Raw genomic sequence first — 112563 nt, 5'->3', positions numbered from 1 at the left:
TCAAGGTGATCGATGCCCTGCACGCTGCCGACCGCAATGGCCGCAGCATTGGCGTACGCGGCGTGCACGCGCAACTGGCACAGCTGGATATTCCGCTTTCATTCCTCAGCGTGCGTGAAGTGCTCAAGCGGCTGTGCACCGAAGGTGTCATCGAGCTGGGCAATGACAAGTGTTACAGCCTCAACCCCCAGGCGCGCGCCGTACTGGAGCAGACATCCTCGAGCTGAGCGCATGGCCGGCCACAGCTGGCCGGCCCGCAGGCGTCAGGGTTTGACCTTGCGCCGCAGAATGCCGTTGATCACCACGACCACCACGGCGATGGCGATGGCCAGCATCTGGAAGGTCTGCTCACTGATCGTGCCCTGCTTCTGCAGGTGGGACAGGCCCAGCATCAGGCCCAGTACCACCAGGATGATCAAAAGGGAATATTTGAGGCGCTGCACGTGTGTCATCGAAAGTTCCTTGCAACATCAGGGGCAAATGGCTCGTAACGAGCCGTGGCAATGATACAACGCCCATAGGGCCCGGCGCTGCATTTCCTGCTGGGTAGGGTGCCGACTGCCTGAAAGCATGGGGCTCCAAGCACCCATGCCGGAGGCATCATGTACAAACCCCTGCTGTTCGCGTCCCTGATTCTGACCCCGTTTTCCCTTCACGCGCTGGACACCCGCGAGGTGACCACGGCGCAACTGCTTGAGCTTGGCCGCGACCTGGAGCGCTATGCCGGCGCCAGCCAGTGGCAACAACTGTGGCAACGCGTGCGTCAGGCCGGTTACCTGCAGGCAAACGGTGCGCCGGTGTATTTCAGTACTCCCATGGCCCAGTTGCCCGATCTGGCCCGGCAGACCTTGGCCCAAGCCGATCAGGTACAGGCGCTGCACCAGACCCAGGCGCTGTACCGTCGCAGCTTTTCCGGCACGGTGATCGGGCAGCGCGGCGGCCAGCCATTGCATGCCTTGTGCCTGCTGGTCGACTGGCGGACGCTGCCCCCAGGCATGCTCGACGCCCCTCACGCCTACCTGCGCAGCGCCAGCCTGCTGAGCAGCTACCCCTGCAACTGAGGGTACCGCGCCCCATCACTGGACGAGCGGAGCGCCCTGATGGGAAATCAACGGCCACAGCCAGATCGTGAAGACATGTCCTACAACGCAGGATATCGCTGCCTGCAACCCCTGTTCACCGAGGCTACAAACCGCAACCCATATGTCGCCTAGCGACGCGCCGTGGCTGTCACACAGAATTTGCTCACACCGTCGACATAACGCCGCTGGTGATCGGGTCGCACATTCCCCCATCCCGAAGGAGCGCCATATGGAATTACCAGACTTGAGCCTCATCGATATCAGCCAACTGCCCCACTCGCTGCAGGCCCTGGTCGACTGTATCGGCATCGACAACGCCTACCAGTTGACCTGCGCCTACGGCGGCAGGCCCAAGTACATCCCCAAGTACCGCGAGCGGACCAAGCTGGCCGACGTGCTGCCGGCCGACGCGCTCGACGCACTGATCAAGCGCTTTGCCGGAGTAGCCCTGGAGATCCCCAAGGCTGACCACTTCCTGCGCCAGCTGCGCAACCAGCAGATCCAGAAGGAAAGCGCCAATGGCCTTTCACGCAGCCTGCTGGCCAACAAGTACGGCCTGAGCCTGCGCCAGATCGGCAACATCCGTCGCCAGGAAACTTGCGCTCGCTGACGGCCAGTACCTAGGCCGCCAAGGGTGGCCACCTTTCCCCTCAACACAAAGAGCAAACAGACATGTCGATAGACAACAGCCTCATCGGGTCCGTGATCAACGCCTTGCCCATGGATCGCATGATCGCAGGCCCCCTGCAGGCCATGGTCCAGGCACAGGTTACCGCCAGCAAGTCGTACGCCGACTTCCTGATGCAGGTGTGCGTGCAGGACGGCAAGGCCGTGGCCATCCAGTTCGACTACGACGAGACCATCGTCGACGAACAGGGTGAATACAAGGGTGTGGTCAGCAAGACCATGAAGGTGCCGCTGCTGGCGGCCATCACACACCCGAACATCTCCATCGATGAAGGCAATGTCGAATTCGAGCTGATCATCAATCAGATGTCGGAAGACACCTCCAGCACGGAAATGGGTGCAGAGGTGACCGGCTCACTGGGCTGGGGCCCCTTCAAACTGAACGTGAAGGGCAGCGTCAGCCACAAATCCGCCCAGACACGCAAGACCGACACCCGCGCCCGCTACGCCTTCAATACGACGATGAAGCGCCAGGAGCCACCTGAAGCCATGATGAGGGTGATCGAGTTCCTGACCGATGCGGCGACCAAGCCAACCGTGATCAAGACCGCTACCCTGGAAAGCCCGGACGAAATCTCCCAGGCCGACACCTTGAGAGACCCTGCTGCCAATGCCGGCACCCCTGTCCCTTGAAACGCCCCCTGCGCCGTAAAACAGCCCCCTGGCCAGCATCAGGGGGCACCATCTGGCCTGAGGAGGCGAGCCCGTGAATACCCCCCCTGCCCCGATGACCTCCATCGACCTGCGTGAGATCACCCGTGGCCTGCAAGAAGCAGCCAGCGCCACCAACAGCCTGATTGCACAACAGTACATCAACCTGTTCGACCAGTTCTTCGAGTGCGACAGCGACGCCCTGGGCGCCCCCATGAAAGCCAAGATGGTCGAGGTGGCCATGGATGGGAAGCACATCATGCGCGTCCCCCTGTTTGCACTGGTGTCGCCCAAGGGCCTGGCCCTGGAGCGCATGCAGGTCGACCTGTCGGTACGGGTCAAAGGGACCGAAGCGCAACAGGCTTTGCTGACTGCGAGCGAGAGCAAGACTGCGAGCTTCAAGGTCACCATCGGTGGCCAAGGCCGTCAGGGCGAAAGCCGTGACCCTGACGAAGTGCAGATCCGCATGCAGTTCCAGGCCAGCGAGCCACCGGAAGCCCTGAACCGGCTGATAGACGAATACACCAACCTGATCGTCCCGGTACGCGCCCTTGATCCGCAGCCCTCGCCCGAGACCAATGAATTCATCGAGGCGGCGACCGTCCGTTGACGGCCGCCCCGGCACCGCTTCAGAAATCGCGCTTGTAGAAGATGTCCAGTGAGCTGGCCAGCCCACTGGCGGCTTCCAGGTACACCTTCTTGCTCAGCTTGTAACGCAACGCGATGGTGTTGGCAGGCTCGAACACACCCACGCCGTAACGCAGGCTCAGCTTCTCGGTGATGTTGCCGCTGGCGACCACGCTGGTGGTGTTGCCCGAGCCTTCGGTGTCCAGCTGGAAGTCGTCGATGCCCAGGCTCGAGGCCAGGCTGCCGGTAATACCGGCGCTGCCAGCCAGCCCCAGGCCCAACGCTGCTTCGGCAAGCATGTTGTTGTCCTCGCCAGAGTTGCCCAGAGGCCGCCCCAACACGAGGTACGACAGCGCCTGCTCCTGGCTCATGGCCGGCTCCGAAAATACCTTGGTTGTGGGTTGCTCGGCACTGCCGCTCAGGCGGATACCGGCAATCACGTCATCGACTGTGCGGATGGCTTCGATGTCCAGGTAGGGCTGGTCGATCGGGCCGGCAAACAGCAAGCGCGCGCGGCGGATGGTGAGGCGCTGGCCGTAGGCACGGTAGCGGCCGTCGGCCAGGCTCAACTCGCCACGGGTATCGAGGTTGTCGCCGATATGCACGTGACCGAGCAGGTTGGCGGTGAGGCCAAAGCCACTGAACGACAACTTGTCCTGGCCCACTTCAACATCGATGTCCATGGCCATCGCCATGGGCGGCTTGCCCTCTTCGGTCTGGTGACCGACGATCACTGTGTCATCCGATACCTTCACGGTCGACGGCGGCAGTTCGCGCACGGTGATCTTGCCTTTGGGTACAAGCACCTTGCCGGTAACTGCCAGCTTGTCATCGACCAGACGCAAGGCCAGGTCCGGGGCTACCTCCAGCGTTGCATAGGGCTCGACCGTGACCGGCAGCTGCTGGCCTTGCAGGCGCAGGTCCATGCCCAGCGCCTGACCCCATGTGAGGTTGCCACTCAACTGGCCGCGCCCTGCATCGCCGCTGCGCCAGCTGCCATTGAGTTGCACCTGTTCGCCAGCGATCAGCGCCTGCAATGACAAGTCCTCAAGACTGGCCGGCAATTCGGCGCCACTGACTTCACCACCGCTGAGCATCAGGCTGCCATTAACCTGTGGTGCCAACAAGGTGCCTGAAAGCCGGCCACTGCCGTTGAGCTGCCCGGTAAGGCGTTCGACCATCGGCACGAACGGACGGGCCACCGCCAGGTCCAGCCCGGCCAAGCGGAAATCGCCCGACAGCGGCTTGTTCTTGCCCAGCGGGTCGAGACGCGTGTTGACGCTCAGCTCGCCCAGGCGCTCACCACGGAAGGCCAGGCGGGTATCGATACGCCGAGGCGCCAACGTGCTGTCGACACGCAGCGCCTGGTAAGGGAAATCGACCCAACGCCCTTTGTCGCGCACGCGCAGCGTGCCGCCACTGGCATCAATGACAATATTGCCTTTGGGGCCGCTGGCCGGGATGTCCAGGTTGATATCAGCATTGAGCAAGCCCTGCCAGGCGAAGTCCTTCGGCAACCACTGGGCAAGGCTGTCAAGCGGGAACTGTTTGAGGTGGTAACGCAGGCGCGGTTCGGGTGCCAGGCGCTGGTCGTCACCACACAGGCTGGCCTGGCCGGAGCGCCAGCAATGGGCACCGAAATCCAGCTGGCCGCTGGCCAAACGCTGCAGCCGCGCCGGCGCTTGCAACTGCCAGTCCTGGCCACCGGCCTGGATACGCCCACTGGCCAGGCGGCCACGCCAGTCACCCTTGCTCAACTGGCCATCCAGGCCGAGGTCAAGCTTGAGTTGCGGGCCATCCAGCGCCAGGGTCAAAGCTTGCTGGCGAATGTCGCCTTTGCCGTTGGCCTGCAGCGTGCCCAATGCCGTGTCGCCCAGGTGAATACCAGTGGCCTTTAGCTCGATCACACCGCGCTGGGCGTTGTCCAGGCGGGCATCCAGGTCCAGCTGTTGCAGCCGGTTTTCGGCCTGGGCCAAGCGCTGGCCCTGCAAGGTCAGCGTGCCTTGCGGAGCCTGCAAGGTGCCGGCAACATCCAGCCGGCCCTTGACCTGGCCTTGCAGCCTTGGCCACAGCTGGCCCAGGCGAGGGAGATCAAGGTCGATTCGCCCGGCCAGGCGCTGCTGCAAGCTGCCACTGCCGTTGATACGGTTGTCACCCAGCTGGATCGCCAAGGCGCCGAGTGTCCAGTTCTGCCCCGCCCCCTGGGCCTCGGCCTTGAACACTGCCGGCTGGCCGCGCAGGCGGCCTTTCAGATCAAGCTGGGCATCAAGGGTGAGCATCTCGCCCTTCATCTCGCCTTTGCTGCGCAGCGGCCCTGCCAAGGTGCCCGGCAGCTCCGCCAGCCAATAGGCCGGATCGAGCGCCGAAAGCTGCAAGTCGACATCCCAGGCCAAGGTGTCGGCAAAACGCACGGCCACACTGCCTGCGGCCCTGCCTTGCCCGGCGGTCAGCGCCAGTTGCGGCAGTTGCACCTGGGCCAGGTCACCTTCGAACGGGCTGGCCAGGCTGAACGCCCCTGCCGGGCCATCCAGGTCGCCTTTGAAGGTGCCCTGGTAATTGCCATCGCGATAATGAACCTGGGTGTTGAAGCGCTTGAGGGTGACCTCGGGCGGCGTCTCCAGCGGGTACAGGCGCAACCACGGGAAGTCCTGCCAGTCCAGTTGCGCGTCGGCGGTCAGGCCTTGCTGCCAGTCGGCCGTGGCCTGCAGTTTCACGCGCTGGGTGTCGCTGGCGGTCAGGTCAAGGGCATCGAGCCTGGCGCCTTTGCTGTCGACCAACCCGGACAGCGCCAACGCGATTGGCGACTGTTCAGCCGGCAGGCTGGCCGTTCCCGACAGTTGATAACCCTTGAGCAGATCGCCCTTCGCATCAAGCTTGAGCTGATTCAACTGCAAGGTATCGGGCAGCGAGCCCGCCGGTTTGAACGCCTCTGAACGAATCTGCAGGGTCGCCGGCAGGTGCTCGGCCAACGCCTGCAACTGCCCGCTCAGCGTAGCGTCGAGGTAACCGCTGCTGGCGCCGGCAAGCTTCAGGGTCTTTTGCAACTCGCCGGTTGCGGTCAGCGCCAGCTGCCAGGGTTTGCCGTCTATGGCGGGCAATTGCAGCTGCGCCTGGAGTTCCAATGGCCAGTCACCTTCGGGCTGCAGGTCGCCCTGCAAGTTCAATTGCAGGTCATCGCGCTGCAGGTGCAGGCTGTCGATGCGCATCCCGGTGCCGGTCCAGTGCGCCGCCAGTTGCAGGTCACCGAGCAGGTCGCTGCCATCCAGCCGCAGCTGGCCGACCTTGACCTCACCCAGCTCGATGGCCAGCGGCAAGCGCAGCGATGGCAACTGCAGCGGGCCGCTCTCGGCTGGCTCGGCACTTGGCGCAAAGGCCATGTCGATGCGTTGGGCCTGCAACTGGTCAATGCAAAGGGTGGCGCGCATCAGGCAGGCAGGCGACCAGGCCAGTAGCGGCGCCTGCACCTCTACCGTACTGCCACCATCGGCCCAACGCAGCATGCTGGCCTGCCAGCTGCCCGCCAAGCGGCCCTGGAAGTCGGCCACCTCAAGCCCGGGCACCTTGCCCAGCGCCCAGCGGCTGCCAGCCTCGGTACCCAGCAACAGACCCAGTGCCAGGCCCAGGCTCGCAACGACCCCGAACAGGCCCAGCAGAATGTACTTGATCACGCGTTTCACAGCTCAGGCCCCATGGAAAAGTGCAGGCGAATGCCCCCTTCGTCATCCAGCGCCTTGGCCAAGTCCAGGCGCAACGGCCCGACCGGCGATACCCAGCGCACACCAAAACCGACACCGGTCTTGAGGCTGGGCAGCTCAAGGTTGTTGAACGAGTTACCCTGGTCGACAAACGTCGCGATCCGCCACTTTTCGGTCAGCGAATACTGATACTCGACACTGCCAGCCACCAGGTAGCGCCCGCCGATACGGTCGCCATCGCTGTTCTTCGGCGACAGGGTCTGGTAGTCGTAGCCACGTACGCTCTGATCGCCACCGGCGAAAAAGCGCAGCGACGGCGGAATGTTGTTCTTGAAGCCATTGGTCGCGCTACCACCGAACTGGACGCGACCGAGTAGGCGGTGGTTGTGGCCAAGGGTGGTCAAGCCTTTGAGCAGTACGTTGCCGTGCAACAGGTTGGTGTCGGAAACCAGCCCTTCCTTGGCCACCTGTGCATCGAACTGCAGGCGGTAGCCGTTGTGCGGGTCGATGCGGTTGTCGCTGCGCAGGAAGGAATAGCTCACGCCAGGCATCAACAGGTTGCTCAAACCGGAATCGTCACCCAGGCGATACTCCTCGCGCTGGTACTTGAGCGAAATGACCCGCTGCCAGCCGCTTGGCAGCTTGCTGTGCCACTCGGGGCCGACTGTCAGCAGTTTGCTGAGGGTATCGGTACCGGCAAGTTCCTCATTCTGGTAACCGCCGGCGAAGCGCAACTTATCGGTCAGTGGCGGGTCGAGGGGGATGTCGTACCACAGGCCAACGTTCTGCCGGGGTGCCGACAGCTCGGTTTCCCAACCATAACTGTGGCCCTGCGGGTTGACCCAATGGCGGGTCCAGTTGGCCTTGCCACGCGGCCCGACGTCGGTCGAGAAGCCAAGGCCCAACCCCATGGTGCGTGGCTTGCGGGTTTCCAGGCGGACATCCACCGGGATTTCTTCACCCACGGCGGCGGTGGGCGCAGCATCCACCCGCACGCCTTCGAAATAGCCGCTCGATTGCAGGTCATTGTTCAGTTCGGCGATCAGTTCCGAATCGTAGGGGGTGCCCGGTTTGAACGAAACCATGCGCTGCAGCAGGTCGTCGTCCAGCGGCGTGTCACCGCCGAAAGTGACGGCGCCCAGGCGATAGCGCGGGCCACTCTGGTAGACCAGTTCGATATCGGCCACACCGGCCTGCGGGTCGACCGCCAGGCGCTGACGGCCGAAGCGGCCACTGAAAAAGCCGTAGCGCGACGCCTGGTTCTGGATCAGCCGCTTGGCGTCCTCGTAATTGCCGTGGTTGAGTTGTTCGCCTGCGCGCAGCGCCTTGCTGTCGGGCACGCGAAAGGCCTTCATTTCGCTGGCCGGGCCTTCGATGCGCACAGTCACGTTGCGCAGGCGAATCGCCTCACCTGGGTTGATGTTGATGATCAGTTGCGGGGAATGGTCTGCATCGCTGGGAGGCTTGACCTCGGTATCGATCTGCGCCTGGTAGTAGCCAAGTGCCTGCGCGGCTTTGCGCGCCTGCTCCTCTGCCCCGCGACTGAAGCGTAACAATGCTTCTTCATCGCGGTCACCAAGGGTGCCTATATAGCCTTCGACATTGGCCTTGAGCGCCTTGTTGGCTGGTTTTACCTTCACCAGCAACTCGCTCTGGCCCCATGCGGCGAAACTGGCGGCCCAGAAAACCAGGCCCCAGGTGAATCTTCCTGAATACGTCATGCGGCGAATGCTACCAGAGCCAGGCGCTCAAGGGAGCCGCCTGGCGGGATGTTCAGGCAAAAGTGGAAGTTGAAGAGACTGGATTTGGATGGAAGAACACGCGTTCCCGGATCGGTCCTACGGCGACCTCACCAATCTCTTCATAGCCCTGGCGCTGGTAGAAGGCCAGGTAGTGCTCGTTGCCGGTATCCAGCACCACGCCCTGCGTGCCGGGGTCGTCCGCGCACCAGTCGTGCACGGCCTGTAACAATTGCTCACCGTAGTGCTTGCCCTGAAATTGCGGGTGTACCCCCAGCAATGGCAACACATGCACCTGATCGGTTGGCAGGCAGGTGGCCAGGGCGGCTTGGTAGTCCATGTAGCGCCGCGTGCAGCGCAGGCCGGTGCCCAGGATCATGCGCAGGCGCCAGGCCCAGCTGTCGGCCACGCCCAAGCGGCGCAGCGGCGGCACGATCAGGGCCAGGGCAATCAGGCGGTCGTCCACCAGCAAGCCGATGGCAGGTAATTGCAGGTAGAAATGCTGGCGTACCCATTCGCGCACCATTACCCGCAAGCGTTGCTCATACCCCGGGCGCTGGGCTTCGAAGATATAGGCAAAGGTAGGTTCGTGGCGGTAGGCGTTGTACAGCAGCGAACGCGCCTCGCGGCTGTAGCCGTCATCGAGCAGGCAGACTTGAGCCGGAGCGGCAGTGGATTCGGGCATTGCGGGCAGACCTCCTGGAATGGGCGTACATTGCCTTGGAGGTGCACCACCGCGCTTCGTTCACCCCCTACAGCACGTTAGCAGCAGGCTCCCGAAGCCGCCACGCTGGTGATGTGGGGCGATGTCGGCTAGCATCCCGCCTTTTACCGGGATCGTCTTTCCATGAAGATCGTCTGTTTCAACATCAACGGCCTGCGAGCCCGCCCGCACCAGCTGGCAGCGCTGATCGAAAAGCACCAGCCGGACGTGATCGGCCTGCAGGAAACCAAGGTCAGCGACGATCAGTTCCCGCTGGCCGATGTGCAAGCACTGGGTTACCACGTGCACTACCACGGCCAGAAAGGCCACTACGGCGTAGCGCTGCTGTCGCGCCAGGCCCCGTTGAGCCTGCACAAAGGTTTCGCCACCGATGAAGAAGAGGCCCAGCGCCGCTTCATCTGGGGCACCTTCGCCGATGCCGATGGCAACCCGATCACCATCATGAACGGCTATTTCCCCCAGGGCGAAAGCCGCGACCACCCCACCAAGTTCCCGGCCAAACAGCGTTTCTACAGCGACCTGCAGGCATTGCTGGAAGGCCAGTTCCGCAACGACCAGCCACTGCTGGTAATGGGCGACATGAACATCTCGCCGCAGGACTGCGACATCGGTATCGGCCCGGACAATGCCAAGCGCTGGTTGAAGACCGGCAAGTGCAGCTTCCTGCCAGAAGAGCGTGAGTGGATGGAGCGCTTGAAAGGCTGGGGCCTGGTTGACAGCTTCCGCCACCTGCATCCGGACGTGACCGACCGTTTCAGCTGGTTCGACTACCGCAGCCGTGGTTTCGAGGATGATCCCAAGCGTGGCCTGCGCATCGACCTGATCATGGCCTCGCAGCACCTGGTGCCGCGGATCAAGGCTGCGGGCGTGGACTATGAGTTGCGTGGCATGGAAAAGCCGTCGGACCATGCGCCGATCTGGCTGGAACTGAGCTGATCGCCGGGGCCATATCCGCATCACCGCCGCGCTGTGGGAGCGGCCTTGTGTCGCGATAGGGCTGCCTCGCAGCCCCAGCAATGTAGACGTTGACGCAGAAATCCTGGGGCCGCTGCGCGGCCCTTTCGCGACACAAGGCCGCTCCTACAGCAGGCGTGTGCCGCTTTCGATCCCCGCAGTCACAAGCCCAACCGCAACGCCTCCCCCACCCCGGCCCCACGCACATCGTCTGCCGCGCTGACCAAGGCAAAGTTGTAAGCCCCATGCGACCAGTACCGCGCTTCCAGCTGGCCATCGACCCGCTGCCCTTCTGGCATGCGCCGATAAAGCTCGCCCGGTGAGCGCAGGAACAGGCTGATACGCTGGCCCTTGCCATCTTCAAACACCAGCAGCGCCGCCGGGCCCTGCTCGTTGCTGAGCAAGCGCGCCCCCACCGGTTTGAAGCCATAGCCCGCCAGGTCCGGCAATTGCCCCACGCGGCTGAAATGCCGCCCCATCCATTCGCGCAACTGCCCTGGATCACTGGCCTGGATATCCAGCGCCTCGCTGCCGGCAAACAAACGGTGCGCCTGGACGGCATCGGCCATGGGCAGGTCGGCGCGTGCCAGGGACGCATCGCGCACCTGCCAACCGCCCAGCCCTCCCACACCCAATGCCAGCATCACCACCGCCGCTGCTGCCCAGCGCCGCTGCCGACGCTGGCGCAATTGCCGACGCAACTGCCCAAGGTCCAGCTGCGTCGCCCCGGGCAGTTCGCCAAACCCGGCCAGCGCCGTACGCAACCGGCGAGCATCGGCGCGCCAGCCTTCCACCCGTGCCGCCGCCTGCGGGTTGGCCGCCAGCCAGGCCTGCACCTCGGCCCGGCGCACAGGCGCCAGGCGCTCATCAACGTAAGCGTGCAATTCGTCTTCGCTGGGGATCAGACGGGTCATTTCAGTCTCCGCAAGGCCGGGGGCTGGGGGTTGCCCTCGGTCAGTTCGCGCAAGGCACTGCGGGCGCGCGACAGGCGCGACATCACAGTGCCGATGGGGATGCCCAAGGCCTGGGCGGCTTCCTTGTAACTCAAGCCTTCAATACTGATAAGCAGTAGCAAGGCGCGCTGTTCGGCCGTCAGCCGGGCAAACGCCTGCAAGTCGGCTTGGGCCAGGACACTGGCCTCAAGGTTGCCCCCGAGCGGCTCCTCCTCGTACTCGGCACGCCCGAACCAAGACAGCCAGCGGGCATGCAGGCGGTCGCGGCGCTTACCATCAAGAAAAAGCCGATAGAGGATGGTAAACAGCCACGCCCGCAGCGCCTCGGCGTCGCGTTGCTGGTCGCGTCGGCTCAGGGCCCGCTCGACCGTGGCCTGCACCAGGTCATCGGCGCTGCCCGGCTCGCGGGTCAGCCACACGGCAAAGCGGCGCAGGCGGGCCAGCAGCTCGCGCCACTGGTGGTCGTCCAGATCATGCATGGCAAAGTCCCGGCCTTTGAAGTCGTCATTGTAAAGGCAGACGCCTGCCAGGAAATTCTATTCCCGTCGATGGAATAAGTTTTTTCCTGCCCCGTCGTACTTGCACATTTACCAAACCGGACGATGACCATGAACTCACCTTTGCACGGGCCGGCGAAAGCCTTGCGCCTGGCTGCCATCGGCGCCGTGATGCTGGCCGCAGGCGCCGGCTTTGCCTATACCGCCGGCTGGCTCGGCGAAACCCGGCTGACGCCACAGCGCATCATTGACACCTTCGAGGCACAGGCAGGGCACTACCCAGGCTATCGCAAGAACCACGCCAAAGGCCTGTGTGTCAGCGGCTACTTCCAGGCCAGCGGGCAGGCCGCCAACCTCTCTACTGCGCGCGTATTCAGCCAGGCGCACGTACCGGTGATCGGCCGTTTCGCCATTGGCGGTGCCAACCCGTTCGCACCGGACACCGGCATACCCGTGCGCAGCCTGGCCATTCAGCTGAGCACCGACGATGGGCAGGTCTGGCGCACCGGCATGAACAACCCGCCGGTGCTGGCAATCAGCACACCGCAAGGGTTCTACGAGCAAGTGCTGGCGAACACGCCAGACCCGGCCACCGGCAAACCGAACCCTGCCAGCATGCAGGCGTTTTTCGCAGCCCACCCGGAGAGCGCGGCATTTCGCCAATGGGCGGCGGGCTATAAGCCCAGCAACAGCTTCGCCAGCACCCAATACCACAGCATCAACGCCTTTCACCTGATCGACGCAGGCGGCGTGCGCCACCCGGTGCGCTGGCAGCTTGAGCCGCAAACCGCGTTTGCCGCGCTGCCTACCCAGATCGATGACAAACAGTTCCTGCAGCACGACCTGCAGCAACGCCTGGCCCAAGGCCCGCTGCGCTGGACCCTTCGCCTGGTGCTGGCCGAACCCGACGATGCGGTGGACGACCCTGCCCGGCCCTGGCCTGCCGAGCGGCGCAGCGTAGACGCCGGCACCCTGGTGCTGGAACAGGTCGACGCCCCTGAGCAGGGGGCATGCCGCGACCTCAACTTCGACCCGTTGATCCTGCCCCGTGGCATGGAGGCATCTGCCGACCCGATCCTCGCTGCCCGTTCGGCTGCCTACTCGGAATCGTTCAACCGCCGCAGCCGTGAATCGCTCAGCACCGGAGCCCGCCCATGAAACCCGAAGCCTTCCACCCTTTCGCCCGCCTGCTGCACTGGCTGATGGCCGTGCTGATCCTGGCCATGCTGTTCATTGGTGTGAGCATGGTTACAGACCTGTCGCTACGCCACCCTGTACTGATCGGGTTGCACAAGGCCACAGGCCTGGCACTGCTGGTGCTGGTAGTGCTGCGTATCGGCGTGCGCCTGGCCGTGCCTCACCCACCCTTGCCGCAAGACCTGCCAACCCTGCAACGCTGGGCCGCCGGCGCCTCGCATTTGCTGCTCTATGGCCTGATGCTGGCCATGCCGCTACTGGGCTGGGCCATGCTGTCGGCCGGCGACTACCCTCGCCCGCTGGGCTTGCCCGCCATCGCCCCGCACAACCTGCAACTGTATGCCGTGCTGCGCATGGCGCACGGCTGGGCCGGCTACCTGCTGTTCGCCACGGTGCTGGTGCATGTGGGTGCAGCCTTGATGCACGCGTGGGTGCGCCGCGACGGCGTGTTGCGTAGCATGTGGCCTGGCCCCCTGCGCCGCAGCGAATGACCTGCAGCAGCCCGGGGCATTCGACAATCAATAATGATTCTTAATAAGATCGGCATTCTTTTTGCCTTATTGCCCTGGACTGCCCTATGAACGTCGCAAAGGATCATGCAACCCTTAAACCTGCCAGCACCCTGGACCTGCGTCCGCTGCTGCTGGCCAACATGGCCTGTACCATGTCGATGATGGCCTTCGTCGCCCTGATCGGCCCGATTGCCCGCCAGCTTGGCATGGCCACCTGGCAGGCCGGCGCCGCCGTGACGGTGGCCGGCGTGGTCTGGGTGCTGCTGGCCCGGCCCTGGGGCCGTGCGGCAGATCGCCTGGGCCGGCGACGTATCCTGTTGCTGGGGACCGCCGGCTTCACCCTGGCTTACTGGCTGTTATGCCTGTTTGTCGAGGGCGCGCTGCGCTGGCTGCCGGGCGCGACCGCAGCGTTCATCGGCCTGATGGTTGCACGCGGCTGCATCGGCGCCTTCTATGCGGCTATCCCGGTAGGCTGCAATGCGCTGATCGCCGACCATGTCGAGCCGCAGCGTCGTGCTCGGGCCATGGCCTCGCTGGGGGCGGCCAACGCGGTCGGCCTGGTGGTGGGGCCGGCGCTGGCGGCGCTACTGGCTCGGCATAGCCTGAGCCTGCCTTTCCATATCATGTCGCTGCTGCCCGCCAGTGCCTTTCTCGTGCTGTTGTTCACCCTCAAGCCGCAGGCGCTGCCCCACAACTATGCCCCGAGCCCGGTGCGCTTGAACGACCCACGCCTGCGCCGGCCCTTGCTGGTAGCGTTCAGCGCCATGCTCAGCGTCACCGTGTCGCAGATCATTGTCGGCTTCTTCGCCCTTGACCGCCTGCACCTGGGCCCTGCTGAAGCTGCCCAGGCGGCCGGCATCGCGCTGACCACGGTGGGCGTGGCACTGATGCTGTCACAGGTGCTGCTGCGCAAGCTGGAATGGCCGCCACTGAAAATGATCCGGGTAGGGGCCACGGTTTCGGCGTTGGGCTTTGCCTGCGGCTCGCTCGCGACCAGCGCACCTTGGCTGTGGGGCTGCTACTTCGTCGCGGCAGCGGGCATGGGCTTTGTGTTCCCGTCGTTTTCAGCGCTGGCGGCCAATGCCATGCACGCCTCCGAACAAGGTGCCACAGCCGGATCCATTGGTGCGGCCCAGGGCATGGGGGCGGTGATCGGCCCACTGGCTGGTACTCTGGTTTATGCCCTCGATCCACGCTTGCCATTCCTGGCCGTGGCCGCGCTGTTGCTGCTGGTCGGGCTATGGCCGATGCCGCGCGACCAGCGTGCCTGAGAAGCACAGCGCGCAAGCGTGCAGAGTGTGTTTTAATGCGCGTCGCTCATTATTTTTTACACCTCTGATTACAAGGCGGCTATGGACACGGGGACGCGACTCAAACTGGTGCGTGAACGCAACAACCTCTCCCAACGGGAACTGGCCCGCCGCAGCGGGCTGACCAATTCGACGATCTCGCAGATCGAGCAGAATCGCGTCAGCCCTTCGGTCAGCTCCCTGAAAAAACTGCTCGAAGGCATTCCCATGAGCCTGGCGGAGTTCTTCAGCTTCGACGAGCCGGTGCGTGAAGAACGCTTTGTGTTCCGCGGCGGCGAGCAGCCAGATCTGGGCCGTAACGGCCTGCGCATGCTGCTGGTCGGTGCCAGTGTCGAGGGCCGCCAGATGCGCATGCTGCGCGAACTGTACGCACCGGGTGCAGACTCGGGCGAGCCGATCGTGCATGCCGAGGGCGAAGAATGTGGCCTGGTCACCCGGGGCACCGTGGAGTTGTGGGTCGATGGCCAGGTTAGCGTGCTCAACTCGGGCGACGGCTACTACATCCCCACTACCCTGCCACACAGCTTCAAGAACATCGGCCAGGACGAGGCCGAGATCATCAGCGCCAATACGCCGGCGAATTTCTGATCTTGACGCGCAGCGCTTCGCTGAACACCCGGGCCATCTATCAGAGCCTGCGCAACGCGGCCCTTGGCGTATATCACCTTGAGGTGAGTGCACGGCGCAAAGGCGGCTTGGTCGATGTCGACATCCAAGGCTGGCATTTGACGCTGGCCCTCGATGCCGAAGGCCTGGCGCATTGCATCAGTTGCCGCTGCCCAGAAGGCCAGCAGGCCGGGATCGAGGCGTGGCAGCGCTACGGCACCAACCCGGTCGACCTGCTAAGCCTGTGGGAACGCACTCAGCTCGAGAAATTGCTGGCACCCTGACTTAGCGCTTGCTCGACAAAGTCCAGACGGTCCTGCCCAAAGAACATTGCCTCACCGACAAAGCACGTCGGCGCGCCAAATACCCCGCGTTCGACGGCCACCTCGGTGGCCTGCTTGAGCGCTGCTTTCACTTCAGGGTCAGCCGCCAGCGCGTGAAACGCCTGCGGGTCGAACCCTGCCTGGCTCAGTGTTTCGTCCAGAACGGCGCTGTCGCTCAGGTTGCGGCGCTGCACCCACAGCCCATTGAACAGCACCGTCAGCAACGCCTCCAACCGCTCCGGCGAGCGCAACTGGGTACCCATTACCCCGCGCATCAAGGTCAAGGTATTGACCGGAAACCCCGGTGGCAGCCCGAATGGCACCCCATAGCGCGCGGCAAAGCGTGCCAGGTCCGTGAACATGTAGCGCCCCTTGGCCGGGACCATGGCCGGCGAAGCATTGCCGGTAGCCTGGAACACCCCGCCCAGCAGCATGGGCCACATATACAGCGTGGCACCCTGGCGGGCACACAGGCCCGGGAGTTGAGTCCAGGCCAGGTAGCTGGCCGGGCTGCCCAGGTCAAAATAGAAATCGACAGTCTTGTGCATGGTTACGGTCCTTTGCTTGGTGACAGGGGCTTACCAGCGTTCCATCCAGGGACGCAGGTCCAGCTCGAACGTCCAGGCGTCTCGCGGCTGGGCGTGCAGGAACCAGTAGCTGTCGGCAATGTGCGCCGGGGCCAGGATGCCATCCTGGTCCTTGAGGGCATAGCGCTCGGGGAAGCTGTCGCGGATGAAGGCAGTATCGATGGCCCCGTCCACCACCACATGCGCGACATGGATATTCCGTGGCCCCAACTCTCGCGCCATGCTCTGGGCCAAGGCGCGTAAGCCGTGCTTGGCCCCGGCGAAAGCCGCGAAACCTGCCGCCCCCCGGGTGCCAGCGGTGGCGCCGGTGAACAGGATCGTGCCGCGCTCACGCTGGACCATGCGCCGGGCAACCGCCTGAGCGCTAAGAAAGCCGGCGAAGCAGGCCATTTCCCAGATCTTGAAGTACTTGCGCGGGGTTTCCTCAAGGATGCTGCAGGGCACATTGGCGCCGATATTGAAAACAAACGCCTCGATCGGGCCGATATCGCGCTCGATAGTCTCGACCAGCGCTGCCACCTCCTCCTCCTTGCGCGCATCGGCGCCAAAACCATGGGCCTGGCCGCCAGCGGCGCGGATTTCCTCCAGCAGCGGTTGCAGCTTTTCTGCCTGCCGCCGCGTCACGCAGGCAATGTAGCCCTCCCGGGCAAAGCGCTTGGCAATCTCGCCACCGGTGGCGTCGCCCGCACCGATCACCAGCACTACTTTTTGTTGTTCTGACATGCCTGCCTCCATTGGTGAATGATCGTTTAGTAAACGAACGCTATGTTATGATCCCCGTCATCGTCAAGCCCGCCTGCAGAGGCAAGTGAATGCGTTATTCCAACGAACACAAGCAGCAGACCCGCGAACGTTTGCTGAGCAGCAGTGGCGCGCTGGCCAAGCGTGGGGGCTTTTCCAGCACTGGCGTCGCCGGGCTGATGAAGGCAATCGGCCTGACCGGCGGCGCCTTTTACAACCACTTCCCTTCCAAGGACGACCTGTTTACCGAGGTGGTACGCCAGGAGCTCCACAACAGCCCGCTGGCCCGCCTGGCCAACCAGGGCGCCAGCCGCGAACGCCTGCGCCGCTGCCTGCAGCAGTACCTGAGCCTGGCTCACCTGCACAATGCCGAAAGCGGCTGCCCGCTGCCGCCGCTGGGCGTGGAAATCGCCCGGGCCGCAGCGCCGGTGCGCGAAGAGGCCGAGCACTGGCTGGTCGAACTGCACCAGGCCTGGAGCGCAACACTGGAAGATGATCAACTGGCCTGGGTGCTGATCAGCCAGTGCGTAGGTGCGTTGATGGTCGGGCGCATGCTGGCCACTGAGCGCGTGCAGTCGCAGGTGCTGGACGCAAGCCGCCAGTTTGTCGAAAAGGCCTTGCATGAAGCGGATTAGCCTGCTGCTGGGCCTGACCCTGGCGCTGCCCTCGCTTGCCGAACAAGCGTGCCCACCGGGGCAATACCAAGTGTGCCTGATGGGCTGTTTTTGTGCGCCGATTGACCCTGGGCAAGCGGGCCAGATTCTCAAGGATGTGGAGGTCATGGCCTCGTCCAGCCTGACGTTTGCTTTACGCCAGGCCCGGGATGAGGCCACCGCCAGCGGCGTCGAGCCCATCCCGCTGCATATCCGTGCGCAACTCGAACCCTGGTACGACTTTGCCGTGCTCGATGCGGTGCGCTTCCGGGTGGGTGACGAACAGCAAATGAGCGCAGCCAACGCGCTGCTGCAGAACCCCGACGTAAACGCCGTGACGCTGATCGACACGATCATCTTCCGCCGGGCCAGCGATGCCGAGGACAACGTGGCCCTGTGGGCCCACGAGCTCAAGCATGTGCAGCAGTACCAGGAGCTGGGCGTGGAGGAATTTGCCCGACGCTATACGCGCAACTATGACGACCTGGAGGGGCCGGCCTACAAGATCGAGGCCGAAGTCGGCAAGGCGCTGCGCGAACGCGCTTCGGGGCAGGCCCACTGATATCAGTTACTACGCGATCCCTGTGCAGGAGCGCATGCGCTCAGGACGCCGCCGAAGCCTCTTCAGCGTCCTGCTCACGGCTGGCATAACGCTGCGCCAGCACCGCGCAGACCATCAGCTGGATCTGATGGAACAGCATCAGCGGCAGGATCATCGCGCCAATACCACTGCCCACGAACAACACCTGGGCCATGGGCACACCCGTCGCCAGGCTTTTCTTGGAGCCGGCAAACAGGATGGTGATGCGGTCCTCAAGGTCGAAGCCCAATGCCTTGCCAAGCACACGGGTGCCAAACAGCACCACCGCCAGCAGAATCCCGCACACGGCGAACAAACCGGCCAGGTGCTGCGGCGATACCGTGTGCCACAACCCAGTGACCACGGCTTCGCTGAAGGCGGTATACACCACCAGCAGGATCGAACCCTGGTCCACCACCTTGAGCCAGCGCGCATTGCGCTTGACCCAGGCGCCGATCCAACGCCGCGCGATCTGCCCGGCAACGAACGGCACCAGCAGTTGCAGGGTGATCTTCAGCACGGCATCCAGACCCGAACCGGTGTCACCACTGGCGCCCAGCAACATCATCACCAGCAAAGGGGTCAGGAAGATGCCCAGCAGGCTGGACGCCGCCGCGCTGCAAATAGCTGCTGGCACGTTACCGCGGGCCAGGGAGGTGAAGGCGATGGCCGACTGCACCGTGGCCGGCAAGGCGCACAGGTAGAGCACGCCCAGGTACAACTCGTTGCCTACCAGCGGCACGAACAGCGGCTTGAACGCCAGGCCAAGCAGCGGGAACATCACGAACGTGCAAGAGAACACCAGCAGGTGCAGGCGCCAGTGCCCGGCACCGGCAATGATCGCCTCACGCGACAGCTTGGCGCCATGCAGGAAGAACAGCAGGCCGATGGCCAGGTTGGTCAGCCAACCGAAATACACCGCACCGTCGCCCGAGCAAGGCAGCACGGTGGCGATCAGGACCACCCCGAGCAAAGCCAGGGTGAAATTGTCGAATAACATCCGCAAATACTTCATCACAGGGTCCGTCTTGTCATTGTGCAAGGGCAGACGATAAGGTCTACGGCTCTTCGGCGCTAACGCCGGAACCCCCATCGGTATCGCTCAACGGACACGTTCCGCAAAAGGACCCGCTCATGCCCCTCTCCCGCCCGGCCGCGCTAGCGGCTGTCATCGCACTGGCTCTGGGCCACACCGGCGCCCAGGCCAACGACCAATTACAGGCCAAGGTCGACCAGATCATCCGCCCGTTGATGCAGGAGCAAGGTATCAGCGGGATGGCCGTGGCGATCTACGCCCGCGACCACGCGCACTATTTCAGCTATGGCGTGGCCAGCAAGGCCGACAAGGTGCCCGTCAGCCGAGACACGCTGTTCGAGATCGGTTCGCTGAGCAAGACCTACACCGCCACCCTGGTCGCCCTGGCCAGCGCCGAGGGCAAGCTCGACCTTGAAGCCCCGGCCAAGCGCTATCATCCTGCACTTGCCGGGGCGCCCATAGGCGACGCGACGGTGCTGGAACTGGGCGCCTACAGTGCCGACTGCCTGCCCTTGCAGTTCCCCGATGCGGTGCAGACACCGCAGCAGGTCGTCGATTTCTTCCGCCATTGGCAACCCCGCGCCAAGCCCGGCACCCAGCGCTGCTATTCGAACCCCAGCCTTGGGCTGTTCGGTGACCTGGCCGCCCGCGCGCAGCATCAACCGTTTTCGACGCTGATGACCGAGGGCCTGCTGGCTAAAATGGGCCTGAAAAACACCTACCTGCACGTTCCGGCCAGTGCTCAGGGGCTTTACGCCCAAGGATACGACGCCGCCGACAAACCGGTGCGCGTCTCCCCCGGCCCCTACGCCGACGAGGCCTACGGCATCAAGACCAGCGCCAGCGACCTGCTGCAGTACGTGCGGCTGCACATGCAGCCACAGGGCCTGCCACCGGCAGTGTCGACAGCAACCGCCATCACCCAGCAGGGCTACTTCCAGGTCGGCGCCATGACTCAGGGCCTGGGCTGGGAGCGCTACCCCTACCCCGTCACGCTGGGCACATTGGTAGATGGCAACAGCGCGCGGTTGATCCGTGAACCCCAAGTAACCACGCGCTTGCAACCGGCCCTGCCGCCGCTGCCGGCAGCCTGGTACAACAAGACCGGCGCAACCAACGGGTTCGGTGCATACGCCGCTTTTGTGCCCAGTGAACAGCTGGCAGTGGTGCTGCTGGCCAATCGAAATTACCCGAACGAAGCACGGGTTCGTGCAGCCTTCGAGTTACTGTCCGGGCTGTAGTGTGAGCAGCGATTGTCGAACAAAAAGACAGAAATGTAGTGAGTAAAAATATTCACTACAAAATGATTGACGCCGCTCATCGCCCTTGGGCATGATGAAGCCGTCTCCCTGATCGGGAGCGGTGGCAAGGGTGTTCCAGACGGCTTGCGCGGTAACGCAGGCCGTCCGTGGAGAGGGATCTGTCCAAAAGGCAGCGTGAGAAAGCCCCTGTTGCGATGCTGCTGTAGCAGCGTTGGTAGTGCGCTACACCGTGTTAGCGCCAACTGTGAAAATCACCTACGAATGGGTAATGGGGGCTTTATGATGAACTTGAACAACAATCCGACTATCGATGAACTGGCGCAGCTGTTCGCCGTACGTAAGGACAGCCTTGACGACCACTTGCTGTGGGTCAGCCAAACCGGTGAGGTGCGGCTCGACCGCCTGCCACCGAACACGATCGAAGATGAATTTGAAGAGCACCTGCCCAGCATGCGTGCCCGCTTCAAGGTCTACCGCCGTGGCCAAGGCTACGTCGGCAAGAAGGCCGCCGCCGACACCGAGTTCGTTGGCCGCGTCCTGCAGACCCTACAACAAGAATGGCCCGCCGCCCGTGAGCGGCAGGCAGTCAAGGTGATCGAACCGCTCAACTGAGGGTTCTCACCCTTAACCAAGCCCGGCCCGCATAGGCCGGGCTTTTTCATGCCTGGCGCCGCTGGCGGCGGGTTTGCGGCAATGGCAAGGCCCCGGTAGCCATCGCACGGGCCCGGTCGACACCCCACACCAGGGCGCGGGTCATGGTCTCCCCTGGCCGCGCAGGGTAGTACTCCTCCAGCAATGCCCGCCCATCCCCGGCATACAACCCTAGAAACAGCTGGGTCGCCCCCAAACGTGACAAGCGCACCTGCACATCCAGCGTGGTGCCGTCACTGAGGACTTCGTCGTGGCTGCGGCTGTGCAAATGGGCGTCGGCCCACTGCCAATAAGTCTGTTCCCTGACTCGCATGAGCATTCAATCCTCCGTCGCTGGAATGCCACGACAGAAAACCACAACCACAGCCAGCCGGCGAGCGCTACCCGGCATTGCCATGAGGCGGATCAACAAAGCGCAATAAAAACCCCGCCATTGGGCGGGGTTATGTACTGGGGCGGGATCACTTCTTCAGCGGAACCCGCGGCATGAAGCGGCCTTTTTTACTGCGCTGCAGGTGTGCAGGCTGGAGCTGTTCGGAATCATCCAGCGTCATGTGGGCGAATCCCAGGCGGAAGGCCGCCTGGCCGCAGCGCACTTGGCTGTTGATGGGGAACGCATCGTTCAGGTCTTCGAAAAAGGATTCGCTCATGCCCTGTCTCCCTCCAGTGGCAGTCGCGCCGGCAACCAGAAGAGTCGCCCAGAAAACGCGGCCTGTGAAAAAGAGACTAGCCGGTCATTTGCGGACCGCCCGGACAAGAGCCATGCAGCCGACCAGTGGCAGACCGTTCTACTTCAGGCGCACCGCCGTGCCAGTGGCAAATACCACCACCATGCCACCCTGCACCGACGGCATGCTGATCTCGAAATCCACGCCCACTACCGCGTCGGCGCGCAACTGGAGTGCCCGCGCCTTGAGTTCTTCGGTGGCCTGCTCGCGTGCTTCACGCAGGGCGCTTTCCAAGGTTTGCGAGCGGCCGCCGAAAAAGTCGCGAAAACGCGCAAAGAAATCGCGTACGAAGTTGATGCCCTGCACCGATTCGGAGCTGACCACGCCCAGGTATTCGGCAATCGGGCGCCCTTCGAGCTGGCTGGTGGTGGAAATGATCATGAAAGCGCTCCGTCGGCCTGGATAAAGAGGCCGATTCTAACAGAGCGCCGAGCAGCCTATTTGCGCGCTTTACGCGCTGACTGCCCGCAACCTTTGCCCGATACGCGCGCCGAACACGTTCACCAGCAACCCCGCCATCACCAGCAAGGCACCCCAGCCCTGGATGGCGGTCAGGCGTTCGCCTAGCAACAGCGCCGACGAACTCAAGCCAATCACGGGTACCAGCAGCGAGAACGGCGCCACCTTGCCGGCCGGGTGGCGCGACAGCAGCTTGCTCCACAGGCTGTAGCCGAGCATGGTGGCGACAAAGGCCAGGTACACCAGGGCCAGCACCGAGCTCCAGCTGATGTTGGCCAGGGCATGGGCAATGCGCTCAGGCCCTTCCAGCCACCAGGACAACGCCAGGAACGGCAGTGGCGGTATCAGCCCGCCCCAGATCACCAACGCCACCAGGTCAACCGAGCCAAATCGCCGGGTGATGATGTTGCCCATGCCCCACATGGCACCGCCGCACAGGGTCAGCACCAGCGCCAGCAGGGGTACATGGCCGCCATCTTCGCTACCAATCAACGCCAGGCCGCTGGCCGCTACCAGCAGCCCCAGCACACTGGCCAGGCGCAGCCGTTCACCGAGGAACAGTGCAGCGAACCCCAGCGTGAAGAATGCCTGCGACTGCAGGATCAGCGAGGCCAGCCCGGGCGGCATGCCGCTGTACATGGCCTGGAACAGGAAGGCGAACTGCCCCAGCGAAATCGTCGCGCCGTAGGCAATCAACCAGCGCCAGGGCAGTTTCGGCCGCTTGACCAGCAAGATTGCCGGAAACGCCACCAACAAGAAGCGCAGCGCCCCCAGCAACATCGGCGGCAAGCCATCGAGGCCTACCTTGATGACTACGAAGTTGACTCCCCAGGCGACGATCACCACCAGGGCGATGAGCAGGTCCTTGAGCGGCATTGCGACTTCCTTCTACAGGCTTTTTGGACATATTTCGTTACAGCATAAGGCTATTCCTCAAAAGCGGACCAGCACAGTTATGCCCCAGGGTTGCACAACAGTGACTGTTACTGACCTCCAGTACGGGCTCAACTACAGGAGAACATATGTACTCCCTATGTATAGACGAAGTGCCCTGAAGCTACTTGCTCGCCCAGGCATTGAAGCGTTGCTCCAGCTCTTCGCCATGGTCGACCCAGAATTCCACATTCATCGCCAGCGCCCCTTGCAGGTTCTGCGGCGAAGTCGGCACCCAACGGGCCAAGGCCGGGTCAAGTTTGGCAGCGGCCTGGGTATTGGTCGGCCCATAAGGAATCTGCTGTACATACCGCACCTGGGTATCCGGCTGGTTGGCATAGGCAATCAGCCGCTTGGCCTGGTCGACATGCCGCGAGCCTTTGATGATGGCCCAGTAGTCCATGCCATACAGGCTTCCAGGCCATACCACGGCCAGCGGGCTGCCCTGCTGCGCCGCCACGGCGATGCGCCCGCTGTAGGTCGACGTCATTACCACATCACCCGCAGCCAGCCACTGCGCAGGTTGGGCACCGGCGTCCCACCACTGGACATAGGGTTTGAGTTCGCTGAGCTTGGCAAAAGCACGTTCAACCCCGGCCGGCGTCGACAGCACCTTATAGACGTCCTCCACCTTCACCCCATCCGCCAGCAGCGCGAACTCCAGGTTGTACACCGCACGCTTGCGCAAGCCGCGCTTGCCCGGGTACTTGTTCACGTCCCAGAAGTCGGCCCACGAGGCCGGTGCCTGCGCCAACTTATTGCGGTCGTAGGCGATGGCCACGCTCCACACCAGCGCAGCCGAACCGCAGTCCTGAGCTGCGTCGGGGATCAGCTCGGCGGCGTGGCCCAGGCGCTGCCAGTCGAGGTGTTCGTAGACACCCTCATCACAGCCGCGCATCAAGTCCGGCCCCTCGATCTGGACCACGTCCCAGTCGACGTTGCCGGTGTCGGCCATCACCTGGATCCGCGCCATCTCGCCGTTGTATTCGCTCTGGATCAGCTTGCTGCCATCCTGGGCACTGAAGGGCTTGAAGATTGCCTCGTCCTGGGCCTTCTGGCCGGCGCCGCCATAGCCCACCACGACCATCTGCGGCGCGGCTTGCGCACTGCCCAGGCCAATGGCCAGCAACATTGCGCAGAGGCCAGGAACACGTGGTAATACCTGCATCGAAGTTTCCTCCTGCCGGTGCCCGAAGGGCCCGTTTTCTTGTTGTTGTGAGGTCACGCCCTCGCGCTGAGGGTGATGAAAACCTAGTCGCGCCCTAGTAAAAAAACAAGTTGATTTTTTACTGGCGCTACACTTTCATAAACAAAACAAGAACAACACCGCACCGGAGCCGCCTGTATGCAAACCGCCTTCCCTCACCTGTTCGAAGCTTTGCAGATCCGCGGCAAGCGCTTGAAGAACCGCATCATGTCCACCGGCCACGACACCTGCCTGCCCACCGACAACCTGGTCAACGACAAGCTGATTGCCTACCAGCGCGACCGCGCAGCCGGTGGCGTAGGCTTGATCGTGCTGCAGGTTGCGGGTGTGCATGACAGCGCCCGCTACACCTCGCATGTGCTCATGGCCACCGACGATGCCTGCATCGACGGCTACCGGCAGCTTGCCGAGGCCTGCCATGCACACGGCACCGTGGTGCTGTCGCAACTGTTTCACCCCGGCCGGGAGATCATGGAATCGGCGGACGGCCTGCTGACGGTTGCCTACTCCGCGTCTTCAGTACCCAACGAACGCTTCCGGGTGATGCCACGCGCACTGGACCAGCCGATGATCGACGACATTGTCCAGGGCTACGCCAGTGCGGCCCGCCGCCTGCACCAGGCCGGGCTGGATGGCGTCGAAGTAGTGGCCAGCCATGGCTACCTGCCCGCGCAGTTCCTCAACCCGCGGGTGAACCTGCGCAGCGACGGCTACAACGGCGAACTGGAACAGCGCCTGAGGTTCCTGCGCGAGGTGTTGGCCGCCGTGCGCGCCGCCACCGACGAGCAGTTCATTATCGGCCTGCGCATCAGCGCCGACGAGCGCGACAGCCAAGGGTTGAGCGAGGATGAGTCGCTGGCCGCTGCGGTTGCCCTGCAGGGCCAGCTCGACTACCTGCACATCGTCGCTGGCACCTCGGCCTCCCTGGGCGGCGCCGTGCACATCGTCCCGCCCATGGCCATCGAGCCGGCCTACCTGGCCCGAGCAGCTGGCACCTTCAAGCAACAGCTGGCCATTCCGTTGTTCGTGACCGGGCGCATCAACCAGCCCCAGGAAGCCGAACTGATCCTGGCCCGCGGCCAGGCCGATGTCTGCGGCATGACCCGCGCACTGATCTGTGACCCGCTGATGCCGAACAAGACCGAACGCGGCCAGGTCGAAGATGTACGCGCCTGTATCGCCTGCAACCAGGCCTGCATCGGCCACTTCCATCGTGGCTTGGCCATTTCCTGCATCCAGCGGCCGGAAACCGGCCGAGAATTACAATATGGGCAGCTGACGCCCACCACCAAGCCCAAACGAATCCTCGTCGCTGGTGGCGGGCCCGCCGGCATGAAGGCCGCCGCCGTGGCCGCCGCCCGTGGGCACCAGGTAACGCTGTACGAGGCCGGCCCGCAGCTCGGTGGCCAGGTGCTGCTGGCCCAATTGCTACCGCGGCGCAGCGAGTTCGGCGGCGCCAGCACCAACCTGCAACGGGAAATGGCCCTGGCCGGTGTGGAAGTCGTGCGCAACACCCGGGTCGACCGCGCCCTGGTCGAGCGCGAACGCCCCGACCTGGTCATTGCCGCTACCGGCGCTACCCCCTATTGGCCAGCGTTCGAGCGCAGCGGCGAGCTGCAGGTGGTGGACGCCTGGCAAGTACTGCGCAACGAAGTGAAGCTGGGGCGTTCGGTGCTGGTGATCGACTGGCGCTGCGACTGGATCGGCCCTGGCATCGCCGAACGCCTGGTGCGCGAGGGGCACCAGGTGCAGTTGGCAGTCAACGGTACCCACTGCGGTGAAAACCTGCCGCTGTACGTGCGTGATCAGCTGGCCGGCGAGCTGCATCGCCTGGGCATCCCCATCACCCCTTATGCGCGCCTGTATGGCAGCGACGACAACACGGTGTACCTGCAACATACCGCCAGCGGCGAGCCGATGATCTTCGAGGGCATCGACACCTTGGTGCTGTGCATGGGCCATCAGCCGGAAGACAGCCTGGCCAGCGAGCTGGCCGGCCTGGTAGAAGTGCGGCGCGTTGGCGACTGCCTGGCACCACGCACCGCCGAAGAAGCGATTCACGACGGCTTGACGGTTGCCTGGTCGCTCTGAGGCTGTACATACTGCGGCTTTTGCGATGGACCGACGCGCATGAGCCAACTCCCCCAGCCCCCCGCCAGCGACGCCGGGGGCGCCGCGCCGCAGTTCCTGGGCACGCGCATCCGCGGCCTGCGCAAGCGCCGCGGCATGACCCTGGCGGAGCTGGCCGCGCACAGTGAACTGACCGCCGGTTACATCAGCCAACTGGAGCGCAACCTTTCCTACCCGTCGATCCCGGCGCTGTTCAACATCGCCCGCAGCCTGGGTGTGACCATCCAGTGGTTCTTCGCCAGCGAAGCCATCACTGCACCAGAGGACCAGGGCTATGTGGTGCGGCGCAACAGCCGCCTGAGCGTGCACTATGAAGATGGCATCGTCGATCAGCTGCTCACCCCCCAGCCCAACCGCCAGCTGGAGATCCTGCACTCACGCTTCCCCCCTGGCACCTACAGCCAGCAAAGCTACAGCCATGAAGGCGAAGAAGCCGGCTATATCCTCAGCGGCAGCTTCGAGCTTTGGGTGGGTGAACGGCACTTCCAGCTGGGTGAAGGCGACAGTTTCAGCTTCTCGAGCCAGGAGCCCCACCGCTACGGCAACCCCGGTGAGGTGGATGCCGTGGTGATCTGGGTGATCACGCCGCCAACATTCTGAAGCACTCCTGCAGGCGTTGGTAACACCGTTGGCCTGCAATACGGTCTACCTTGTCCACCGAACTTGAAAAGGAGCACAACCATGAAGCAGATCCTGATCATTGGCGCGGGCTTTGCCGGCCTGTGGAGCGCACTCAGCGCCATCCGCCAGCTTGACCTCAACGGTAGCAAGGAGGTCGAGGTCACCTTGCTCGCCCCCCAGGCCGAACTGCATGTGCGCCCGCGCTTCTACGAGCCCGACGTTCACACCATGGCCGCGCCGCTGCAGGACCTGCTCGATGCCGTCAACGTTCGCTTTGTGCAAGGCACGGCATTCCACATCGACGAAGCGGCCCGTCGGGTCAGCTACCGCACCCGCAGCGGCACACAGTGCGCCCTGCCCTACGACCGCCTGATCATGGCCTGCGGCAGTGTGCTCAACCGGCCTGACATGGTCGGTATCGAGCAGGTTTTCGACGTCGACAAGATCGACAGCGCTGCGCGCCTGGAAGCCCACCTCAAGTCGTTGGCCAGCCTGCCCGACACGCCCGCGCGCAATACCGTGGTGGTAGCCGGGGGCGGCTTTACCGGCATCGAGACTGCCACCGAGCTGCCGGCACGGCTCCGGGAAATCCTCGGTGAAGATACAGCGTTGCGTGTGGTAGTCATCGATCGCGGCGCCAGGGTGGGTGCAGCGTTGGGAGACGGCATTCGCCCGGCCATCGAACAGGCTTGCGAGGCGCTGGGTGTCGAATGGGTCAGCGGTGCCACGGTGGCTGCGGTGGACGCAGCCGGCGTATCGCTGGACAACGGCCAGCGCATCGACGCCAGTACGGTGGTATGGACGGTGGGCTTCAAGGCCAACCCGCTCACCGAACAGATCAGCGGCGAGCGCGACCGCCAGGGGCGCTTGCATGTTGATGGCAACCTGAAGGTCAAGGGCAATGATGCGGTGTACGCGGCGGGTGATGCGGCCTACGCCGCCTGTGACGAGCTGGGCAATTACGCAGTGATGTCCTGCCAGCATGCGATTCCGCTGGGGCGCTATGCGGGCAACAATGCCGCTGCCGAGCTGATCGGCGTGGCACCCATGCCCTACAGCCAGCCCAAGTACGTGACTTGCCTGGACCTGGGAGCCTGGGGCGCGGTGTATACCGAAGGGTGGGAACGTGCGGTGTCACCACCGGAGGACAAAGCCGAGGCCAAGGCGCTGAAGGCGCAGATCAACACAGTATGGATCTACCCGCCAGCGGCGGATCGCGCTGCGGCTTTGGCGGCTGCCGACCCAACCATCCCGGTCGCCTGAAACGGCATCATCGCCGGCAAGCCAGCTCCCACAGGTACCGCGCATGACTCGAAGTCGATGCGTACGGTGTGGGAGCTGGCTTGCCGGCGATGAGGCCATGACAGACCAGCTACCGAGGATCAGGCAGCGGCAAACAGCTCGTTGGCAATCTGCGCCTGGGCAGCATCAATTGCCTGGCTCCGGTGTTCCGGGCCATAAGCCAGGCCATGGGCGCGAACGATTTCCAGGTCGGTGACACCGATAAAGCCCAGGAACACTTTCAGGAAGTCTTCATGCCCGGCGCCAGTCGGCTGGCCAGCGTGCAGGCCACCGGCGGTGGACACCAGCACCACTTTCTTGTTGCCGCACAGGCCTTCGGGGCCCGCTTCGGTGTAGCGGAAGGTCTTGCCGGCAACGGCAACGCGGTCGATCCAGGCCTTGAGCTGGGTCGGCACGGTGAAGTTGTACATCGGCGCACCAATCACCACGGCATCAGCGGCCAGGAACTCTTCCAGGGTTTCCGCGCTCAGCTTGGCTTCGAACGCCTGGGCCGCATCGCGCACGTCTTCAGGGGTACCTGCGGCCACCAGGGTGGCGGCAGAGAAGTGCGCGATGGCGTCGGCGGCCAGGTCGCGGTACACCACCTCCACGCTCGGGTCGGCAGCCTTCCAGGCTTCGACCACTTCACGGCTCAGCTGGCGGGAGGCGGAATTGTCGCCCAGGATGCTCGAATCGATATGCAACAGTTTCATGGGACTCTCCAGTGATTGAAGACCGCAGCGGTGGGCGATCACGATGGAGAGAATCCTACCGGGATGAGTAATGGCTGATAAGTCGCTAAAAATGCGCTAGTTTGTCCCACAGATGGAACAGTGAGACATTCCCATGCAAGACCTCAACGACCTTTTCTACTTTGCCCGCGTGGTCGAAGCCGGCGGTTTCGCTGCAGCCGGGCGTCAGTTGGGCATCCCCAAGTCGCGCCTGTCACGGCGTATTGCCGAACTGGAAGAACGCCTGGGCACCCGCCTGCTGCAACGCACCACACGGCAACTGAAACTCACGGCGGTGGGCGAGCGCTACCTGCACCACTGCCAGGCCATGCTGCTGGAAGCCGAAGCCGCCGATGAAGCCGTAGCCAGCATGAGCAGCGAGCCGCGCGGGCGCTTGCGGGTGTCTTGCCCTGTAGCGTTGGCGCATGCCTTCCTGCCGGATGTGATCAGCCGCTTCCTCGCCCAGTACCCGTTGGTGCAGCTGGACATGGTGCTGCTCAACCGCCGCGTCGACCTGATTTCCGAAGGCATCGACGTTGCGCTGCGCGTACGGGACCTGGGCGACGAAGACCCGGCCCTGGTTACTCGCCGCCTGCGTCAGGCGCAGATGCAACTGGTGGCCGCGCCCGGTTTCGCCGACCACATCCGCGAACCGGGTGAGCTGGCGTCACTGCCGGTACTGGGCGCCGCCGAGGCAGACCGGTTAGTACACTTCCGCCTGTTCGGCCCGCATGGTAAGCAGCAGGAAATCGCCCTGGAACCGCGCTTGGCCATCGACGATTTCGTAGTACGTAATGCCGCTGTACGGGCTGGACTCGGATTCACCGCCTTGCCCAGCATGTTTTGTGAAGAAGAACTGGAACGCGGCGAACTGGTGCGCCTGCTACCAGACTGGTCACTGCCAGGCGGCTATCTGCAGGCGGTGTACCCGCATCGGCGCGGTGTACTGCCCGCGGTGCGGGTATGGATCGATCACCTGGCGGCATCATTCGAGGCCTGTGGAGAGCGGTATGTCTGATAGGAAGATGAGCGAAGCCCAGGTGGCAGCGTTTTGCCTGAGCCTGCCGGGTGCACGGGAAGACTACAAATGGGGAGGGGTCCGGGTGTTCTCGGTGGCGGGCAACAAGATGTTTGCGGTGCTCGACCTGGCGGGTGCGGGGCTGTCGTTCAAAGTGGCCGATGAGCTGTTTCTCGGCTACTGCGACCGCCCAGGGGTGCGGCCTGCGCCGTATCTGGCGCGGGCGCGGTGGATCAGCATGGCGCTGCCCTACCCCATGGGGCGTGATGAGCTGTGTGATTTGTTGCAGCGCTCGCACCAGCTGGTGGTGCGGCGATTGCCCAAGCGGTTGCAGGTGGGTTTGTTGATCTAGTCAGCCTGTACCGGCCTCTTCGCGGGCTTGCCCGCTCCCACAGAGCCACCACAGACTTGAAGACTTGCACTGTACCTGTGGGAGCGGGCAAGCCCGCGAAGAGGCCGGTACAGGTAAATATCAATTGAAGGGCAGATAACGCCCCTCAAAAAACAGCCAGTCCGCCCAGAACACCTGGTGCACCAGCACAATCCCCCAGAACACCAACTGGTACGAAACCTTGCGGGTCTTGTGCCGAAACAGCTGTTGTGCCAGCAAGGCCCCAGGCCAGCCACCCAGTAATTCACTGGCGTGCAGCACTTTCTCGGGTGTACGCCAAGCCTGCGTCCGCGCCTGCTGTTTATCCCGCCAATACAGCAACAGGCTGACCAGGCTCATTGCCGGGTACAGCGCCAACGGCCACCAGGCCTGATCGTTCCAGGCCAGGCGCCCCGCCCCCAAGCCGGGTAACAGGCAAAGCAAGCACAACAGCAGCAGTTTGAGGCGCACATTACGCACGCCTTCCGCCCGTTGCCCGCGCAGCGCCTCAGCCATGTGCTGTAGACCAGTCAACCCAGCCGAACTGCCAGGTCGCCAGAATCAGCAGGCCGAAAACGATGCGATACCAGGCAAATGCCGCGTAGCTGTGGTTGGCAATGAACTTGAGCAGCGCACGCACAGCGATCATGGCGAAAATGAACGAAGTCACGAAACCAATGGCAAACACCGGCAAGTCACTGGGCTGGAACAGGTCGCGGTACTTGTAGCCCGAGTACACCGCCGCACCAACCATGGTAGGCATCGCCAGAAAGAACGAAAACTCGGTCGCCGCCTTGCGCGACAAGCCGAACAGCAGGCCACCGATAATGGTCGAGCCGGAGCGCGAAGTGCCCGGAATCATCGCCAGGCACTGAACGAAACCGATTTTCAGCGCATGGCTCCAGCGCATGTCGTCCACATGGTCCACCTGCACGCTGTGCTCGCGACGCTCGGCCCAGAGCATGATGATGCCACCCACCACCAGTGCCGCCGCCACGGTGACCGGGTTGAACAGGTACTCATGTATCAGGTCGGCGAACAGCACGCCCAGCACCACCGCAGGCATGAACGCCAACAGCAGGTTGCCGGTGAAACGCCGCGCCTTGGGCTGGCTGGTGAGGCCGAATACCACTTCGAGAATCTTGCCGCGAAACTCCCACACCACTGCCAGGATCGCCGCCAGCTGAATGATGATGTTGAAAGCCATGGCCCGTTCGCCGCCAAACCCTATCAAGTCGGCGACGATAATCTGGTGCCCGGTACTGGAGATCGGCAGAAACTCCGTCAGCCCTTCGACCACGCCTAAGATGATTGCCTGGAAGGCAGTCCAAAAATCCATCATTCCCCCGGATGGAGCGCTGCTTGTTGCACGCCCCTTGTTCTTGATTTGCTTGAAATTGCCGCACGCGGCCCGGCTGTTTTACAGCGACTGTTGGGCGCAACGCCAGTGGAAAAGTTCACGGCTGCTAAAGGTTTCATCTTGCGCGGCCGAAATCCTAGCAGAGTGCCTTTGCATTCGCTTCACGCGACCTGCTGCAGAGTACTACGAAGATAGCACTTAGCCATTAGTCGAGTGGGGGCCTGCCGCAAAGCATGCTTGGATGCACCTCGATAACAAGAACAATGCGGGAGCTCGTGGATGAAGACCCTCAGATTGATGTCGATCAGCCGTCGCTTGTGGCTGATCCTTGTGGTGGCAGTGGCCATGCTGGTGGTACTGGGCCTGTTGATGCTCCGCCAGATCCACGGTGACCTGTACCAGGCCAAGGCGGAGAAGACTCGCCACGTGGTGCAGACCGCGGCCGGTGTACTGGCCTATTACCAGGGTCTGGAGGCGGCCGGCGCACTCAGCCGCGAAGCCGCCCAGCAACAGGCGCTGCAAGTGGTGCGAGCCCTGCGCTACGACCACGGCGACTACTTCTGGATCAACGACCTGGGGCCGAAGATGATCATGCATCCGGCCAATCCCAAACTCGACGGCCAGGACCTCTCGGCCATCCGCGACCCCGACGGCTTTGCCGTGTTCAACGAGATGGTCGCATTGGCCCGGCAGCAGGACGCCGGGCCGGTCAACTACCGCTGGCCCAAGCCCGGCGCCAGCGAGCCGGTGGCCAAGACTTCCTATATACAGCTGTTCAAGCCATGGGGCTGGATCATCGGTTCGGGCGTGTACGTCGATGATGTGCAGGCTGAATTCGCCCGCCAGCTGCGCGACGCCTCGCTGGTGGGTGTGGGCATTGCCCTGCTGATGGCGCTGGTGGTCATGCTGATTGCCCGCAGCATCGCCCGCCCGTTGCAGCAGGCCGTGCAGGCCATGAGCAACATCGCCAGCGGCGAGAGCGACCTGACTCGGCGCCTGGATACGCATGGCCGTGACGAAATCACCCGCCTGGGTGAACACTTCAATCGCTTCAACGGCAAGCTCCAAGGGGTGGTTGGCCAGTTGCAAGGCGCCGCCCACGCATTGGCCCAATCCGCCGGGCACGTTGGTGACAATGCGGGGGCTGCACAACAGCGCAGTGCCCAGCAATCGCTGCAAATGGACCAAGTGGCCACTGCCGTGAACGAGGTGACGTACGCCGTGCAGGACGTGGCCAAGACCGCCGAACAGGCCGCCGGGGAAATGCGCACTGCACAGCAACAGGTGACGCACGGCCAGCAGGCTATCCACGGTAGCCTGGCGCAGATCGATCGGCTATCGCTGACCATCGACCAGGCCGTGCAGGTGATTCGCGACCTGGCCGGGCACAGCACGCGCATCGGCGGCGTGCTGGATGTCATCCGTTCCATCGCCGAACAGACCAACCTGTTGGCGCTGAACGCGGCCATCGAGGCGGCGCGGGCCGGCGAACAAGGCCGCGGCTTTGCCGTGGTCGCCGACGAGGTGCGTTTGCTGGCCCAGCGCACAGCCCAATCGACGGCCGAGATCCATACCATGATCGCGCACCTGCAAAGCCAGTCGGACGCGGCGGTCAAGGCCATCGACACCAGCAGCGAAGCCTCGCGCCAGACCGTCGAGCAAGCCCGCGAGGCCGGCGCCAGCCTGGATGCCATCAACCAGGCGCTGAACAACCTCACCGCCTTGAATGCATCCATCGCCAGTGCCACCTTGCAGCAGGCGCACGTGGTCGAAGAGATCAACCGTAACGTGCTGGATACCGCCGGGCTGTCCCAGCAGACCGCTGACGCGGCGCGCCAATCCAGTGATGCCGGGGTGGCGCTGGGGCAGTTGAGCGAGGAGCTGGAACAATTGCTGCGGCAGTTCCGGGTCTAGCCTTTGGACATCGACGCGGCCGCTCCCACAATGTGCGCTACACCTTGGCCCAATGACCCGCTACAATCTCGCCCCTTCCCCGTAGCCTCCAAGGATCGCCGATGTCCGGCCTTGAATTCATCGCCGCCGTCCTCGGCGTCACCGCTGTCTGGCTAACGGTCAAGCAGAACGCCTGGTGCTGGCCGATTGGCCTGGTCATGGTGCTGATCTATGGCTGGTTGTTCTTCGAAGTGAAGCTGTACTCGGGCATGCTGCTGCAACTGGCCTACGCCATCCTGCAACTGTACGGCTGGTGGCAATGGAAGCGCCCAGGCCACGCTGAAGACGCCCGCCAGGTCTCCCGGCTGCAACGCCCGGCACTGCTCAGTAGCCTGGCTGCCGGGCTGCTGTTGAGCGCAGCCCTGGGTGGGGCCATGGCCAACTGGACCGATGCCGCCCTGCCCTGGCTGGATGCCACCCTCACCGGCTTCAGCCTGGTAGCGCAACTGTGGATGGCCCAAAAGCGCCTGCAATGCTGGCCGCTGTGGGTAGTGGTGGACATCGTCTATGTTGGCCAGTACCTGCACCAGCAGCTGTATTTCACCGCAGGCTTCTTCGCCGTGCTTACCCTGATTGCCGTGCGCGGCTGGCTGGAATGGCGCCGTGACCCGGCGTTGGTGCAGCCATGAGCGCAGAACAGGCCATGAAGGTACTGGTGCTGTGCGGCCCCGAATCCAGCGGCAAAAGCTGGCTCAGTGGCGTGATTCAGGCGCATTTCGGCGGCGTGGTGGTGGCCGAGTACGTACGCCACTTCATCGACCAGGAGTGCCGCGATACCTGCTACGCCGATATCCCCACCATCGCCCGAGGCCAGTTGGCCTGGGAGGATCGAGCCCGCGAGCTGGCGCCACCGCTGCTGATCCTCGACACCCACCTGCTCAGCAACATGCTCTGGAGCCGCGCCTTGTTCGATGACTGCCCGCCCTGGCTGGAACAGGCATTGCTTGCACGGCGTTACGACCTGCACCTGCTGCTCAGCCCGCAAGGCGTGGACTGGGTCGCCGATGGCCAGCGCAGCCAGCCCGACCTCAACGAACGCCAACGGTTTTTCGACGACAGCCTGGCCTGGCTGAAGCGGCACGAACAGGCCCACCAGATACTTGGGGGCAATTGGCCGCAGCGCCAATTGCTGGCCTTGCAAGCGGTTGCTACACTGCTTAATAGCCATGCGCCAGCATGCCCCACCGAGTGTTAAGCCTCTGAGACACACCGCTGGGGCAAAGCCCCCGAAAATGCGGGGGTTTCCCCCGCATCGGGGTCACTGTCAAGCCAGTGAAACACCCCTGCAAAAACCCTTCCAGTCATAGCCACTGCTGGCTTTGCCAGTAGTACCGGCGGCTACCTGTATCAACCCTGAGACAGAATACGCCGCAGATTCTCACCCGTTTGCTTTAACCCATTGATCTGCAAACGCTTCTCAAAAGCGGCACACCTTCTGCTCTGTTGTTCGCATCGCTGAACAGGGCCAGCGCTCAAAGAAGGAGTTGCCGTCGTGAGGAAAAGTGACAAGCGCCTCTATCACCTCGTACTGGTGGGTTGTGTAATGGGGTCACTGAGCCTGACGGCCCAGGCGGACAACGGGATCATCATCATCAAGCGCGACGTGCAGGTGCGCAACGCGACGATACCGCCCCTTATTCCTGACCCGAGCCCAACCACGGTAAATGCCAACCCTTCTGCCTACGTGCTCAAACAGACCAACGAGCTGAGCGATGGCGACTTCGCCAGCATCAGCAGTGGCGCCGGCATCAGCAACATGATCACCCAGCAGACCAACAACCTGGGCGGCAACCTCGGCAATCAGAACCAACTGCCCAACCTGTCGGGTGGTCGGGGCACGGGGGGATCGGGTAACGGGATCGCGAACATGGTCAACTCAAGTGTTCAGCGCGGGCTCGCTCCGTTGCAGATCCTGACTGGCGGGGGCAAGTGAGATGAAGCACATGCTGCTGATTCTGGCCACCCTGTGCAGTGCGCCAGCCCTCGCCGACTCACTGGTTCCCGTGATCAATAACGCCAACATCGACAGCTCCGGCAGCCGCTATCAGGGCAACCTCTCTGTCAACCAGGCGGCAGGCGACAAGCAGCAACAGGTCAACGCGCGCGCCATCGCCGTGGGGCCTGAAGCAAACGCCAGCACGCAGATCCGGCAACGGCTGAATACGCCGGCCGACCCCACGATGGATGCCCGCTCGACCATTCAGGGCAACGCCTTCAGCAACGGCAGTGGCGCACTGGGGGTCAACCAGAGCGCCGGTGCCAATACCCAGCAAGCCAACGCCCTGAGCATCAGCCTCAGTGCGCAACCGCAAAGCATCGACGACAGCGTCCTCCTGCAACAGAACGTGGCGCTGATCAACAACTCCGGAGCAACTGACATTCCAGCCGGCTATCGCCAGGTCACCACCAGTGACCAGGCATTCACCGGTAGCCGTGGGGTGATCCAGTTGAACCAGAGTGCCGGGGTGGGAAACCGCATGGCCAACACCTTGAGCATCCGGGTCGCAGATTGACCCAATCAGTTAAGAACAACACTTAACCTAATAAAGTACGGAGAATCACCATGAAACCCTCGATGGCAATCAAGCCTCTGGTGTTCGCAATTGCTGCGGTCATGGCTGTTGCTGTACAAGCTGGGCAAAACGATCGGCGTAATGACCACCATAACGGCCACCATAACAATGGTCAGCACACGCCTCCACCCACCAAGATCCCTGTGTATGCAACGGCCAATGCCTGGGATACGCAAAACAGCGCTGACAACCAGATCACCAATCAGGGCACCATCAACGAAGCCGAGATGAACCAGTCGGGTGAAGGTTCGAGCGGTAACGTCGGCATCAACGTGGCGGCCGGTAACGGCAACCAGCAGGATAACGCAGCTGCCATCGCCAACGCGGGCTCCGAGTCGAGCCTGGACAACAGCTTCGTGTTCGGCATGGCCAATGCCACAGCCGATGTCGTGCAAACCAGCACAGGCAACCGGGTCAACAACTATTCGACCCAGTCGTCGGCTGTGATGAGCGGCTCGGCCAGCGGGGCTGAGGGCAACATCGGCATCAACATCGCCGGTGGCGACCTCAACCAACAGAAAAACACCATGGCGATCGCCAACACCGGTGCTCCGCTGGGTAATGCCACTGCCACCGCGTCTGCCGAACAGGACGGCCCAGGCCTGATCGTGAACAACGCCGCCGACCGCACCTACCGGGTGGATACGATTACCATCACCACCTCGGCAAGCGGTTCGAGCTCGCGTGATGGCACGTTCAACTCGACCGACGACCGCAACTCCTCGTCGAGCTTCAGCGTGGCCGGCTCGCAAAGCGCCAGCTCCAGCGGCTCCAGTGGCTGGAACTCCAGCGGTTCGAAAGCCAGCTCTGCCAGCGGGTCCAACAGTTCGAGCGCAAGTGGCTCGAACAGCTGGGGTGCCAGTGGCTCAGCCAGCGGCAGCAACAGCTCGTCGAGCAGTGCCAACCTGAATGCTTCGCTGGATGCAGCCGCCAACGCTACGCGTACCCTGACTACCGATGATGGCCGTCGCGAGCGCACCCGCTCCAGCACCTTCGATGGTTCGCTGAGTGCATCGCTGGATGTATCGGTCGACAAGTCGCGCGAAAGTGCATACGACTCTTCGTTCGAGAAAGCATTCGACTCCAACTACGACAAGTCGCGTGAATCGTCGTACGACAAGTCCAAGGAATCTTCGTACACCAAGTCTCACGACTCTTCGTACGAAAATGCTTCGGCCTCGGCGTTTGAAAAGTCTGGCGAAAAATCGAAACAGTCCTCCAACGACGTTTCGAAGAGCTACAGCGAAAGCAGCGCTTACGACTTGAGCAATACCGTGTCCTTCCAAGTGCTGACCCCGACCGGCTGGGCCAACCCTGTGACCAATACTGCAACCCTTAGCGGTTCGGTAAATGGTGGCAGCGGCAACCTGGGCGTGAACGTAGCGGCCGGTGTGGGCAACCAGCAGAGCAACTCGCTGGCCATCTCCAACACCTCGTTCTAAACGCTGCGCTTGAGGCCCCCTCCCGGGGGCCTTTCTTCAACACACCGGAAGGCAACCGATCATGCGTATTTTCGCCTTGGCGTTTTTGCTGTGCCTGGCCAGCGTGAGCGAAGCTGCACAAATGCCGCTGTCCGTCCTGCCGGGCGGCGCCGTGGTGTTCAAACCCCTCCAGAGCCTGCGCGAACGCAAATTTGCCGACCTGGTGCAACAGAAAACCGACTTCAGCTGCGGCGCCGCCGCGCTGGCCACCATCCTGCGCCAGGCCTACTGGCTGGATGTGGACGAACATCAGATCATCGAAGGCATGCTGGCCCACGCCGACCAGAACCTGGTGCGCACCCAAGGCTTCTCGATGCTCGACATGAAACGTTACGTCGAAAGCCTGGGGATGCGTGCCCGTGGTTATCGCGTAGCGCCCGACACCCTGCACAGCGTGCGTATCCCAGTCGTGGTGCTGATGGACGTGCGCGGCTACAAGCACTTCGTGGTCATGCAGAAGGTCGACAAGGGCTGGGTGTACATCGGTGACCCGGTACTGGGCCACAAACGCTACAAAGTCGAAGACTTCCTCAAGGGCTGGAACGGCATCATCTTCGCCGTGATCGGCCAGGGTTACGACAAGAACAACATCCTGCTCGACCCGCCCCTGCCATTGACCGCCAAGGGCCGGGTGGACACCTTCACGCCCGTGAAGGACAACGAGCTGCTGGACTTCGGCTTCATCAAAAGCGACTTCTTCTAACGACTGTTCTAATGACAAGGAGCATGATGCTCCAGGGAGCATTTCATGAAGACTTCATTGTGGCTGGCCATGGCCTGCCTGGCCGCCAGCCTGCCTAGCCACGCCGAGGCGTTGAAACCCATTGAACTGAAGGACCAGGAGTTGGCGAACCTGCGTGGGCGCTATGTGATGCCGGGGCGAATCGTGAGCTTCGGCATCGTCATGAGCAGCACCTGGCAAAACGCCAAGGGTGACGTGATCGGGGCGACGTCCACGCTGCAGGTTCAGCAATCGACCATCAAGCCCCAGTTTTATGTATCGATGATTGATGAAAAAGGCACAGGTACGGCGACGGGCAGTGCGCCCTCTGCCGGCACTGGCGTGGTAACCGGCGGCAACGGCCTTGCCACTACCGAGGGTGTGACCCAGGTGGTACGGGCGGCCGGTGACAACAACACGGCCTACAACAACGTCGATATCAACGTCACCAAGGCCAACCAGGCCCCCGCCGTGCAACAACAAGGTCAGGTGCTGGCCGCCGGCCAGACCCTGGTCGGGGAAAACGGCGCCGGCTCGCTCAGTGTGTCTTCGAGCGGTGTAGGTGTGCAGCTCAACATCAATGCCAGCAACAACCAGGGCAGCAGTGCGCAGCGCCTGGCCCAGGGGGGACTGATGCAGAATTCGACCTTGCTCGGCAACGGCAACCGGGTCAACAACATGACATCCCTGAATGTCGTCATGCGCGAGAACGTGCCGACGGCGGCTTCGCTCAACGGCAGCCTTGACCAGCTCAAAGGTCTTCGCACTTTCGGATACTGATCTACGCTCAGTCTCATCAAAAGTAGTTGGAAGGGACGGCAACTCCATGTACCGATCTTTTACGCTCAGAGCTTTTGTGTGTTTGACTACCCTGGCACCCGCCACAGCACTCTACGCAGCCGCCGACCCACAGGTGGAAGCGCTGAAACAGGAACTGATCGAACTAAAACGCCGTTACGAGGCCCAGCAACAGGCGCTGATGGTACTTGAACAGCGCGTGCGGCAGGTCGAGGAGGCCCCGGCAGCAGCGCCGCCCAAACGCCTGGTCAAATCCCCCGCCGAAGGGGTAAAAGGCGCGCAGACAGTCGCGTCAGGCACGCCAGGCGCCACAGGCAGCTCCTATGGCCAGGCGCTGACGGCCGATTCCCAGCCGGCGCAAAGCGTTTCCAACCTGTATGACGAAGCCAGCGGATTCTTTGGCGGAGGCAAGTTCAGCTTCGAAACGGGTGTCACCTACACCCATTACGATACCCGTGCGCTCACGCTCAATGGCTTCCTGGCGCTGGATTCTATCTTCCTCGGCAGTATCAACCTTGACCGGATCAAGGCGGACAACTGGACCTTGGACATGACCGCGCGCTACAACCTGGCGCAGCGCTGGCAGTTCGACATCAACGTCCCCGTGGTGTACCGCGAGTCAACTTATTCCTCCGGCGGCGCGGGGGGTGCCGGGGCCAGTACCTCCGATGCGAGCGTCACCCGCGACCCGGAAATCGGCGATATCAACGTTGGCGTGGCGTACAAGTTCCTCGATGAGGACGAGACCTGGCCTGACGCTGTTGCCACCCTGCGGGTCAAGGCGCCGACCGGCAAGGACCCGTATGGCATCAAGCTGCGCGAGGTTGACGGCAACAGCAACCTGTCAGTCCCGGAGAGCCTGCCGACCGGCAACGGCGTGTGGTCGATCACACCGGGCATCTCGCTGGTCAAGACCTTCGACCCGGCCGTGTTGTTCGGCAGCCTGTCGTACACCTACAACATGCAGGACTCGTTCAGCGATATCAGCCCGCAGGTCAACAGCAAGGTGCCGGGTGACGTGAAGCTTGGCGACTCCTGGCAAATTGGCGGCGGTATCGCCTTTGCCCTTAACGAGAAGATGAGCATGTCGTTCTCGGTGTCTGACCAGTTTGCCCGCAAGAGCAAGATCAAGCCGGATGGTGGCGACTGGCAGTCGATCTCCAACAGTGACTACAACGCCGCCAACTTCAACATCGGCTTGACCTTCGCCGCCACCGACAACCTGACCATCGTGCCCAACCTGTCCATCGGTCTGACCGACGATGCGCCTGACTTTTCCTTCAGCCTGAAATTCCCCTACTACTTCTGAGACTTGCCCAGGGCCGGCCCCGCGCAAGCGGGGCCGGCTTTTGGTTACCAGCCTTGTAGCAAACCGTTTTCCCTTCCCCGCCCTGTTATCATTCAGCACAGTTGCATGACGATTTAATGGCAAAAGGGAAGTTTTTGTGAAGAACCTGTCAGACCACCCACGTACCCGGCTTGCCGCCTTGGCAACCTTGGTACTGGTGATCCCACTGGGTACGCGCGCCATGCTGGGCTGGTCCAACCCGCTCGGTTACCTGTCCGACCTCGCCCTCGGCAGCCTGCTGATGTTGCTGCTACACCGTCGACCATGGTGGCTGGCCCTGCCCGTGCTACTGGCCTGGGCAGCCCTGTGGGTGGCTTCGGCGGAACTGGTTAGCGCGGTGGGCCGGTTGCCCACCAGCGCCGACCTGGCCTACCTGGTCGACCCGCAATTCATGGAGAATTCGACCGGCGGCGGCCTGGCCCACGCCTGGCTGCCCTTGACCCTGGGTGCCGGCCTGCTGGCCTGGCTGGTCACCGCCTGGCGCAGCCGTGCCCAGCGCAGCACGCCGCTGCCACGCAAGGCCTGGGCCATTCCGGTGGTGCTGTTTGGTGCCCACTGGGGTAGCCAGCAGCTGGCACCTACCGACGCTGACCAGTGGCGGCAATACAACCTCACCCACCAACTCATGTCCGCCGGGGTCGGTACCCTGGAGCGCACGGTCGAAGGCTGGATGGGCCATTCGCCAACCTTCACGCCACTCCCCAGCAGTGGCCTGACCCAATCCGACCTGAACGGGCAGCGGCTGCTGGCCGGGCCAGGCAGCGCTCGCAACCTGCTGGTCATCACGGTGGAAGGTATCCCCGGGGCCTACCTGCGGCCCAACCGCCACGCCCTGCACAGCCGCTTCGACGAAGACCTGATGCCCAAGCTCAGCCAATGGGCCGAACGCGGCATGAGCACCCCGGACTACGTGCTGCATACCCACCAGACCATCCGCGGCCTGTACGCGATGCTATGTGGTGATTACGACAAGCTGGCCAATGGCACGCCAAAAGGCGTAGAGCTGCTGACCCAGAACGAGCGCAACCAGGCCTGCCTGCCCGCGCAACTGCGCCAGGCCGGCTTTACCACCCACTACCTGCAAGGTGCCGGCCTGCGCTTCATGGCCAAGGACCGCATCATGCCGCATATCGGCTTCGACTCGGTGCATGGCCTGGAGTGGTTCCGCAACAAGAACTACCTGGACTTCCCCTGGGGCAAGGATGACCGGGCCTTCTTCGAAGGGGCGCTGGGCTACGTCGACCAGCTGCAGAAACAGGACAAGCCGTGGATGCTGACCCTGCTCACCGTGGGTACCCACCAGCCATACTCTGCACCAGCCGAGTATCTTGAGCGCTATGACACGCCAAAACAGGCGGCGGTCGCCTACCTGGACGATGCGCTCGGGGCTTTCCTCGACAACCTCGAACGCCAGGGCGTGCTCAAGAACACCCTGGTGGTAGTGACCTCCGACGAGTCCCATGGTATCGACGGCGTACGCCTGGCCTCGTCCTGGGGCTTCAACCTCACCCTGGCGCCGGAGCAGGCGCAGTTGCCGTCTATCAAACGCGGTACCTACGGCCATATCGACCTGGCAACTTCGCTGCTCGACTACTTTGCGCTGCCTATTCCCATGGCGCTTGGCGGCCGCTCGCTGTACCGCGACTACGACACGGGCCGCGAGATGATTTCCTACACCAACGGCATGCTGCGCTACCACAACGGCCAGGCCGTCTTCACCGAGTGTGACTTCCAGCAACGCTGCCGACGTTACGCCAGCGAGGGTTTCATTGCCGACCAGGCCCGCTACCTGGGCCCGGCTGACAGCCTGCTCGGCCAGCAGATCGGCGCGCTGGCCGGGGTGCTCGACCAGTCACTGTTGCAAACCCCGCTCAACCTGCGTTACCAGTTCGGCGGCCCATCGCCGATCAAATTGCGCAAGCGCATTCACGACGACTGGGCCGACAACCTGATCGGCGCCCAGTACCTGGAAATGCCGGAAGGCTCACATACCCGTGTGCGGGTCAAGGTGCGCTCGCTGGACCCCAAGCGTGTGGCCTACATCCAGCTCAAGGCCAAGCAACTGGAACAGGACGTACCGTTGGGCTTGCCTGCTGAAGTTAAGGTCACCGCCGACGAACCCCTGGAAATGGAGTTCAGCTTTGACAACCCGACCGAGCGCAAAGCGTTTTCCTTCCACTTGCTGGGCTACGGCGGCGGCAGGGTGGAAGTCAGCGACTTCAGCGTGATCACCGCGCTGCCCGGCGAAGAAGAAGCGGCGGATGAACTGACCGAGGGCCATATCGCCCATTCGGGCTGAGCGATTTACCGCTCATCGCCCGGCCACCGGTGCCTGTCGATCAGACCTGAGCGTGCTCGACTAGTGTGTGAATCCCCAGCGTGGAGACAGCACCATGAGCACAAGCGAAAGCAGGCACCCGGTGGTTTCCCGTAGCCAGTGGCTGGCAGCCCGCCAGCAACTGTGGCTGCACGAAAAGGCCTTTACCCACCATCGCGACGCGCTGGCAGCAGCCCGTCGCGCCCTGCCCTGGGTCAGGGTCGAACACGATTATCACTTCAAGGGGCCGGACGGCGATCTGAGCCTGGGCGACCTGTTTGCGGGGCGCAGCCAGTTGTTGCTCTACCATTTCATGTTCGTCGAGGGCTGGAGCGAAGGCTGCCCCGGCTGCTCGTTCCTTGCCGACCATTTTGACGGTGCCAACCTGCACCTGGCTCACCACGACGTGTCGCTGGTGGCGGTATCCCGGGCGCCGTATGCCGAGTTTCAGGCGTTCCGTCGGCGCATGGGCTGGCAGTTTCCCTGGTACTCGTCACAGGGCAGTGGTTTCAACGAGGACTTTGGCGTCAGTGTCGGCAGCGAGGGTGAACGGCATTACAACTATGAGCCGTATGACGGCAGTGAAAGCGAACTGCCCGGCTTGAGTGCGTTCTACCGCGAACCGGACGGCAGCGTGTACCACACCTACTCCACCTACGCCCGCGGGTTGGACATTCTGGTCAACACGTACAACTTCCTCGACATTGCGCCACTGGGGCGAAACGAAAGCGGGACCATGGACTGGGTGCGGCACCATGACCGCTATGAAGGGCAACCCGACAAGCCACACTGCTGCCACAACTGATCAAACCAGACGCAAATCGTTGTAGGAGCGGCCTTGCCGGGGCGCCGGACCGGTCGGAAAGGGCTGCAAAGCAGCCCCAGGATTTCAGCGCGGACGCGAGTACTGCCGGGGCCGCTTCGCGGCCCTTTCCGACCGGTCCGGCGCCCCGGCAAGGCCGCTCCTACAAGAGCCCGCGCAGTACTGATATCGCTATTAGCCACGCACACCCAGCATCCCGCGCTCGACAATGAAATCAATCACTGCCTGCAACCCCTCACCCTTCTTCAGGTTGCTGAAGGTCCACGGCCGCTGCGGCCGCATGCGCTGGGTGTCACGCTCCATCACTTCCAATGAAGCCCCTACATAAGGCGCCAGGTCGGTCTTGTTGATCACCAGGAAGTCCGACTTGGTAATGCCTGGACCGCCCTTGCGCGGGATTTTCTCCCCTTCGGCCACGTCGATCACGTAGATGGTCAGGTCGGCAAGCTCCGGGCTGAACGTGGCGCTGAGGTTGTCACCGCCGCTTTCGACGAAGATCACCTCCAGGTTGCCAAATTTGCGCGCCAGCGCCTCGACGGCAGCCAGGTTCATCGAGGCGTCTTCGCGAATCGCCGTATGCGGGCAGCCGCCGGTTTCCACGCCCACAATGCGCTCTGGCTCCAGGGCGCCGGCCTCGGTGAGGATGCGCTGGTCTTCCTTGGTGTAGATGTCGTTGGTGACCACGGCGATCTGGTAGTGGTCGCGCATGGCCTTGCACAGCGCTTCCAGCAGTGCAGTCTTGCCGGAGCCGACCGGGCCGCCGACACCGACGCGCAGGGGTTGTTGATAGCTTTGCATGAAGGCAGTCCTCAGGAACGGAACAAACGGGTGTATTGGGTTTCGTGACGCGATGAGGCAATGGCCAGCAATGGCAGGCCGCCACCGAGCTGGTCATCGCCCAGGGCCAATGCCTGGTCGAGGGCTGCCGGCAAGCCGGTGCCCAGGTCGCGCAGCAAGGTCTGGGCAGCCTGCTGGCCGAATGGCACCAGCTTGACCCCGGCCATTACCGCGCCTTCCAGCCAGGCAAAGCCATAGCCAAGGGCCAGCGGGCGCAGCGGGATTGCCCAGTGCGCAGCCAGCCAGGCCATACCGCCCAGCTGAGTCAATTCAAGGCTGGGGCGCCAGGCCGGGGCCTGGCCCAGTTGCCAACCATCAAGCAGCCGCGCCAACGCCGCGCCACGCTGCTGTTCTTCCAGGCGCAGCTCGGCGGTCTCGCGGTTGGCCAGCAGAAAACGGCACCAGTGGGCGAACGCCGCGGCATCCCCTGCCTGGCAAGCGTGGTACAGGCGCGCCAGCACCGGCCAGTCGAGGCAGGCCAGGGTGTCGTCGACCTGCTCGCGCTGCCAGGCCGCGAAACCGGCCGCGCCCTTTACCCAGCCCGCCTCGACTGCCCACTCCAACCCTTGCGAGTAGGTGAAACCACCCACCGGCAAGCCGGGGCTGGCCAGTTGCAAAAGGCGCAGCAATGCCAGATCGCTGTCCATCAACCGGCCAGCACCAGCGCGGCCCCGGCCAGCAAGCCGCCGCCAAAGGCCTTCTGCAGGCCGCTGTGCCGGCGCAGCAGGCAACCGACCGCAAAGCCCGCCGCCAGCAGCAGGCCGCTGACCGTGACAAACCCTGCACTGAATTGCCAGAACGCGCTTGGCGTGGCTTCTACGCCATGCGCCCAGCCATGGAACAGGGCAAACACCGGCATGGCCATGGCCAGCAGCAACTGGCGGCTCGGCAGCAGCACCGCGCCGGCAGCCACCAGCACCGACAAGGCGATCAAGGTTTCCATGCCCAGCACGTCGCCAAACAGGTGGCCACACACTGCCCCGCCAAACATCGCCGCCAGGGTTGCCAGGGGCAGCGTCAGGCTGCGCCCGGTCAACGCCGCGAGTACCCCGGTGCCGAGCAGCATCAGCAGGTGGTCAAGGCCGGTCAGCGGGTGCAGCAGGCCGTCCTGCAGCGGATTGCTGTCATGGCCAGGGTGGGCGAAGGCTGGCAGGGCCAGCATCAGCAGAAACAGGGCGAAGGTCTTTTTCATGGGTTGCTCCAGGGCAGTTCAGGAATGGGCAGGCAGGCGTACGAACGGGTGATCGTGGCCGTGTGCATGGCTGTGGCCATGCGGTGCGCTCTGGTAGGCCCCCGCTTCGGGCTCGAACGGTGCCTGTTCGGCTTCTACTGTCAGGCCCAGGCCACGCAGCATGTCGTCCAGCACATGGTCGTGCTGGAAGCGCAACAGACCGGCCTCGATCTGCAGGGGTACGTGGCGGTTACCCAGGTGATAGGCCGCCCGGGCCAGCAGGTGCGGATCGGCGCAGCGCACCGTCGACACGGCCTCGGGCGCCGCCAGCACGCGGATCAGCTGGCTGCCTTCGGCATCAGCAAGCAGCTCTCCCCCGCGCAACAGGTGGCCGCGCTCGAGCATGAGCCCGGCTTCGCGGCCATCGTCCAGGGTTACCCGCAGGCGGCTCTTGATGCGGCTGTCCACGTCCAGGGTGACGGTGCCGCTCACAGCAAGCGTGCCGGGGTCGGTGATACGGCGGGTCAAGACAATCATCGGTGCTCCTTCAGAACAGGAAGTAACGCTGGGCCAGCGGCAGTTCGCTGGCCGGTTCGCAGACCAGCAGTTCACCATCGGCACGCACCTGATAGGTCTGCGCATCGACTTCGATCAGCGGCTGCAGGGTGTTGTGGACCATGTCCGGCTTGCGCACCCGGCGGCAGCCGTTGACCACGCCAATCAGGCTGCGCAGGTTCAGCTCCTCGGCCAGGCCGCGGTCCATTGCCGCCTGGGGCAGGAAGGTCATGCGTGTGGCATGCCGTGCTGCGCCGAGGGCGCCGAACATCGGCCGGTAGTGCACCGGCTGCGGCGTGGGGATAGAGCCATTGATGTCGCCCATGGGGGCGGTGACAATCATGCCGCCCTTGATCACCAGGGCCGGCTTGACCGCGAAGAACGCCGGCGACCACAGCACCAGGTCGGCCAGCTTGCCCGGCTCTACCGAGCCCACCTCGTGGCCGATGCCGTGGGTCAGCGCAGGGTTGATGGTGTACTTGGCGATGTAGCGCTTGACCCGGAAGTTGTCACTGTAGGCGGTGTCTGGCGGCAAAGGCCCACGACGCAGTTTCATCTGGTGGGCAACCTGCCAGGTGCGCAGCACCACTTCGCCGACCCGGCCCATGGCTTGGGAGTCGGACGAGGTCATGGCAAAAGCGCCCATGTCGTGGAGGATGTCCTCGGCAGCGATGGTTTCGCGGCGGATGCGCGATTCGGCAAAGGCCACATCCTCGGCGATGCTCGGGTCCAGGTGGTGGCAGACCATGAGCATATCCAGGTGCTCGTCCACGGTGTTGACCGTGTACGGCAGGGTCGGGTTGGTCGAGGATGGCAGCACGTTGGCCTGCCCCGCTGCGCGAATGATGTCCGGCGCATGGCCACCGCCGGCACCTTCGGTGTGGAAGGTATGGATGGTGCGGTCGCCGATGGCCGCCAAGGTGTCTTCGATGCAACCAGACTCGTTGAGGGTGTCGGTGTGGATCGCCACCTGAATGTCCATTTCCTCGGCAACGCCCAGGCAGCAGTCGATAGCCGCCGGGGTCGAGCCCCAGTCCTCATGCAGCTTCAGGCCCACCGCACCGGCCGCGATCTGCTCACGCAGCGCGTCTGGCCGCGAGGCATTGCCCTTGCCTAGCAAACCTATGTTGATCGGCAGGCTGTCGGCGGCCTGCAGCATGCGCGCCAGGTACCAGGGGCCGGGCGTGCAGGTGGTGGCATTGGTGCCGGTGGCCGGCCCGGTGCCGCCGCCGATAAAGGTGGTGACGCCGCTGTTCAGGGCCTCATCCACCTGCTGCGGGCAGATGAAGTGGATATGCGAGTCGACACCGCCGGCGGTGACGATCTTGCCCTCGGCCGCGATCACTTCGGTGCCGGGGCCCACCGGTACGTTGACACCCGGCTGCACATCCGGGTTGCCGGCCTTGCCGATCACCGCGATACGCCCGTGTTTGATGCCGATGTCGGCCTTGACGATACCCCAGTGGTCGATGATCAGGGCGTTGGTCAGCACCAGGTCCATGGCCTCGACGGCCAGCATCTGGCCCTGCCCCATGCCGTCGCGGATGACCTTGCCGCCGCCAAACTTCACCTCTTCGCCGTAGATTGTGTAGTCCTTCTCCACCTCTACCCACAACGCCGTGTCGGCCAGCCGCACGCGGTCGCCCACGGTGGGCCCGAACATGTCGGCATAAGCCTGGCGGGAAATACGGCTCATACCCTGCCCTCCAGCGGGCCCATCACCTTGCCCTGGAACCCATAGACTTCACGCTTGCCGGCGTAGGCCACCAATTGCACGGTGCGCGCCTGGCCAGGCTCGAAACGCACGGCGGTGCCCGCCGGGATATCCAGGCGAAAGCCCAGGGTGGGCGCACGGTCGAACACCAGCGCCTCGTTGACTTCGTAGAAGTGGTAGTGCGAGCCGACCTGCACCGGCCGGTCGCCGTGGTTGGCCACACTGACACTGACCGTTTCGCGGCCAGTGTTCAGCTCGATGTCGCCAGCGGCGACCTGGATTTCACCTGGGATCATGCGGGGCTCCTGAGCGGTTTCAGACGATGGGGTCATGCACGGTCACAAGTTTGGTGCCATCCGGGAAGGTCGCTTCGACCTGCACGTCGTGGAGCATCTCGGCAATGCCGGGCATCACCTGCTCCCGGGTCAGCACCTCGCGCCCTTGGCTCATCAGCTCGGCAACGGTGCGGCCATCGCGGGCGCCTTCCAGCACAGCAGCACTGATCAGCGCCACGGCCTCCGGATAGTTGAGCTTCAGGCCACGGGCCAGGCGCCGTTCCGCCAGCAATGCGGCGGTAAACAGCAGCAATTTGTCTTTCTCTCTCGGGGTAAGCTCCATGGCGCTCTCTCAGGTAGCCCAGATACGCGGTGGGCAGGCAGGCAGGCCAAGGACGGCCGGGCGCAGCACATGCCACAGGCGTTGCAGGGTGCGTTGCAGGTGTTGGTTGTCATGGTCAAGCACACGGATAACCAGCAACGACCCCAGCAGGGTCGCGCCGGCCGGGTTGGCCAGTTCATCGAGCAGTGGGCGAACTTGCTCCAGCACCGCCTGGTCGGCGGGTGCCGCACAGAACGTAGCGAGCAGCGGGTGGCCGCCGAGCTTGTCCAGGCGCCCGCCTTCGATACGCAGGCGTTCATGCAGGCCTACTTCGTCGGGTAGCTCAATATGCAAACGGCTGTCCAGGGCGCCCTGCTCGAACCGTTCGTTCATGACAGGGCGCCCCAGGCACAGGGTTTCCCAGGCCAGCAGGCGCGCCCCGGGTTCGAGGGTGAAACGGCTGTCGAGGCTGGCGCGGGCGCCAGAAAAGAAGATGCTGTCCTGCGGCAACCATTCCAGTGTGCTGCCGGCGGCCAGCTGAAAACATTGGGTCAGCCGCGCAGTCGGGCCGATGCTGCGGTAGAACTTGCTGGCACCGGGCATGGTCAGCAGCGCGTGGCTGCCGGGTTCCAGGTGAATGTCCAGCTCAAGGCGGTCGCCAGCGACGATGCCACCTGGGGGGTGCAGCACATAGACATGGCACGGTGCACCTTCCGGGTAGAAGGGCCGCTGCACCAAAAGAGGTCCGAAATGCCGACGCGCACCAAGGCGGGTCACATCGTCACGCCTGACAAAGCGCAACTGCAGGTGGGCGCTCCAGCCTGCATCGTCTGGTTGTTGTTCGATCTGCTCCGCGAGCGACATCCTGCGGCCCCTGAAATCCGTGGCCTGCTGGCCGTTTAGAGGGTCCGACGCGGGCAGTAGCTAGCGCCCGCGGCCTGACCACTCGATCAAATTCGCAGGCTGGATATAGCAGGTTGCGGGCCAACTCCGCAGGTGAAGGAAAATGAAATTTTCGCCACGGCCGCTCTGGCATCGGGCATACGGGGGGATGGCGCACAAAGCGGGGGCGTGGGTTGGCCCTGTTTCGGTGCCGGCAGAAGTGCAAAAGGGGCCGCTTTGCAGCCCTTCGCGGGCACGCCCGCTCCTACAGGTTAATCTGCGCCTGGAGGCCCGTTTTATACCTGTGGGAGCGGGCGTGCCCGCGAAGGGGCGCAACGCGGCCCCAAAACATCAAACCTCAGTAATCGAAACGGTCGACCGCACGCCTACGCTCATTGTCGTCACGCCGGTCATAAATGGCGGTGGTCTGAATATTGACGTGGTGCGCCAGCTTCTGCGCAATCGACAGGTCGTGCTCTTCGATCACCCGGGTAATGAACGCCCGGCGGAAGTCATGCGGCATGATCTTCACCCCCACTTGCGCGCCGCGTTGGCGGGCAATGTAGTAGATCGCATGCTTGGTGATACGCGCCCGGGTGATGTGGCTACCGCGGCGGATACGGTTGAACAGGAACAGGTCGTCTTCTGCCCCTGCCGGCAGGTCCTGACGGCGCAAGTCAAGCCACGCCTGCAGCTTCTCGAACGCCCATGGCGGGGCGTACTTGATCAGCTGGTGGTTGCCCTTGCCCACCACCTGCAGGCTGCGCGCCTCGAAATCGACCTGGGCCAGGTCGATGTCCACCGACTCCGACTTGCGCATGCCAGTGCCGTACAGCAACGCGATGATCGCCGCGTCGCGCACCCCCTGCGGCCTCGGGTCGGACGCGCACACATCCATCAGTTCGCGAATCAGGCTGCGGCGCAGGTTGCGCCCTGGCGGCAGGCGGCTGCCAGTGGCCGGTTTGACCTCACGAATGCGCAACAGCTGCTCATGGTCGATCAGGCCCTGACGCCAGGCTTCGTTCATCACCCCACGAATGGCGTTGACGTACAGCGACGAACTATTGGGCGCATAACCGTCGGCACGCAGGGCCGACACCAAGGCGATCACGTGGCCAGGCTCTAGCCGATGCCAAGGCACATCGACCACATTGCAGTCTACGAAGCCAAGCCGGTCGGCGGCGTCCTGAAGGATGTAGCGCATGGTCTGCTGGCTGGATGGGGCCAGGCGGTCCATGTACTGCAGCAGCGGATTTTTAGGAAGATCGGACAAAAGTGAATCCTGTAGCGAAGCGGCAGCCGGCAGCGAACCGGGCAAAACCTCAAGCGAGTCGAAACGACCTACAAACAAGTCCCAATGAGCGCCAAGCGCGCATGCCATCAGGCCCCTGAACGGTGCCATCACCTTGATATTAAAGGGCTTTGCAACTGGCACGGTTCGTAATCTTACCCCAATTGAGGTCTACCGAACGAACCGAGGATCGCCCATGCCAAGTGCAATCATCGTTCCTGTTGTAGCCCAGACAGACGGCATGCCCGGCTGACGCGGTCATTTGTAGGAGCGGCCTTGTGTCGCGATAGGGCCGCAAAGCGGCCCCGCAATCTGTGCATCTTCGCTGACATCGTGGGGCTGCCTTGCAGCCCTATCGCGACACAAGGCCGCTCCTACAAAGGGCAGCGCGAGACAGGGATTGCTAGATGATGGCTGCCGGCCACCATGTCGGAAACATCTGCTGCACTCGGGGCTCGGCGAAGCGTTCATCGATCAACACCAGCACACCACGGTCCTGGTCACCACGGATAACCCGGCCAGCCGCCTGGATCACCTTGCGCACCCCCGGATAGAGATAGGCGTAGTCAAAACCCGCACCAAATTGCCGCCCCAGGCGCTGCTTGAACTGCTCGTTGACCGGGTTGACCTGCGGCAACCCCAAGGTGGCGACAAACGCGCCGATCAGCCGGGTACCTGGTAAATCCACGCCTTCGCCGAACGCACCGCCCAAAACGGCGAAGCCCACGCCTCTGCCATCGGCGACAAAGCGATCGAGAAACGCCTGGCGCGCCGCCTCATCCATGCCCGGTGCCTGGGCCCACAGCGGAATCTGACCATGCCGCTCGGCCAACAGGCCTGCCACCTGCTGCAGGTATTCGAAGCTGCTGAAGAATGCCAGGTAGTTGCCCGGCATGCGCTCGTACTGTTGGGCAATCAGCTCGACGATCGGCGCCAGAGACGCTTGGCGCTGCTGGTAACGGGTGGACACCTGGCTGGCAATCCGTACTTCCAGCTGCTCTGCGCGAAACGGCGCAGCCACTTCCAGCCAGGCGGTATCGGCAGGCATCCCCAGCAAGTCGCTGTAGAAATGCCGCGGGCTCAATGTGGCGGAAAAAAGCGTCACACTGCGCGCCGCCTGCATGCGGGGTGCCAATAGGCGCGCCGGGGTGACATTGCGCAGGCACAGGGTAGCCAGCCGACGCTTGCGCGGGCCCTGGCGCTGGCTGATGTCGAACAGAAAGTGCTCATCAAACAGCTCGGCAACTCGGCTGAACTGCAAGGCCTGATAGAAGAACTGCAACACCTGCGGGTCCATGTGCGCGGGCGCCTGGTTCATCTGCTCCTGAATCAGCCCGATGCACTGCTGCAAGGCGCGCAACAGCCCGTCGGGCAGCGACTCGCTGGCCTGGTACGGCGCACGCTGCTCTTTGAACAGCGCATTCCACTGCCGGTTCAGGCGGTCCAGCGCGCTGACCAGCCCAGGCGGTTTGCTCTGGCGCAGGGCCAGCAGTTGCCCCTGGTCAAGGCTGGCGCTGTACATGCCGCGCCCACGCTCGACCAGGTTATGCGCTTCGTCCACCAGCACCGCCACGCGCCACTGGTTGAGCTGGGTGAGGCCGAACAGCAAGGCATGCGCATCGAAGTAGTAGTTGTAGTCGGCGACCAGCACGTCGACCCAGCGTGCCATTTCCTGGCCCAGGTAGTACGGGCAAACCTGATGGGCCAGGGCCACTTCGCGCAGGTTGGCACGGTCGAGCAACGGCAGGGCTGCGGCAGCCTCACGCGCTGCCGGCAAGCGGTCGTAAAAGCCGGCGGCCAATGGGCAAGATTCACCATGACAGGCTTTGTCGGGGTACTCACAGGCTTTGTCGCGGGCGATCAACTCCAGTGTGCGTAAAGCAGGTTGCGGCGTGGCATCGGTGATCTGGCGCATGGCATCGAGGGCCAACGCCCGGCCCGGGGTCTTGGCGGTGAGAAAGAACAGCTTGTCCAGCTGCTGCGGCACCATGGCTTTTAGCAGCGGGAACAAGGTGCCGAGGGTTTTGCCAATGCCGGTGCTGGCCTGGGCCATCAGACAGCGACCGGTGCTTACCGCTTTGTACAAGGTTTCGGCCAGCTGCCGCTGGCCCTGGCGGAACTGTGGGTAGGGAAAGCTCAGCGCCTGAAGGCCTTGGTCACGTTCGGCCAGGCGTCGTTGCTGGAGTTGAGCCCAACCTAGAAAGCGCTGGCACTGGGTTTCGAAGAAGGCCTGCAATTCAGCCGCCGTAAAGTGTTCGCTGAACAGCGTCTGGTCATCGCTGTCCACGTCCAGGTATACCAGCGCCACCTCGATGGCCGGCAGTTGTCGTGCCCGGCACATCAGCCAGCCATAAACCTTGGCCTGTGCCCAGTGCAACTGACGGTGATTGGCCGGTTGACGCGCCAGGTCGCCACGGTGCGTCTTGATCTCTTCCAGGCGGTTGCTGCCAGGGTCATAACCGTCGGCGCGGCCCCGCACCTTGAGGGTTTCGAACTGGCCTTCAAGGGTGATTTCCGACTCGTAGCCCGCAGCCCGCCGTGCCACTACCCGCTGGTGCCCTTCGATGCCCTCCTGGGCGGTGGGCGACGGCGTAAAGCGCAGGTCCAGGTCGCCGACCTTGGCGCTGAACTCGCACAAGGCACGCACCGCCACGCTGTAGCTCAAGGCGTTTCGCTCCAGCGCACATGGCACACCGCAACGGGCAGGCCGTGTTGCCTGCAGAATTCCAGCCAGCGCAGCTGGTTGTCCTGCAGGCGGTCACCGGGCCCCTTGACCTCAACCATGCGGTAACGCCCCTGCTCGGGCCAGAACTGGATCAGGTCAGGCATGCCCGCGCGGTTGCTGCGGATATCCTGCAACAGGCGCAGGAAGCACTGTTTCAGCTGGGCAGCCGGCAGGCAAGCCAGGGCCTGCTCGAGCAGTTCTTCGCTGAGCATGGACCAGAACACGAAGGGCGATTGCAGGCCCTGCTTGCCCTTGTAGCAATTGAGAATCGCCTGGCGATGGCTGCCATCGTCGAGCCGCCCCAGGCAGCGATCGAACAGCGCGCTGCGCCGTTGCTGGAAGTCACTGTCGTGCAGATCCTGTGGCGCAGCCTGGAACGGGTTGAAAAATGCGCCGGGCACCGGGGCAAAGATCGCCTCCCAGCACAACAGGCCAAACAGGCTGTTGAACAACGTGTTCTCCACGTAATGCGCATGGCCACCTTCTTGCGCCAGGTGTTGACGCACCGCCTCTTCAACACCCAGCGCAGCGTGCTCGCGGGGCAGCTCGAGCTCGATCAGCTCCAGCGGCGTGGCACGCTGGCGCCGCTGTGGCGGGCCGCCGAGCTTGCGCGCCAGGCGTGGCAGCATCCGTTCCAGTGCCTGCACTTCCAGCGCGTTGGCCGGTGCCGCCGCGAGCTGTAGTGCCAGCGCATGGGCCTGGGGCCACTGCTCAGTGCGCTCAAGCACCCGCACCTGGCGAATGCGTGCCTGGGCATGGCTGCACTGGCCGTACACTGCCATGGCCTGGTCCCACTCCCCCAGGCGCTCGCATTGCTGGCCCAGAGCGAACTGCAGGCGCGCATGGCGGCGGGCCAGCCACGGGTTGTCACTGTGCAGGCCCTGCAGGGTACCCAGAATCGACACGGGTTCGTCGCCCTGCTCCAGCCGCTCGGCGCACTGGTGCAAGGCCATGGCCAGGTCGACTTCGGCACGTTGCTGCAGGGCTCGCGAGCCCGTGCTGAATGGCACCTGCTCGTAACGAAGCACACCGAGGTCGGCGAGGACGAAGTCTGACCAGTCTTGGTACAGGTTGCCGAAGAACAACAGGCGCATGCGGTCGCACAAGGGTTGCAGGCACCACTGGAGGATGCGCACCTCGCTGTCGGGAAACCATTCGGCCAGTGACCGGGCCAGCAGCCCCAGCGGTTGCAGCTGTGCCAACAGCTCATGCTTGGCGGCACGCGGGCGGCTCAGTTGCCGGGCGAAGCAGCGGGCCAGTTCGTCTTTGCGCAGCAAGGCGAACAGCTGTTCCAGGCCCAGTTGCTCGGGTTCCCGCACCCAGCCGAGTTTCTGCAAAGGCTGCAGCGCCAGCGCCGTATCGCCGATTTCGGCGTAGTCGAGCCGGTCGCTGCGAAACAGTTCGCCTTTGCGCATGACCATGCGCACCATCAAGGCCTGGGTTGGCGCTTGCAGTTGATTGAAGGCACGGATGAAGGCCAGTTCCTGGTCATCGAGCAGGTCCTGGTAGCGCTGTTCGACCCACAGCACTACCTGGCGGAAGTTATGCAGGTAATAGAACGGGTCGTCGACGGAATGGGCGATCACGGGCGGAGGTCAGGTTGCGGTAACAGGCACTGTTTATACATACAGATAACCATGCCTGACAAGAGCCGTGGGTCGCGTCACGATCAACGATCCGCTTGGGGCTGCTTCGCAGCCCGATCGCGACACAAGGCCGCTCCCACAGATACGGCGGTGCCGCTGAGAACAGTGAAATACCTGTGGGAGCGGCCTTGTGTCGCGATTGGGGCGCAAAGCGCCCCCAGGATTTACGCGTGTTCAGCTCCAGCCATGTCCCCTGCTTCGTCCTTGGCGCTGCCAATCGGCGCCTGCAGCAGCAGGAAGTACGCCACCGCCGAGCACAGTGCCACAACCGCACTGATCATGAACGCCGTGGTGAACGAGCCTGAGTACTGAATGCTGAAGCCGGTCGCGATCGGCGCCACGGAGCCGGCAATGTAGCCGCCGAAGTTCTGGATCGAGCCAAACGAGGCCACGCGCTGGCTGTCGACGATGGTGTTGACGATCATCCAGGCAGTGGCACTGGCCATGTTGATGCTGAACAGCGCCAGGCACAGCAGTATCACGCAGCCTGTCAGGCCAGTGACGAACGACAGCGGCAAGGTGAACAGCGCCGCCAGTACCAGGCCGGTGATGACGCTGAACTTGCGGCTGCCCAGCACGCTCATGCCACGCTTCACCAGCCAGTCGCAGAAGCGGCCCGCAACGATTGTACCCGCTGCACCAAAGCCGTACGCCAGCGACACTACCCAGGCGGTCTTGTACAGGTCCAGGCCGTGTTCACGCTCGAAGTACCCCGGCAACCAGGTCAGGTGCAGCCACAGCATGTAGATCACACCCATGAAACCCAGCACCGCACCCCAGGTGCTGCGGTGCTTGAACAGGTCGAGCCAGCCGGCGAAGTACGAGGCCTTGGACGCGTGCACAGGGGCCGCCGGGGCCTTGTGCTCACCCGGCAGCGGCTTGCCTTCGGCCGCCAGTTCCGCCAGGTAACGCGCTTTGCTCTTGTAGAACGTCAGCCAGCACACCGCCAGCACCACGCCGATCACGCCGGTAATGATGAACATACCGCGCCAGCCGAAGTTGACCATGAACAGCGTCAGCAAGGGCGGCGCCAGGCACGGGCCAAGGCAGGTCGACGACCAGACCACGCCGGTCGGGGTGCCGCGTTCGTTGGCATCGAACCACTCCGACAGGGCTTTGGCCGCCGACGGGAACATCGGTGCCTCGCCAATGCCCAGCAACACCCGCAGGCCCATGAAACCGGCAAAGCTGTTGACCATGCCAAATGCCGCCTGGGCCACCGACCAGCCCAGCAGCGAGGCGCCGAGGGCGACCTTGCTGCCCAGGCGGTCGATGATCATGCCCATTGGCAACTGGGCAAAGGCATAGGCAATGGAAAACGCCGACAGCAGGATGCCCATCTGCGAAGGGCTGATCATCATGTCTTTCTGGATGGAGGTATTGGCAATCGATAGCGCACTGCGGTCCAGGTAGTTGACGATGCCGATCAGCAGCAGGAACACGACGGTTATGCGCTGGTACTTCATAGGGTTCATGTGTCGACCTTTATTATTATTGTTGCCGCGCTGTCAGCGCCTTGGCGATCCATCGATAATGCCGCGCCCCTCCCTGGCGCAGCGTATTGCTCAGGGCTGGCGTGCGGTGGCTGCAACCTCCAGCAGGCCACGTCGGCCAAGGTTGTCGATCAACGCGCGCAGGCCAAACGCCCACTGCGGTGCCTGGTCGCTGGTGGTCACGCGGTTGCACAGGGTACCCAGTTGCGGGTTGCTGATGGTCACAACATCGCCCGGCTTGTGGGTAAAGCCATTGCCTGGCTGGTCACGGTCCTGCTTGGGGGCGAACAGGGTGCCGAGGAAGAGCACCATGCCGTCGGGGTACTGATGGTTTTCGTTGAGGGTTTGCTGCACCAGGTCTTGCGGGTCGCGACTGATCTGGCGCATGGAACTGCGGCCAGACAGGATGAAACCGTCCTCGCCTTCAACGCGCAGGTCTACTTCAGCGTTGCGCACATCGTCGAGGCCGAAGCTTTCGTCAAACAGCCGTAGCAGCGGGCCCAGTGCGGTGGAGGCATTGTTGTCCTTGGCCTTGGACAGCAGCAAGGCGCTACGCCCTTCGAAATCACGCAGGTTGACGTCGTTGCCGAGCATCGCGCCCTTGATGCTGCCATCGCTGGACACCGCCAGCACCACTTCCGGCTCCGGGTTGTTCCAGCTGGACTTGGGGTGGATGCCGATAGCGGCACCGTGGCCAACCGCCGACAGCGGCTGGGCCTTGGTGAACACCTCGGCATCCGGGCCAATGCCCACCTCCAGGTATTGCGACCACAGGCCCTGCTCCACCAGCACCTTGCGCAGCGCTTCGGCCTGAGCCGAGCCGGGCACGATCTGCGACAGGTCGGCGCCGATGCGGCTGGCAAGGGTGTCACGGATGGCATCGGCCTTGGCCGGGTCGCCTTTGGCCTGCTCTTCAACCACACGCTCCAGCAAGCTGGTGGCAAAGGTCACGCCGGCGGCCTTCACTGCCTGCAGGTCAATGGGCGCCAGCAGCCATGGCTGACGTGGGTCGCGCTGGCTCGGGTCGCTGTTGTCCAGCAACACCGATAGCGCAACCAGCGGCTCGGCCAGTGGCAAGGCGCGCAGATATGTCACTGGGTCGGTCACTTCCAGCAGGGCCGAGACAGTCGCCACGTGGGTGCTGATGTCGTAGACGGCGCCGGCTTTCACCAGCACCACCGCCGGCCCCTGGTCCGCCAGCCACACCCGCCCTACCCAGCTGCCGCTGTCGAACGCACTGGCATCCTGGCTCAGCGGCAGCGGTTGATTGGCGTTCGATCGATCAGTCATTTGTGTACCCTTGGTGTGCATCATTGGGAAAGTGCCGGCAGCTGCAGTTGCCCGGCCAGCCGATCAAGGTCGGCCAGCAGCTGTGGCGAGAGGCTCACGCCCTGCTCCAGGGCCTGCCGGCGCAAGGCAAGGCCAGCCTGCCCAGGCAAGCGCACCGGGCGCTCGGGGTCGAGTAGGCGGCTGGCGAGTATCAGCCGGCCCAGGAAGCTGGTTTCATCGGTGAACGCTGCCAGGCCGCCGAAGAAGCGCGGATCGATCACCACGGCAGTGGCCGAGGCGCCCCACTGCTCAGGTGCATCCTTGCGCCCATGGCCGGCCAACCCCGAAGTCAAGGCTTCGACCAGCAGCGCCAGGGCGAAGCCTTTGTGACCAAAGGCCTGGCCGCCGAGGGGGAGGATGCTGCCTTGCGGGCGGGTAAAGAAATCGCCCGGGTCATCACTCAGTTTCCCGTCATTGCTCACCAGTACCGGATACGGCAGGCGGCTGCCGGCATCGCGGCATTGGCCGACCAGCCCGAGGGTAACGGTAGACATGCTCACGTCCAGCAGGATCGGCTCGCCTTGGGTCGGGATACCGGCAGCAATCGGGTTCGGGGTGTAGATCGGGTCGATACCACCATGGGCGCAAACCAGCCCTACCGAGGGGTCCGACGAGTAGACCATGGCCACCAGGCCCTGGTCGGTAAAGGGCTTGAGATAGGCTGCCAGGCAGCCAATGTGCGAAGCGCGGCGCACCACCGCAATGCCGATGCCCTGCGCAGTCGCACCCTTTGCCGCGCAGTCCAGGGCACGGCTGACGCAGTAAGGCCCCAACAGGTAATGGCCATCGAACACGCTGGCGATGCCACTGTCCGTCACCTGTTCCAGTACCTGTGCACGGGCCTTGACCTTGCCTTCCTGCATGCCACCGATGTAGCGGCTGACCAGGTTCAGGCCGTGAGTGCGGTGCCCGAGCAGTTCCCCTTCGAGCAGTACCCGGGTCACCACCTGGGCGACTTCGGCATCGGCACCGGCCCTTTCGAACAGCCGCTCGACAAAGGTGGTGAGCGTTTGCACGTTGAAATGTGTGGTTTGAGTCATTGTTGTTATCTCGTAAGGGGACAGTAGCGGTCAATCAGGTGACTGCGCCGATCTGCCAGGGCACGAACTCGTTCTGCCCATACCCGTGCTGTTCGCTCTTGCTGCGTTCCCCGGACGCAATGCGCAGCATCTGCTCGAAGATGTACGCGCCACGCTCCTCGATACTGGTGGAGCCGTCGGCAATCCCGCCGCAGTTGACGTCCATGTCCTCTTCCTGGTGTTCAAACACCCGGTTGTTGGTCGCCAGCTTGATCGACGGCGCCGGCGCGCAGCCGTACGCAGAGCCACGCCCGGTGGTGAAGGCGATCAGGTTGGCCCCGCCGGCCACCTGGCCAGTGGCCGAGACCGGGTCGTAACCGGGGGTGTCCATGAACACCAGGCCTTGGGCACGCACGGCTTCGGCGTACTGGTACACGTCGACCAGGTTGCTAGACCCTGCCTTGGCAACAGCGCCCAGCGACTTTTCCAGGATGGTGGTCAGGCCCCCGGCCTTGTTGCCGGCCGACGGGTTGTTGTTCAGCTCGGCGTTCATGCGCTGGCAGTAGTCTTCCCACCAGCGGATGCGCGCCACCAGCTTTTCGCCGACCTCACGGCTGACCGCGCGGCGTGTCAGCAAGTGCTCGGCGCCGTAGATTTCCGGGGTTTCGGACAGGATGGCGGTACCACCGGCCGCCACCAGGCGATCCACGGCGTTGCCCAGTGCCGGGTTGGCGGTAATACCGGAGTAGCCATCAGAGCCGCCACATTGCAGGCCGACCACCAGATGCCGTGCGCTGACCGGTTGGCGTTGGACATGGTTGGCCTCGGCCAGCAGGCTGCGGACCTGCTCGATGCCGGCAGCGATGGTTTTCGACGTGCCACCGATGCCCTGGATGGTGAAGGTGCGCAGCTGCGCACTGGCTTGCAACCCCTGGGTTTCCAGCAGGCTTTCTATCTGGTTGGTTTCGCAGCCCAGGCCAATGATGAGTACGGCAGCAAAGTTGGGGTGCACGGCGTACCCTGCCAGGGTGCGGCGCAGCAGGCCAAGGGCTTCGCCGCTGGGGTCCACTGCGCAACCGGCACCGTGGGTCAGGGCGACCACGCCGTCGATGTTCGGGTAGTCGGACAGCACCTCGGGGTGAATGTCACGGCGGAAATGGTCGGCCACAGCCCGGGCCACGGTCGCCGAGCAGTTCACCGAGGTGAGAATGCCGATGTAATTACGGGTGGCAACACGCCCATCGGCGCGCACGATGCCCTGGAACTGAGCTTCGGTACCAGGCTGGCTGCGCGTGTCCACACCAAAGGCATAGTCGCGAGCGAAATCACCCATCTGCACGTTGTGCACATGTACGTGGTCGCCGGCATCAATGGCCTGCGAAGCAAAACCGATAATCTGCCCGTATCGGCGCAGCGGCTGGCCCTGCTCCACGCGTTCGGTCGCGAGTTTGTGGCCGGAGGGAATTGGCTGACGCACGGTAATCGCCTCGGTATCCAGATGCAGGCCTTGCGGCAAGGCCTGGCGGGCGATAAGCACGTTGTCCAGCGGGTTGAGGCGGATGACGGCAAGGTCACCGGACTTGGCAATCAGTTGCATGGGACCTCTCAGGGCGGTGCGGCGGGCTTCTTGTTATGGCTGTTGCCACTGTAAGAAGCCTTGCCCAGCATTCCCAATGAGATGATCCGATCAATTGATAACCAGTGGTTATCGGAAGTCGTGATCGGGCGGTGATCCTTGATCGTCTAATAGACTGCCCAAGTGCTCAAGCCTGCACATATCCTGTGGGAGCGGGTTCACCCGCGAACACCGGCGCAGCCGGTGCCATGCACCGCGTCGACTGCTTCGCGGGTAAACCCGCTCCCACAGGGATCGCGTGAACCATCAGGTCTTGTCCAAGGCAGTGGCAGCCGTACCTTTCTGCTGTCGCTGTTTGGCGCCTTCCAGCAAAATCTCGACAAACGCCCGGGCCGAAGCGCTCAGCGGTTCATCCTTGCGGGTGACCACGCCGTACTCCAGCGCGGGTACATGCAAAGTGCTGCGCAGCTCCCTGAACTGCCCGCTGGCCAGCTGCGCAGCCACCATCGAACGCGGCAACATGGCAATCATCGGCGCCGATTGCAGCAGCTGCAGGAACATCGGCATGGAGATGGTCTCGACGCTGTCGACGGGCGTGGCAATACCGGCCACCCGAAAGGCCTGTTCCAGGCGGTTGCGAATCGGCGTGCCCACCGGGTACAGCACCCACGGCCAGTCGCCCAGCGCCGACAGTGGCGGGCTTTCCAGCTGGTTGAGCGGGTGCTCGCTGTTGACCACCAGGCTGAACGGTTCGGGCTCCAGCGGCTGGAAGTCGAACAGCTGGCTGAAGCGCTCTTCGGTGAAGCGGCCAATCATGATGTCGAGCTTGTTCTGCTCCAGCATGGTCAGCAGGTGATCACTGGAATGCTCCACCACTTCGATCGACAACAGCGGGCTGCGGGCCTTGATCGCGGCGATGGCCTGCGGCAGTACCAGCGCAGTGGCGGCAAAGATGCCACCGACGCGGATAAAACCGTGCCCGCCGTTGCGCAGGCGGTTGACCTGGTCGACGAATTGCTGCGACTCGGCCAACGCACCCTGGGCATAACGCACCACGTATTCACCCAGCTCGGTGGGCGGCATACTGCGTGGCAGGCGCTCGAACAGGGCAAAGCCGAACTGCTCTTCGAGATCGCGCAGCATCTTGCTCAGGGCCGGCTGACTGAGGTTCATGCGCGTGGCGGTTGCGTGCATGTTGCGGGTGCGCGCCAGGGTGTCGATCAGCACCAGGTGCTTGTAGCGGATCCAGTTGCAAAAGCTGGAATGGGTCAGGTCCGGCGACATCGGCGGCAGGCCTCAGGCAGGTGAAAAGGGTTATTGCGCCCGCAGGTAGCGCAGCAAGGTATCCAGGGCAACCGAGTTAGGCCGCGAGCGCAGGGTCAGCACGCCCAAGTTGGCCATGGTCAGCGGCAGCTCTACCGGCAGGATGGCAACCATGCCATAGCGGGCATAATGCTCGGCCACGTCATTGGGTACCACCGCAATCATTTCGGAGGCTTCGAGCATGGCGGTGGTGGCCAGGATCGAGGCGGTTTCAACGATGTCCAGTGACTGCACCATGCCCCCGGCCTGCAGCGCACTTTCGACGCGGCGGCGCATCGGGCTGCCGATGGGGTGCAGGATCCAGGTCAGGGCCACCAGGTCACTCAATTGCAACCCGACAGCCGCCGCCAGAGGGTGCCCGGCGCGGGCGATCACGCGCATCTGCTCACCGCCTTCAAACAGCTCGATGTTCAGGTCCTGGCTGTCGCTCTGGTCTGGCAGGCGGCCCACGACCATGTCGAAATCGCCGCGCAGCAACGCGGGCAGCAAGGTATCGCTGGTGCCCACTTCCAGCGAGATACGCACTTTGGGGTGGTCGCGCTTGTAGGCCAGTACCGCCTTGGTCAGCACGCCCGGCACCGGGCCCATGACGCTGCCCACCCGCACCAGGCCCGAGGCCCCGCGCGCCAGTTCGGCGATTTGTGCCTGGGCATGCTCGAACTCATGCAGCGCGCTTTGTGCATAGCGGATCATCACCTCACCGTAGAGCGTTGCTTGCATGCCGCGCGGCAAGCGCTCGAACAAACGCACGCCAAGGCGTTCCTCAAGCTGCTGCAGCAACAGGCTGGCCGCCGGTTGCGTGGTGTGCATCGCCGCAGCGGCGCGGCGCAGGTTGCCGAACTCGCCCAGCGCATTGAGCAGCGTGATCTGGCGGCTGGAGATTCTCAATGCACCAAGGCTGGCAGGCGCCTGGGTTGGGTCGAGTGGTAAGCGAGACATATCGAATCCGGTATCGCTGATTAAGAACTGGCGATTATGCCTGTATCGCTCGACAACCTACAGTCAGGTCTCCCAGCGCTTGAGCAGAACAAGAGTCGAACATGAGCATACGTATTACCCACCTGAGCGTTCGCGACATTCGTTTCCCTACTTCGCTGTCGCTGGATGGCTCAGACGCCATGAACAGCGCCCCCGACTATTCAGCAGCCTACGTGGTACTGCACACCGACGCCGAGGCCCTTGAAGGCCATGGCCTGACGTTCACCATCGGCCGCGGCAACGAAATCTGCGCAGCAGCAGTGCAGTCGCTGGCACCGCTGATCGTCGGCCTCACCCTTGAAGAGATCACCGCCGACATGGGTGGCTTCTGGCACCGCTTTACCGTCAGCGACAGCCAATTGCGCTGGCTTGGCCCGGAGAAAGGCGTGATCCACCTGGCCACCGCGGCCATCATCAATGCGGTGTGGGACCTGTGGGCCAAGCAACAAGGTAAACCGGTGTGGAAACTGTTGGCCGACATGACGCCTGAACAGTTGGTGCGCTGCCTGGACTTCAGCTACGTCACCGACGTGCTCACCCCCGAGGAAGCCATTGCCCTGCTCCGCCGCCAGGCCCCAGGCAAGGCCCAGCGTGAGGCGCAGATGCTGCGCGAAGGCTACCCCGGCTACACCACCGCGCCAGGCTGGTTGGGTTACAGCGAAGAGAAGATGCGCAAACTGGCCCGCGAGGCCGTGGAAGATGGCTGGACCCACATCAAGCAGAAGATCGGCGCCGACCTGGAAGAAGACATCCGCCGCGCCAGCATCCTGCGCGACGAAATCGGCTGGGAGCGCACCCTGATGATGGATGCCAACCAGGTGTGGGGCGTGGAGGAGTCGGTTGCCAACATGCGCCGCCTGGCCGCCTTCGAACCGCTGTGGATCGAAGAGCCGACCAGCCCGGACGACATTCTAGGCCACGCCACCATCCGCCAGCGCATCGCGCCGATCGGCGTCGCCACCGGTGAGCATTGCCACAACCGGGTCATGTTCAAGCAGATGTTCCAGGCCGGCGCGCTGGATTTCTGCCAGCTGGATGCCGCCCGCCTGGGTGGCTTGAACGAAGTCCTGATCGTGCTGCTGATGGCCGCCAAGTACGACGTGCCGGTGTGCCCGCACGGCGGCGGCGTCGGGCTGTGCGAATATGTGCAGAACATCGCCCTGTTCGACTACATCGCCGTGTCTGCCTCGCTGCACAACCGGGTACTGGAGTACGTCGACCACCTGCATGAGCACTTCATCGACCCGGTGGTCATCCGCCGCGGGCGCTACATGCCACCGCAACGCCCGGGCTACAGCATAGAAATGCATGCCGAGACCCTGGAGCGCTACCAGTACCCCAATGGCGCGGTGTGGCTCGATATCAACCGTTCCTGATCCACAAGCCTGGGTGTGCCTCCACAGGGGCACACCACCAGCACTTTTCTCGGGGAAAAAAACAATGACAACCCTCACCCGTGCAGCGGCTTCGGCCCCTGCCGTCACCACCGAGCAGCGCCTGAACGGCCTGCTGTTACGCAAATTGATGCCACTGCTCATCGTCGTCTACGTGATGAGCTTTCTTGACCGCACCAACATCGCCCTGGCAAAAGCCAGCATGGGTATCGACCTGGGCCTGTCAGCAGCGGCCTATGGCCTGGGGGCCGGCCTGTTCTTCCTTACCTATGCGCTGGCCGAAGTGCCCAGCAACCTGATCATGCACCGGGTGGGCGCGCGTTTCTGGATTACCCGCATCATGATCACCTGGGGCCTGCTCTCAGCGGGCATGGCCTTCGTCCAGGGAGAAACATCGTTCTATATCATGCGCCTGTTGCTGGGGGTGGCTGAAGCTGGCCTGTTCCCCGGGGTGATGCTGTACCTGACCTACTGGTTCGACCGAGAACAGCGCGCCCGGGCCACAGGTTATTTCCTGCTGGGCGTGTGCCTGGCCAACATCCTCAGCGGCCCGCTGGGTGGTGCCCTGCTGGAAATGGACGGCGTACTGGGCTGGCATGGCTGGCAGTGGCTGTTCGTCCTCGAAGGCTTGCCCGCCGTAGCCCTGGCCTTTGTGGTGTGGAAAAAGCTGCCCGATGGCCCAGCCTCAGCGCCCTGGCTGTCGGCCGCCGATGCCCAGGACATCGAACGCCGCCTGGCTGCCGAACGAGCTGCCGCGCCACAGCAGAGCAAACTGGGGCAGATGTTCCGCGACCGGCAAATCTGGCTGGCGATCTCGGTGTACTTCGTGCACCAGATCACCATCTACACCGTGATTTTCTTCTTGCCGGGCATCATTGGCAGCTACGCTGCACTATCACCCTTCCAGATAGGCCTGCTGACTGCCGTGCCGTGGGTTGCCGCTGCCATCGGTGCTGCCACCTTCCCACGCCTGGCCACCTCGCCACGCCGTTGCCGCACGCTGTTGTTCTGCGGCCTGCTAACCATGGCGACAGGGTTGCTGCTGGCATCGCTGGCCAACTCGTTCATCGGCCTGATCGGGTTTTCACTGACCGCCCTGATGCTGTTCGTGGTGCAGTCGATCCTGTTTGTCTTCCCGTCCAGCCGACTGAGTGGCAGCGCGTTGGCAGCGGGGCTGGCGTTCGTCACCACCTGCGGCCTGTTTGGCGGTTTCGTCGGGCCCTCGGTGATGGGCTTGATCGAGCAGACCACTGGCAGTACCCGTAACGGTTTGTGGATCATTGCCGCATTGCTGGTGCTGGCAGCATTGCTCAGTACCCGCTTGCGCCAAGGGCAAGAGCAGACGCAGTCAGCGTGAAACGCCGGCGGGCCGCCCGCAGCGCGGCTCAAGCGCCTGCGCCAGGCGCTCCACCGCCTGTTGCAGGCCACCCGGCTGGTCGCCCAGCCACACCAGTGCCAGGTACTGCCGGTACCGCCCCTGCAGGCTGAAATGCCCGCCCGGCAGTGCATGCAAGGCGGAACCTGCCAACGCCGCAACGATGCAGTCCCACTCCAGCGGTTGGCGAAAACGCACCCACAGCATTCGCCCGCCCTGGGGCATCTGCAACGTCACTCGCTGACCAAACTGCAACTCCAGCGCGCGCACCAGAGATTGTGTGCGCCTTTGCAGGTCGGTACGCAGCTGTACAAGCTGCATCTCGATCTGCCTTTTACCCATCATCAGGGCAAGCGCTTGCAGGCGCAGCGGCGCAAGCCGAAATGCCCGTTCGGCAAACGCCTGGGCCAGTGCGGCGTCATGGCCCAGCACATAAGCGTAAGGTGCTTCGGCCCCTACTGCGGCCTCGAATGCTCCCAACACCAACAGCGAGCGGGGGTCGACCCAGTCGCGCAGGCGCGTGTGTGGCGGCCCGCTGTAACAGTGTTCACTGTCCAGGTCGTTTTCCAGCAACCATACAGCATGCTGGCCCAAGAGCTGACCAAGCTGCTGCTGGTAGTGCGGCGACACCAGCCGACCTTGTGGCATGCGCAGGCAAGACGGCATCACCAGCATGCACACCCGCTCGTCGCCCAGCAACCGGGCCAAGGCGCGCAGGTCCGGGTTGCCGCGGCTATCGGCAGGCACTTCCAGCACCCGCATGCCAGCACGCGCCAAAGCGCGCAACACCTGCCAGCAACAGGGCGACGGCACCAGTACCGTCCCGCCCTGCAAGGCAAGCCCCGCGAGCACCGTCTCCAGCACCGCCTGCACATCAGGGGCTAGTTGAACGTCCTCGGCACGCCAGTACTGGCTGGAGGACCGGGTATAACACTCAGCCACGGCATTGCGCAGACGGGTGTCGCCCAGCGTTTCCCATTGTGCAACATTGCTGGCGCGCTGACGGGCCAAGCGCCGCTCGTGGCCTAGTAGCGCACGCTCCAGCAATGGCTGCACCGGTAAGGGTGGCTGCAGGTACATGGGCGCTGCCTCTGCCTTTGCAGCGACCTGAGCGTAGTAGCCGGACCTTGGCTGACACTGGACGCGGCCTTCTTCCTCTAGCAGGTTGTAGGCACTCTGCACGGTTGCCAATGACACCCGCAGCCGTCGGGACAGTGCGCGCAACGACGGCAACTTGCATGGGCCACCACCTGAGGCCTGCTCTATCAAAGCCTCCAGGTAGCGGTACACCTTGCGATAGGCGAACTCGCCGGGAACCGCTTGCCCCATCAAGGCAACGCCGCTGGGCCACGGCGGCGCCCCGACGAAGGCCGTGGCAGCAACCTGAGGTGCACGTCACGGCGGGCCAGGTTGCTCTGCAAGCGCCAGGCAGTCAGCGGCATGCGCCCTTCATAGATCGCCCGCAATTGCACCAGCGGCAGGCCACTGGTATTCACCAGCCAGTCCCGCACCGCATCGGGGCAGGGTTTACCTTGCAAGGCCCGGTGCAGGTACGGCAGCGCTACCAGCATGTCTGCATGCCGGCACTGCAGAAAACGCTCGAGTCTCTTCCCCTGCCTGGCGAACGGGCTGAACAGCAGGCACACCAGTTGAGTCTGGTTGATACCGTAGGCCTTGCCCAGCGCCAGGGTATGTCCATCGCGAGGCTTGCTGTCGCCCGACGGCTCTGCCAGCCGAAGCGCCGGGCGAGCGGCCTGCAGCTCAAGGCTGCGTGCCCGCAGTTCGTGCAAGTGTGCCGGGGCGTGCGGGTCGACGAACGCCGCCAATGGCCAGGCATCCTCGGCCGTTTCGAACCCACCCCCCAGCATGGCGTCATGTTGCTGCCCTTCAAGCAGATGCGGCAGCAGGTCATCTATGGCAATCGCCCGCAACGGGGCATCCTCCGTGACGGCGGCCTGTGCGGGCTTCGCCATGCTGCCCGGCGAGGCTTCGACACCACCGTGCAACCGGCTCAGCCCGTGGGCCAGCGCAGCCAGGCCCTGATGCAGTACATGCGGGCCGCGCTCCCCTGCCAGGCGCAGGCTACGCCGGGCCCAAGCCAGGTAGCGACGCCGCTGTCCCCCGGGAATGGCAGTGATCAAGACGTCGGCCGGTGTCGGCCCCTGCAGTGCAGACCCCACGGCATCCGCCAGCTCCAGATGCAGGCGGCTACCCAGCAGCGCTTCGGGCCTGGCATCGACCATGTGCCCGAACATCAGCATGGCGTTCCTCGCCATTAGCCAGCGGTCGGGCGCTGCCGAAGACTGACGGCTGAATGGCACCACTTCGCGCCCCTCGATCATCTGCAGCTGAACCCGCGGGTCATCCTGCATGAACAGGGCACTGAAACTGCGCTCGTGGCCTTCCAGCGTGTCGCTGGCAGCCACGGGCAGGCTGACTACGAGTACCCGCAACTGAAAGGTTACCGGCGCACGCAGGGCGATGCTCAGTTGTGCCGCACGCAGCATGGCCAGCAGCCGGGCACTGCGACAATCGCCGCCTTGCAGCACCAGCACGCGAAACGTACCGATATACTCCGGCCCACCTGCAGCGACCAGCAACCGTTGTATCAGCAATTGCAGGGACGCTCGCTGCGGCTGTGACATTTGGCTCAACAAGCGCTCGAGCACTTGCTGGTAGATATAGTGCATTGCCTGATCGTGAATAGCCGTCACGAAATCACCTCATCAACTTCTATGCAGCCACCGCGTGCTGAGTCCGGTATTCAAGATTCAACACACCCTGTGCTTACCAGGAAGAAATTTCCTACACTCAAATTGAAGTAATGACGTAACGCATCACTGTCGCCAGACCATCGAAAAAAAATCGCAACCGCGACGGCCCGTCGCTACCACACACAGCTCATCCTCAGGCGTTGCCATGCTCATTCCACGCTCCTTGCGCAAACTATCATGGGGCCATTATCGGGGGATGCAGAGCGAATAGAAGATACAGATCTGGGTAAAAAAACCATTCAGCAAGACTGCAGAGACACACTGAACGCCTGGCCGACATCGTTCAAGGCTGAATAGTTGGCGGAATATTTCCATGCAACGACGGAGCATCGCCTTATATGTAGTCCACGACTGACTTTACTGTAGGAACATTCTTAGAGTTAGCAATTAAAACATTCTGCTCAACACACAAAAAACCCGGGACTCTGCCCGGGTTCATCGTTATCGCAAACAGCTATCAGTGCGCCATGTCCAGTACCACTCGCCCACCGCAAGGGCATTGGTCCATGTAACGATGTGCCTCCACCACCTGTTCGAACGGGTACACCTTGATGATTTGCGGCGTTAGCAGCTGGTCAGCGGTGAACTGGTTGATATCGCGCAAGGCACGTTGCAGCGCCACCTGGTCCTGGCTGATGCCAAGTTCCGGCTTGCCGGTGAAGTTACCGATGCAATGCACGTAGAACTGGATGTTCTTCTGAAAGGCTGCACAGGCCGGAAACGGCGTCTGGTTGCCACCTTGCAGGCCATACAGGACCAGGCTGCCACGCGGCGCCAGCACATCGCCCAGCAGTGACATCTGCGGCCCGCCCATACCATCGAGGACCATGTCCACGCCGCGGCCATCGGTGTACTTGCCCACCTGCAGCAGCAGGTCCTGCTCTTCGGTGACAATCACCTTGTCGGCACCCAGGCCCAGCAGATACTCACGCTGCTCCGGCTCTTTGGTAGCAGCAAACACCTTCAGCCCCAGGGCTTTGCCCAACTGCACGAAGGCAGGCCCGGCGCAATGGCTGGCATCGGTCACCAGCGCGGTCTGCCCGGCCTTGGCCCGGGCCAGGTCAACGTAGGCAAAATAGGCGATCAGCAACGGCGTATAGTGCACGCTCGCCTCGATCGGGGTGAGCACATCCGGGTAGCGGGTAATGGCCGTACGCGGCAGCACGATGACATCACCATATACCGGGTGATCGTTGGCACTGGTAGCCGGGAAGCTGGCGACACGGTCGCCCACCGCAATGTCGTCGACCCCTTCACCGACCGCAGTCACCACTCCGGCCATTTCGTGGCCGATGCCCGCCGGCAGGCGTGCCTGGGACGGCGCCAGGTTCTGGCGCCAAAGCACGTCATACCAGCTGACACCAACCGCCTGGACGCGGATCTGTACCTCGTCGGCAGCGGGTGACGGTTCGGCCTGCTCCTCGCAACGGAGCACATCGGCAGCGCCGAACTTGTGGAAACGGATCATGCGGGACATCGCATACCTCGCCTTTGTGAACCTCTAATTACCACTGACTTTATCCGGGCTTTGGTGGTTAGACCATCAGTGGTCATTAATAGTCGACATGCTTGTCATCGATTGGGCACCTGACTTTCCCTGCAATTGGTCCCCCTAAACCCGTGCAGGGTAACAGCCTTTGGCCGTAAGATTCACCCCTGCCCCACTTTAGGCGAAGCGCACCGATGAATCGAAACGACCTGCGTCGCGTAGACCTCAACCTGCTGATCGTGTTCGAAACGCTGATGCATGAGCGCAGCGTAACCCGCGCCGCGGAAAAACTGTTCCTCGGCCAGCCGGCCATCAGCGCGGCCTTGTCACGCCTGCGCAACCTGTTCGACGACCCGCTGTTCGTTCGCACCGGCCGCAGCATGGAACCCTCGGCGCGGGCTCACGAGATATTCGCCCTACTGTCCCCGGCGCTGGATTCGATTTCCACCGCGGTCAGCCGCGCTGCCGAGTTCGACCCCGCCACCAGCAACGCGGTGTTCCGCATCGGCCTGTCGGACGATGCCGAGTTTGCCCTGTTGCCACAGCTGCTTAAACGCATCCGCGCCGAAGCGCCGGGCATCGTGCTGGTGGTGCGGCGGGTCAATTACCTGCTGATGCCGACGTTGCTGGCCTCGGGCGAGATTTCGGTGGGGGTCAGCTACACCAGCGAACTGCCCGCCAACGCCAAGCGCAAGGTGCTGCGCCGTAGCATGCCGAAGCTGCTGCGTGCCGACAGCGTGCCCGGCAGCATCACCCTGGACGACTTCTGCGCACGGCCCCATGCGCTGGTGTCGTTTGCCGGTGACCTGTCCGGGTTCATCGACGAAGCCCTGGAAGAGATTGGCCGCAAGCGCCACGTGGTGCTAGCGGTGCCGCAGTTCAACGGGCTGGGGAGCTTGCTGGCGGGGACAGACATCGTGGCTACCGTGCCGGACTATACGGCCGATGTGCTGACTGCGGCAGGCGGGTTGCGAGCCGAGGACCTGCCGATACCTGTGCGCAGCTTCGAACTGCACATGGCCTGGCGCGGGGCGCAGGACAACGACCCGGCGGAGCGGTGGTTGCGGTCGCGGATACAGATGTTCTTCGGTGACCCTGACAGTCTTTAGGCGCTTCGCGCATGCTTGTTAGCTGATCATTTCTGCCTTTTCCTAGCCTCGAAGAGCATTTACTTCCAGCTAATTGCTAAATTTGGGGCATATTTTAGGGTGTGCTTTGGATGGCTTGAAAAGGATGCCCCCAAACGAAGATGCTCAGCGCTTTCGGGATCCGGATAGCATGTGACCGCATCTCTGCACTCACCGTGAAAGCCCATGCACGATGGGCATCAGCCCAAACCTAAGATCCATAACCATGGCCTTTGCCCAAGATCAGCTATCTACAGGGCCAAGACCGTTGGTTTTAAAATCGGCATGGATGTACTCCTAAGTGGGGATGCGGACGACCAATGGAGCCGCCCGCTTTTGGCCATCAAACCTGAGCTTGGCCGCCGTCAACGAACAATTCGATACCATTGACGAAGCTGGCGTCATCCGATGCCAGGAACAGCGCGGCACTGGCGATTTCTTCCGCCTCACCGACACGGCCCATTGGAATCAGCGAAGCCAGGTAGTCGAGTAAACCTTGTTGCTGTACAGCATCTGGCCCCGCGAGGTCGACCAGGCCTGGGGTACGTGTTGCACCTGGGCTGATGGTGTTGACCCGAACCTGACGGTCTTTCAAATCCAAGATCCAGTTGCGAACGAAAGCGCGTACGGCTGCTTTGGAAGCGGCGTAAACACTGAACGCCGCAGTGCCGGAGCTACCCGCAGTGGAGCCGGTAAGGATCACCGAGGCTTTAGGGGCCAGCATAGGCAGGGCTTTTTGTACGGTGAACAGCACGCCTTTGACGTTGCGGTCGAAGGTGTCATCGAAGTGCTGCTCGGTGATTTCGCCCAAGGGCAGCATCGAACCACCCCCGGCGTTAGCGAAGAGCACATCAATGTGGCCATGCGCGGCGCCAATCTGACTGTAGAGCGCGTCCAGTTGGTCGAGCTTGGTGGAGTCGACTTGCACGCCGGTGGCGTTCCCGACAGCGGCCACTGCTGCGTCGAGTTCGATCTGGCGGCGACCGGTAATGTAGACGTGGGCGCCTTCTTCAGCGAAGCGTTTGGCGGTGGCGAGGCCGATGCCAGTAGTGCCGCCGGTGATCAATGCGATTTTGCCTTCGAGCTTGCCAGCCATGGTGTTTCTCCCGTTACGTTAGGTAAGTTGCTGCGGTGTGGGAGAAGCTTATCGACGGCACCTGTTTTTCAAAATAGAATTGTCTGAAATCCATCGTTGCAGAAATGAAATGAGTAAACTTCCCGATTTTGAAGGGTTGGCCATGTTTGCCAAGGTGGCTGAAGAGGGGTCCTTCGCTGCGGCATCTCGGGTTATGGGGGTTTCTGTGCCCACGGTGTCTCGAGCGGTTGCGCGCCTTGAGGAGCGCCTGGGTGGACGCTTGTTCAACCGCACCTCACGCCAGTTGGCACTTACAGAGTTTGGCGCGAGCATGGCCGCCAGGGCCGGCGACATTTACCGGCAGGCAGAGGAGGTTGAAAGTGAGGCTCAGGAGCTGTCGGTGCAGCCTCGAGGCCAGGTAAGACTCGCGGTACCGATGTCGTTCGGTTTGCGCTGGGTATCACCACTGATTCCTCAGCTGATGCGCATGTACCCAGAACTGTCGATAGACCTGCACCTATCCGATGCGTCCGTAGACCTGATCGCCGAGGGCTTTGATGCGGCACTGCGCATTGCCGTGCTGCCTGACTCGTCTTTGGTCGCGCGTCGACTCTGTGCCGTAACCCAATACCTTGTGGCTTCACCTGCCTATCTAAGCGCACACGGATACCCGAGCCATCCACGTGAATTAGCCGCACGACCCTGCTTGAGCTATGCGTACCGCGCGCGCAGCCAGGTGTGGCGATTCACCCACGTGGACGGTACCGAAGAAGATGTGGTGCCGACCGGCCAACTTCGTGTCACCAACTCAGATGCCTTATTGCCGGCTTTGCTCGAGGGGCTGGCCATTGCCGAGCTTCCGGAGTTTATCGCCAGCGAATACCTGGCCGACGGCCGACTGATCGCATTGTTGCCGGAGTGGAGCATGATGCGTGGTGGTCTCTATTTCGTGACGCCCTCGGCGCGCACGCGCCCTGTGAAGATCAAGGCACTCTCAGACTTCTTCTTCGAGCACCTGTCCGAGCCATCATGGCGCTGGTCTTGATTTATCTCGATGTCCAGATGTTCTTCGGTGATCCCGCCAGCTTGTGACGGACTTCCAGAGGGTACACAGGTTTCCAGTCATTGGATCTCCCCCTTCCTGCTAGCCACCCATGGACTCTACCGGGACCGGGTAGTGAACCCGCACCAGCTCGATCAGGGCCTCAACCAAGGGATGATGCCGGGCGGAGTTCCACGCCAAAGCACTGGTGACCAAGCGGAACTCCTGCATCAGGGGTCGGATGACGACATTGCTGGGAGCTAGCCGCTGCAGCTCGTACGGCACCAGTGCGATACCCTGCCCGCAGCTGACAAAGGAAATTTGAGAACCGATCGACCTGACCTCATGCATGATCTTCGGTCTGAAACCGCACTGTTGACAGCAATTGACGATGTAGTCGAAGAAAACCGGACTACCGCCGCGTGCAAACATGATTTGCACATCATCGGCCAAGGTCCGCAGATCTACAGCCTCTTGATTGGCCAACGGATGGTTTTTCGACAATGCGACGGCCAGCCGATCCTGCACCAACGGGATCGAGCGAATCGGGTCATGATAGCCGCCCTCGATGCGGGCGAATGCGACGTCGATATCCCCCGTCTCCAGTGATGGCACAGCCTCACCACTGTCGATCTCGCGGATGAACACCGATGCCTGCGGGAAACGCATCTTCAGTTGCTCGATGAGCCCAGGAAGCACTTCCACCAAGGCGGCATTGATGGCGCCAATCGTGAGCACGGCAGTCTGGCCGGCAACCGCCTCGTGCACAGCAAGCTCCAGCCGCTCAAGTTGCTCGGCGAACTTGCGCACCGCCGGCATGATCGCCAAGCCGGCCGGCGTGAGAACTGCACCTTTGCTTGTGCGCTCGAACAGCTTCACCCGCAATGAGGCTTCGAGCACCTTGATCTGCTCGGTCAACGGCGGTTGCGACATACCCAGCCGCTTGGCGGCGCGCCCAAAATTCTGCTCTTCGGCGACAGCCAAGAACAACCAGAGATGGCGTATCAGGCGGAAGTTGATCATGAAATTCCTGGTTCAGACTCGCTCGGGGCACCCTACCTGAAGGCGCGATGACAAAGGCGGTGATGCATGCAAATGGCCTGCGCCGATACGACCAGCGTATCGAGGAATTAGCATATTCGAAATATACCTGCGCATCAGAGCCCGAAATACTAGGGCATCGCAACCGCAGGTGTCCGCCATGAACCAACAAGAACGACTGATCAGTCGCGCCGCCCTTGACTCGAACACCACCTCCGATAGCACTGTGCAGTTCGGGCCTGAAGTCGGGCACTCGCCAACCGTACACCTGAACAGTGCGGTCATCGACAAAGTTTTTTTCGTTGAGGTCTCGCTGTGCTGACTTTTGATCTCGCACTGATTGCCAAAGCCCAAAGTGTTCTTCAGGGTCAGGTTGTCCGCACCCCCCTGCTCAGTTCGCCCATGCTCAATGAGCTGGTGGGGGCAAATGTATATGTGAAAGCTGAATGCCTGCAGAAAACCGGGGCATTCAAGTTCCGTGGTGCGATGTTCAAGCTATCGCAGATGACAGCACATGAACGAGACAAGGGTGTCATCACCTACTCGGCAGGCAACCATGGGCAAGCGGTCGCTGCGGCGGCGCGTCATTGGGGATGCCCTTGCGTCGTTGTCATGCCAGAGCATGCACCGCGCATCAAGCAGGAAAACTGCCGGTGGTGGGGCACGGAGGTCGTGCTTTACAACAAAGACCGGGAAGATCGTGAGGATGTCGCACGACGGTTAATCAACAGTCGTGGCATGACGTTCGTATCGCCATTCGATGATCCGCACATCATGGCAGGCCAGGGCACCATCGGGCTGGAGGTGATTGATCAGCTGGCCGAGGCATGTGCGATACCCGACTCGGTGTGGCTGGGCTGCAGCGGAGGTGGAATGGCCGCAGGTACGCTGACGGCGCTGCGCTCGAAGTTCGGTGATTTCGAGAGCGTTCTGGTTGAAGCCGATGGTTACACCAAATGGGCTACCGCCCTGCAGCAAGGCAAGCCTGTGAAACTGGAGGAGCTCCCTAACACACTCATCGACGGTATTGCGGGGCCGGCAGTAGGGTTTCTACCCTTTGAAGCGTTGCGGCCCATCCGCCCCCGCGCAGAGGTGGCGTATCTGGCCGATGCGTTCTCTGGCATGCGCGCCGCGTTCCAATTACTGAAACTGGTTGTGGAACCGGGTGGTGCAGCGGCGCTGGGTGCCCTAATCAGGGAGCGAGAGCGCTATCGAGGCAAAACGATCGTTGTGGTGTGCTCCGGCGGTAATGTCGACCCTGATGTATTTCAACAAGCCTGGGCACCATAGTCGGGCTCGGTATCCGCGCCCTGAACTTCATTCACACATGACTGAAAACAGTGGAGACACACATGAGCAAGGTACTGGAAAAGCTGGCAGCCATGGGTCTTGAGCTGCCGGCGTTCAATACGCGGGGTGGCAACTATGTGCTGTACACGCGTTTTGGCAATCTGATCTACACAGCCGGTCAGGTGAGCCTGAAGGATGATGTCCTGCAGTACAAAGGCACGGTCGGCGTCGACCTCGATCTCGAGACGGCACAAGCTGCCTCTCGGGTGTGTGCGCTCAACCTTTTGTCAATTGCCAACCATGCGAGTGAGGGCAAACTTGATCGACTGCGCGTGCTAAAGGTCAACGGCTTTGTTAAATGCCTGCCCAGCTTCGAGCAGCAGGCGAAAGTCGTTGACGGCGCGTCGGACTTGTTCGTGGAACTCTTCGGTGCTGAGCGTGGAGCGCATGCGCGGGCTGCTGTGGGTGTTGCAGCCCTTCCTAGAGGCGCTCCGGTTGAGATCGAGGCCGTCTTCGCAATCGAATGAAAGGTGTAGGTCGGCAGCACGGGTACTCGATGGCGTACCCAGCTGCAGGCAACGCATGCGGCGCTACAAAGCCATACGAAAGCGATATCAAGGAGTTCCTTGAAAAGGAATGTCACTACCCTGAAACCTGCGCAATAGTATCCAAAGCAAGATGCTCTAACGAATGAGTTGCAAGGACCATGCGGTCGGACACGCTACCCTGCACCGCTACAAAAACAAAAAACAAGTAAGTTTCTTGTAGAAACTTTAGTTCTAGAAAACTGCCGTTAAACCACAACAAATAGAAAATCATGCAGTGGCCGCACAGCGCCCCGGCGCCGGCCAGATTTCTGGAGAAATTATGAAAACTCGCGTCGTTACCGCTACCCTCGCTTTGTCGCTCACTCTCATTACCCAAAGCGGGATGGCGACAGAACTCACAGGCACCCTCAAGAAAATTCAGGAAAGCGGGACCATTACGTTAGCGTTCCGCGATGCGGCAATCCCCTTCTCCTACCTCGCCGACGCTTCAGGCGTCCCTGTCGGCTATTCTCAGGATATCCAGCTAAAAATCGTAGACGCCCTCAAGCACCAACTCGACTTGCCAGACCTTCGCATCAAATACAACCTGGTAACCTCGCAGACACGCATTCCATTGATTCAGAATGGCACGGTGGATCTTGAGTGTGGGTCCACTACTAACAACATTGAGCGCCAACAACAAGTGAGCTTCTCGGTCGGTATTTTTGAAATAGGCACTCGCCTGCTTACTACCCGTGACTCAGCCTATAAAGAATTATCTGACCTGCAAGGCCGTAATGTCGTCACCACCGCCGGGACCACCGCGGAGCGGTTGCTGCGGTCCACCAACGCTGACCAGCAGCTTGGGATGAACATCATCTCGGCGAAAGATCATGGGGAATCATTTCAGATGCTGGAAACCGGCCGCGCTGTTGCCTGGCTCCAGGACGATGCTCTGCTCGCAGGTGAGCGGGCAAAATCACGCACACCGGAAAAATGGGTAATCGCAGGCAAAGCCCAGTCGCATGAAATATACGGCTGCATGTTGCGTAAGCATGATGCCCCCTTCAAGCAAGCGGTGGACAACGCCGTGAAAGCGCTCTATGCGTCTGGCGAAATTGAAACGATCTATCGTAAATGGTTTCAACAACCCATACCGCCCAAAGGTCTGAGCCTCGACTACCCGCTGCCCGAAGAAGTCAAAGCGCTTTATACCAACCCCACTGACCAGCCGGCGCCACTGTAAGGCAAGCATCCCGTCTACCGGGCCCTGTTACCCATTACGAATTGTGCACCACGCCTTCAGCAACTCCGGAGCGGTTAATCAAATGAACTACAATTGGGACTGGACTATTTTTTTCAAGCCCACGGGTATTGGCACGCAAATCTACCTGGACTGGTATATATCCGGGCTGGCGTGGACGCTCGCTATTGCGCTACTTGCCTGGATGATCGCTCTCGTGCTTGGTTCCATCCTCGGTATTATGCGATCGATACCAGGGCGTTGGCTGTCGGGTATAGCAACCTGCTACGTTGAGGTATTTCGCAATGTGCCTTTACTTGTGCAGCTGTTCATCTGGTATTTCTTGATACCTGATCTTTTACCCCCTTCGTGGCAGGTAGGGTTCAAGCAGGACCTGGATCCAACAACATCGTCGCTCATCAGTGTGGTCATGTGTTTGGGATTGTTCACCGCTGCGCGGGTCTGCGAGCAGGTACGTACCGGTATCGAAGCGCTTCCGGCCGGGCAGGCCGCAGCCGGCAAGGCCATGGGCTTCAGCGTAGGGTGCGTTTACCGTTATGTACTACTGCCGCAAGCGTACCGGATCATCATTCCGCCGCTGACCACTGAATTTCTCGCTGTGTTCAAAAATTCTGCGGTCGCCTCGCTGATTGGGTTGCTGGAGCTTCTTGCGCAGACCAAACAGACGGCTGAGTTTTCAGCCCATCTCTTTGAAGCCTTCAGCTTGGCAACCCTGATCTACTTCACCTTGAACATGGGGCTTATGGGCATCATGAAACACTTCGAGCGCAAGTCCCACGTACCGGGCCTTATTACAATGAGCGCAAAATAATGGACTTCACCGAAGTTATCCCCGCTCTTCCCGCCCTCGCGAGCGGCATGTGGCTGACGCTTAAGTTGTTAGCGATCGGTGTTCTCGGCGGCACCGTTCTAGGTACATTGTTGGCATTGATGCGCCTTTCGACCAACCGCTGGATATCCAGCGCCGCCGGCCTGTATGTCAATTACGTTCGGTCGGTGCCGCTGCTGCTGGTCATTACCTGGTTCTACCTCGCAGTGCCCTTCATTCTTCAATGGCTCGTGGGGCGCCCCATGCCGGTGGGCGCGTTTGCCTCATGCGTCGTCGCCTTCATATTGTTTGAGGCCGCTTATTTCTGCGAGATCGTGCGGGCAGGCGTGCAAGCGGTAGCGAAGGGTCAAATGGCGGCTTCCTTGGCACTTGGCATGAGCAGCGCTCAGGCCATGCGCATGATCATATTGCCCCAGGCGTTCAGAAAGATGACGCCGCTGTTGCTTCAGCAAAGCATCATTTTCTTTCAAGACACCTCACTGGTATACACCGTTGGGCTCGTGGATTTCCTGAATGCTGCCCGCGGCAATGGCGATATTATCGGCCGTGTCAACGAGTTCCTCATCGTCGCCGGCCTCACTTACTTCATCATCAGCTTCGGCGCTTCGAGACTGGTAAAACGCTTGGCACAACGGTGGGCAGTATGATTGAGATCAAAAACGTCAATAAGTGGTATGGCAACTTTCAAGTGCTCACAGACTGCACCACCCAGGTGAAGCAAGGTGAAGTGGTCGTGGTGTGCGGGCCTTCGGGGTCCGGCAAGTCCACCTTGATCAAATGCGTCAACGCACTGGAACCCTTCCAAAAAGGCGACATCACTGTTCAGGGCACTAGCGTCGGAAGCGCGAAGACTGACTTGCCCAAATTGCGCTCCAAAGTCGGCATGGTGTTCCAGCACTTCGAGCTGTTTCCCCATCTTTCAATCATCGAAAACCTGACACTTGCACAAATCAAAGTGCTCGGCCGCCGCAAAGAGGAATCTGTCGAAAAGGCCAGGGCACTGCTCAGTCGTGTTGGCTTGTTGGCGCATGCACAAAAGCACCCAGGCCAACTCTCGGGCGGGCAGCAACAACGCGTTGCCATCGCTCGTGCTTTGGCAATGGATCCTGTCGTGATGCTATTTGACGAGCCCACCTCAGCCTTGGACCCCGAGATGGTCAATGAGGTACTGGATGTCATGGTCGAACTCGCGCAAGATGGCATGACCATGATGTGCGTCACTCATGAGATGGGGTTTGCGCGGAAGGTCGCCGACCGAGTTATCTTCATGGACAAAGGCTGGATTATCGAGGACTGCAAGAAAGACGAATTCTTCGGCTACCCCGAACAACGCTCCGAGCGAGCACGCCAATTTCTTTCGAAGATCCTTCAGCACTGATCAGCGCATAAAGATACCGGTTGGTCGCACCAGTGGGTAATCTCCGGGGCATCCGTTGGCCTCCTGACTAAGCCTGCTGACTCCCTTTTGCGCCAGGATGATCAATGCGTACGGAGGTCGTCGCGTACTGGCCGTGCACAGCGTGATATTGGCTGTCGCGCTTTTGCAACGGATCAAACAATCGACTCGTCTGGACTACAAGGTGGCTTGATACGCTAGGATGGTGTCGAACAGACACACTAACCTGATGGGCCGACATGTTTGACTGGGATAGCCTGAGATATTTCAACGCGTTCGTTCGCGAGGGGTCACTTGCCGCAGCTGCTCGGTCGCTAGGCGTCGAGCACGCCACTATTGCCCGCAGAATCTCGGCACTTGAAGCCGCATTGAACCTGAAGCTGGTTGATCGCAGAGGCCGCCTTTACGAACTTACCCAAGATGGCTTGCGGGTTGGCGAGTACGCGGCGCTCATGGAGTCGGCGTCGTTCGCCTTGGAGCGCTTCGTCGAGGGTGAGGAAAGCCGCGTCGAGGGTGAACTCACGCTTTCTGCTCCTCCGGCGTTTCTAGGCACGCTGGTCGCTCGCAGGCTCGGGGAGCTACGCGCACGCCACCCCCTTCTGCAACTCAGGTTAGTGGGCGCGAAATCCACAGCCTCGCTGGCTAGAAAGGAAACCGATATCGCGATCACCTTCACCCGCCCACAAGAGCAAAGCGTGATCGCCAAGAAACTAGGCACGCTGCGCTTTTTCCCCTACGCCACCGAGGACTATCTGGCGAAAAATGTTGCGGCTGATCATGAATTCATCGGCTATGACCGCAGCATGGGTCAATCTATCCAGCAGCGCTGGTTGCTGGATCACCTCAAAGGCAGGCGCGTCTCGGTGACCAGCAATGACCTTCGAATCCAGGCACTCGCTGCTGCAGGGGGAGCCGGCGTGGTTTATTTGCCAGACTTCCTCGCGGCTGAGCATGCACTGGTTAAAGCGGATACTGAATGCCCTCCTCTCGAGCTGCCGATCTGGCTCGCTTTCCATGAGGACTTGCGCAGCTCCATCAAAATTCGGGTGGTGGTCGAATTCCTCATGCAGGGATTGGAAACCACTCAGATCATGTGAATTTTTTCACATATCACTTGCATCATCTGGGAATAGGCTCACAGGTCACCTCTGATTAAGCTGGCAAAATCACTTGTCAGAGAGAACCCGTCATGAGCAACACTCCACCCATTCAGGGGACACTCGCGGTGTTTCGAACAGCCTGGGTTGTCACTGCAATCTTCATTCTGTCCAATGCCGCCACGCCCCTCTACAGCATTTGGCAAAGAAGCCTGGGATTCAATTCAGGCACGCTGACGGTAATTTTTGCGTGTTACATCGCAGGCTTGCTGCTCACGTTGACGCTAGCCGGCCAACTGTCTGACCATTTTGGGCGCAAAGCGCTGTTGGTCCCGTGCATCGGTCTGGCAATCATCGCAGCCTTCCTGTTCGACCAAGCGGCAAGCATTGGGACGCTGATGCTTGCCCGTTTCTTCACCGGGATATCAGTCGGACTGGTGGTATCAGGCGGTATGGCCAACGTCATCGAACACGCCGAGCCGCACCGTAAGCATTTCGCTTCGCTGATGGCTTCGATAGCAATGGTGTTTGGCGCCGGTACCGGGCCGCTGCTGGCGGGCGTTGTGGCGCAATACCTCACAATGCCCATTCATATCGTATTCCGGTTCGAGATAGCGCTGCTCTGCCTGGCCTTGCTCGCACTGATGCTGCAGAAGAACCGCAAGCTGGGCACGGGTTCGTTCAAGCCGCGCCTGCCTAGAGTACCGAAAGAAAGCGTCGGTATCGTCCTGTTAGGCATCGCGTTCTTCGGCCCTGGTATCACATCAACGTCGTTCATCCTGGCGCTTGGCCCCAAGTTGATCGCCACGTTCCTGGGCGTGAACAGCCCGCTGATAACCGGCTGCATGGCCTTCTCGATGTTCGTTGTAGCCGTAGGTGTGCAATTGGCCGCGAAGCGACTTGGCCACCGCACAGTTTTCTGGCTTAGCGGGGTTGCCACTATCGCTTCGATGATCAGCGTATGGATTGCGCTGGAAGCGGGCTCGGTAATCTGCTTGATCATCTCGGCACTGCTGGCTGGTGCGGGCCAGGGCCTGGGACAACTGGGAGGTTTGACGCTCATCGGTGACAACGTTCAGAACGAACGTAGGGCTGAGGCCAATGCGCTATTCAATATGGGCGGTTACCTACCTGCCGGCGCTATTCCGGTTCTGATCGGTTATCTGATCGACTCGGTGGGCCTCCATGCGGGGATCGTTTCCCTGGCCACCATTATTGGGGGATTGGGATGTCTTGCGCTTACACAGTTGCACCGCCAGCATGTCGCTCAACAGAAAACCAAGAAGATTGCGATGGGCTAACGCTTGGATAAGTTACCTCACGCGGGCAAGCAGCGGCCTGCCCGCTACACGAGCGTTAAGCGGATTGCAGCGCATCCCATAGGATGACATAGCGGCGGAGTACTCCAAGCCCCAATGCAGAGCAACGATGCGGCTTAACACAACCGAACTCTTGGTCTACCTTCCCTGTCGCAGGTATGAACGTTCGCTCCGACCTCGGTAGCCAGCAGATTCCAGGAGGACAGCTTCATGGCCATTGATCGCCGCACATTGCTACAACTCGGCTCGTTAGCCGGCGCCAGTCTGATGCTTCCAGCTCAGGCCAGCGTCCTCCCACAAGAGCGCGCTGGTCGTCTGCTGATTCGCAATGCCACTGTGATAACCATGGATCCCGCGCTTGACGACATGACAAGTGCCGACGTGCTAATCGAGCACGGCATTATCCGCCAGCTCGGCACGGGCCTGGACGCCTCTCAGGCCCAGGTAATCGACGCAACGGACATGATCGTGATACCGGGGCTCATCGATACCCACTGGCATTTGTGGAACAGCCTGCTGCGCAACAGCGCGCCCGTTCCCGGCGGGCCTGCCTTCTTTGTCAGCCAGCAAGCCACCAGCAAGCGTTTTACTCCTGCCCTCGCCGAACTCAGCGTCCGCCTCGGGTTGGCTGAGGCCGTTCACGCGGGCATCACCACGGTCAATAGTTGGGCGCACAACATCCGCGACCCCGACTTCGCACAGGCCGAGCTGCGCGCGCTGTCTTCCAGCGGATTGCGGGCGCGGCTGTGGTACGGCTATGCGCAAGACTTGCCGGCCACCGGTGCAATGGACTTCAAGGATATCGAGCGTGTGCAGTCCCAACTGAAGACCCCCGCTCACCGGCGCATCGATCTTGGGTTGGCTATCCGTGGTCCCGAACGCACCGAAGCGCCGATCTGGGAAGCAGAATTTGCATTTGCCAAAGCCCTTGGTCTGCCTGTATCCACCCATATTGCCGTCAGCCGCCAGATGCAGGAGAAAAAGGCTATCCAACAACTGGCTGGCCGTGGCCTGTTGAGCTCGTCCGTGCAGCTGGTGCATGCCACTCACGCCGATGAACAAGACCTGGCCAGCATCGCGCAGGCGGGCGCCACGGTGTGCATCACACCCTTGACGGAAATGCGTGTGGGCTATGGGCTGCCACCCGTGGCAGCGCTGCATCGCGCGAAACTATCGGTCACGCTCGGCATCGACACGTTGGTGCTAGGGGGCAATGCCAACCCGTTCATGCTCATGCAGACCTGCCTCAACCTGGCTATCGGCACTTCTGGTGATGAGCAACTGATGACCGCCAAGGATGTGCTGTATTGGGCCACACAGGGGGCTGCGCTCGCCATGGGCATCGGCCAGGAAACAGGTTCGATCACTGTGGGCAAGCGCGCCGACCTGGCGCTGATCGACACCCGCAGGCTGGGTATCTTCCCAGTCAACGATCCCGTGGCGTGCATCGTTCAGTCGGCGACTCCAGCAGACGTCGACACCGTGATAGCCGACGGCCGTATCGTCAAACGTGGGGGCCAACTCATCGGGCTCGATACAGCCACGCTCCGCAGCCAGGCCCTGGCTGCGGCACGGCACTTGTTGCAGCAAGGCTGACCCGCTTGCAAGCAGGGCAAGGCTTGTGCCTTGCCCGGCGCGCGTACCAGCACTGCTGTACTCAGAAGCTCGCTTGCACCTTCAAACCGCCTACCCAGGCATCGTCAACCTGTTTCACCCCGCCTGGGTGACGCACAAACTGCAGGTTCGGCCGCACCGTCAGCCAATCGGCTAGATGAATGCCATAGTTCAGCTCGGCGTTGTACTCGGTTTCCTGGACCGGCAAATAGCCGGGGCTGTCGTAGTCATCGATCCCGTTGACCTGATTGGTCAGGGCCGCATTCTTTCGGTAGGCCGCGTTCACATGGACTTCCGATAGTGCCAGGCCGACATCGTCCTTTGGCCGTGCATCGAATGGGCCCTTGTAGATAGCGCCCACCGACAGGTAGTGATCGACCTTGCTGGCCTTACGGTCATGAGCCGTGCCCATTGCAAAAACGGTCAGCCCGCGTGAAGCATCACCAGCGTGCTGGGTTATCTGCTGCATGGCACCCAGCCACACGCCGTGCTTGCTCGATGCGCTGCGATAGGCTGCTCCGCTTATTACAGCAGGCTGGCCACGGCTGTCCTTGAGCACGTCGTTGGCGTTGGACGTACTGTAGTAATAACCGGCACGGTACTCACCCGGTAGGCCGTCAATGCGCGGCTGCCATACCAGTTCCACCGGCAGCACCGCTCCCTCGGTGCCGCTGCCACTGAGCTTGAAGCCATTGTCGTTCTGAGTGTTCGACGGGTTCTGCTCGTACGCGCCGATTTGCGCAAACAGCTCTGGACTGAGCTGGTACTTGACCCGCAGCGCCCACTGGGTGATCGGCCAGTTGTACCAGATGCCACCCCAGTTCCCGACCTGCGAGCCGCAAAAAGTCAGGTTCTGAAAGTTGCAGTCAAAGCTGTTGAAGTCCTCACCCTCACCGAAGCGCCCCGCCTTGATATCCAGGTGCCGATCGAAGAACGCTTGCTGGTAGTACAGCTGGGTCATGCGCCAGTGCGAGCCGCGGCCCCAGACTTCCTGCGACGAGCTGAGCGTACCGGTGCGTGGGTCACCGACGCGGTCGTTGGAAATGTTGTCGCCGTTGCGGTTGGCCACGGTCAGCTGGAAGCGCGCGTCGTGCCAGCCGAGCAATTTCTCCAGGTCGAAACGGGCGCCCAAGGAATATTGGTCGCTGTAACGGGCAGTACGGTCGTTGTTGTAGCCGCCGCCAAGATTGGCACCGATTTCGCCGACATAAGCGAATTCGAAGTCCACGCCCTGCTGAGCCAGGTCGCTGCGGGCGCCATTCCAGTCGCCCAGCGCCCAAGGGGAATCGCTGGCAAAAGGCTCTGCAGCATGAACGGTCGGGGCGCAGACCAAAGCGGCAAGCAAGACGCGCTGTTTGAAAATGGACATTGATGGTTCTCTTTGTTATTGGATGCTGCCTGTTGCGGCTCTCGCCGCCAAAGGGCCTGCGGCACAGGTGGTGCACAGGGCCAATGGCCGTGCTCCACCTGTGCCGCAGGTTCAGCCGCGGGTGATTACTGAACGCTGGCGCGCATTTGCTCAGGCAGCTCAAGCTGCTTGCGCATCTTCGTCACTTCCGCAGCCGTGACCGGCTGGGCACTGTTGCCCCAGCTGTTGCGGGCAAATGTGAGGATGTCGGCGATCTCGCTGTCACTGAGCTTCCAGTCGAACGCCGGCATGCCGGCACCGGTGGTGTAGGTGTGGGTATGCACCGCACGCGCACCACCCAGGACCACGCTGGTGAGCGTGTCGGTGTTGTTCGCCAGGATCGCCTTGTTGCCGGCAAAGCCAGTGATCATATGGCTCACACCCTCGCCCGCAGTGCCGTGACAGGCCGAGCAATGCACCTCGTAGCCTTGACCGCCGCGTTGCATGCGCGCATCGCTTGCGGCCAGTGCTTGGGCGGCAGGTTGCGGTGTGCCAGGTAAGGATTTGAGGTACACAGCAATGGCACGCAGGTCCTGCTCGGTCAGGTGCTGTGTCGAGTTCTCGATCGCTTCGGCCATCGGCCCACTGGCCACTGCCACACCGTCACTGCCGGTTTTCAGGTAGTCGACAATCTGCTCGACCGTGCTGTCACCCAAGCCCTGGTGCGGGTCGTTGGTGATATTGGGCGCGAACCAAGTGCCTACCAGCCCACCCTGCAGGGCCTGGCTGGCAATCGGGCCACCCAAGGCGTTACGCGGGCTGTGGCAGGCTGCACAGTGCCCTGCCCCGTCCACCAGGTACCGGCCACGGTTCCACTCCACGCTTTGCCCAGGATCGGGGGCGTATGGCTGGTTGTCGAAAAACATCCAGTTCCAGCCGGCCATCAGCAAACGCTGGTTGAACGGGAAGTTCATGCCCGACAGCTCGTCGACTTTGTGCGCCTTCGGCTCGATCGTGCTGAAGAATGCCCACAGCGCGCGCAGGTCATCGTCGCTCATGCGCGTGTAGTCGGTGTAAGGCATTGCCGGGAACAGCAGGCCATGACGGCCCTGGCCCTGGCGCACCGCATTGAAGAAGTCGCGCTGGGTGTAGTTGCCTATACCGGTTTCGCGGTCGGGGGTGATGTTCGACGACTGAATATCACCGAATGGCGTGCCGATCACATAGCCACCGGCAAAATCGCCACTCTTGGCCGTGTGGCAGGCCGCACAGTCGGCGCCACGCATTACATACTCCCCCTGCTTGATCAGCGCCGCATCGGTGGACTTGAAATCGCCAAGACGCACCGTATCGTCAGCCACCTGCGAGCGTGCGGTAGAGTTGGCCTGGATGACCAGACCGAGCATCACGGCACCAGCCAAGGCCAGCACGCCGCCGCCGATCAGGGCGGTTTTCTTGTTGAGCATCGCGGGCCTCACACCAGGGAACCGGGGTTGTGCTGATACTTTTCATGGATCGCGCGTGCCGTACGAATGGCCAAAGCGCCAACGGTGCTGGTGGGGTTGTAACCCGCGTTGGTCGGGAACGCCGATGCGCCGACCACGAACACGTTGTGTGCATCCCAGCTTTGCAGGTAGGTGTTCACCGCGCTGGTACGCGGGTCTTCGCCCATGATCATGCCGCCTTGGGTGTGGTTGGAGTTCTCGTCGTACGGGCTCCAGGACTTTGCCGCCGAATTGAACGTTTGTACGTGCTTGGCACCCATCTTCTTGCCAATGTCCACTGCGCGCTGCTCGATGAAGCGGGCCATGTTGCGGTCGTTCTGGTTCCAGTCGAAGGTCATGCGCAGCAGCGGTGTGCCCCAGCGGTCCTTGTAGTTCGGGTCCAGTGACAAGTAGGCATCGCGGGTCGGCATCGAGGTGCCCTGGCCGAAGATGATGCCGTAGTTCTGGTAGTTGTCCTGGTAGTTCTGCTTGAAGCCTTTACCCCAGCGCGGAGTACCAGGCGGCAGCAGGCCGGAGCGACCAATCGGCATGCCCTCGCGGGAAACAGTGAGCAAGCCGGCGCCGCCAATGAAGTCGTGCTGGCTGTGATCGAAGTTGTCACCGTTGTAGTCGTCGACCTGGATACCCAGGCCACCAGCGCCAATGAACGGGTTGAGTGTCTGGTCCTCGAACCACACGTGGGCGCCCGAGCAGGTCTGGTAGTTGTAGGCACGGCCAAGAGTGCCGGTCTGGGTCACCGGGTCGTACTGCTGACCGATCTGGCTGATCATCATCAGCCGCGCGTTATCATAGGTGAACGAGCACAGCGCGACGATATCGGCCGGCTGGATCACTTCGCGGCCCTGTTCGTCGAAATAGCTCACGCCGGTGGCGGTCTTGCCGTCTTCAGCCTTGTGGATCTTGGTCACGTAACCCTGGGTGATCAGGGTGAAGTTCTTGCGCCGCATCAGCGCCGGGATCACGCAGGCCTGGGGCGAAGACTTGGAGTAGTTACCGCAACCATGGAACATGCAATAGCCACAGTAGGTGCAAGGCGCCATGCTTACCCCGAGCGGGTTCACATAGGCCGCGCCGACGTGGGCGACGGGGATGTAGAACGGGTGCAGGCCCATTTGCGCAGTGCTGTCGCGGTACATCTGCATCAGCTGCGATTCTTTGAGCGCTGGCGTCGGGAATTCCCGGCTGCGGGGCCCTTCGAAGGGGTTGCCACCAGGTTGCAGCTTGCCGTTGATATTGCCAGCCACACCGGAAATACCGGCGATGCGCTCGAAGCGGTCGTAGAACGGCTCGAGGTCGGCATAGGTGATGCCCCAGTCCTGCACCTGCTCCAGGCCCTTGAGCTTGCTCGCGCCGTAGCGCTCCAGCGTGGCCGATCGCACGCGGAAGTCCCACTCGGAGAAGCGCCAGGCCATGCCGGCCCAATGGAAGCCTGCGCCACCGACCGACTTGCCCATCTGGAAGGCCTTCAGTTCACGCGTCGGCACCGCGGTCTGGCCTGACTGATTGCGGAACGTCAGGGTGTAATCACCTGGCTGCAGCAGCAGCTCGCGGCGTATGGTCCAGCGCAGTTCGTCCGGGTCGACCGCTGGCGGGGTATCGGTGGAGGTGTCGAGCCAGGGGCCGCGGTCGATGGCCACCACTTCCAGTCCGGCTCGAGTGAGTTCTTCGGCCATCAGCGAGCCGGCCCAGCCCAGGCCGACGATCACGACGTCAGCTTTCTTGCGTTGAATTGCCATGGGTATCTCCTGGGCTCAGCTCACCGGGATCAGGCTGATGGGCTCAAGGCCCAGATCCTGACCGCGCCGGTCGATGTATTGGCGGTAGTCGTAACGGGCACCGGGGAAGCCAACCAGCTTCCAGCCGACCATCCCGCGGTTGCCGCCGTAAAGCGGGTCGGAGAAGTAGCCCTCACGCACGCTCATCAGCAGGAACTCGAACAGGCGGTTGCTGCTGCCCTTGCCTTCCCAATCGAGCTTGCCGGCCTCCAGGTCAGACAGCACAGCGTCCATCTGCTCGCCTTCGAGCTCGGCGAAGGGTTTGGAATGGCGCGCGCGGGCGTGCCGGTCAATGAACTCGAGCCCAGCCAGGGTGTAGTCGCGGCGGGTGCGCAGGCTGATGGTCAGGCCCATCAGTTGCGACTCGTCGGCGCGCAGCGGCTGGTCCAGGTAGAGGTCTTTCGACTCACCATAGGGCCCATTCATCTGGGCATCGAGAAAGTCCACGCACCCCGCTTCACTGGCCGATGGCCCAAGCTGGTCTTGGGGGATCAGGCGGTCGAACACCGCCGTCAGGGTGGCGCGAGCCTGGCCTTTGAACACGTTGCCCTGGCCGCCGCTCATGACCGGCGACGGCAGCATTTCGCGGGTCAAGCCGGTTTCTGAGGGCACCGACTTGAGTTCTACCGCACCGACCTTGGCAAGGCCTGCGGCGGCGAACAGCGCACCCATAGAACGCAAGGCGTCCCTACGCTTCATGGAATTCTCCTTATCGACAATCACGGGGGACCGTGGGCAGGTAGCGGTTTTTCGGGCGCACAAAGGCACACGGCGCGCACGGATGAGCACGTCGAAGCGATGGGGATGCAGTGGGCGAACGAAAAGCGCGGGATGCTGGGAGGTGTACCTGGCGACCTGCCAATCACGGCGGGCGCCAGTGTAGGGCGCGACATTACGCCACGCCATTGAGGCTTTGACGTGTTTACGTCAAAACACCATCAGGGTCGGACAGAATCAACGGTCTCGTCGATCACTATACGCAGCTGTGGGTGCACTTGCGGGGGCGCGGCCAGGTCACCGTTGGCGTAGAGCAGTTGCTGGATGGCGGCTTCTGCCTGCCCTTCAGGGTCCTGGTCGAGTACCAACGACAGCACCCCTTCGGCGAGCATCGCGGCATGCTGATGGGTCGCCTCATGGCTGATCCAGACAGGGCTTGCCTTGAAACGCTTCAGCCCGCGATGCACTCCGGTCGACCCACTGCCCGTGGTGTACAACCCGGCGATCGGCGCAGCCTGGCTGGCGTATTCGCTGAGTGTCGCCGCGTTCAGGTCGTCATCATCAAAGCATTCCAACGGCCCAAGCACCGCGACGTTCGGCGCCCGTTCGCCCATGACTTCGAGAAACCCTTGAACCCGCTGCTGATGAGCGTGGTACAGCAGCGAATTGGTCACCAGCAGTACCGGGCCCTGTCCCGGGCGGACCCACTGGCTCATCAGCCGGCCGGCGGCACGGCCGGCCTTGTGGTTGTCGATGCCGACATAGGTTGCGCCCGTCAGCCCCGAGAGGCTGCTGGTCAGCAGCACCACCGGAACCCCGGCATCCATTTGCGCCTTCAGCGCGGCGCGTACTTCAGGGGTGTCCTGAGCCACCACGATCATGCCCTGTCGCGGCACCTTGGGCTTATTGATCAACGCCAGCAACTGCTGCGGATCTCGCTCTTGCCAGACTTGGCGCTGCAGGACCAGGCGCGAGCGGTGCATCTGCGCCTGCTGAACGAACGCTGCCGTCAGCCGCTGGAAGTGATCGGTTGCACTGTCGACCATCAGCAGGTCGAAACGCAGCAGACCGTGCACCGGCGATGGCAGTAAGCGCTTGAGCCCTAGAGCCTGCGCCGCTTGCAGCACTTTGCGGCGCTTGCTGTCGGAGACACTGCCGCGTTCGTTCAATACGCGGTCCACGGTGCTCAGGCTGACCCCTGCCTGACGGGCAACATCGGCCATGCGCTGGCGACGCTCGATCTTGTCCACCTTGCAACATCCAGTTACTTAAAGCGGGCAGTCTGCCATGCCTGCCCGGTTTTAGCCTACTGCCGTCGAGCTCAGCCCTGCCCTTGCTTGTTGACCGCCAAGGGTACAAACCACCGCGGGATAAGCCGACGATGCAACAACCAGCCGTCCAGTGAAAACTTCCCGGCGCCCGTCATCATCACCCCGCCGAACACGATCATCAGCAGCATCACGTACTCCCAACCACCACCGCCTGCCGAGGCCCACGCGTAACCGCGGCTCCATTCCCCACCAAAACCGACGGTGGCGACCAGGAAGTAGATGAGGCTGACGAACGCGCCCAGCCTGGCAAACAGGCCAAGACCGACACTGACTGCACTGGCGAACTCGATCAAACCGCCCAGAATCACGAATGCCGCAGCCATTTCCCCCAGGCCGAAACCCTGGAAGCCCGCTTCGAGCTTATGAAACCAGCCCATGCCGGCAAAGATCTTTTCAGCGCTGTGGCAGAGCTCGTTCAAGCCGAAGTACATGCGCACGAGCGTCGCCTGCCACAACAAGGTGCCCAACCACGCACCTGGCTTGGAGCGGTCTCGGCGCAGGTCGCTGAAGGCACAGTCCACGAACTGTAGAAAGATCGGAATGGCGGCGATACTCGCGACCCACACCATTACCTGCGCGTCATTCATGGCCGCGACGCGCCAGGCGAGCAGAAACGGCAGCAGCGACAACAGATAGCCAGGCGCGAACACCCTGGGTGTGATCATTACGGCGCTGAGCAAGGCCACACCCATCCAGACGGTGCTGGACCAGGCTGCGAAATCTGGCAACGTATGGTTGCCCCAGCCACAGTAGACAGCAGCCAGCAGCGTAGCCGCCAGCCCCGCCACGCTGAGCGAGTGAGGCATGGTCGAAGGCTTCAGGAGGCCATAATCGCTGGCAGAAGCGCCATCGACAGTGTCAAGACGCAGGGTGGCGCTGTTCATGGATGGGTCTCCTTGAGGGGTTGCGGAGCAGGCAGCGTTTTTTCGAAGGCGCGAACGACTTCGGTGGCAAAGCGCTGCTCTTGGGCATCACTGGCACCACCCGCCACTCCCATTCCGCCGACGCGCTGGCCCTGCTGGCGTATCACCAGGCCTGCCACCGCCGGCAGGATGCCCGGGATACTGCCCAGTTGCAGGTTGTCCTTGCGCGCCATGTCGTAGAACACAACCGTGTCGACATCGTTGATCGCGGCCGAGTTGGCCTTCTTGATGGCTGCCTCGACGCACCCCGGCGCCGCGCCATCCATGCGTTTGAACGCCAGTAGGTAACCGCTGGCATCGGTGATCGCGATGCATGGGTGCACACCTTCGCCAATCGCCTTGGCAACTGCCCGGTCCAGCAGCGCGGAGGCTCCGGCCAGCGACAGGTTCGCCGTGCCAAGCAATGGCTCAGGTGTATCGGCGGCGCTGGCCAGAGGCAAGGCTCCCGCGATAGCGGCGCATAACAGTAAACGTGACAAGCTCATGTTCGATTCCTTGCAGACAAAGTGCAGGTCAAATACGGCCCCCAGCAACACCGGAGGCCGCTGCCTCAATGGAACGTGGCCGCCACGTCTTCAGCCAGTTTCTGTTCGGTCAGGTCTGTCGCGCCGCTGATGCCCACACTGCCGATCACGTTGCTGTCATGCTTGACCACGACACCGCCCACCGCTGGCAGGATGCCCGGAATGGTGCCGATGGCCAGGTTCTCTTTTCGCGCCAGGTCGTAGAAGGTGATGGTATTGATGGCAAAGCGCGCTGCAGACTTGGCCTTGGCGATCGACGCTTCGACGCAACCGGCGTAAGCGCCCTGCATGCGGGTAAAGGCCAGCAGATGCCCGTCGGCGTCGGTCACGGCAATACAGATGTTCATGCTGCGGCTGCGGGCCATCTCGGTTGCGCGTTCGGCCAACTGCTGGGCCGCGGCGGTCGACAGGTTTTCCTGGGTGACCACCGAAGTACTCGGCGCATTAGCCGCCTGCACATGGGTGAAAGCGGAAGCGATGAAGGCGAAGCTCAAAGCGGCCATGCTGTTTTTTGTTTTCATGGTTACAACTCCTGGGTTTACGACCTGTGCTCCATTGCACAGGCAGGCTTGGAAAATGTACGGGGGCCTTTCGCGCAGGCGTAGGCACCCTGCGGCCGCCAATGACGGCCGCTGGATCATGGGTGTGAAAGGTGCAGGGTTGGCACGCGCCGCAACGCCTGCCCGGGGGCTCACCGTGTGGTGGCTAACGGTTTGCCGACCAGTCCAGGGACTTTCTCCCGATCGCCAAGGTTTTTAGGCAGCTGCAGCTTGTAGATCTTGAATGGCAACTGCAGCGCATCCTTTCCGCCCGGCCCACGGTTAGACGCCATGCGGGCACTTTGCGGAACCGGTATATACAGCTCGCGCTGGTCGGAAATGATCATCGCGTCGGGATTGGCCAAGCGCTCGTCCTCCGCGACAACGCGCAGGGTGCCATCTGGCGAAAAGACGGTGACCCGAGGCTTGTCGTACTCGCCCATGTAAATGTTGCCGGCGCTGTCGATTGCGGTGCCGGTAAGTGGATTGGTGTTGTAGACGAACTGCACTTGCTTGCCCAACTGCTCATCGCTCAGCCCCGGGTCACGCAGGCCGGCGGTCGGTACCCGCCACAATGGCCCGCTCAGCGGCTGGTAATAGAGCCACTGGCCATCGGGGCTGATCTCGATGGGGTCTGAGTGCACCTGGTGATCACTGCCGTCCGGCAGCAACAACACATGGCCGTCTTCACCGATTGGCCGTCGGGTGGGAATCATCTGCGTCGACGGGTGCCCCGCCAGCCGCCTGACAGCGTCACCGGTGCGCAAGTTGACGACGATGACCCCACCTAGGCCGGAGTCGGTCACATAGGCGTGTTCGCTGTCCAGGCGCAAATCATTGAGGTTCGCGCCAGCCGGCAGCACGCTGGCGGGTAGGCTGATGCTGCGCAACAGCTTGCCGCTGCGGGTATCGAACTGGAGGATCTTCTGCCCGGGATTGATGCCTTCAGGGCCTGCATCCTCGCCTTGGTCGATCGCCCACAAGGTGTCATCGTCGAAGATGTGGATGGTGTTGATCTTTACCAGCGCGGCCGCACTTGGCTTGCCCGGCGCCCAGTCGTTCCACTGCCCGCCCGGGAAGGGCTTGAGGCTGCCATCAGGCATGACCTCAGCAATGGAGGGGGTTTTCTCGAACCCCGGCCAGCGCGGCAGGCCGACGAACAGGCGACCGTCAGAGGTCAGCGCCACCGCATTGCACAGCCAATCCAGGCGTGCCACTTCAGTGAGCGCGGGGCCCATGGCCGGCCACTGGCTGGCGTGTGCCTGCGGGGTGCCGGCCAGGCCGGTCAGGCACGTTGCCAGGCTCAAGGCGCGGAACAGCTTTCTGCTCTTGTACATTATTGTTGTCCTTGTCAGTAATGTGGCCACAGCGGGTATCAATTGGCAGCCGCAGCGTTGAGAGACGAGCCGGATCGCGCATCATCCTGGCCGTTGGCGCCCTCGTCTGGGCGGCGCAGCGGGCCGACGATCACCAGGTAGCTGACGAACGCACCGACGGCATTCAGGGCGACGTAGATCAAAGCGCCGTTGAACGAGTTCATCGACTGCACCATGTAGCCGATCACCACCGGTGTGACGATGCCGGCCAGGCTGCCGAAGGTATTGAAGATGGCGCCATTCATGCCAATGCTGTCCTTGGGCGAGACGTCCGCGATGATTGCCCAACCCAGGGCGCCGACGCCCTTGCCGAAGAACGCCAGCGCCATGAACAGCACCACCAGCAGGTTGGTTTCCACGTAGTTGCACAAGATCATGCTCATCGACAGCGCCATGCCGATGAAGATCGGCAGCTTGCGCGCCAGGGTCAACGACATGCCTTTGCGCAGCATCCAATCCGACGCCATGCCACCGGTAATCCCCCCCACGAAGCCGCAGATCGCCGGCACTGCCGCGAGCAGCCCGGCGTCGAGCAGCGACAGCCCGCGCTGCTGCACCAGGTACACGGGGAACCAGGTGAGAAAGAAGAACGTCAAGGTACTGATGCAGAATTGGGCCAGGTAGATCCCTAGGTACATGCGTTGCCTGAGCAACCCGCGGGCACGTTCCCAGGTCTGTTTCCAGCCCTCTGCCTGCGGGCGGCTTGCCGCATGCTCTCGTAGGCTGGCGCCACCGACGCGCATGGTTTCTAGTTCCGAAGGTGTGATGGAAGGGTGCTGCACGGGTGCCTTGATGCGGCGAATGAACAGCAACCCCATGAGCACGCCGGCCACGCCCATCACATAGAACACCCACGGCCAACCCCAGCGGGTGGATATCCAGGCCAGCAGCGGCGTGAACACCACCGCTGCAAAATACTGCGAAGAGTTGAAGATCGCCGTGGCAGTACCGCGCTCGGCAGTGGGAAACCACATCGAAACGATCTTGCTGTTGGCAGGAAAGCATGGGGCCTCGGCCGCACCGACCATGAAACGCAGGATGAACACGGCGAAAAACGCGAGCCCTACCGGCATCATCGCCACCGTGCCAATCAGCCCGGTGAACACCGACCAGGCCATGATCGCCAAGCCCAGCACACGAATGCTGCCGAACCGGTCGATGGCCAGTCCGCCGGGTAGTTGCAGCAGCATGTAGGCCCAGGCGAAGGCCGAGAACAGCCAGCCCATCTGGGCATGCCCCAAGCCCATCTCATCGGCCAGGCTGGCGCCGGCGATGGACAGCGTGGCGCGGTCGCCCTGGTTGATGATCATCATTACAAACAGCAGGATGATGACTTCGTAACGGCGATGCTCGGCAAAAAAACGGCGCAGAGAATGTGTTTTTTTCATTGTATTCTCGATGGCGGATTGGCGGCGCAGACAAGCGGCTGCGCCGCAACCACTCAGCAGTGGGTTTCTCGGATGATTGCGTCCGCACGCTGCCTGGTTTCCGGCCGCAGCGCCGTCCCCAATCCCGGCAGGGTAGGCGCGAGCGCGAAGCCCGCTTCGATCTGCGGCAGATGGGTCACCAGTTCCCCATACCAGGTTGACAGCGAAGCGCGCACGACCTCCTGCAGCACAGCAGTGGGTGCATGCAGCCCCAGGTGCAGGCCGGCGTACAGCGCCACGGGCCCGGTGCAGTCATGCGGTGCCAGCGGCTTGTTGTAGGCCTGGGCCAACGCGGCAATCTTGCGTGCCTCGGTGAAACCACCGCACCACACCAGGTCCAGCATCAGGTAATCGAGACTGCCGGCGTTGAGCAGGTCGCGGTAGGCAGTGCTGCTGCCAAGTGTCTCGCTGGCGCAGATCGGCACCCGGGTGCGGTTACGCAGGTCGGCCAGGGCCTGGGCATCGTCCATTTTGCACAGCGGGTCTTCCACCCAGTACACATCGAAGGCCTCCAGTGCCTGGCAGATACGCAGGGCTGCGGTGCTGTCCCAAAGGCTGTGCAACTCGCACATGATTTCGATGCGATCCCCCACAGCCTGGCGGATCTGGCGGAACGCCTCACAGCCTTTGCGCACCTCTTCAAGGCTGATGCTGTTGGCCCCCTGCTGGCGGGCAAACGGGTCGAACGGCCAGATTTTCATGGCCGTGTAGCCCTCTTCCACCAGGCTGACTGCCAAAGCGCCGGCATCGCGGCTGAAGGCCAGTTGATCGTCGTAGGGGCCCTGCGCACGATCGGCTGCAGTGATCTCGCGGCGTGCGCCTTGCTGAGTGTTGAAGTCATAGCCGGCGCAGGTGTTGTACACACGAATCCGCTCGCGGCAGGCACCGCCCATGGCTTCGTGAATAGGCACACCATGACGCTGGCCCTTGAGGTCCCACAGGGCGATGTCCACCGCGCTGGCGGCGCGGATTTCAGCGCTTGCGCTGTGGTAGCCGATGTACGGGTTGGTGAGTTCCAGGGCGATGGCCTCGATCTGCCGCGAATCCCTGCCGATCAGGCCTGGCGCAATGAGTTCGTGTATCGCAGCTTCGACAGTGGCAGCACCGCGAAAGGTTTCGCCCAGGCCGATAAGCCCTTCATCGGTTTCGATCTCCAGCCATATCAGCTTGGGGCGCTCGGGCAGGCGCAGGGTTCTAACGCAGGTTATCTTGGACATTGTTCTTATCCTGAATCCATTCCAGCCAAATGGTATCGTTACCATTTCCGCTAAAAAACCTAGCGCATTGCATCAGGATGGACAAGAGCATTTGAGTTAATAATTAAAAAAATGTCGATCTGATAACGTTACTTTTGCACCACGAAGCAGCGCTGGATCCCGCTAGACAGTGCTATCGCGCTTCACCAGCTCATAGCCGATATCGACCGTTTTCAACGACACGCCATCACCCTGCAAGCGCTCCAAAAGCATCATTGCGGCTGTCTGCCCCATGAGCGTGCCGTCGATCCTGACCGTGGACAAGGCGGGAAAGGTATGAGCCGCGAATGCCATGTCACCGAACCCCATTACCGCCAGCTGATCCGGCACGCGGATGCCACGGGCAGCGGCTTCAGTGAGCACACCCTGAGCAATGGTGTCGGAGGTGCACACCACCACAAAGGGCTCATTGGCATCGCCAGGCAAAGCCTGTAACAAGGCGCTCAGCCCCTCGCGCCCCTGCGCCAGCGACGGCAAGCCTTGCCAAGTGCGCCGGTGCAGGTCAGTGAACCCCTCCTCGGCCAGCGCCTGGCTGAAGCTGTCAGCGCGCCGCAAACCGCGTGGGTCATCGACAGCGAACAGGGCGAAATGCCGATAGCCTTGGCCAAGCAGATGCCGAGCAACGTCGCGGCCTGCCTGCTCATGGGAAAACCCGACCAGCATATCGATCGGTTCGGCTGACAAATCCCAGGTTTCCACTACCGGCACGCCCGCAGCCCGCAGACGGTTGCGGCTGGTGGTGGTATGCAGGGTGCCGGTGAGGATGATGCCGTCCGGGCGACGGCTGAGGATCACCTCAAGCAACTCCTGCTCCTGCTCACTCTGGTAACCCGAGACGCCCAACAGCACCTGATACCCAGCCTTGGCCAGGCGCTCGTTGATCGCCTGGAACGCGTCGGAAAAAATCGGGTTGGTTACCATCGGCACCACTACCGCCACCAGCCGAGTCCGGCTGGACTTCAGCGAACCGGCCAGGCGGTTGTGCACATAGCCGGTTTGCTCGATGGCGCGGCGTACTTTCAGGCGGGTAGGCTCACGCACGGTTTCCGGCTGGTTGAGATAGCGCGATACCGTCATGGGCGCAACTCCGGCCAAACGAGCCACGTCGCTCAAGGTGACTGCCGCACGCCCCTGCCCTTTGCCCTCTGAAGACATACCTGCCCTACCCCGTGATCCAGCGTTCGATAAGTCGCGCAAGAGTAGCCTGCGAAAATTTTGAAGGAAACCCATCAAAAGCATCGTGGCGCGATGTTCTGTCACAGCCCTAGACTCGCCCCGCTTGGATTCGAAGCAACGTCCAGCCCCGTCGGTGACTTGCCGGGGACCTGCCTGCCCGGCCGAACACACAGTGTGCGGCGCACGTTGCATCAAGCCGATAACAATAACTCAAGCGTCATCGCGCGGTGCCAGGCACCGATTGCGGTCGATGCACGTCCTGAGGATGATGGACATGAACAGACGTGAAGCCTTGATATCGCTTGTTCAAATCAGCGCCCTTGGCGCGATCAGCAGCGCCAGCGCCGGCGTGATACGTTCCGATAGCCACTTCCCTGTTGGCACCCAGGCTGATGCGCTGCCGTCGCCGCCAACCCCGGGTGCACTGGTGTATTTCACCGCTGCCGAAGCCCATGAAGTGACAGCCATCTTCGACCGGCTCATCCCGGAAGACGAACTGGGCATAAGTGCCAGCCAGGCGGGTTGCGTGGTGTTTCTTGATCGCCAGCTGGCCGGCCCCTACGGCCAGGCGGCCAGCACCTATCGGCTTGGCCCCTACAAGCAAGGCACGCCCGAACAAGGCCCGCAGTTCCAGCTAACCCCCGCCCAGCGTTACCGTGAAGCCCTTGCACGTCTGGGCGACTACTGTCGCACCCAGTACGGCACGCTGTTCAGCGCACTCGACCCCGACCGCCAGGACGACCTGCTTCGCGCCATGGAAGCCGGCCAGGACCGCCTGCCATTACCCCTGGGCGCCGAGTTGTTCGCCCTGCTGCTGCAGAACGTGCGTGAAGGTTACCTGGCTGACCCAATGTATGGCGGCAACCGCAACATGGTGGGCTGGCGCTTGATCGGCTTTCCGGGGGCACGCTACGACTACCGGCCCTACCTTCACAAAAAGGGCCAACCACTCCACCTGGAACCAGTGAGCCTGCTCGACAAGGCAGTCTGACCGGGAACACAGCCTATCGCACACCCTTCGCGCAGGGCGGTCACGGCATCTGCTGGCGCCCGGCTGCGCGCGAACCAAGGAACACGCATGAAAACAACAAGACCTAAAGCGGACGTGGTTGTCATCGGCCTGGGCTGGTCGGGCTCGGTGATTGCAGAGGAACTGGCCAGGGCTGGGCTGCGGGTAGTCGCCATCGAACGCGGCGCCTGGCGTGACACCGCCACCGACTTTCCACCCTCGGTGGACACCGACGAGCTGCGCTGGGCAACGCGCAGGGAAATTCTTCAGGCACCGCGCCAGGAAACCTACACAGTGCGCAACAACGCCCGTCAGGAGGCGCTGCCCGTTCGCGAGTGGAGCAACCTCACCCTCGGCAACAATGTGGGTGGCGCAGGCACGCACTGGGCCGCAGCCTCCTGGCGCTTCAACCCGTTCGACTTCGAGCCTTACAGCAAGACCGTGGAGCGTTACGGCAAGGGCCACTTGCTGCCTGGCCTGCAGGTGCAGGACTGGGGTGTCACCTACCAGGAACTGGAGCCTTTCTACGATCGCTTCGAGCGCATTGCCGGCACGAGTGGCAAGGCAGGTGTCATCCAAGGCGTGGTCATGCCCGGCGGCAACCCGTTCGAGGGCTCACGCAGCCGTGAATTCCCTACGCCGCCATTGGTCCCTAGCCACTGGAACGACATCTTCAGCGAGAAGACTACGCAGATGGGCTATCACCCGTTCCCTGTGCCTGCCGGAACGATATCCCAGGCCTACGTCAACCCGCTGGGTGTCCGTATGGGGCCCTGCACCTATTGCGGTTACTGCCAGCTGTTCGGCTGCGGCAACTGGTCCAAGAGCAGCCCCAACGCCTGCGTCGTGCCCGCATTGATGCGCCACTCCACCTTCGAGCTGCTGACCGAGACCGAAGTACTGCATATCAACAAGTCGCCCGATGGCAAGACCGCAACCGGCGTCAGCTACGTCGACAAGAACGGCGTGCGTGGCGAACAACCTGCCGACATCGTCATCGTCGCTGCCTATCAACTCGACAATGTGCGCCTGATGCTGCTCTCGGGCATCGGCGAGCCTTACGACCCGCGCACACGACGCGGGGTGATCGGGCGCAACTACAGCTTCCAGACCCTTTCGTATGCCTACCTGTGGTTCGAGAACGCACACCTCAATCCGTTCATGAACACCGGCTGCCTGGCGATTCAGATCGACGACTTCAATGCCGACAACTTCGACCACAGCGGGTTGGGGTTCATTGGCGGTGCGGGTATCCAGTCGTTGTCCAACAGTGGCTTGCCGATTGGCATGGCCGGCGTACTGCCCAAAGGCGCCCCGGCCTGGGGCAAGGGGTGGAAGCAGGCGTTCCGCCACAGCTACCAGAACTGGGCGATGATCCAGGGCCAAGGCACCAGCTACGCGCATGAAGACATGTACTTCGACCTGGACCCGACCTACAAGGACAACTACGGTCGACCGCTGATGCGCATGACGTTCGATTACAACCTCAACGACAAGCGCTCAGGTGAGTTCATCCGGCAAAAGTGCGAGCAGATCGCCAAGGCTGTCGGAGGCCGGCATATCGAGTCCTACAACTTCGCTGCAGACCACTACACGCCATTTCGCGCCAATGACTCGTCTCACACCAACGGCGGTGTGGTCATGGGCACCGACCCCACCACCAGCGCGCTGAACCGCTACCAGCAATCCTGGGCCGCGCACAACGTGTTCGTGCTTGGCGCTTCATCGTTCCCCAATAACGGCGGCTATAACCCCACCGTGACCATCGGTGCGCTGGCGTTGTGGACCGCCAAGGCGATCCTCGAGCAGTACCTGAAAAACCCTGGCCCACTGGTGCACGCGTGAGGAAAGCTGGCATGAACAAGAAAAAGCTGCTGGTAGCGACTGTCGCCTCGCTGGCACTGGTGGGGCTGGGCGCCGCCCTGTACAGCAACAACAATACCGCTGCCGATGACGTCGCCGACGACCAGGTCACGGCCGCCCAGGCCAGTCCCGCCGACCCGGCCGCCATCGCCCGCGGTGCCTATGTATCGATTCAGGGTGACTGCGCCGCTTGTCACAGTGTTCCGGGCGGCAAGCCGTTCGCCGGCGGTTATGGTTTGCAGACGCCGTTCGGCGTGGTCTATTCAACCAACATCACCCCCGCCCTCAACACCGGCCTGGGCCACTGGACCGAGCGCGACTTCTTCCGTGCCGTGCGCCACGGCAAGCACAAGGATGGGCAGCTGTTGTACCCGGCCATGCCCTACAACGCTTACGTGCGCTTCAACGACGATGACATGCACGACTTATGGGCCTATATACGCTCACTGCAACCTGTCGAGCAGCCGGCAAAGCAGAACACGCTGGGCTTCCCGTACAACATCCGCCTGGCGATGCACGGCTGGAACCTGCTGTTCTTCGACAACTCACCGTTCCAGGCCGACCCATCGCAATCTGAGCAATGGAACCGCGGCCGGTACCTGGTAGATGGTGCTGGCCACTGTGCCTCGTGTCACACACCGAAGAACCTGCTCGGCGGCGATACTGGCCGCTACCTGCAAGGTGCCGATGTAGCCGGCAGCCATGCACCCGAAATCACCGGGGATCGATACCACGGTCTAGGGGCCTGGAGCGCCGAGCAGATCCAGCAGTACCTCAAGACTGGCAGCAACCACCAGGCAGTGGCATCAGGCTCGATGGCCGAGGTCATCGAGTTTTCGAGCCAGTATTTAAATGATCATGACCTGGCAGCGATTGCCGAATACCTGCATTCACTGCCAGGTTCGCAGGCCGCCAAGCCCGAAGCGCTTGCTCAAGCGACGCCAGTCATGCGCCGTGGTGCCGCCGTTTATGAGCACAACTGCATGGCCTGCCACAATGTCGGCGGTGAGGGCATCCCTGGCATGGTTACCGGCTTCGCCGACAATCCGGGGATTCGTGCAGCAAGCCACTCCAACCTGGTGACAACGGTACTGGCCGGCAGCAGAGCCGCGATCACCGAGGCAAATGTCACCGGTGCCGGCATGCCTTCGTTCGACTGGAAGCTCAGCAATGCCGACATTGCTGCGGTGCTGACCTACGTGCGCAACAGTTGGGGAAACGCTGCGCCAGAGATACCGGCAGCGGAGGTTGCGAAGGCCCGGGAGTACCTGGGCAAACCAGCAAACCTGCAAAACGGCTTCTAAGCCGCTGTCACGGTTGCAGTACCCCGCGCGAACGAGGGGCCATTCGGGTCACAGCACTCAGGGCTGTGATTCGAACCGTTCGGCCATCCATACGGCCATTCGATCGTAAAGCGCCTCGACCTCGTCGTCACCAAATGCCCTGAGGGATGAGTGGATCATCCCCCGTCCGACCACCAACTGAACGGGCACGGCACACTTGCTTAACGCGCTGGCATAGGCAACACCGTGATCGCGCAGCGGGTCAATTTCGGCGACACCGATGAACGCCGGCGCCAGTCCTTGATGGTTGTCTGCCTCAAGGGGCATGGCGCATGCATCCAACCGATTGGCATCATCAGGTAAATAGCCGGCCAGGGATTTCTGCAAGCCTTCAACAGTCATCATCGGTGCCTGGGCATGCTCTGACATGGAAGGTAAATCAGTGCGGGTTGTGAGCACCGGGTACACGAGCACCTGCCCCAACGGTTGTGCCTCGCCGTCCCTGCGCAATGCCATGCATAACCCTGCAGCCAGCGTCCCCCCGGCACTGTCGCCCGCGACGATCAGCCGTTCGGTGCACAGATCGTCGGCCAGGCGCCCTTGGCGCAAGCCTTGCCAGGCTTTCAGGCAATCGTCCAGCGGCGCCGGATACGGATGCTCTGGGGCAAGCCGATAGTCCACCGCGACGATTGCCGCTTGCAGGCGGGAAGCGAGGGCAAAGGCAAACCAGTCATGCGTATCCAGGCTACCCAGATCCCAGCCCCCGCCGTGCACGTACAGCAGTGTTGGCCATCCACCGCGTGGCGCAGCCGCCTGCGGCTTGTACACGCGCAGGCGCAAGCCTTCATGTTCAAGGTCATCGATGCGCCAGTGCGCGGGTGCCGCACCGGTGCATGCACGGCAGGCGGCGAGAAACGCACGCCTGCGCGCCTGCAGGTCCTGCCCTGCCGGCGCGAAGGCCTGGGCTCGTTCAACGTAGGCTCTCATGTGTGGGCTGAGCTGTTCAGACATCGGTTCGAAGCTCCAAAAAATTGCATCCACCGTCCCCGCGAGAAGTCGGTGGTGCAGTCGGCAGGTCAGAACAGCGGCAAGGTGTAGGCGATGATGACGCGGTTTTCGTCGCGCCGCCCGGTCGCATCGCCTTGCAGCTGTACGTTCCGCCAGCGTAGGGCCACGTTTTTCAGTGGCCCGCTTTGAATCACATAGGACACATCGATGTTGCGCTCCCACTCGCTGGCGTCTTCTCCGGCCACCTTGAAGTTGTCGCCGCGTACATACCGTGCGAAGGCACTCAGCCCCGGCACCCCAAGGGGGGCAAAGTCCAGGTCGTACCGGGCTTGCCAGGAGCGCTCTTGAGCACGGTCGAATCTCAGCACCTGCACGGCATTGGCGACTCCCGGCAGATCCGTGTCGTGAATGAACGGCAGCGCGCTGTCGCCCGCGTTGTACTGGTAGCCAATCCGGAACGTCTGGGCCTTGAGGTTCGCGCTGAGCATCGCAGACGTCATACGGCTGTCCAGCTTGCCCGCCCTTTCGCTGCCGGACTCGCTGGAATCCAGGTAGTTGAGCGTACCTGACAGGTTCCAGTCGCCCGCCTTCACTGCATGCGTGCCGGTATAGAGCGTCTGGTCGTAGACATCCTCCAGCCGGCCCGCCCAGACGCCCAAGGAGGTCTGTGGGGTCATGCGCCAGGTGCCCCCCAGGTAGTTGAAGCGGTCGCTGGTCACGCTCAAGTAGTTGCCCACCTGTATATCGCGATTGCCGGCAAATTCTCGCTGGTTAACCTGACGCATCTGCCCCAGGCCGATGTCCAGGTTCTCAATTTCGCGAATGTCCAGCATGGCACCTTCGAAAAACTGCGGAAGCAGGCGCGCATCCCCCGAACTGACCAAGGGAATCCTGGGGAACAGGCCGCCTACCTTCAGCTCACTTTTGGAGTACTTCAATTTCAACGCCGCGGTGGCTTCGGAAAATTCATCCGCCGAACGTGGGTCAGCATTGCGCGGTGCCCCCGCGCGCTTGTAGGCCCCTGGCAGCAGTGCAGTGCCACTGCGCGAGGGAGATGAGTCGAGTTTCAGACCGAGCCCTGCATATACATCGACGCCCACACCAATTGTGGTGTCGGTGTACCCGGATTCGCCTTTGAAGATAAAACCCTGAGCCCATTCTTCGAGTTTCGACTGCGCCGGCTTCGTCGAGTCACGTAGATCATGGTTGTAATAGAAATTGCGGAACGTCAGATTAGCTTTGCCATCCTCCAGTAACGCAGCCTGCGCGCAAAAAGGACTAAAGCCGATCAGCAGCGACAACGGTTTTGCAGCGCGAGCGAAGCCCGCTCCATACAAGGAGTGTTTCATTGTTTTTATTCTCAGTGCAGTGGGGGGGTTAAATCAGGAGCCAGTACTCAGTGACCGTGCCACTCGAAGTCGAGGGTGGCCGTCATTCTCGCTCCGGGCTCAAGCACGTGCGTTCCAACTTCGCGCCAGTCCGAGCGTGGGCGGTTGAACGCATCTGCCAAATGCGACACCGGCTCAAGGCAAACGAACGGTGCGTTCGCCGGTGCAAAGGCGACAAAATGCGACAACGGACTCGATGCGCTGATCGCCAGACGACCTTCGCGATACTCAAGGTTCAGCTTGCCGTCCCAGCGGGACTGGTAATGGGCCACGGCAGCCGGGTCATCGGCCTGCAGCGTGATGTCGGCGACCGCGTCGACAAACTCACCAGTGGCCAGGTACTGATCGTCGATCAGCCACTCACGCCCACGGCTGTAGCGAGCACGCATGCCGGGGTGGCGCTGGAAGTACGGATGCAGCCCGAAACCTGCGGGCATGTCAGTGTCACCCAGGTTTACCAGTGCCAAGGTAATGCGCAGGCAATTGCCTTCAAGAGTGAACCGTTGCTCGGCACGAAACATCCAGGGCCAGTGTGGGCCTTGATAAGTGCAAGCGATAAGCACCTGCTGCTGATCCGCGCTGACCACCTCCCAGGCTTGGGTATGGCTGATACCGTGAAGCGTATGCGGCTGTGCCGCAGGGTGGGCGGGTAGCTGGTAAGTCTGCCCGGCAAAGGACAAGCGCGCGTCTTTCAGCCGGTTGCAGTATGGCATCAGCGGATACGCGCCCGCCCGGGGCCAGTCCAACGGGTTGAACACGCTACTGCTGACCGGCAGCAAGATATCCAGCCCTTCGGCCTTGAGCGCGGCGACGCGGCCTCCCCACTCGGGGAGCAACCGAAGGGCCCAGATGGCATTGCTCAGTTCAATGGCTTGCATACAGCCTCCTCGATCAGAATTCCAGGCACAGCCAGCCCACACCGCTTGGTCGTAGCAGCTGTGCCAACGCATTAAATGAGGCGGTGAGCGATCAGCTCCGGCGGAAGCGCTCGATGACAGCAGTGTCGATGTCCACCCCCAGGCCTGCACCTTGAGGGATGTGCAACTGATTGCCCTGGCGCAGCGCCTCTATCGGGTAGAGCCAGCCGGCCGGCTCAACGAACAGGTACTCGACCTGCGGTACCGTCGGTTGAACCGCTGCTAGGTGCAGCGTGGCGATCAGGCCTGGCCCGAAATACGGGCAATGGGGCAGCACGACGGCCTTGTGCTGGCTGGCGGCCTCGGCGATGCGCAAGCATTCGGAGATACCCCCGACCTTGGTCACACTGGGTTGAATCGAGTCGACAGCACCGCTGAGCAACGCCTGTTCGAATTGCAATGCCGTGCACCAGTTCTCCCCCGCCGACAGCGGCACCCCTTGCCCACGCAGGCTCGCAAGCGTTGCGAAATCTTCCGGCGGGAAGATGGGTTCCTCCAGCCAGGCAAGCTTCATGTCGCGCAGCGCAGGCAGCCATTCGCGGGTGTTCTCCACGCTCCACGAGCAATTCACATCGGTGGCCAGCGGTACCTGGTCGCCGATCGCACGGCGACACGAGGCGATTTCATCCAGGGTGACTTCATGCAGCTTGATATCGCTGAACCCCATTTGCAGCGCCTTTTCACAAATGCCCGGCGCCACCTCGTTGTCCGCGTAGCGCACCATGCTGGCGTAGGCGGGAATCTGCTCTCGCGTGGCGTTGCCGAGCAAGCGATGCAACGGAACACCCTGGCGACGGGCAGCGAGGTCCCACAACCCGATATCGACCCCGGAAATGGCGAACATCGTTACGCCATAACGACCGAACAGGTGCAGGCGCAGCTGAATCTCGCGGTTCCATGCCGCGATATCGGTAATTTCGCGATTGAGCAGCAACGGCGCAATCAGGCGATCGATCAACGCCTTGGTGGCATCGGCAACGAAATAGCCAAAGGCTTCGCCCCAGCCGACATTGCCATGCTCATCCTCAAGGCGGATCAACACGTTTTCCAGGGTGTTCCAGGTGGTGGGCGTTATGCCTTGCCCTTTGCCGCCATCGTTGAACGGGATTTCGACGATGTGGGTATCGATTCTGACGATCTTCATACGGCCTCCAGCACGCTGGCGAGGGGCACACCGGCATACGCTCCGCCCACATGGTCACGGCCCGAACCAATCGCCGCCATCGCCTCGTACGGCAAGTAGTTCTCGGCCAGGTTGTGGTCAGCGGTATCTTGCGGCGCATAACCCAACGCGCGCGCGCGGCGGTTGTGGAACAGCGGGTTGGAGCTTTCCGAAACGCCGTAGACGATCTCTTGGCGCACATCCGGATGCTCAAGCCCGATCAGTGTCAGTTGCGCCAGGTCGCGGGCGCTCGTCCACATGCGCAGGCGGCGGGCATCCGACACCTTGGGGTCGGCATTGCCGATACGAATAATGAACGTGGCCAACTCGCTACGCTGCGAGAACGTGGCGCACGCTGCCTCGCCAAAGACTTTGCTGAGCGCATAGTAGCTGTCAGGGGCAACCGGCATGTCGTCGAAGCTTTGTGCGACGTCACTGCGGTACTGCCCCAGCACGTGGTGGCTGCTGGCGAAGACGAAGCGCTTGACGCCATGGCGCTGCGCCGCTTCGAGCAGGTAGAGGGTAGCGTGGTAATTGGGTTCGACCGTCGCCTGGAACTGAATATCGGTACCGTGCGCGCAGGCCAGGTGCAGGATGCCGTCGACGCCTTCTACCGCGCGTTGCACGCACGCAGGGTCAGTGAGGTCGCCGACCAACGCGGTTTCACCCTCACTCAGATGTTCGACAGGCTTGCGGTCGAACAGGCGCAGATCATAACGCTGACGGAGAAAAGGCCGCAGGGCGGTTCCGACGATACCGGCGGCGCCGGTGACAAGAAGCGTAGGCATGGCAAATTCCCAAATTCGTATCGATTGCCGGCACTTGGCTGGCCGTTCAATTTACAGCCCGGCCTGAGGCCGGGTGTCGAGGTTCAAGCCGCCGCCACTGCTGCGGTCTGGTTCGCAGGCTTCTGGCCAACGAAAAATGCAACGATCACCGCGCCCAGGATGCCCAGGCCACCTGCGAGCGCAAAACCACTGGCGTAAGTACCGGTCGACTGGATGATCATGCCGGTGACCGTGGGCGCGACGATGCCGGAGAGGTTAGCCAGGCCGTGCATGAAGCCGCCTGCAGTGCCCACCTGATGATCCGGTACCGCGTCCTGGATCAACGACCAGTAAGCCGGTGCCGTCAGCATCAGGAAGCCGATAGCGACCGTCATTACCACGACGGTGGTGGTCACCGATTGCACCTGGCCAGTCAGGCCAATGCACACTGCGGCAATTAACAGGCACGTCACCAGCACGACCTTTCGCGAAAACAGCTGCTTGCCTGTGCGCTTGAACACCCAGTCGATCAACAAACCGCCGCATACGAAACCCACGGTGCCGACCAACCAAGGCAGTGCCGTGACGATGCTCATTTCCTTCAGGTTGATGCCCTTCGCATCGATCAGGTAAGACGGGAACCAGGTCATGAAGAAATACAAGATGTAGTTGTAACAGAACAGCGAGATGCCAGTGACCAGTACCGAGCGTTGCAGGATGATCTGCAGCACCGGTGTACGCGGTGCATCCTGAGCAGCGGTAACAGGGGTTTCGCGGCCCTCATTGATTTCGGCCAATTCTTCAGCCGAAACGCGTGGATGCTCCTTGGGGGTCGAAGTTGCCAGGCGGAACCACGCGATCGCCCACAGCACACCGACCACAGCGATTACGACAAATGCAACGCGCCAGCCCAGCCAAAGGGCCAGAAAGCCGACAATTGGCCCGGCCAACGCACCGCCGAGCGGGCCACCCGCCTGATTGATGCCAATGGCACGGGCCCGCTCTTTGATGGGGAACCAGCTATTGACTGTCTTGTTGGCAGTGGTCGACACCGGGCCCTCACCCACGCCGAACAGCGCGCGAACGATCAGCAGCGACCAAAAGTTGAAAGCCAGGGCGGTCGAGCCGCACAAAACGGACCAGAAGCTCATCGACCAGGTCAGCACCCGCTTGGGCCCGAAGCGGTCTGCCAGGTAACCGCCGACGAAGCAGAACAAGGCATAGCCAAAGAAGAAACTGCTAAAAATCATGCCTTTTTCAGAAGGCGTGAGGTGGTATTCCTGGGTGATGAAGGGCATGGCGATCGACAGGGCAGCGCGATCGACATAGTTGATGATCATGGCGAGGAACAACATCGTCAAGATCGTCCAACGGTAGTTCTTTTTCTTGTTCATGGGCATCTCCGTCCTGTGCCTATTAACACAGGATCTTGTTGTTATGGCGCGCGAACCGATGAGGGGCGCGCGCCGCATGCACCGCTAGATGCTGTAGTCGACCGCTACCCACTCAAAGTACTGTTTCAACTCACTCACGAGCGACTGGTGTGCAGGGTGTGGCAGGTATCGCTCCACTGCAGCCGCGTCGTCGAAACTGGACTCGAGGATGTAATCCCAGCAGATCGGACGATCCAATTCGTTGGCCGCGACGTGCCAGTCGCGGATAAAGTCGATTTCCTTATCCAGGTTGCGCATCCGCTCAACCAGCCGCGCCTCCACAACCGGCTCCGGGGTAACGTTGGCCAGGCGCCGGAACATCACGATATGTCGCATCATCGCCCTGCCCTCCGCTCAGCCCAGCACCCAGGCGGGTGCATCCTGCAACGCAACCGGGCGCAGGAAGCGCTCGAGCGCGGCATAGCCCACCGAGGTCGTCTGCGGCGCGGTGGACGACGGCCATGGGCCGCCGTGCTGCTGCGCGTGGCACACCGCTACGCCAGTTGGCACACCCGCGAACAGCACGCGCCCTGATACGCGCTGCGCAGCACGCACCAGCTTGCGGTTATCCTCGCTGCCCTCGTCGGCGCCCCACAGGGTTGTGGTGAGCGTGCCGCCCACCGCATCAAGCAGCGCAACCACCTGCTCGATGGAGTCGGCGGTCACCACCAGTGCAGCAGGGCCGAACATTTCTTCACGCAGGTGCGCGTTGGCAATGAATGACGCGGCATCGGTAGCGAACAGCCGTGGCGCCGGGCCTGCGCTGTCCGGCGCGGGCTCGAACAAGGCCTGGGCATGCTCGGCGACAACGTTGGCCGCGGACTCGAACCCTTTCTGCATACCCGCCGTGAGCATGCGGTGGGTAGCGATGGGCTTGATCGCCTCGGCGAGCTGCGCGACAAACTGCTGGCTGTGCGGCGAATCCAGCAAGACGATCACGCCGGGGCTGGTGCAGAACTGGCCGCAACCCAAGGTGATCGAGCCGGCAAGGGTCTTGGCCAGGCCTTCGCTGTCTTGCGCCAGTGCTGACGGCAAGGCGATCAGCGGATTGATCGACCCCAGCTCGCCGAAGAAAGGCACCGGACGCGGGCGCTCGTTAGCGGCTTGCCACAGGGCCTTGCCCCCTTGGTATGAACCGGTGAAGGCAACTGCGGCAATGCCGGGATGCTGTACCAGGTAAGTGCCGCCTGCACGGGAGGCACTTTCCACCAGCGTCAGGACGCCCTCTGGCAACCCTTGCTCACGTACAACCCGAGCGGCCAGCTCGAACACGGCAGTGGAGAGCTCCGGGTGACCCGAGTGGGCCTTGACCACCACAGGGCAGCCCGCCGCCAGTGCCGAAGCGGTATCGCCACCCAGCACCGAGAAAGCAAACGGGAAGTTGCTCGCCGAAAACATTGCAACAGGGCCCAGAGCACGCTGCACGCGAGCCAGGCGTGGGCGGCCAGCCGGAGGCGCACCTGCCACCGCAGCGTCTTTTACCTGCTGGTACGGAACATTTGCTTCAACTTCAGTGGCAAAACCGCGCAGCTGGAACGCAGTACGGGCAACTTCACCGTTCAGGCGGGCTTCGCCCAAACCACTTTCACGGTCGGCGATCGCTACCAGTTCAGGTTGTTGCTGCTCCAGTGCGTCTGCCAAACCGCGCAGCAGGGCTGCCCGTACGCCTGGCGCGGATTCGGCCCAGCAGTCTGCAGCGGCGACGGCCTTGGCTACCACCTTGTCGATGTTGCTGAATGCCTGGTCTTGTTGCTTAGTCATACTGCTCTCCTTCAGCGCGCTTTGGCGGCAAGGTTGTAGCCGCGACCCTGATAGTCGAAATCGACCAGTTCGTTGATCGCCACCTCTTTGTCGGCCGGAGATGCGTAGTACGCACGGATCTCTTTGATCAGCCCGCTTTGCTCATCGAAGACGTACCATTCATCGCCGCGCAGCGCGGTTCCCAGCTTGGCCTTCCAGTGCGTCCACTCGATCACGGCTTCATGGCTGTCATGGCTGACGAGGATTTTCTCGATGGTCCACTGCGAGCCCAGGTTCTCCACACACCAGACCCACTTGCGCGCAATGGTGTCGGCGCTGCGCCATGGAATCTCCGGCAAGCCGGCCGGGAAGTAATGAACGGCGTCAGGGGTGAAGCAGGACACCAGCTTTTCGTAATCGGCTTCGTTGCAGGCATCAAAGTAGCGGCGGATGAGCTGGGCGTATTTATGTTCGGCCATGACTCAGTCCTTCTTGTCGATGATGGACGCAATTGCCGGGCGACCTGCAGCAACCCAAGCGTGATAGTCGCTGACCGATGCAGGGCTTGGCGGATATACGCCCCACAGGGCTTCGCCAGAAGCGATGCGCATGGCCAGGTAGTTCTCGATGTCGTCCTGTACGCTGCACACTTCAGCCAGCTCCTCGGCCAGGTGTGCGGGCACGATGGTCAAGCCATCAGCATCACCGACAATGATGTCGCCTGGGTAGACCGCGACGCCGGCGCAGCCGATCGGCACCTGCAGGTCAGCTACGTGGTGATAGGAAATTCGGGTGGTCGCGGTGATCTCGCGAGCGTAAGCCGGCAGGCTCATGGCAGCAATTTCACTGCCGTCGCGCAGTGCGCCGTCAGTGACGATCGCCTTGGCGCCACGTGCCAGCAGGCGGGTCACCAGAATATTGCCGGCAGAGGCGGCAGCGGGGTCGTTGCGGCTATCGATAACCAGCACATCACCCGGCTTGATCTGCTCCACACCTACCCATTGCAGGTTGTCATCGTTGGGCTTGGTGGTCATGGTGGAATAAGTGTCGATATCTTCACGCGCCGGGATGAACCGCATGGTGAAGGCACGCCCGGCGAACGGTTTCACGTCACGTGTCATGGCACGCAGGCCGACCAGGGCAGGCTGACGAAAGCCGCGTTTGAAAAGCTGAGTGGTCAGCGAGCCGCTGCTGCAGGTGGCGAGCTTGGCCAACACCTCATCACTGACCTCGACCTGCTTGCCGGAGACGCTTTCATGGGCGTCGGAATAGTTGTGGATGACGGTCATTGTTATGGATTCTCCAGGCGTTTTGATTCAACTCGTGCCCCCGGCAGTTCCCATATACTGGGAATGCATGCCATGGCGGCCCTTCTGTGATCGATTCTATGGCGGAAAAAACCGAGAGAAAGGGGCAGAATTCGCTCAGGCAATGCTGCGTTCCAACAGATGGGAATTTCAGATGAAAACAGGTGAAGGTACCGCCGCACTGGAAAAGGCGCTGGATGTGCTGCAGGCAGTCGGCGCGATGGCTACGGGAATCAGCCAGACGCAGCTGGCTGAGCAGGTCCAGTTACCGCGCACGACGCTGTATCGAATTCTCGCAACCCTCGTCGAGCGAGGCATGATTCGCCGCGATCCGACCCGCAAGGTCTACCGACTCGGTTTCAAATACTTGGAAATGGTGCGCAACGCCTATATGGAGCCAGACCTGGTCGCGACCGCCAGCAGCGAGTTGCGCTCGCTGCGCGACCTGACGGGTGAGACCGCGTACCTCGCCGTACTGGACGGTGACCAAGTGCTGTCACTCGAGCGTTGCGATGGCGCACACACCACGCGCTCCTCTGCCAGCCTGGGTCAGGGCAAACCTGTTTACTGTACAGGCCAGGGCAAGGCCATTCTCTCTGCGCTGCCGCCAGCCGCCAGAGACGAAATCCTCAAGGGGGTCGTGTTGACGCCTTTGACCCCGCTGACCATCACCGATCGACGTCGGTTGTTGGCCGAGCTGCAGATCACCAAAGCCCGCGGCTATGCGTTGGACGATGAGGAAATCCGCCTGGGCGTGCGCTGCGTCGCAGCGCCCATCATCGACAAGCAGGGTGTTGTGCGCGGCGCCTTGAGCGTTGCAGGGCCAGCCTACCGCCTGACATTGGAGCGGCTTGGTCTGCTCGGCCCGGAGCTTGCCGATGCCGCCAGGCGCGTGGGCGAGCAGCTACGCGCCACGCCCCCGGCACGCCCCGACAGTGCGATGGTGGTGCTCCCGGGCCCCTGGGCATTCCATGGTGCCTTTGCGCGCTGGTGCCCCACCCGGAACAGGCTGTACTGGGCAGATACCTTGGCGCCGGCAATCCATTACTGGGATGGCAAACGCAGCCAGTTGCTGATGCGT

General features: G+C 62.3%; 110 protein-coding genes (2 of these 110 cut by a window edge). 49 read left to right on the top strand and 61 right to left on the bottom strand.

Annotation, left to right across the window (positions count from 1 at the left end; translation table 11 throughout):
• Positions 1-227, top strand: partial view of a fe2+ zn2+ uptake regulation protein gene (locus JOY50_RS05915; RefSeq protein WP_243054912.1) — the 3' portion only. Its footprint begins 148 nt before the window's first position; 227 of the gene's 375 nt are visible here — the last part of the coding sequence; its start codon lies beyond the left edge, outside the window; the stop codon is at positions 225-227.
• 36 nt (positions 228-263) lie between these two features.
• On the opposite strand, the gene JOY50_RS05910 is transcribed toward JOY50_RS05915, so the two are convergent.
• Positions 264-452, bottom strand: coding sequence for a hypothetical protein (locus JOY50_RS05910; protein WP_003248064.1), 189 nt, complete (start codon positions 450-452; stop codon positions 264-266).
• A gap of 150 nt (positions 453-602) precedes the next feature.
• Here JOY50_RS05910 and JOY50_RS05905 point away from each other — a divergent pair, with 150 nt between their 5' ends.
• The 4 genes from JOY50_RS05905 to JOY50_RS05890 all read left to right on the top strand — a co-directional run bounded on the left by JOY50_RS05905 (position 603) and on the right by JOY50_RS05890 (position 3030).
• Positions 603-1061 (top strand): hypothetical protein, encoded by a 459-nt coding sequence (locus tag JOY50_RS05905; protein WP_243054911.1) that lies wholly within the window; start codon positions 603-605, stop codon positions 1059-1061.
• A gap of 250 nt (positions 1062-1311) precedes the next feature.
• Positions 1312-1692, top strand: coding sequence for a Mor transcription activator family protein (locus JOY50_RS05900; protein ID WP_028613808.1), 381 nt, complete (start codon positions 1312-1314; stop codon positions 1690-1692).
• A gap of 62 nt (positions 1693-1754) precedes the next feature.
• Complete coding sequence (locus JOY50_RS05895) at positions 1755-2402, top strand: DUF2589 domain-containing protein (RefSeq protein ID WP_243054910.1); 648 nt, start codon at positions 1755-1757, stop codon at positions 2400-2402.
• 73 nt (positions 2403-2475) lie between these two features.
• A complete protein-coding gene (locus JOY50_RS05890; RefSeq protein WP_132840449.1) occupies positions 2476-3030 on the top strand; it encodes a DUF2589 domain-containing protein in 555 nt (184 codons plus the stop codon).
• 19 nt (positions 3031-3049) lie between these two features.
• Here the strand turns inward: JOY50_RS05890 and JOY50_RS05885 are convergent, their stop codons facing one another.
• From JOY50_RS05885 to JOY50_RS05875, 3 genes are read right to left on the bottom strand one after another with little or no spacing between them, the layout of a single operon-like run.
• Positions 3050-6724 (bottom strand): translocation/assembly module TamB domain-containing protein, encoded by a 3675-nt coding sequence (locus JOY50_RS05885; protein WP_243054909.1) that lies wholly within the window; start codon positions 6722-6724, stop codon positions 3050-3052.
• A complete protein-coding gene (locus JOY50_RS05880; protein WP_132840444.1) occupies positions 6721-8463 on the bottom strand; it encodes an autotransporter assembly complex family protein in 1743 nt (580 codons plus the stop codon). Before JOY50_RS05880 ends, JOY50_RS05885 begins: the two co-directional genes overlap by 4 nt.
• A gap of 52 nt (positions 8464-8515) precedes the next feature.
• The gene (locus JOY50_RS05875) at positions 8516-9166 is read right to left on the bottom strand and encodes an N-acetyltransferase (protein WP_138737125.1); all 651 of its coding nucleotides are present in this window, start codon (positions 9164-9166) and stop codon (positions 8516-8518) included.
• 162 nt (positions 9167-9328) lie between these two features.
• Between JOY50_RS05875 and xthA the strand changes: the two genes are divergently transcribed.
• Positions 9329-10141, top strand: coding sequence for an exodeoxyribonuclease III (xthA, locus tag JOY50_RS05870; protein WP_095115079.1), 813 nt, complete (start codon positions 9329-9331; stop codon positions 10139-10141).
• A 179-nt stretch (positions 10142-10320) separates the two neighbouring features.
• Here the strand turns inward: xthA and JOY50_RS05865 are convergent, their stop codons facing one another.
• Both JOY50_RS05865 and JOY50_RS05860 read right to left on the bottom strand, forming a co-directional pair.
• Positions 10321-11073, bottom strand: a complete 753-nt coding sequence (locus JOY50_RS05865) for an anti-sigma factor (RefSeq protein WP_243054908.1) — start codon at positions 11071-11073, stop codon at positions 10321-10323.
• Positions 11070-11591 (bottom strand): sigma-70 family RNA polymerase sigma factor, encoded by a 522-nt coding sequence (locus tag JOY50_RS05860; RefSeq protein WP_028613800.1) that lies wholly within the window; start codon positions 11589-11591, stop codon positions 11070-11072. The genes JOY50_RS05865 and JOY50_RS05860 overlap by 4 nt, the downstream gene beginning before the upstream one ends.
• A gap of 123 nt (positions 11592-11714) precedes the next feature.
• Between JOY50_RS05860 and JOY50_RS05855 the strand changes: the two genes are divergently transcribed.
• From JOY50_RS05855 to JOY50_RS05835, 5 genes are all read left to right on the top strand, one after another.
• Positions 11715-12767, top strand: a complete 1053-nt coding sequence (locus JOY50_RS05855) for a catalase family peroxidase (protein WP_132840438.1) — start codon at positions 11715-11717, stop codon at positions 12765-12767.
• The gene (locus tag JOY50_RS05850) at positions 12764-13297 is read left to right on the top strand and encodes a cytochrome b (RefSeq protein WP_132840435.1); all 534 of its coding nucleotides are present in this window, start codon (positions 12764-12766) and stop codon (positions 13295-13297) included. The genes JOY50_RS05855 and JOY50_RS05850 overlap by 4 nt, the downstream gene beginning before the upstream one ends.
• An 86-nt stretch (positions 13298-13383) precedes the next feature.
• The gene (locus JOY50_RS05845) at positions 13384-14589 is read left to right on the top strand and encodes an MFS transporter (RefSeq protein WP_132840433.1); all 1206 of its coding nucleotides are present in this window, start codon (positions 13384-13386) and stop codon (positions 14587-14589) included.
• Between the two features lie 81 nt (positions 14590-14670).
• A complete protein-coding gene (locus tag JOY50_RS05840) occupies positions 14671-15216 on the top strand; it encodes a cupin domain-containing protein (RefSeq protein WP_028613796.1) in 546 nt (181 codons plus the stop codon).
• A 2-nt stretch (positions 15217-15218) separates the two neighbouring features.
• Positions 15219-15518 (top strand): hypothetical protein, encoded by a 300-nt coding sequence (locus JOY50_RS05835; RefSeq protein ID WP_192902519.1) that lies wholly within the window; start codon positions 15219-15221, stop codon positions 15516-15518.
• On the opposite strand, the gene JOY50_RS05830 is transcribed toward JOY50_RS05835, so the two are convergent.
• Complete coding sequence (locus tag JOY50_RS05830) at positions 15491-16105, bottom strand: 2-hydroxychromene-2-carboxylate isomerase (RefSeq protein WP_132840430.1); 615 nt, start codon at positions 16103-16105, stop codon at positions 15491-15493. The two genes, JOY50_RS05835 and JOY50_RS05830, sit on opposite strands and share 28 nt — an antisense overlap.
• Positions 16106-16135: 30 nt before the next feature.
• Entirely contained in the window at positions 16136-16867 is a 732-nt protein-coding gene (locus tag JOY50_RS05825) for an SDR family oxidoreductase (RefSeq protein WP_132840428.1), read from the bottom strand.
• Positions 16868-16956: 89 nt separating this feature from the next.
• On the opposite strand from JOY50_RS05825, the gene JOY50_RS05820 reads away from it, so the two are divergent.
• Both JOY50_RS05820 and JOY50_RS05815 read left to right on the top strand, forming a co-directional pair.
• A complete protein-coding gene (locus tag JOY50_RS05820; RefSeq protein WP_132840426.1) occupies positions 16957-17520 on the top strand; it encodes a TetR/AcrR family transcriptional regulator in 564 nt (187 codons plus the stop codon).
• Positions 17507-18100: a DUF4157 domain-containing protein gene (locus tag JOY50_RS05815; protein ID WP_138737127.1), complete on the top strand. Its 594-nt coding sequence runs from the start codon at positions 17507-17509 to the stop codon at positions 18098-18100. The genes JOY50_RS05820 and JOY50_RS05815 overlap by 14 nt, the downstream gene beginning before the upstream one ends.
• 40 nt (positions 18101-18140) lie before the next feature.
• Here the strand turns inward: JOY50_RS05815 and JOY50_RS05810 are convergent, their stop codons facing one another.
• On the bottom strand, positions 18141-19133 hold the full coding sequence (locus JOY50_RS05810; RefSeq protein ID WP_028613790.1) for a bile acid:sodium symporter family protein: 993 nt from the start codon (positions 19131-19133) through the stop codon (positions 18141-18143).
• Between the two features lie 119 nt (positions 19134-19252).
• Between JOY50_RS05810 and ampC the strand changes: the two genes are divergently transcribed.
• Both ampC and JOY50_RS05800 read left to right on the top strand, forming a co-directional pair.
• Positions 19253-20395, top strand: a complete 1143-nt coding sequence (gene ampC / locus JOY50_RS05805) for a class C beta-lactamase (RefSeq protein WP_132840422.1) — start codon at positions 19253-19255, stop codon at positions 20393-20395.
• Between the two features lie 300 nt (positions 20396-20695).
• Positions 20696-21028 carry a hypothetical protein gene (locus JOY50_RS05800; protein WP_132840420.1) on the top strand — a complete coding sequence of 111 codons (333 nt, stop codon included), beginning with the start codon at positions 20696-20698 and terminating at the stop codon, positions 21026-21028.
• Positions 21029-21074: 46 nt separating this feature from the next.
• On the opposite strand, the gene JOY50_RS05795 is transcribed toward JOY50_RS05800, so the two are convergent.
• The 5 genes from JOY50_RS05795 to JOY50_RS05775 all read right to left on the bottom strand — a co-directional run bounded on the left by JOY50_RS05795 (position 21075) and on the right by JOY50_RS05775 (position 24355).
• The gene (locus tag JOY50_RS05795) at positions 21075-21386 is read right to left on the bottom strand and encodes a hypothetical protein (protein WP_028613788.1); all 312 of its coding nucleotides are present in this window, start codon (positions 21384-21386) and stop codon (positions 21075-21077) included.
• 142 nt (positions 21387-21528) lie between these two features.
• Positions 21529-21717 (bottom strand): hypothetical protein, encoded by a 189-nt coding sequence (locus JOY50_RS05790; RefSeq protein WP_003253897.1) that lies wholly within the window; start codon positions 21715-21717, stop codon positions 21529-21531.
• Between the two features lie 138 nt (positions 21718-21855).
• Entirely contained in the window at positions 21856-22176 is a 321-nt protein-coding gene (locus JOY50_RS05785; RefSeq protein ID WP_016500011.1) for a YbjQ family protein, read from the bottom strand.
• A gap of 69 nt (positions 22177-22245) precedes the next feature.
• A complete protein-coding gene (locus tag JOY50_RS05780) occupies positions 22246-23130 on the bottom strand; it encodes an EamA family transporter (protein ID WP_028613787.1) in 885 nt (294 codons plus the stop codon).
• Positions 23131-23311: 181 nt separating this feature from the next.
• A complete protein-coding gene (locus JOY50_RS05775) occupies positions 23312-24355 on the bottom strand; it encodes an ABC transporter substrate-binding protein (RefSeq protein WP_243054907.1) in 1044 nt (347 codons plus the stop codon).
• A 177-nt stretch (positions 24356-24532) separates the two neighbouring features.
• On the opposite strand from JOY50_RS05775, the gene JOY50_RS05770 reads away from it, so the two are divergent.
• From JOY50_RS05770 to JOY50_RS05760, 3 genes are all read left to right on the top strand, one after another.
• Complete coding sequence (locus JOY50_RS05770) at positions 24533-26485, top strand: FAD-dependent oxidoreductase (protein ID WP_132840415.1); 1953 nt, start codon at positions 24533-24535, stop codon at positions 26483-26485.
• Between the two features lie 39 nt (positions 26486-26524).
• Complete coding sequence (locus tag JOY50_RS05765) at positions 26525-27124, top strand: helix-turn-helix domain-containing protein (RefSeq protein ID WP_138737129.1); 600 nt, start codon at positions 26525-26527, stop codon at positions 27122-27124.
• An 81-nt stretch (positions 27125-27205) separates the two neighbouring features.
• Positions 27206-28408: an NAD(P)/FAD-dependent oxidoreductase gene (locus JOY50_RS05760; RefSeq protein WP_132840407.1), complete on the top strand. Its 1203-nt coding sequence runs from the start codon at positions 27206-27208 to the stop codon at positions 28406-28408.
• A gap of 119 nt (positions 28409-28527) precedes the next feature.
• Here JOY50_RS05760 and JOY50_RS05755 read toward each other — a convergent pair whose 3' ends face one another.
• Positions 28528-29139 (bottom strand): FMN-dependent NADH-azoreductase, encoded by a 612-nt coding sequence (locus JOY50_RS05755; protein WP_016500018.1) that lies wholly within the window; start codon positions 29137-29139, stop codon positions 28528-28530.
• A 133-nt stretch (positions 29140-29272) separates the two neighbouring features.
• Between JOY50_RS05755 and JOY50_RS05750 the strand changes: the two genes are divergently transcribed.
• Together JOY50_RS05750 and JOY50_RS05745 are read left to right on the top strand one after the other, a co-directional pair.
• A complete protein-coding gene (locus JOY50_RS05750; protein ID WP_059395505.1) occupies positions 29273-30175 on the top strand; it encodes a LysR substrate-binding domain-containing protein in 903 nt (300 codons plus the stop codon).
• Positions 30168-30527 (top strand): MmcQ/YjbR family DNA-binding protein, encoded by a 360-nt coding sequence (locus JOY50_RS05745; RefSeq protein WP_138737130.1) that lies wholly within the window; start codon positions 30168-30170, stop codon positions 30525-30527. The genes JOY50_RS05750 and JOY50_RS05745 overlap by 8 nt, the downstream gene beginning before the upstream one ends.
• 120 nt (positions 30528-30647) lie before the next feature.
• On the opposite strand, the gene JOY50_RS05740 is transcribed toward JOY50_RS05745, so the two are convergent.
• Entirely contained in the window at positions 30648-31061 is a 414-nt protein-coding gene (locus JOY50_RS05740; RefSeq protein WP_132840403.1) for a DUF1294 domain-containing protein, read from the bottom strand.
• Positions 31054-31884: an undecaprenyl-diphosphate phosphatase gene (locus JOY50_RS05735; RefSeq protein ID WP_132840400.1), complete on the bottom strand. Its 831-nt coding sequence runs from the start codon at positions 31882-31884 to the stop codon at positions 31054-31056. The genes JOY50_RS05740 and JOY50_RS05735 overlap by 8 nt, the downstream gene beginning before the upstream one ends.
• A 300-nt stretch (positions 31885-32184) precedes the next feature.
• On the opposite strand from JOY50_RS05735, the gene mcpP reads away from it, so the two are divergent.
• The 11 genes from mcpP to JOY50_RS05680 all read left to right on the top strand — a co-directional run bounded on the left by mcpP (position 32185) and on the right by JOY50_RS05680 (position 43901).
• Positions 32185-33819, top strand: coding sequence for a methyl-accepting chemotaxis protein McpP (mcpP, locus tag JOY50_RS05730; RefSeq protein ID WP_138737131.1), 1635 nt, complete (start codon positions 32185-32187; stop codon positions 33817-33819).
• Between the two features lie 101 nt (positions 33820-33920).
• Entirely contained in the window at positions 33921-34487 is a 567-nt protein-coding gene (gene pnuC / locus JOY50_RS05725) for a nicotinamide riboside transporter PnuC (protein WP_132840392.1), read from the top strand.
• On the top strand, positions 34484-35053 hold the full coding sequence (locus JOY50_RS05720; RefSeq protein ID WP_243054906.1) for an AAA family ATPase: 570 nt from the start codon (positions 34484-34486) through the stop codon (positions 35051-35053). The genes pnuC and JOY50_RS05720 overlap by 4 nt, the downstream gene beginning before the upstream one ends.
• 297 nt (positions 35054-35350) lie before the next feature.
• A complete protein-coding gene (locus JOY50_RS05715) occupies positions 35351-35791 on the top strand; it encodes a hypothetical protein (RefSeq protein WP_028613763.1) in 441 nt (146 codons plus the stop codon).
• 1 nt (position 35792) lies between these two features.
• Positions 35793-36371 carry an adhesin gene (locus JOY50_RS05710; RefSeq protein WP_132840381.1) on the top strand — a complete coding sequence of 193 codons (579 nt, stop codon included), beginning with the start codon at positions 35793-35795 and terminating at the stop codon, positions 36369-36371.
• Between the two features lie 50 nt (positions 36372-36421).
• A complete protein-coding gene (locus JOY50_RS05705; protein ID WP_132840377.1) occupies positions 36422-37873 on the top strand; it encodes a heme utilization protein in 1452 nt (483 codons plus the stop codon).
• A gap of 61 nt (positions 37874-37934) precedes the next feature.
• Positions 37935-38615 (top strand): C39 family peptidase, encoded by a 681-nt coding sequence (locus JOY50_RS05700; RefSeq protein WP_028613760.1) that lies wholly within the window; start codon positions 37935-37937, stop codon positions 38613-38615.
• 45 nt (positions 38616-38660) lie between these two features.
• Positions 38661-39413: a hypothetical protein gene (locus JOY50_RS05695; RefSeq protein WP_132840374.1), complete on the top strand. Its 753-nt coding sequence runs from the start codon at positions 38661-38663 to the stop codon at positions 39411-39413.
• A 46-nt stretch (positions 39414-39459) separates the two neighbouring features.
• On the top strand, positions 39460-40740 hold the full coding sequence (locus JOY50_RS05690; protein WP_028613758.1) for a hypothetical protein: 1281 nt from the start codon (positions 39460-39462) through the stop codon (positions 40738-40740).
• Between the two features lie 136 nt (positions 40741-40876).
• Positions 40877-43078, top strand: a complete 2202-nt coding sequence (locus JOY50_RS05685; RefSeq protein WP_243054905.1) for an LTA synthase family protein — start codon at positions 40877-40879, stop codon at positions 43076-43078.
• Positions 43079-43172: 94 nt separating this feature from the next.
• The gene (locus JOY50_RS05680) at positions 43173-43901 is read left to right on the top strand and encodes a thioredoxin family protein (protein ID WP_243054904.1); all 729 of its coding nucleotides are present in this window, start codon (positions 43173-43175) and stop codon (positions 43899-43901) included.
• 192 nt (positions 43902-44093) lie between these two features.
• Here JOY50_RS05680 and ureG read toward each other — a convergent pair whose 3' ends face one another.
• From ureG to JOY50_RS05595, 17 genes are all read right to left on the bottom strand, one after another.
• The gene (ureG, locus tag JOY50_RS05675; RefSeq protein ID WP_010953755.1) at positions 44094-44717 is read right to left on the bottom strand and encodes an urease accessory protein UreG; all 624 of its coding nucleotides are present in this window, start codon (positions 44715-44717) and stop codon (positions 44094-44096) included.
• An 11-nt stretch (positions 44718-44728) separates the two neighbouring features.
• Positions 44729-45403: an urease accessory protein UreF gene (locus JOY50_RS05670; protein WP_138737134.1), complete on the bottom strand. Its 675-nt coding sequence runs from the start codon at positions 45401-45403 to the stop codon at positions 44729-44731.
• Complete coding sequence (locus tag JOY50_RS05665) at positions 45403-45948, bottom strand: HupE/UreJ family protein (RefSeq protein WP_132840364.1); 546 nt, start codon at positions 45946-45948, stop codon at positions 45403-45405. Before JOY50_RS05665 ends, JOY50_RS05670 begins: the two co-directional genes overlap by 1 nt.
• An 18-nt stretch (positions 45949-45966) precedes the next feature.
• On the bottom strand, positions 45967-46464 hold the full coding sequence (gene ureE / locus JOY50_RS05660) for an urease accessory protein UreE (protein ID WP_132840361.1): 498 nt from the start codon (positions 46462-46464) through the stop codon (positions 45967-45969).
• Positions 46465-46474: 10 nt separating this feature from the next.
• Positions 46475-48178, bottom strand: coding sequence for an urease subunit alpha (gene ureC, locus JOY50_RS05655; RefSeq protein ID WP_132840358.1), 1704 nt, complete (start codon positions 48176-48178; stop codon positions 46475-46477).
• Positions 48175-48492, bottom strand: a complete 318-nt coding sequence (locus JOY50_RS05650; protein WP_028613751.1) for an urease subunit beta — start codon at positions 48490-48492, stop codon at positions 48175-48177. The genes ureC and JOY50_RS05650 overlap by 4 nt, the downstream gene beginning before the upstream one ends.
• 19 nt (positions 48493-48511) lie before the next feature.
• Positions 48512-48814, bottom strand: a complete 303-nt coding sequence (locus JOY50_RS05645; RefSeq protein ID WP_016486440.1) for an urease subunit gamma — start codon at positions 48812-48814, stop codon at positions 48512-48514.
• A gap of 9 nt (positions 48815-48823) precedes the next feature.
• The gene (locus tag JOY50_RS05640; RefSeq protein ID WP_132840355.1) at positions 48824-49657 is read right to left on the bottom strand and encodes an urease accessory protein UreD; all 834 of its coding nucleotides are present in this window, start codon (positions 49655-49657) and stop codon (positions 48824-48826) included.
• A gap of 376 nt (positions 49658-50033) precedes the next feature.
• Positions 50034-50912, bottom strand: a complete 879-nt coding sequence (gene xerC, locus JOY50_RS05635; protein ID WP_405045967.1) for a tyrosine recombinase XerC — start codon at positions 50910-50912, stop codon at positions 50034-50036.
• A gap of 457 nt (positions 50913-51369) precedes the next feature.
• Positions 51370-53631: an ATP-dependent DNA helicase gene (locus tag JOY50_RS05630; protein ID WP_243054903.1), complete on the bottom strand. Its 2262-nt coding sequence runs from the start codon at positions 53629-53631 to the stop codon at positions 51370-51372.
• Positions 53628-55277, bottom strand: a complete 1650-nt coding sequence (locus JOY50_RS05625) for a VRR-NUC domain-containing protein (RefSeq protein WP_138736648.1) — start codon at positions 55275-55277, stop codon at positions 53628-53630. Before JOY50_RS05625 ends, JOY50_RS05630 begins: the two co-directional genes overlap by 4 nt.
• Before the next feature lie 224 nt (positions 55278-55501).
• Positions 55502-56812: an MFS transporter gene (locus tag JOY50_RS05620; RefSeq protein WP_243054902.1), complete on the bottom strand. Its 1311-nt coding sequence runs from the start codon at positions 56810-56812 to the stop codon at positions 55502-55504.
• Between the two features lie 90 nt (positions 56813-56902).
• Positions 56903-58120, bottom strand: coding sequence for a fumarylacetoacetate hydrolase family protein (locus JOY50_RS05615; protein ID WP_243054901.1), 1218 nt, complete (start codon positions 58118-58120; stop codon positions 56903-56905).
• A gap of 20 nt (positions 58121-58140) precedes the next feature.
• The gene (locus JOY50_RS05610) at positions 58141-59199 is read right to left on the bottom strand and encodes an Ldh family oxidoreductase (protein WP_132840341.1); all 1059 of its coding nucleotides are present in this window, start codon (positions 59197-59199) and stop codon (positions 58141-58143) included.
• Positions 59200-59233: 34 nt separating this feature from the next.
• A complete protein-coding gene (locus tag JOY50_RS05605; protein ID WP_132840339.1) occupies positions 59234-60775 on the bottom strand; it encodes a UxaA family hydrolase in 1542 nt (513 codons plus the stop codon).
• Between the two features lie 285 nt (positions 60776-61060).
• Positions 61061-62038 carry a LysR family transcriptional regulator gene (locus JOY50_RS05600; RefSeq protein WP_132840337.1) on the bottom strand — a complete coding sequence of 326 codons (978 nt, stop codon included), beginning with the start codon at positions 62036-62038 and terminating at the stop codon, positions 61061-61063.
• A 30-nt stretch (positions 62039-62068) separates the two neighbouring features.
• On the bottom strand, positions 62069-63016 hold the full coding sequence (locus JOY50_RS05595; RefSeq protein WP_132840335.1) for a LysR family transcriptional regulator: 948 nt from the start codon (positions 63014-63016) through the stop codon (positions 62069-62071).
• Positions 63017-63117: 101 nt separating this feature from the next.
• Here JOY50_RS05595 and JOY50_RS05590 point away from each other — a divergent pair, with 101 nt between their 5' ends.
• Entirely contained in the window at positions 63118-64431 is a 1314-nt protein-coding gene (locus JOY50_RS05590; protein WP_019471155.1) for an L-fuconate dehydratase, read from the top strand.
• Positions 64432-64495: 64 nt separating this feature from the next.
• Entirely contained in the window at positions 64496-65806 is a 1311-nt protein-coding gene (locus tag JOY50_RS05585; RefSeq protein WP_132840333.1) for an MFS transporter, read from the top strand.
• Here JOY50_RS05585 and JOY50_RS05580 read toward each other — a convergent pair.
• The 3 genes from JOY50_RS05580 to JOY50_RS05570 all read right to left on the bottom strand — a co-directional run bounded on the left by JOY50_RS05580 (position 65798) and on the right by JOY50_RS05570 (position 70075).
• Positions 65798-67153: an aminotransferase class I/II-fold pyridoxal phosphate-dependent enzyme gene (locus JOY50_RS05580; protein WP_132840331.1), complete on the bottom strand. Its 1356-nt coding sequence runs from the start codon at positions 67151-67153 to the stop codon at positions 65798-65800. The two genes, JOY50_RS05585 and JOY50_RS05580, sit on opposite strands and share 9 nt — an antisense overlap.
• Complete coding sequence (locus JOY50_RS05575) at positions 67153-68538, bottom strand: hypothetical protein (RefSeq protein ID WP_138736647.1); 1386 nt, start codon at positions 68536-68538, stop codon at positions 67153-67155. Before JOY50_RS05575 ends, JOY50_RS05580 begins: the two co-directional genes overlap by 1 nt.
• A gap of 517 nt (positions 68539-69055) precedes the next feature.
• The gene (locus JOY50_RS05570; protein ID WP_019471151.1) at positions 69056-70075 is read right to left on the bottom strand and encodes a zinc-dependent alcohol dehydrogenase family protein; all 1020 of its coding nucleotides are present in this window, start codon (positions 70073-70075) and stop codon (positions 69056-69058) included.
• 206 nt (positions 70076-70281) lie between these two features.
• Here JOY50_RS05570 and JOY50_RS05565 point away from each other — a divergent pair, with 206 nt between their 5' ends.
• On the top strand, positions 70282-71196 hold the full coding sequence (locus JOY50_RS05565; protein WP_132840326.1) for a LysR family transcriptional regulator: 915 nt from the start codon (positions 70282-70284) through the stop codon (positions 71194-71196).
• Positions 71197-71557: 361 nt separating this feature from the next.
• On the opposite strand, the gene JOY50_RS05560 is transcribed toward JOY50_RS05565, so the two are convergent.
• Positions 71558-72310: an SDR family NAD(P)-dependent oxidoreductase gene (locus tag JOY50_RS05560; RefSeq protein ID WP_138736645.1), complete on the bottom strand. Its 753-nt coding sequence runs from the start codon at positions 72308-72310 to the stop codon at positions 71558-71560.
• A 109-nt stretch (positions 72311-72419) separates the two neighbouring features.
• Between JOY50_RS05560 and JOY50_RS05555 the strand changes: the two genes are divergently transcribed.
• Positions 72420-73334, top strand: coding sequence for a LysR family transcriptional regulator (locus JOY50_RS05555; protein ID WP_138736644.1), 915 nt, complete (start codon positions 72420-72422; stop codon positions 73332-73334).
• A gap of 99 nt (positions 73335-73433) precedes the next feature.
• Here JOY50_RS05555 and JOY50_RS05550 read toward each other — a convergent pair whose 3' ends face one another.
• On the bottom strand, positions 73434-74354 hold the full coding sequence (locus JOY50_RS05550; protein ID WP_063426136.1) for a LysR family transcriptional regulator: 921 nt from the start codon (positions 74352-74354) through the stop codon (positions 73434-73436).
• Between the two features lie 178 nt (positions 74355-74532).
• Between JOY50_RS05550 and JOY50_RS05545 the strand changes: the two genes are divergently transcribed.
• From JOY50_RS05545 to JOY50_RS05500, 10 genes are all read left to right on the top strand, one after another.
• A complete protein-coding gene (locus JOY50_RS05545) occupies positions 74533-74694 on the top strand; it encodes a hypothetical protein (RefSeq protein ID WP_192902495.1) in 162 nt (53 codons plus the stop codon).
• Entirely contained in the window at positions 74688-75662 is a 975-nt protein-coding gene (locus JOY50_RS05540; RefSeq protein WP_138736643.1) for a threonine/serine dehydratase, read from the top strand. The genes JOY50_RS05545 and JOY50_RS05540 overlap by 7 nt, the downstream gene beginning before the upstream one ends.
• A 62-nt stretch (positions 75663-75724) precedes the next feature.
• Positions 75725-76189 carry a RidA family protein gene (locus JOY50_RS05535; protein WP_138736642.1) on the top strand — a complete coding sequence of 155 codons (465 nt, stop codon included), beginning with the start codon at positions 75725-75727 and terminating at the stop codon, positions 76187-76189.
• Positions 76190-76529: 340 nt separating this feature from the next.
• Positions 76530-77435, top strand: a complete 906-nt coding sequence (locus JOY50_RS05530) for a transporter substrate-binding domain-containing protein (protein WP_138736641.1) — start codon at positions 76530-76532, stop codon at positions 77433-77435.
• Between the two features lie 82 nt (positions 77436-77517).
• Complete coding sequence (locus JOY50_RS05525; protein WP_138736640.1) at positions 77518-78264, top strand: amino acid ABC transporter permease; 747 nt, start codon at positions 77518-77520, stop codon at positions 78262-78264.
• A complete protein-coding gene (locus JOY50_RS05520) occupies positions 78264-78929 on the top strand; it encodes an amino acid ABC transporter permease (protein ID WP_138736639.1) in 666 nt (221 codons plus the stop codon). The genes JOY50_RS05525 and JOY50_RS05520 overlap by 1 nt, the downstream gene beginning before the upstream one ends.
• Complete coding sequence (locus tag JOY50_RS05515) at positions 78926-79660, top strand: amino acid ABC transporter ATP-binding protein (protein WP_063426126.1); 735 nt, start codon at positions 78926-78928, stop codon at positions 79658-79660. Before JOY50_RS05520 ends, JOY50_RS05515 begins: the two co-directional genes overlap by 4 nt.
• 257 nt (positions 79661-79917) lie before the next feature.
• A complete protein-coding gene (locus JOY50_RS05510; RefSeq protein WP_063426124.1) occupies positions 79918-80775 on the top strand; it encodes a LysR family transcriptional regulator in 858 nt (285 codons plus the stop codon).
• A 92-nt stretch (positions 80776-80867) separates the two neighbouring features.
• Positions 80868-82076 carry an MFS transporter gene (locus tag JOY50_RS05505; protein WP_138736638.1) on the top strand — a complete coding sequence of 403 codons (1209 nt, stop codon included), beginning with the start codon at positions 80868-80870 and terminating at the stop codon, positions 82074-82076.
• Positions 82077-82304: 228 nt separating this feature from the next.
• The gene (locus tag JOY50_RS05500; protein ID WP_138736637.1) at positions 82305-83690 is read left to right on the top strand and encodes an amidohydrolase family protein; all 1386 of its coding nucleotides are present in this window, start codon (positions 82305-82307) and stop codon (positions 83688-83690) included.
• A 61-nt stretch (positions 83691-83751) separates the two neighbouring features.
• On the opposite strand, the gene JOY50_RS05495 is transcribed toward JOY50_RS05500, so the two are convergent.
• The 12 genes from JOY50_RS05495 to JOY50_RS05440 all read right to left on the bottom strand — a co-directional run bounded on the left by JOY50_RS05495 (position 83752) and on the right by JOY50_RS05440 (position 97584).
• Positions 83752-85077 carry a carbohydrate porin gene (locus JOY50_RS05495; protein ID WP_243054900.1) on the bottom strand — a complete coding sequence of 442 codons (1326 nt, stop codon included), beginning with the start codon at positions 85075-85077 and terminating at the stop codon, positions 83752-83754.
• Positions 85078-85202: 125 nt separating this feature from the next.
• On the bottom strand, positions 85203-86522 hold the full coding sequence (locus JOY50_RS05490) for a cytochrome c (RefSeq protein WP_243054899.1): 1320 nt from the start codon (positions 86520-86522) through the stop codon (positions 85203-85205).
• Positions 86523-86530: 8 nt separating this feature from the next.
• The gene (locus tag JOY50_RS05485; protein WP_138736634.1) at positions 86531-88297 is read right to left on the bottom strand and encodes a GMC family oxidoreductase; all 1767 of its coding nucleotides are present in this window, start codon (positions 88295-88297) and stop codon (positions 86531-86533) included.
• Between the two features lie 15 nt (positions 88298-88312).
• Positions 88313-89035, bottom strand: a complete 723-nt coding sequence (locus JOY50_RS05480; protein ID WP_192902496.1) for a gluconate 2-dehydrogenase subunit 3 family protein — start codon at positions 89033-89035, stop codon at positions 88313-88315.
• Between the two features lie 239 nt (positions 89036-89274).
• Entirely contained in the window at positions 89275-90303 is a 1029-nt protein-coding gene (locus JOY50_RS05475) for a LacI family DNA-binding transcriptional regulator (RefSeq protein ID WP_138736632.1), read from the bottom strand.
• A gap of 71 nt (positions 90304-90374) precedes the next feature.
• Positions 90375-91268: a DoxX family protein gene (locus tag JOY50_RS05470; protein WP_138736631.1), complete on the bottom strand. Its 894-nt coding sequence runs from the start codon at positions 91266-91268 to the stop codon at positions 90375-90377.
• Complete coding sequence (locus tag JOY50_RS05465) at positions 91265-91792, bottom strand: heme-binding protein (RefSeq protein ID WP_138736630.1); 528 nt, start codon at positions 91790-91792, stop codon at positions 91265-91267. The genes JOY50_RS05470 and JOY50_RS05465 overlap by 4 nt, the downstream gene beginning before the upstream one ends.
• 65 nt (positions 91793-91857) lie before the next feature.
• A complete protein-coding gene (locus JOY50_RS05460; RefSeq protein WP_238342232.1) occupies positions 91858-92352 on the bottom strand; it encodes a heme-binding protein in 495 nt (164 codons plus the stop codon).
• A 170-nt stretch (positions 92353-92522) separates the two neighbouring features.
• Entirely contained in the window at positions 92523-93707 is a 1185-nt protein-coding gene (locus tag JOY50_RS05455) for an L-dopachrome tautomerase-related protein (protein ID WP_138736629.1), read from the bottom strand.
• Positions 93708-93745: 38 nt separating this feature from the next.
• The gene (locus JOY50_RS05450) at positions 93746-95134 is read right to left on the bottom strand and encodes an MFS transporter (RefSeq protein ID WP_138736628.1); all 1389 of its coding nucleotides are present in this window, start codon (positions 95132-95134) and stop codon (positions 93746-93748) included.
• 53 nt (positions 95135-95187) lie between these two features.
• A complete protein-coding gene (locus JOY50_RS05445; RefSeq protein ID WP_138736627.1) occupies positions 95188-96390 on the bottom strand; it encodes a mandelate racemase/muconate lactonizing enzyme family protein in 1203 nt (400 codons plus the stop codon).
• Positions 96391-96552: 162 nt separating this feature from the next.
• On the bottom strand, positions 96553-97584 hold the full coding sequence (locus JOY50_RS05440; protein WP_138736626.1) for a LacI family DNA-binding transcriptional regulator: 1032 nt from the start codon (positions 97582-97584) through the stop codon (positions 96553-96555).
• 295 nt (positions 97585-97879) lie between these two features.
• On the opposite strand from JOY50_RS05440, the gene JOY50_RS05435 reads away from it, so the two are divergent.
• The 3 genes from JOY50_RS05435 to JOY50_RS05425 all read left to right on the top strand — a co-directional run bounded on the left by JOY50_RS05435 (position 97880) and on the right by JOY50_RS05425 (position 101781).
• Positions 97880-98596, top strand: a complete 717-nt coding sequence (locus JOY50_RS05435; RefSeq protein WP_138736625.1) for a gluconate 2-dehydrogenase subunit 3 family protein — start codon at positions 97880-97882, stop codon at positions 98594-98596.
• 87 nt (positions 98597-98683) lie between these two features.
• Positions 98684-100459: a GMC family oxidoreductase gene (locus JOY50_RS05430; protein WP_138736624.1), complete on the top strand. Its 1776-nt coding sequence runs from the start codon at positions 98684-98686 to the stop codon at positions 100457-100459.
• An 11-nt stretch (positions 100460-100470) separates the two neighbouring features.
• A complete protein-coding gene (locus tag JOY50_RS05425) occupies positions 100471-101781 on the top strand; it encodes a c-type cytochrome (RefSeq protein ID WP_243054898.1) in 1311 nt (436 codons plus the stop codon).
• 57 nt (positions 101782-101838) lie between these two features.
• Here JOY50_RS05425 and JOY50_RS05420 read toward each other — a convergent pair whose 3' ends face one another.
• The 10 genes from JOY50_RS05420 to JOY50_RS05375 all read right to left on the bottom strand — a co-directional run bounded on the left by JOY50_RS05420 (position 101839) and on the right by JOY50_RS05375 (position 111464).
• Complete coding sequence (locus JOY50_RS05420; protein ID WP_243054897.1) at positions 101839-102771, bottom strand: alpha/beta hydrolase; 933 nt, start codon at positions 102769-102771, stop codon at positions 101839-101841.
• A gap of 65 nt (positions 102772-102836) precedes the next feature.
• The gene (locus JOY50_RS05415; RefSeq protein WP_238342209.1) at positions 102837-104069 is read right to left on the bottom strand and encodes an OprD family porin; all 1233 of its coding nucleotides are present in this window, start codon (positions 104067-104069) and stop codon (positions 102837-102839) included.
• Between the two features lie 95 nt (positions 104070-104164).
• Positions 104165-105034, bottom strand: a complete 870-nt coding sequence (locus JOY50_RS05410; protein ID WP_243054896.1) for an aldose 1-epimerase — start codon at positions 105032-105034, stop codon at positions 104165-104167.
• A gap of 91 nt (positions 105035-105125) precedes the next feature.
• A complete protein-coding gene (locus JOY50_RS05405) occupies positions 105126-106217 on the bottom strand; it encodes a mandelate racemase/muconate lactonizing enzyme family protein (RefSeq protein ID WP_138736620.1) in 1092 nt (363 codons plus the stop codon).
• Entirely contained in the window at positions 106214-107023 is an 810-nt protein-coding gene (locus JOY50_RS05400) for an NAD(P)-dependent oxidoreductase (protein ID WP_138736619.1), read from the bottom strand. Before JOY50_RS05400 ends, JOY50_RS05405 begins: the two co-directional genes overlap by 4 nt.
• 83 nt (positions 107024-107106) lie before the next feature.
• Positions 107107-108396 (bottom strand): MFS transporter, encoded by a 1290-nt coding sequence (locus JOY50_RS05395; RefSeq protein ID WP_138736618.1) that lies wholly within the window; start codon positions 108394-108396, stop codon positions 107107-107109.
• A gap of 84 nt (positions 108397-108480) precedes the next feature.
• Positions 108481-108774, bottom strand: a complete 294-nt coding sequence (locus JOY50_RS05390; protein WP_063426077.1) for a Dabb family protein — start codon at positions 108772-108774, stop codon at positions 108481-108483.
• A 15-nt stretch (positions 108775-108789) separates the two neighbouring features.
• A complete protein-coding gene (locus JOY50_RS05385; RefSeq protein ID WP_138736617.1) occupies positions 108790-110196 on the bottom strand; it encodes an aldehyde dehydrogenase (NADP(+)) in 1407 nt (468 codons plus the stop codon).
• A gap of 11 nt (positions 110197-110207) precedes the next feature.
• Entirely contained in the window at positions 110208-110654 is a 447-nt protein-coding gene (locus JOY50_RS05380) for a nuclear transport factor 2 family protein (protein ID WP_063426073.1), read from the bottom strand.
• A gap of 3 nt (positions 110655-110657) precedes the next feature.
• Positions 110658-111464, bottom strand: a complete 807-nt coding sequence (locus JOY50_RS05375; RefSeq protein WP_063426071.1) for a dimethylmenaquinone methyltransferase — start codon at positions 111462-111464, stop codon at positions 110658-110660.
• Positions 111465-111636: 172 nt separating this feature from the next.
• On the opposite strand from JOY50_RS05375, the gene JOY50_RS05370 reads away from it, so the two are divergent.
• Positions 111637-112563: the 5' portion of an IclR family transcriptional regulator C-terminal domain-containing protein gene (locus JOY50_RS05370; protein WP_138736657.1), read on the top strand. It continues 693 nt past the right edge of the window; the window shows 927 of its 1620 coding nt (coding positions 1-927); the start codon lies at positions 111637-111639; its stop codon lies beyond the right edge, outside the window.

The sequence above is a fragment of the Pseudomonas sp. BP01 genome (assembly GCF_022760795.1).
GTDB classification, from domain to species: Bacteria; Pseudomonadota; Gammaproteobacteria; order Pseudomonadales; family Pseudomonadaceae; genus Aquipseudomonas; species Aquipseudomonas putida_Q.
The sequence above is the reverse complement of the archived record's forward strand: the minus strand, read 5'-3'. Positions and strand labels throughout refer to the sequence as shown.

What these genes read in the sequence shown, in the direction of transcription:
- JOY50_RS05830 (WP_132840430.1), bottom strand. Translation starts at nt 16,105, where the DNA reads ATGCACAAGACTGTCGATTTCTATTTTGACCTGGGCAGCCCGGCCAGC.
- JOY50_RS05565 (WP_132840326.1), top strand. Translation starts at nt 70,282, where the DNA reads ATGAATCGAAACGACCTGCGTCGCGTAGACCTCAACCTGCTGATCGTG.
- JOY50_RS05840 (WP_028613796.1), top strand. Translation starts at nt 14,671, where the DNA reads ATGGACACGGGGACGCGACTCAAACTGGTGCGTGAACGCAACAACCTC.
- JOY50_RS05900 (WP_028613808.1), top strand. Translation starts at nt 1,312, where the DNA reads ATGGAATTACCAGACTTGAGCCTCATCGATATCAGCCAACTGCCCCAC.
- JOY50_RS05515 (WP_063426126.1), top strand. Translation starts at nt 78,926, where the DNA reads ATGATTGAGATCAAAAACGTCAATAAGTGGTATGGCAACTTTCAAGTG.
- JOY50_RS05465 (WP_138736630.1), bottom strand. Translation starts at nt 91,792, where the DNA reads ATGAGCTTGTCACGTTTACTGTTATGCGCCGCTATCGCGGGAGCCTTG.
- JOY50_RS05610 (WP_132840341.1), bottom strand. Translation starts at nt 59,199, where the DNA reads ATGACTCAAACCACACATTTCAACGTGCAAACGCTCACCACCTTTGTC.
- JOY50_RS05745 (WP_138737130.1), top strand. Translation starts at nt 30,168, where the DNA reads ATGTCTGATAGGAAGATGAGCGAAGCCCAGGTGGCAGCGTTTTGCCTG.
- JOY50_RS05620 (WP_243054902.1), bottom strand. Translation starts at nt 56,812, where the DNA reads ATGAACCCTATGAAGTACCAGCGCATAACCGTCGTGTTCCTGCTGCTG.
- JOY50_RS05700 (WP_028613760.1), top strand. Translation starts at nt 37,935, where the DNA reads ATGCGTATTTTCGCCTTGGCGTTTTTGCTGTGCCTGGCCAGCGTGAGC.
- JOY50_RS05400 (WP_138736619.1), bottom strand. Translation starts at nt 107,023, where the DNA reads ATGCCTACGCTTCTTGTCACCGGCGCCGCCGGTATCGTCGGAACCGCC.
- JOY50_RS05780 (WP_028613787.1), bottom strand. Translation starts at nt 23,130, where the DNA reads ATGCCGCTCAAGGACCTGCTCATCGCCCTGGTGGTGATCGTCGCCTGG.
- JOY50_RS05490 (WP_243054899.1), bottom strand. Translation starts at nt 86,522, where the DNA reads ATGCTCAACAAGAAAACCGCCCTGATCGGCGGCGGCGTGCTGGCCTTG.
- JOY50_RS05585 (WP_132840333.1), top strand. Translation starts at nt 64,496, where the DNA reads ATGACAACCCTCACCCGTGCAGCGGCTTCGGCCCCTGCCGTCACCACC.
- JOY50_RS05775 (WP_243054907.1), bottom strand. Translation starts at nt 24,355, where the DNA reads ATGCAGGTATTACCACGTGTTCCTGGCCTCTGCGCAATGTTGCTGGCC.
- JOY50_RS05505 (WP_138736638.1), top strand. Translation starts at nt 80,868, where the DNA reads ATGAGCAACACTCCACCCATTCAGGGGACACTCGCGGTGTTTCGAACA.
- JOY50_RS05615 (WP_243054901.1), bottom strand. Translation starts at nt 58,120, where the DNA reads ATGACTGATCGATCGAACGCCAATCAACCGCTGCCGCTGAGCCAGGAT.
- ampC (WP_132840422.1), top strand. Translation starts at nt 19,253, where the DNA reads ATGCCCCTCTCCCGCCCGGCCGCGCTAGCGGCTGTCATCGCACTGGCT.
- JOY50_RS05510 (WP_063426124.1), top strand. Translation starts at nt 79,918, where the DNA reads ATGTTTGACTGGGATAGCCTGAGATATTTCAACGCGTTCGTTCGCGAG.
- JOY50_RS05645 (WP_016486440.1), bottom strand. Translation starts at nt 48,814, where the DNA reads ATGGAGCTTACCCCGAGAGAGAAAGACAAATTGCTGCTGTTTACCGCC.
- JOY50_RS05680 (WP_243054904.1), top strand. Translation starts at nt 43,173, where the DNA reads ATGAGCACAAGCGAAAGCAGGCACCCGGTGGTTTCCCGTAGCCAGTGG.
- ureC (WP_132840358.1), bottom strand. Translation starts at nt 48,178, where the DNA reads ATGAGCCGTATTTCCCGCCAGGCTTATGCCGACATGTTCGGGCCCACC.
- JOY50_RS05530 (WP_138736641.1), top strand. Translation starts at nt 76,530, where the DNA reads ATGAAAACTCGCGTCGTTACCGCTACCCTCGCTTTGTCGCTCACTCTC.
- JOY50_RS05605 (WP_132840339.1), bottom strand. Translation starts at nt 60,775, where the DNA reads ATGCAACTGATTGCCAAGTCCGGTGACCTTGCCGTCATCCGCCTCAAC.
- JOY50_RS05555 (WP_138736644.1), top strand. Translation starts at nt 72,420, where the DNA reads ATGAGTAAACTTCCCGATTTTGAAGGGTTGGCCATGTTTGCCAAGGTG.
- JOY50_RS05860 (WP_028613800.1), bottom strand. Translation starts at nt 11,591, where the DNA reads ATGCATGATCTGGACGACCACCAGTGGCGCGAGCTGCTGGCCCGCCTG.
- JOY50_RS05545 (WP_192902495.1), top strand. Translation starts at nt 74,533, where the DNA reads ATGAACCAACAAGAACGACTGATCAGTCGCGCCGCCCTTGACTCGAAC.
- JOY50_RS05525 (WP_138736640.1), top strand. Translation starts at nt 77,518, where the DNA reads ATGAACTACAATTGGGACTGGACTATTTTTTTCAAGCCCACGGGTATT.
- JOY50_RS05405 (WP_138736620.1), bottom strand. Translation starts at nt 106,217, where the DNA reads ATGAAGATCGTCAGAATCGATACCCACATCGTCGAAATCCCGTTCAAC.
- JOY50_RS05755 (WP_016500018.1), bottom strand. Translation starts at nt 29,139, where the DNA reads ATGAAACTGTTGCATATCGATTCGAGCATCCTGGGCGACAATTCCGCC.
- JOY50_RS05375 (WP_063426071.1), bottom strand. Translation starts at nt 111,464, where the DNA reads ATGACCGTCATCCACAACTATTCCGACGCCCATGAAAGCGTCTCCGGC.
- JOY50_RS05880 (WP_132840444.1), bottom strand. Translation starts at nt 8,463, where the DNA reads ATGACGTATTCAGGAAGATTCACCTGGGGCCTGGTTTTCTGGGCCGCC.
- JOY50_RS05550 (WP_063426136.1), bottom strand. Translation starts at nt 74,354, where the DNA reads ATGATCAACTTCCGCCTGATACGCCATCTCTGGTTGTTCTTGGCTGTC.
- ureG (WP_010953755.1), bottom strand. Translation starts at nt 44,717, where the DNA reads ATGCAAAGCTATCAACAACCCCTGCGCGTCGGTGTCGGCGGCCCGGTC.
- JOY50_RS05420 (WP_243054897.1), bottom strand. Translation starts at nt 102,771, where the DNA reads ATGTCTGAACAGCTCAGCCCACACATGAGAGCCTACGTTGAACGAGCC.
- JOY50_RS05665 (WP_132840364.1), bottom strand. Translation starts at nt 45,948, where the DNA reads ATGAAAAAGACCTTCGCCCTGTTTCTGCTGATGCTGGCCCTGCCAGCC.
- JOY50_RS05430 (WP_138736624.1), top strand. Translation starts at nt 98,684, where the DNA reads ATGAAAACAACAAGACCTAAAGCGGACGTGGTTGTCATCGGCCTGGGC.
- JOY50_RS05395 (WP_138736618.1), bottom strand. Translation starts at nt 108,396, where the DNA reads ATGAACAAGAAAAAGAACTACCGTTGGACGATCTTGACGATGTTGTTC.
- JOY50_RS05580 (WP_132840331.1), bottom strand. Translation starts at nt 67,153, where the DNA reads ATGGGGCAAGCGGTTCCCGGCGAGTTCGCCTATCGCAAGGTGTACCGC.
- JOY50_RS05895 (WP_243054910.1), top strand. Translation starts at nt 1,755, where the DNA reads ATGTCGATAGACAACAGCCTCATCGGGTCCGTGATCAACGCCTTGCCC.
- JOY50_RS05495 (WP_243054900.1), bottom strand. Translation starts at nt 85,077, where the DNA reads ATGTCCATTTTCAAACAGCGCGTCTTGCTTGCCGCTTTGGTCTGCGCC.
- JOY50_RS05850 (WP_132840435.1), top strand. Translation starts at nt 12,764, where the DNA reads ATGAAACCCGAAGCCTTCCACCCTTTCGCCCGCCTGCTGCACTGGCTG.
- JOY50_RS05740 (WP_132840403.1), bottom strand. Translation starts at nt 31,061, where the DNA reads ATGGCTGAGGCGCTGCGCGGGCAACGGGCGGAAGGCGTGCGTAATGTG.
- JOY50_RS05800 (WP_132840420.1), top strand. Translation starts at nt 20,696, where the DNA reads ATGATGAACTTGAACAACAATCCGACTATCGATGAACTGGCGCAGCTG.
- JOY50_RS05825 (WP_132840428.1), bottom strand. Translation starts at nt 16,867, where the DNA reads ATGTCAGAACAACAAAAAGTAGTGCTGGTGATCGGTGCGGGCGACGCC.
- JOY50_RS05910 (WP_003248064.1), bottom strand. Translation starts at nt 452, where the DNA reads ATGACACACGTGCAGCGCCTCAAATATTCCCTTTTGATCATCCTGGTG.
- JOY50_RS05560 (WP_138736645.1), bottom strand. Translation starts at nt 72,310, where the DNA reads ATGGCTGGCAAGCTCGAAGGCAAAATCGCATTGATCACCGGCGGCACT.
- JOY50_RS05695 (WP_132840374.1), top strand. Translation starts at nt 38,661, where the DNA reads ATGAAGACTTCATTGTGGCTGGCCATGGCCTGCCTGGCCGCCAGCCTG.
- JOY50_RS05455 (WP_138736629.1), bottom strand. Translation starts at nt 93,707, where the DNA reads ATGTACAAGAGCAGAAAGCTGTTCCGCGCCTTGAGCCTGGCAACGTGC.
- mcpP (WP_138737131.1), top strand. Translation starts at nt 32,185, where the DNA reads ATGAAGACCCTCAGATTGATGTCGATCAGCCGTCGCTTGTGGCTGATC.
- JOY50_RS05750 (WP_059395505.1), top strand. Translation starts at nt 29,273, where the DNA reads ATGCAAGACCTCAACGACCTTTTCTACTTTGCCCGCGTGGTCGAAGCC.
- JOY50_RS05650 (WP_028613751.1), bottom strand. Translation starts at nt 48,492, where the DNA reads ATGATCCCAGGTGAAATCCAGGTCGCCGCTGGCGACATCGAGCTGAAC.
- JOY50_RS05425 (WP_243054898.1), top strand. Translation starts at nt 100,471, where the DNA reads ATGAACAAGAAAAAGCTGCTGGTAGCGACTGTCGCCTCGCTGGCACTG.
- JOY50_RS05485 (WP_138736634.1), bottom strand. Translation starts at nt 88,297, where the DNA reads ATGGCAATTCAACGCAAGAAAGCTGACGTCGTGATCGTCGGCCTGGGC.
- JOY50_RS05770 (WP_132840415.1), top strand. Translation starts at nt 24,533, where the DNA reads ATGCAAACCGCCTTCCCTCACCTGTTCGAAGCTTTGCAGATCCGCGGC.
- JOY50_RS05595 (WP_132840335.1), bottom strand. Translation starts at nt 63,016, where the DNA reads ATGTCTCGCTTACCACTCGACCCAACCCAGGCGCCTGCCAGCCTTGGT.
- JOY50_RS05440 (WP_138736626.1), bottom strand. Translation starts at nt 97,584, where the DNA reads ATGTCTTCAGAGGGCAAAGGGCAGGGGCGTGCGGCAGTCACCTTGAGC.
- JOY50_RS05470 (WP_138736631.1), bottom strand. Translation starts at nt 91,268, where the DNA reads ATGAACAGCGCCACCCTGCGTCTTGACACTGTCGATGGCGCTTCTGCC.
- JOY50_RS05450 (WP_138736628.1), bottom strand. Translation starts at nt 95,134, where the DNA reads ATGAAAAAAACACATTCTCTGCGCCGTTTTTTTGCCGAGCATCGCCGT.
- JOY50_RS05690 (WP_028613758.1), top strand. Translation starts at nt 39,460, where the DNA reads ATGTACCGATCTTTTACGCTCAGAGCTTTTGTGTGTTTGACTACCCTG.
- JOY50_RS05845 (WP_132840433.1), top strand. Translation starts at nt 13,384, where the DNA reads ATGAACGTCGCAAAGGATCATGCAACCCTTAAACCTGCCAGCACCCTG.
- JOY50_RS05905 (WP_243054911.1), top strand. Translation starts at nt 603, where the DNA reads ATGTACAAACCCCTGCTGTTCGCGTCCCTGATTCTGACCCCGTTTTCC.
- JOY50_RS05790 (WP_003253897.1), bottom strand. Translation starts at nt 21,717, where the DNA reads ATGAGCGAATCCTTTTTCGAAGACCTGAACGATGCGTTCCCCATCAAC.
- JOY50_RS05765 (WP_138737129.1), top strand. Translation starts at nt 26,525, where the DNA reads ATGAGCCAACTCCCCCAGCCCCCCGCCAGCGACGCCGGGGGCGCCGCG.
- JOY50_RS05710 (WP_132840381.1), top strand. Translation starts at nt 35,793, where the DNA reads ATGAAGCACATGCTGCTGATTCTGGCCACCCTGTGCAGTGCGCCAGCC.
- JOY50_RS05875 (WP_138737125.1), bottom strand. Translation starts at nt 9,166, where the DNA reads ATGCCCGAATCCACTGCCGCTCCGGCTCAAGTCTGCCTGCTCGATGAC.
- JOY50_RS05670 (WP_138737134.1), bottom strand. Translation starts at nt 45,403, where the DNA reads ATGGACAGCGATCTGGCATTGCTGCGCCTTTTGCAACTGGCCAGCCCC.
- JOY50_RS05785 (WP_016500011.1), bottom strand. Translation starts at nt 22,176, where the DNA reads ATGATCATTTCCACCACCAGCCAGCTCGAAGGGCGCCCGATTGCCGAA.
- JOY50_RS05760 (WP_132840407.1), top strand. Translation starts at nt 27,206, where the DNA reads ATGAAGCAGATCCTGATCATTGGCGCGGGCTTTGCCGGCCTGTGGAGC.
- JOY50_RS05705 (WP_132840377.1), top strand. Translation starts at nt 36,422, where the DNA reads ATGAAACCCTCGATGGCAATCAAGCCTCTGGTGTTCGCAATTGCTGCG.
- ureE (WP_132840361.1), bottom strand. Translation starts at nt 46,464, where the DNA reads ATGATTGTCTTGACCCGCCGTATCACCGACCCCGGCACGCTTGCTGTG.
- JOY50_RS05500 (WP_138736637.1), top strand. Translation starts at nt 82,305, where the DNA reads ATGGCCATTGATCGCCGCACATTGCTACAACTCGGCTCGTTAGCCGGC.
- JOY50_RS05820 (WP_132840426.1), top strand. Translation starts at nt 16,957, where the DNA reads ATGCGTTATTCCAACGAACACAAGCAGCAGACCCGCGAACGTTTGCTG.
- JOY50_RS05855 (WP_132840438.1), top strand. Translation starts at nt 11,715, where the DNA reads ATGACCATGAACTCACCTTTGCACGGGCCGGCGAAAGCCTTGCGCCTG.
- JOY50_RS05865 (WP_243054908.1), bottom strand. Translation starts at nt 11,073, where the DNA reads ATGACCCGTCTGATCCCCAGCGAAGACGAATTGCACGCTTACGTTGAT.
- xthA (WP_095115079.1), top strand. Translation starts at nt 9,329, where the DNA reads ATGAAGATCGTCTGTTTCAACATCAACGGCCTGCGAGCCCGCCCGCAC.
- JOY50_RS05810 (WP_028613790.1), bottom strand. Translation starts at nt 19,133, where the DNA reads ATGAAGTATTTGCGGATGTTATTCGACAATTTCACCCTGGCTTTGCTC.
- JOY50_RS05385 (WP_138736617.1), bottom strand. Translation starts at nt 110,196, where the DNA reads ATGACTAAGCAACAAGACCAGGCATTCAGCAACATCGACAAGGTGGTA.
- JOY50_RS05640 (WP_132840355.1), bottom strand. Translation starts at nt 49,657, where the DNA reads ATGTCGCTCGCGGAGCAGATCGAACAACAACCAGACGATGCAGGCTGG.
- JOY50_RS05590 (WP_019471155.1), top strand. Translation starts at nt 63,118, where the DNA reads ATGAGCATACGTATTACCCACCTGAGCGTTCGCGACATTCGTTTCCCT.
- JOY50_RS05535 (WP_138736642.1), top strand. Translation starts at nt 75,725, where the DNA reads ATGAGCAAGGTACTGGAAAAGCTGGCAGCCATGGGTCTTGAGCTGCCG.
- JOY50_RS05795 (WP_028613788.1), bottom strand. Translation starts at nt 21,386, where the DNA reads ATGCTCATGCGAGTCAGGGAACAGACTTATTGGCAGTGGGCCGACGCC.
- JOY50_RS05815 (WP_138737127.1), top strand. Translation starts at nt 17,507, where the DNA reads ATGAAGCGGATTAGCCTGCTGCTGGGCCTGACCCTGGCGCTGCCCTCG.
- JOY50_RS05460 (WP_238342232.1), bottom strand. Translation starts at nt 92,352, where the DNA reads ATGAAAACAAAAAACAGCATGGCCGCTTTGAGCTTCGCCTTCATCGCT.
- JOY50_RS05410 (WP_243054896.1), bottom strand. Translation starts at nt 105,034, where the DNA reads ATGCAAGCCATTGAACTGAGCAATGCCATCTGGGCCCTTCGGTTGCTC.
- JOY50_RS05390 (WP_063426077.1), bottom strand. Translation starts at nt 108,774, where the DNA reads ATGATGCGACATATCGTGATGTTCCGGCGCCTGGCCAACGTTACCCCG.
- JOY50_RS05435 (WP_138736625.1), top strand. Translation starts at nt 97,880, where the DNA reads ATGAACAGACGTGAAGCCTTGATATCGCTTGTTCAAATCAGCGCCCTT.
- pnuC (WP_132840392.1), top strand. Translation starts at nt 33,921, where the DNA reads ATGTCCGGCCTTGAATTCATCGCCGCCGTCCTCGGCGTCACCGCTGTC.
- JOY50_RS05600 (WP_132840337.1), bottom strand. Translation starts at nt 62,038, where the DNA reads ATGTCGCCGGACCTGACCCATTCCAGCTTTTGCAACTGGATCCGCTAC.
- JOY50_RS05480 (WP_192902496.1), bottom strand. Translation starts at nt 89,035, where the DNA reads ATGAAGCGTAGGGACGCCTTGCGTTCTATGGGTGCGCTGTTCGCCGCC.
- JOY50_RS05570 (WP_019471151.1), bottom strand. Translation starts at nt 70,075, where the DNA reads ATGTCCCGCATGATCCGTTTCCACAAGTTCGGCGCTGCCGATGTGCTC.
- JOY50_RS05735 (WP_132840400.1), bottom strand. Translation starts at nt 31,884, where the DNA reads ATGGATTTTTGGACTGCCTTCCAGGCAATCATCTTAGGCGTGGTCGAA.
- xerC (WP_405045967.1), bottom strand. Translation starts at nt 50,912, where the DNA reads ATGGACCGCCTGGCCCCATCCAGCCAGCAGACCATGCGCTACATCCTT.
- JOY50_RS05520 (WP_138736639.1), top strand. Translation starts at nt 78,264, where the DNA reads ATGGACTTCACCGAAGTTATCCCCGCTCTTCCCGCCCTCGCGAGCGGC.
- JOY50_RS05380 (WP_063426073.1), bottom strand. Translation starts at nt 110,654, where the DNA reads ATGGCCGAACATAAATACGCCCAGCTCATCCGCCGCTACTTTGATGCC.
- JOY50_RS05445 (WP_138736627.1), bottom strand. Translation starts at nt 96,390, where the DNA reads ATGTCCAAGATAACCTGCGTTAGAACCCTGCGCCTGCCCGAGCGCCCC.
- JOY50_RS05720 (WP_243054906.1), top strand. Translation starts at nt 34,484, where the DNA reads ATGAGCGCAGAACAGGCCATGAAGGTACTGGTGCTGTGCGGCCCCGAA.